This window comes from Micromonospora sp. NPDC048930 (assembly GCF_043197935.1).
In the GTDB taxonomy this organism is placed as follows: domain Bacteria; phylum Actinomycetota; class Actinomycetes; order Mycobacteriales; family Micromonosporaceae; genus Micromonospora.
Genome location: NZ_JBICUB010000001.1, coordinates 279349 through 388819, shown reverse-complemented (window position 1 = coordinate 388819; position 109471 = coordinate 279349). Strand labels below are relative to the sequence as shown.

Annotated in this window: 114 protein-coding genes and 1 pseudogene (2 of these 115 running past the window's edge); 70 read left to right on the top strand and 45 right to left on the bottom strand. The window is 74.4% G+C overall.

Annotation, left to right across the window (positions count from 1 at the left end):
• From ACGFI9_RS01965 to cobA, 10 genes and pseudogenes are all read left to right on the top strand, one after another.
• Window positions 1-376, top strand: partial view of a cobyrinate a,c-diamide synthase gene (locus ACGFI9_RS01965; protein WP_393173854.1) — the end only. Its footprint begins 980 nt before the window's first position; 376 of the gene's 1356 nt are visible here — the last part of the coding sequence; its start codon lies beyond the left edge, outside the window; it ends in the stop codon at window positions 374-376.
• Window positions 373-1116 carry a precorrin-2 C(20)-methyltransferase gene (cobI, locus tag ACGFI9_RS01960; protein WP_393173852.1) on the top strand — a complete coding sequence of 248 codons (744 nt, stop codon included), beginning with the start codon at window positions 373-375 and terminating at the stop codon, window positions 1114-1116. Before ACGFI9_RS01965 ends, cobI begins: the two co-directional genes overlap by 4 nt.
• Complete coding sequence (gene cobM / locus ACGFI9_RS01955) at window positions 1113-2015, top strand: precorrin-4 C(11)-methyltransferase (RefSeq protein WP_393173850.1); 903 nt, start codon at window positions 1113-1115, stop codon at window positions 2013-2015. The genes cobI and cobM overlap by 4 nt, the downstream gene beginning before the upstream one ends.
• The gene (locus tag ACGFI9_RS01950) at window positions 2012-3157 is read left to right on the top strand and encodes a cobalt-precorrin-5B (C(1))-methyltransferase (RefSeq protein WP_393173848.1); all 1146 of its coding nucleotides are present in this window, start codon (window positions 2012-2014) and stop codon (window positions 3155-3157) included. Before cobM ends, ACGFI9_RS01950 begins: the two co-directional genes overlap by 4 nt.
• 374 nt (window positions 3158-3531) lie before the next feature.
• Entirely contained in the window at window positions 3532-4800 is a 1269-nt protein-coding gene (gene cbiE, locus ACGFI9_RS01945; RefSeq protein ID WP_393173846.1) for a precorrin-6y C5,15-methyltransferase (decarboxylating) subunit CbiE, read from the top strand.
• The gene (gene cobJ / locus ACGFI9_RS01940; protein WP_393173844.1) at window positions 4797-6554 is read left to right on the top strand and encodes a precorrin-3B C(17)-methyltransferase; all 1758 of its coding nucleotides are present in this window, start codon (window positions 4797-4799) and stop codon (window positions 6552-6554) included. The genes cbiE and cobJ overlap by 4 nt, the downstream gene beginning before the upstream one ends.
• Window positions 6542-6715, top strand: a pseudogene (locus ACGFI9_RS01935) (4Fe-4S binding protein); the annotation flags it as partial. The gene cobJ and the pseudogene ACGFI9_RS01935, both read left to right, overlap by 13 nt.
• A gap of 26 nt (window positions 6716-6741) precedes the next feature.
• Window positions 6742-7818, top strand: a complete 1077-nt coding sequence (locus ACGFI9_RS01930) for a HoxN/HupN/NixA family nickel/cobalt transporter (protein ID WP_393173842.1) — start codon at window positions 6742-6744, stop codon at window positions 7816-7818.
• Window positions 7815-8408, top strand: a complete 594-nt coding sequence (locus tag ACGFI9_RS01925; protein ID WP_393175199.1) for a precorrin-8X methylmutase — start codon at window positions 7815-7817, stop codon at window positions 8406-8408. Before ACGFI9_RS01930 ends, ACGFI9_RS01925 begins: the two co-directional genes overlap by 4 nt.
• Window positions 8408-10075, top strand: a complete 1668-nt coding sequence (gene cobA, locus ACGFI9_RS01920) for a uroporphyrinogen-III C-methyltransferase (protein WP_393173840.1) — start codon at window positions 8408-8410, stop codon at window positions 10073-10075. Before ACGFI9_RS01925 ends, cobA begins: the two co-directional genes overlap by 1 nt.
• 66 nt (window positions 10076-10141) lie before the next feature.
• On the opposite strand, the gene ACGFI9_RS01915 is transcribed toward cobA, so the two are convergent.
• From ACGFI9_RS01915 to ACGFI9_RS01905, 3 genes are read right to left on the bottom strand one after another with little or no spacing between them, the layout of a single operon-like run.
• Window positions 10142-10567 (bottom strand): hypothetical protein, encoded by a 426-nt coding sequence (locus ACGFI9_RS01915; protein WP_393173838.1) that lies wholly within the window; start codon window positions 10565-10567, stop codon window positions 10142-10144.
• Entirely contained in the window at window positions 10560-11078 is a 519-nt protein-coding gene (locus ACGFI9_RS01910; protein ID WP_393173836.1) for a hypothetical protein, read from the bottom strand. The genes ACGFI9_RS01915 and ACGFI9_RS01910 overlap by 8 nt, the downstream gene beginning before the upstream one ends.
• Complete coding sequence (locus ACGFI9_RS01905; RefSeq protein WP_393173834.1) at window positions 11075-11782, bottom strand: hypothetical protein; 708 nt, start codon at window positions 11780-11782, stop codon at window positions 11075-11077. Before ACGFI9_RS01905 ends, ACGFI9_RS01910 begins: the two co-directional genes overlap by 4 nt.
• Window positions 11783-11972: 190 nt before the next feature.
• Here ACGFI9_RS01905 and ACGFI9_RS01900 point away from each other — a divergent pair, with 190 nt between their 5' ends.
• A complete protein-coding gene (locus ACGFI9_RS01900; protein WP_393173832.1) occupies window positions 11973-15062 on the top strand; it encodes a BTAD domain-containing putative transcriptional regulator in 3090 nt (1029 codons plus the stop codon).
• Here ACGFI9_RS01900 and crcB read toward each other — a convergent pair.
• Window positions 15052-15414 (bottom strand): fluoride efflux transporter CrcB, encoded by a 363-nt coding sequence (gene crcB / locus ACGFI9_RS01895; protein ID WP_393173830.1) that lies wholly within the window; start codon window positions 15412-15414, stop codon window positions 15052-15054. The two genes, ACGFI9_RS01900 and crcB, sit on opposite strands and share 11 nt — an antisense overlap.
• Complete coding sequence (locus tag ACGFI9_RS01890; RefSeq protein WP_393173828.1) at window positions 15411-15893, bottom strand: CrcB family protein; 483 nt, start codon at window positions 15891-15893, stop codon at window positions 15411-15413. The genes crcB and ACGFI9_RS01890 overlap by 4 nt, the downstream gene beginning before the upstream one ends.
• 282 nt (window positions 15894-16175) lie before the next feature.
• Between ACGFI9_RS01890 and ACGFI9_RS01885 the strand changes: the two genes are divergently transcribed.
• The 4 genes from ACGFI9_RS01885 (at window position 16176) to ACGFI9_RS01870 (ending at window position 19219) form a co-directional block, all read left to right on the top strand.
• Window positions 16176-16607 (top strand): DUF6766 family protein, encoded by a 432-nt coding sequence (locus tag ACGFI9_RS01885; RefSeq protein WP_393173826.1) that lies wholly within the window; start codon window positions 16176-16178, stop codon window positions 16605-16607.
• A gap of 149 nt (window positions 16608-16756) precedes the next feature.
• Window positions 16757-18064 carry a phenylacetate--CoA ligase PaaK gene (paaK, locus tag ACGFI9_RS01880; protein ID WP_393173824.1) on the top strand — a complete coding sequence of 436 codons (1308 nt, stop codon included), beginning with the start codon at window positions 16757-16759 and terminating at the stop codon, window positions 18062-18064.
• 37 nt (window positions 18065-18101) lie between these two features.
• Window positions 18102-18470, top strand: a complete 369-nt coding sequence (paaI, locus tag ACGFI9_RS01875) for a hydroxyphenylacetyl-CoA thioesterase PaaI (protein ID WP_393175197.1) — start codon at window positions 18102-18104, stop codon at window positions 18468-18470.
• A 182-nt stretch (window positions 18471-18652) separates the two neighbouring features.
• Entirely contained in the window at window positions 18653-19219 is a 567-nt protein-coding gene (locus ACGFI9_RS01870) for a dienelactone hydrolase family protein (RefSeq protein ID WP_393173822.1), read from the top strand.
• A 73-nt stretch (window positions 19220-19292) separates the two neighbouring features.
• Here ACGFI9_RS01870 and ACGFI9_RS01865 read toward each other — a convergent pair whose 3' ends face one another.
• Window positions 19293-21839 carry an AAA family ATPase gene (locus ACGFI9_RS01865; RefSeq protein ID WP_393173820.1) on the bottom strand — a complete coding sequence of 849 codons (2547 nt, stop codon included), beginning with the start codon at window positions 21837-21839 and terminating at the stop codon, window positions 19293-19295.
• 190 nt (window positions 21840-22029) lie between these two features.
• Between ACGFI9_RS01865 and ACGFI9_RS01860 the strand changes: the two genes are divergently transcribed.
• The 3 genes from ACGFI9_RS01860 (at window position 22030) to ACGFI9_RS01850 (ending at window position 26162) form a co-directional block, all read left to right on the top strand.
• Window positions 22030-24972, top strand: a complete 2943-nt coding sequence (locus ACGFI9_RS01860) for a helix-turn-helix transcriptional regulator (protein ID WP_393173818.1) — start codon at window positions 22030-22032, stop codon at window positions 24970-24972.
• A 113-nt stretch (window positions 24973-25085) separates the two neighbouring features.
• Window positions 25086-25856 carry a DUF5995 family protein gene (locus tag ACGFI9_RS01855; RefSeq protein ID WP_393173816.1) on the top strand — a complete coding sequence of 257 codons (771 nt, stop codon included), beginning with the start codon at window positions 25086-25088 and terminating at the stop codon, window positions 25854-25856.
• Window positions 25857-25940: 84 nt separating this feature from the next.
• Window positions 25941-26162: a hypothetical protein gene (locus tag ACGFI9_RS01850; protein ID WP_393173814.1), complete on the top strand. Its 222-nt coding sequence runs from the start codon at window positions 25941-25943 to the stop codon at window positions 26160-26162.
• A 4-nt stretch (window positions 26163-26166) separates the two neighbouring features.
• Here the strand turns inward: ACGFI9_RS01850 and ACGFI9_RS01845 are convergent, their stop codons facing one another.
• On the bottom strand, window positions 26167-26715 hold the full coding sequence (locus ACGFI9_RS01845; protein WP_393173812.1) for a CGNR zinc finger domain-containing protein: 549 nt from the start codon (window positions 26713-26715) through the stop codon (window positions 26167-26169).
• A gap of 123 nt (window positions 26716-26838) precedes the next feature.
• Between ACGFI9_RS01845 and ACGFI9_RS01840 the strand changes: the two genes are divergently transcribed.
• From ACGFI9_RS01840 to ACGFI9_RS01830, 3 genes are all read left to right on the top strand, one after another.
• Window positions 26839-27705 carry an alpha/beta hydrolase family protein gene (locus tag ACGFI9_RS01840; protein WP_393173810.1) on the top strand — a complete coding sequence of 289 codons (867 nt, stop codon included), beginning with the start codon at window positions 26839-26841 and terminating at the stop codon, window positions 27703-27705.
• A 121-nt stretch (window positions 27706-27826) separates the two neighbouring features.
• Complete coding sequence (locus tag ACGFI9_RS01835; protein WP_393173808.1) at window positions 27827-28246, top strand: hypothetical protein; 420 nt, start codon at window positions 27827-27829, stop codon at window positions 28244-28246.
• A gap of 98 nt (window positions 28247-28344) precedes the next feature.
• Window positions 28345-30447, top strand: coding sequence for an amino acid transporter (locus tag ACGFI9_RS01830; protein ID WP_393175195.1), 2103 nt, complete (start codon window positions 28345-28347; stop codon window positions 30445-30447).
• 27 nt (window positions 30448-30474) lie between these two features.
• Here the strand turns inward: ACGFI9_RS01830 and ACGFI9_RS01825 are convergent, their stop codons facing one another.
• The 6 genes from ACGFI9_RS01825 to ACGFI9_RS01800 form a co-directional block, all read right to left on the bottom strand.
• Window positions 30475-31434, bottom strand: coding sequence for a TIGR03557 family F420-dependent LLM class oxidoreductase (locus ACGFI9_RS01825; RefSeq protein WP_393173806.1), 960 nt, complete (start codon window positions 31432-31434; stop codon window positions 30475-30477).
• A gap of 183 nt (window positions 31435-31617) precedes the next feature.
• Window positions 31618-31824, bottom strand: a complete 207-nt coding sequence (locus ACGFI9_RS01820) for a hypothetical protein (protein ID WP_393173804.1) — start codon at window positions 31822-31824, stop codon at window positions 31618-31620.
• Between the two features lie 115 nt (window positions 31825-31939).
• Window positions 31940-33142, bottom strand: coding sequence for a low temperature requirement protein A (locus ACGFI9_RS01815; protein WP_393173802.1), 1203 nt, complete (start codon window positions 33140-33142; stop codon window positions 31940-31942).
• 202 nt (window positions 33143-33344) lie between these two features.
• Window positions 33345-34181, bottom strand: coding sequence for a helix-hairpin-helix domain-containing protein (locus tag ACGFI9_RS01810; protein WP_393173800.1), 837 nt, complete (start codon window positions 34179-34181; stop codon window positions 33345-33347).
• A gap of 237 nt (window positions 34182-34418) precedes the next feature.
• On the bottom strand, window positions 34419-34766 hold the full coding sequence (locus ACGFI9_RS01805; RefSeq protein ID WP_393173798.1) for a TcmI family type II polyketide cyclase: 348 nt from the start codon (window positions 34764-34766) through the stop codon (window positions 34419-34421).
• A gap of 151 nt (window positions 34767-34917) precedes the next feature.
• A complete protein-coding gene (locus tag ACGFI9_RS01800) occupies window positions 34918-35739 on the bottom strand; it encodes a BTAD domain-containing putative transcriptional regulator (protein WP_393173796.1) in 822 nt (273 codons plus the stop codon).
• A gap of 436 nt (window positions 35740-36175) precedes the next feature.
• Between ACGFI9_RS01800 and ACGFI9_RS01795 the strand changes: the two genes are divergently transcribed.
• The 9 genes from ACGFI9_RS01795 to ACGFI9_RS01755 all read left to right on the top strand — a co-directional run bounded on the left by ACGFI9_RS01795 (window position 36176) and on the right by ACGFI9_RS01755 (window position 45663).
• Complete coding sequence (locus ACGFI9_RS01795) at window positions 36176-36508, top strand: TcmI family type II polyketide cyclase (RefSeq protein WP_393173794.1); 333 nt, start codon at window positions 36176-36178, stop codon at window positions 36506-36508.
• On the top strand, window positions 36505-38208 hold the full coding sequence (locus ACGFI9_RS01790; RefSeq protein WP_393173792.1) for an acetyl-CoA carboxylase carboxyltransferase subunit alpha: 1704 nt from the start codon (window positions 36505-36507) through the stop codon (window positions 38206-38208). Before ACGFI9_RS01795 ends, ACGFI9_RS01790 begins: the two co-directional genes overlap by 4 nt.
• Window positions 38205-38675: an acetyl-CoA carboxylase biotin carboxyl carrier protein gene (gene accB / locus ACGFI9_RS01785; RefSeq protein WP_393173790.1), complete on the top strand. Its 471-nt coding sequence runs from the start codon at window positions 38205-38207 to the stop codon at window positions 38673-38675. The genes ACGFI9_RS01790 and accB overlap by 4 nt, the downstream gene beginning before the upstream one ends.
• Window positions 38675-40198 carry an acetyl/propionyl/methylcrotonyl-CoA carboxylase subunit alpha gene (locus tag ACGFI9_RS01780; RefSeq protein WP_393173788.1) on the top strand — a complete coding sequence of 508 codons (1524 nt, stop codon included), beginning with the start codon at window positions 38675-38677 and terminating at the stop codon, window positions 40196-40198. Before accB ends, ACGFI9_RS01780 begins: the two co-directional genes overlap by 1 nt.
• On the top strand, window positions 40195-40917 hold the full coding sequence (locus ACGFI9_RS01775; protein WP_393173786.1) for an SRPBCC family protein: 723 nt from the start codon (window positions 40195-40197) through the stop codon (window positions 40915-40917). The genes ACGFI9_RS01780 and ACGFI9_RS01775 overlap by 4 nt, the downstream gene beginning before the upstream one ends.
• Entirely contained in the window at window positions 40910-41317 is a 408-nt protein-coding gene (locus tag ACGFI9_RS01770; RefSeq protein ID WP_393173784.1) for a cupin domain-containing protein, read from the top strand. Before ACGFI9_RS01775 ends, ACGFI9_RS01770 begins: the two co-directional genes overlap by 8 nt.
• A complete protein-coding gene (locus tag ACGFI9_RS01765) occupies window positions 41314-42582 on the top strand; it encodes a beta-ketoacyl-[acyl-carrier-protein] synthase family protein (RefSeq protein ID WP_393173782.1) in 1269 nt (422 codons plus the stop codon). Before ACGFI9_RS01770 ends, ACGFI9_RS01765 begins: the two co-directional genes overlap by 4 nt.
• Before the next feature lie 142 nt (window positions 42583-42724).
• Window positions 42725-43978 carry a beta-ketoacyl synthase N-terminal-like domain-containing protein gene (locus tag ACGFI9_RS01760; RefSeq protein WP_393173780.1) on the top strand — a complete coding sequence of 418 codons (1254 nt, stop codon included), beginning with the start codon at window positions 42725-42727 and terminating at the stop codon, window positions 43976-43978.
• 302 nt (window positions 43979-44280) lie between these two features.
• Entirely contained in the window at window positions 44281-45663 is a 1383-nt protein-coding gene (locus tag ACGFI9_RS01755; RefSeq protein WP_393173778.1) for a class I adenylate-forming enzyme family protein, read from the top strand.
• 8 nt (window positions 45664-45671) lie between these two features.
• Here the strand turns inward: ACGFI9_RS01755 and ACGFI9_RS01750 are convergent, their stop codons facing one another.
• Window positions 45672-46280, bottom strand: a complete 609-nt coding sequence (locus tag ACGFI9_RS01750; protein ID WP_393173776.1) for a 4'-phosphopantetheinyl transferase family protein — start codon at window positions 46278-46280, stop codon at window positions 45672-45674.
• Between the two features lie 17 nt (window positions 46281-46297).
• Between ACGFI9_RS01750 and ACGFI9_RS01745 the strand changes: the two genes are divergently transcribed.
• The 12 genes from ACGFI9_RS01745 (at window position 46298) to ACGFI9_RS01690 (ending at window position 57675) form a co-directional block, all read left to right on the top strand.
• Window positions 46298-46561, top strand: a complete 264-nt coding sequence (locus ACGFI9_RS01745) for a phosphopantetheine-binding protein (protein WP_393173774.1) — start codon at window positions 46298-46300, stop codon at window positions 46559-46561.
• Entirely contained in the window at window positions 46561-46806 is a 246-nt protein-coding gene (locus ACGFI9_RS01740; RefSeq protein WP_393173772.1) for an acyl carrier protein, read from the top strand. The genes ACGFI9_RS01745 and ACGFI9_RS01740 overlap by 1 nt, the downstream gene beginning before the upstream one ends.
• The gene (locus ACGFI9_RS01735; protein WP_393173770.1) at window positions 46799-47941 is read left to right on the top strand and encodes a beta-ketoacyl-[acyl-carrier-protein] synthase family protein; all 1143 of its coding nucleotides are present in this window, start codon (window positions 46799-46801) and stop codon (window positions 47939-47941) included. The genes ACGFI9_RS01740 and ACGFI9_RS01735 overlap by 8 nt, the downstream gene beginning before the upstream one ends.
• A 65-nt stretch (window positions 47942-48006) precedes the next feature.
• Window positions 48007-48567, top strand: coding sequence for a beta-ketoacyl synthase chain length factor (locus tag ACGFI9_RS01730; protein ID WP_393173768.1), 561 nt, complete (start codon window positions 48007-48009; stop codon window positions 48565-48567).
• Complete coding sequence (locus ACGFI9_RS01725) at window positions 48564-50180, top strand: class I adenylate-forming enzyme family protein (protein ID WP_393173766.1); 1617 nt, start codon at window positions 48564-48566, stop codon at window positions 50178-50180. Before ACGFI9_RS01730 ends, ACGFI9_RS01725 begins: the two co-directional genes overlap by 4 nt.
• Window positions 50177-51490: a beta-ketoacyl-[acyl-carrier-protein] synthase family protein gene (locus ACGFI9_RS01720; RefSeq protein ID WP_393173764.1), complete on the top strand. Its 1314-nt coding sequence runs from the start codon at window positions 50177-50179 to the stop codon at window positions 51488-51490. Before ACGFI9_RS01725 ends, ACGFI9_RS01720 begins: the two co-directional genes overlap by 4 nt.
• 67 nt (window positions 51491-51557) lie before the next feature.
• The gene (gene hppD, locus ACGFI9_RS01715) at window positions 51558-52664 is read left to right on the top strand and encodes a 4-hydroxyphenylpyruvate dioxygenase (protein ID WP_393173762.1); all 1107 of its coding nucleotides are present in this window, start codon (window positions 51558-51560) and stop codon (window positions 52662-52664) included.
• Window positions 52661-53584: a phytanoyl-CoA dioxygenase family protein gene (locus ACGFI9_RS01710; protein ID WP_393173760.1), complete on the top strand. Its 924-nt coding sequence runs from the start codon at window positions 52661-52663 to the stop codon at window positions 53582-53584. The genes hppD and ACGFI9_RS01710 overlap by 4 nt, the downstream gene beginning before the upstream one ends.
• A 2-nt stretch (window positions 53585-53586) precedes the next feature.
• A complete protein-coding gene (locus ACGFI9_RS01705) occupies window positions 53587-54384 on the top strand; it encodes a DUF3050 domain-containing protein (RefSeq protein ID WP_393173758.1) in 798 nt (265 codons plus the stop codon).
• The gene (locus tag ACGFI9_RS01700) at window positions 54381-55352 is read left to right on the top strand and encodes a thiamine pyrophosphate-dependent dehydrogenase E1 component subunit alpha (protein ID WP_393173756.1); all 972 of its coding nucleotides are present in this window, start codon (window positions 54381-54383) and stop codon (window positions 55350-55352) included. Before ACGFI9_RS01705 ends, ACGFI9_RS01700 begins: the two co-directional genes overlap by 4 nt.
• Window positions 55352-56326: an alpha-ketoacid dehydrogenase subunit beta gene (locus tag ACGFI9_RS01695; protein WP_393173754.1), complete on the top strand. Its 975-nt coding sequence runs from the start codon at window positions 55352-55354 to the stop codon at window positions 56324-56326. The genes ACGFI9_RS01700 and ACGFI9_RS01695 overlap by 1 nt, the downstream gene beginning before the upstream one ends.
• Window positions 56323-57675 carry a hypothetical protein gene (locus tag ACGFI9_RS01690; protein WP_393173752.1) on the top strand — a complete coding sequence of 451 codons (1353 nt, stop codon included), beginning with the start codon at window positions 56323-56325 and terminating at the stop codon, window positions 57673-57675. The genes ACGFI9_RS01695 and ACGFI9_RS01690 overlap by 4 nt, the downstream gene beginning before the upstream one ends.
• Window positions 57676-57799: 124 nt before the next feature.
• Here the strand turns inward: ACGFI9_RS01690 and ACGFI9_RS01685 are convergent, their stop codons facing one another.
• Entirely contained in the window at window positions 57800-58048 is a 249-nt protein-coding gene (locus ACGFI9_RS01685) for a hypothetical protein (RefSeq protein WP_393173750.1), read from the bottom strand.
• Between the two features lie 179 nt (window positions 58049-58227).
• Between ACGFI9_RS01685 and ACGFI9_RS01680 the strand changes: the two genes are divergently transcribed.
• The gene (locus tag ACGFI9_RS01680) at window positions 58228-58863 is read left to right on the top strand and encodes a class I SAM-dependent methyltransferase (protein ID WP_393173748.1); all 636 of its coding nucleotides are present in this window, start codon (window positions 58228-58230) and stop codon (window positions 58861-58863) included.
• A 41-nt stretch (window positions 58864-58904) separates the two neighbouring features.
• Here ACGFI9_RS01680 and ACGFI9_RS01675 read toward each other — a convergent pair whose 3' ends face one another.
• The 6 genes from ACGFI9_RS01675 to ACGFI9_RS01650 all read right to left on the bottom strand — a co-directional run bounded on the left by ACGFI9_RS01675 (window position 58905) and on the right by ACGFI9_RS01650 (window position 64836).
• On the bottom strand, window positions 58905-59597 hold the full coding sequence (locus tag ACGFI9_RS01675) for an SGNH/GDSL hydrolase family protein (protein WP_393173746.1): 693 nt from the start codon (window positions 59595-59597) through the stop codon (window positions 58905-58907).
• Between the two features lie 189 nt (window positions 59598-59786).
• Window positions 59787-60455: a hypothetical protein gene (locus ACGFI9_RS01670; protein WP_393173744.1), complete on the bottom strand. Its 669-nt coding sequence runs from the start codon at window positions 60453-60455 to the stop codon at window positions 59787-59789.
• Window positions 60452-63124, bottom strand: coding sequence for an FtsK/SpoIIIE domain-containing protein (locus ACGFI9_RS01665; RefSeq protein ID WP_393173742.1), 2673 nt, complete (start codon window positions 63122-63124; stop codon window positions 60452-60454). Before ACGFI9_RS01665 ends, ACGFI9_RS01670 begins: the two co-directional genes overlap by 4 nt.
• On the bottom strand, window positions 63117-63998 hold the full coding sequence (locus tag ACGFI9_RS01660; RefSeq protein ID WP_393173740.1) for a hypothetical protein: 882 nt from the start codon (window positions 63996-63998) through the stop codon (window positions 63117-63119). The genes ACGFI9_RS01665 and ACGFI9_RS01660 overlap by 8 nt, the downstream gene beginning before the upstream one ends.
• Before the next feature lie 10 nt (window positions 63999-64008).
• Entirely contained in the window at window positions 64009-64269 is a 261-nt protein-coding gene (locus ACGFI9_RS01655; RefSeq protein WP_030504016.1) for a hypothetical protein, read from the bottom strand.
• A gap of 189 nt (window positions 64270-64458) precedes the next feature.
• Window positions 64459-64836 (bottom strand): hypothetical protein, encoded by a 378-nt coding sequence (locus tag ACGFI9_RS01650; RefSeq protein WP_393173738.1) that lies wholly within the window; start codon window positions 64834-64836, stop codon window positions 64459-64461.
• Window positions 64837-64949: 113 nt separating this feature from the next.
• Here ACGFI9_RS01650 and ACGFI9_RS01645 point away from each other — a divergent pair, with 113 nt between their 5' ends.
• The 3 genes from ACGFI9_RS01645 to ACGFI9_RS01635 are packed head-to-tail and all read left to right on the top strand — an operon-like array spanning window position 64950 to window position 68067.
• Complete coding sequence (locus ACGFI9_RS01645; protein WP_393173736.1) at window positions 64950-67502, top strand: ATP-dependent Clp protease ATP-binding subunit; 2553 nt, start codon at window positions 64950-64952, stop codon at window positions 67500-67502.
• 38 nt (window positions 67503-67540) lie between these two features.
• Window positions 67541-67714: a hypothetical protein gene (locus tag ACGFI9_RS01640; protein WP_393173734.1), complete on the top strand. Its 174-nt coding sequence runs from the start codon at window positions 67541-67543 to the stop codon at window positions 67712-67714.
• A complete protein-coding gene (locus ACGFI9_RS01635; RefSeq protein WP_393173732.1) occupies window positions 67714-68067 on the top strand; it encodes a DUF3140 domain-containing protein in 354 nt (117 codons plus the stop codon). The genes ACGFI9_RS01640 and ACGFI9_RS01635 overlap by 1 nt, the downstream gene beginning before the upstream one ends.
• Window positions 68068-68124: 57 nt before the next feature.
• Here the strand turns inward: ACGFI9_RS01635 and ACGFI9_RS01630 are convergent, their stop codons facing one another.
• The 3 genes from ACGFI9_RS01630 to ACGFI9_RS01620 all read right to left on the bottom strand — a co-directional run bounded on the left by ACGFI9_RS01630 (window position 68125) and on the right by ACGFI9_RS01620 (window position 70066).
• Window positions 68125-68361, bottom strand: a complete 237-nt coding sequence (locus ACGFI9_RS01630; RefSeq protein WP_393173730.1) for a hypothetical protein — start codon at window positions 68359-68361, stop codon at window positions 68125-68127.
• Window positions 68362-68380: 19 nt separating this feature from the next.
• The gene (locus ACGFI9_RS01625; RefSeq protein WP_393173728.1) at window positions 68381-69367 is read right to left on the bottom strand and encodes a LysR family transcriptional regulator; all 987 of its coding nucleotides are present in this window, start codon (window positions 69365-69367) and stop codon (window positions 68381-68383) included.
• Between the two features lie 81 nt (window positions 69368-69448).
• On the bottom strand, window positions 69449-70066 hold the full coding sequence (locus ACGFI9_RS01620) for a hemerythrin domain-containing protein (protein WP_393173726.1): 618 nt from the start codon (window positions 70064-70066) through the stop codon (window positions 69449-69451).
• Window positions 70067-70203: 137 nt separating this feature from the next.
• Between ACGFI9_RS01620 and ACGFI9_RS01615 the strand changes: the two genes are divergently transcribed.
• Entirely contained in the window at window positions 70204-71532 is a 1329-nt protein-coding gene (locus ACGFI9_RS01615) for a M20/M25/M40 family metallo-hydrolase (protein ID WP_393173724.1), read from the top strand.
• 60 nt (window positions 71533-71592) lie between these two features.
• The gene (locus tag ACGFI9_RS01610; protein ID WP_393173722.1) at window positions 71593-72246 is read left to right on the top strand and encodes a hypothetical protein; all 654 of its coding nucleotides are present in this window, start codon (window positions 71593-71595) and stop codon (window positions 72244-72246) included.
• Between the two features lie 136 nt (window positions 72247-72382).
• On the opposite strand, the gene ACGFI9_RS01605 is transcribed toward ACGFI9_RS01610, so the two are convergent.
• Window positions 72383-73033, bottom strand: a complete 651-nt coding sequence (locus tag ACGFI9_RS01605; protein ID WP_393173720.1) for a siderophore-interacting protein — start codon at window positions 73031-73033, stop codon at window positions 72383-72385.
• Window positions 73030-73782, bottom strand: coding sequence for an MBL fold metallo-hydrolase (locus tag ACGFI9_RS01600; RefSeq protein WP_393173718.1), 753 nt, complete (start codon window positions 73780-73782; stop codon window positions 73030-73032). The genes ACGFI9_RS01605 and ACGFI9_RS01600 overlap by 4 nt, the downstream gene beginning before the upstream one ends.
• Window positions 73783-73809: 27 nt before the next feature.
• Here ACGFI9_RS01600 and ACGFI9_RS01595 point away from each other — a divergent pair, with 27 nt between their 5' ends.
• A complete protein-coding gene (locus ACGFI9_RS01595) occupies window positions 73810-74208 on the top strand; it encodes a MerR family transcriptional regulator (protein WP_393173716.1) in 399 nt (132 codons plus the stop codon).
• A 56-nt stretch (window positions 74209-74264) separates the two neighbouring features.
• Here the strand turns inward: ACGFI9_RS01595 and ACGFI9_RS01590 are convergent, their stop codons facing one another.
• Both ACGFI9_RS01590 and ACGFI9_RS01585 read right to left on the bottom strand, forming a co-directional pair.
• A complete protein-coding gene (locus ACGFI9_RS01590) occupies window positions 74265-74456 on the bottom strand; it encodes a DUF5703 family protein (RefSeq protein ID WP_073838148.1) in 192 nt (63 codons plus the stop codon).
• An 81-nt stretch (window positions 74457-74537) separates the two neighbouring features.
• Window positions 74538-75509, bottom strand: coding sequence for an aldo/keto reductase (locus ACGFI9_RS01585; RefSeq protein WP_393173714.1), 972 nt, complete (start codon window positions 75507-75509; stop codon window positions 74538-74540).
• 167 nt (window positions 75510-75676) lie between these two features.
• Between ACGFI9_RS01585 and ACGFI9_RS01580 the strand changes: the two genes are divergently transcribed.
• The gene (locus tag ACGFI9_RS01580) at window positions 75677-76729 is read left to right on the top strand and encodes an LLM class F420-dependent oxidoreductase (protein WP_393173712.1); all 1053 of its coding nucleotides are present in this window, start codon (window positions 75677-75679) and stop codon (window positions 76727-76729) included.
• Window positions 76726-77562, top strand: a complete 837-nt coding sequence (locus tag ACGFI9_RS01575) for an undecaprenyl-diphosphate phosphatase (protein ID WP_393173710.1) — start codon at window positions 76726-76728, stop codon at window positions 77560-77562. The genes ACGFI9_RS01580 and ACGFI9_RS01575 overlap by 4 nt, the downstream gene beginning before the upstream one ends.
• A 77-nt stretch (window positions 77563-77639) precedes the next feature.
• On the opposite strand, the gene ACGFI9_RS01570 is transcribed toward ACGFI9_RS01575, so the two are convergent.
• Window positions 77640-78239, bottom strand: coding sequence for a hypothetical protein (locus ACGFI9_RS01570; RefSeq protein WP_393173708.1), 600 nt, complete (start codon window positions 78237-78239; stop codon window positions 77640-77642).
• Window positions 78240-79183: 944 nt separating this feature from the next.
• Here ACGFI9_RS01570 and ACGFI9_RS01565 point away from each other — a divergent pair.
• From ACGFI9_RS01565 to mshC, 4 genes are all read left to right on the top strand, one after another.
• Window positions 79184-79897, top strand: a complete 714-nt coding sequence (locus ACGFI9_RS01565; protein WP_393173706.1) for a histidine phosphatase family protein — start codon at window positions 79184-79186, stop codon at window positions 79895-79897.
• A gap of 111 nt (window positions 79898-80008) precedes the next feature.
• The gene (locus tag ACGFI9_RS01560) at window positions 80009-80587 is read left to right on the top strand and encodes a DUF3090 domain-containing protein (RefSeq protein WP_393173704.1); all 579 of its coding nucleotides are present in this window, start codon (window positions 80009-80011) and stop codon (window positions 80585-80587) included.
• Window positions 80584-81402: an SCO1664 family protein gene (locus ACGFI9_RS01555; protein ID WP_393173702.1), complete on the top strand. Its 819-nt coding sequence runs from the start codon at window positions 80584-80586 to the stop codon at window positions 81400-81402. Before ACGFI9_RS01560 ends, ACGFI9_RS01555 begins: the two co-directional genes overlap by 4 nt.
• Window positions 81403-81469: 67 nt before the next feature.
• Complete coding sequence (gene mshC / locus ACGFI9_RS01550; protein ID WP_393173700.1) at window positions 81470-82708, top strand: cysteine--1-D-myo-inosityl 2-amino-2-deoxy-alpha-D-glucopyranoside ligase; 1239 nt, start codon at window positions 81470-81472, stop codon at window positions 82706-82708.
• Between the two features lie 113 nt (window positions 82709-82821).
• On the opposite strand, the gene ACGFI9_RS01545 is transcribed toward mshC, so the two are convergent.
• Both ACGFI9_RS01545 and ACGFI9_RS01540 read right to left on the bottom strand, forming a co-directional pair.
• Window positions 82822-83613, bottom strand: coding sequence for a GntR family transcriptional regulator (locus ACGFI9_RS01545; protein ID WP_393173698.1), 792 nt, complete (start codon window positions 83611-83613; stop codon window positions 82822-82824).
• A 113-nt stretch (window positions 83614-83726) separates the two neighbouring features.
• Window positions 83727-84596 (bottom strand): PAC2 family protein, encoded by an 870-nt coding sequence (locus tag ACGFI9_RS01540; protein WP_393173696.1) that lies wholly within the window; start codon window positions 84594-84596, stop codon window positions 83727-83729.
• A gap of 369 nt (window positions 84597-84965) precedes the next feature.
• Between ACGFI9_RS01540 and metH the strand changes: the two genes are divergently transcribed.
• Complete coding sequence (metH, locus tag ACGFI9_RS01535) at window positions 84966-88481, top strand: methionine synthase (RefSeq protein ID WP_393173694.1); 3516 nt, start codon at window positions 84966-84968, stop codon at window positions 88479-88481.
• Window positions 88482-88524: 43 nt separating this feature from the next.
• On the opposite strand, the gene ACGFI9_RS01530 is transcribed toward metH, so the two are convergent.
• The gene (locus ACGFI9_RS01530) at window positions 88525-89586 is read right to left on the bottom strand and encodes a tyrosine-type recombinase/integrase (RefSeq protein WP_393173692.1); all 1062 of its coding nucleotides are present in this window, start codon (window positions 89584-89586) and stop codon (window positions 88525-88527) included.
• Between the two features lie 31 nt (window positions 89587-89617).
• Entirely contained in the window at window positions 89618-90043 is a 426-nt protein-coding gene (locus ACGFI9_RS01525; protein ID WP_393173690.1) for a helix-turn-helix domain-containing protein, read from the bottom strand.
• Between the two features lie 142 nt (window positions 90044-90185).
• Here ACGFI9_RS01525 and ACGFI9_RS01520 point away from each other — a divergent pair, with 142 nt between their 5' ends.
• The 9 genes from ACGFI9_RS01520 (at window position 90186) to ACGFI9_RS01480 (ending at window position 97050) form a co-directional block, all read left to right on the top strand.
• Complete coding sequence (locus tag ACGFI9_RS01520) at window positions 90186-90374, top strand: helix-turn-helix transcriptional regulator (protein ID WP_393173688.1); 189 nt, start codon at window positions 90186-90188, stop codon at window positions 90372-90374.
• Between the two features lie 11 nt (window positions 90375-90385).
• A complete protein-coding gene (locus ACGFI9_RS01515; RefSeq protein WP_393173686.1) occupies window positions 90386-90655 on the top strand; it encodes a hypothetical protein in 270 nt (89 codons plus the stop codon).
• Between the two features lie 113 nt (window positions 90656-90768).
• The gene (locus ACGFI9_RS01510) at window positions 90769-91884 is read left to right on the top strand and encodes an AAA family ATPase (protein WP_393173684.1); all 1116 of its coding nucleotides are present in this window, start codon (window positions 90769-90771) and stop codon (window positions 91882-91884) included.
• Complete coding sequence (locus ACGFI9_RS01505) at window positions 91881-92093, top strand: hypothetical protein (RefSeq protein ID WP_393173682.1); 213 nt, start codon at window positions 91881-91883, stop codon at window positions 92091-92093. The genes ACGFI9_RS01510 and ACGFI9_RS01505 overlap by 4 nt, the downstream gene beginning before the upstream one ends.
• 432 nt (window positions 92094-92525) lie before the next feature.
• On the top strand, window positions 92526-92759 hold the full coding sequence (locus ACGFI9_RS01500; RefSeq protein WP_393173680.1) for a hypothetical protein: 234 nt from the start codon (window positions 92526-92528) through the stop codon (window positions 92757-92759).
• On the top strand, window positions 92756-93037 hold the full coding sequence (locus ACGFI9_RS01495) for a hypothetical protein (RefSeq protein ID WP_393173678.1): 282 nt from the start codon (window positions 92756-92758) through the stop codon (window positions 93035-93037). Before ACGFI9_RS01500 ends, ACGFI9_RS01495 begins: the two co-directional genes overlap by 4 nt.
• Window positions 93038-93204: 167 nt before the next feature.
• Window positions 93205-94662, top strand: a complete 1458-nt coding sequence (locus ACGFI9_RS01490) for a phage major capsid protein (protein WP_393173676.1) — start codon at window positions 93205-93207, stop codon at window positions 94660-94662.
• 5 nt (window positions 94663-94667) lie between these two features.
• Window positions 94668-94856 (top strand): hypothetical protein, encoded by a 189-nt coding sequence (locus ACGFI9_RS01485; protein WP_393173674.1) that lies wholly within the window; start codon window positions 94668-94670, stop codon window positions 94854-94856.
• Between the two features lie 67 nt (window positions 94857-94923).
• Complete coding sequence (locus ACGFI9_RS01480; protein ID WP_393173672.1) at window positions 94924-97050, top strand: hypothetical protein; 2127 nt, start codon at window positions 94924-94926, stop codon at window positions 97048-97050.
• A 302-nt stretch (window positions 97051-97352) separates the two neighbouring features.
• On the opposite strand, the gene ACGFI9_RS01475 is transcribed toward ACGFI9_RS01480, so the two are convergent.
• The 4 genes from ACGFI9_RS01475 to ACGFI9_RS01460 form a co-directional block, all read right to left on the bottom strand.
• Window positions 97353-97664 (bottom strand): hypothetical protein, encoded by a 312-nt coding sequence (locus ACGFI9_RS01475; protein ID WP_393173670.1) that lies wholly within the window; start codon window positions 97662-97664, stop codon window positions 97353-97355.
• Complete coding sequence (locus tag ACGFI9_RS01470) at window positions 97661-97957, bottom strand: hypothetical protein (protein WP_393173668.1); 297 nt, start codon at window positions 97955-97957, stop codon at window positions 97661-97663. Before ACGFI9_RS01470 ends, ACGFI9_RS01475 begins: the two co-directional genes overlap by 4 nt.
• 78 nt (window positions 97958-98035) lie before the next feature.
• Complete coding sequence (locus ACGFI9_RS01465; RefSeq protein ID WP_393173666.1) at window positions 98036-98221, bottom strand: hypothetical protein; 186 nt, start codon at window positions 98219-98221, stop codon at window positions 98036-98038.
• A 176-nt stretch (window positions 98222-98397) separates the two neighbouring features.
• A complete protein-coding gene (locus tag ACGFI9_RS01460; RefSeq protein WP_393173664.1) occupies window positions 98398-98952 on the bottom strand; it encodes a hypothetical protein in 555 nt (184 codons plus the stop codon).
• A gap of 140 nt (window positions 98953-99092) precedes the next feature.
• On the opposite strand from ACGFI9_RS01460, the gene ACGFI9_RS01455 reads away from it, so the two are divergent.
• Window positions 99093-99803 (top strand): aspartate/glutamate racemase family protein, encoded by a 711-nt coding sequence (locus tag ACGFI9_RS01455; protein WP_393173662.1) that lies wholly within the window; start codon window positions 99093-99095, stop codon window positions 99801-99803.
• 27 nt (window positions 99804-99830) lie between these two features.
• Here the strand turns inward: ACGFI9_RS01455 and ACGFI9_RS01450 are convergent, their stop codons facing one another.
• Window positions 99831-100574, bottom strand: coding sequence for an SDR family NAD(P)-dependent oxidoreductase (locus ACGFI9_RS01450; RefSeq protein WP_393173660.1), 744 nt, complete (start codon window positions 100572-100574; stop codon window positions 99831-99833).
• Between the two features lie 108 nt (window positions 100575-100682).
• A complete protein-coding gene (locus ACGFI9_RS01445; protein WP_393173658.1) occupies window positions 100683-101342 on the bottom strand; it encodes an HNH endonuclease family protein in 660 nt (219 codons plus the stop codon).
• 233 nt (window positions 101343-101575) lie between these two features.
• Here ACGFI9_RS01445 and ACGFI9_RS01440 point away from each other — a divergent pair, with 233 nt between their 5' ends.
• Entirely contained in the window at window positions 101576-101755 is a 180-nt protein-coding gene (locus tag ACGFI9_RS01440; protein ID WP_393173656.1) for a hypothetical protein, read from the top strand.
• A 10-nt stretch (window positions 101756-101765) separates the two neighbouring features.
• On the opposite strand, the gene ACGFI9_RS01435 is transcribed toward ACGFI9_RS01440, so the two are convergent.
• Together ACGFI9_RS01435 and ACGFI9_RS01430 are read right to left on the bottom strand one after the other, a co-directional pair.
• Entirely contained in the window at window positions 101766-101978 is a 213-nt protein-coding gene (locus ACGFI9_RS01435; RefSeq protein ID WP_393173654.1) for a hypothetical protein, read from the bottom strand.
• 126 nt (window positions 101979-102104) lie between these two features.
• On the bottom strand, window positions 102105-102920 hold the full coding sequence (locus ACGFI9_RS01430) for a class I SAM-dependent methyltransferase (RefSeq protein WP_393173652.1): 816 nt from the start codon (window positions 102918-102920) through the stop codon (window positions 102105-102107).
• A gap of 50 nt (window positions 102921-102970) precedes the next feature.
• On the opposite strand from ACGFI9_RS01430, the gene ACGFI9_RS01425 reads away from it, so the two are divergent.
• The 3 genes from ACGFI9_RS01425 to ACGFI9_RS01415 all read left to right on the top strand — a co-directional run bounded on the left by ACGFI9_RS01425 (window position 102971) and on the right by ACGFI9_RS01415 (window position 104875).
• Window positions 102971-103183: a hypothetical protein gene (locus ACGFI9_RS01425; protein WP_393173650.1), complete on the top strand. Its 213-nt coding sequence runs from the start codon at window positions 102971-102973 to the stop codon at window positions 103181-103183.
• A gap of 184 nt (window positions 103184-103367) precedes the next feature.
• Window positions 103368-104114: a neutral zinc metallopeptidase gene (locus tag ACGFI9_RS01420; protein ID WP_393173648.1), complete on the top strand. Its 747-nt coding sequence runs from the start codon at window positions 103368-103370 to the stop codon at window positions 104112-104114.
• A 113-nt stretch (window positions 104115-104227) separates the two neighbouring features.
• Window positions 104228-104875: an HAD family hydrolase gene (locus tag ACGFI9_RS01415; RefSeq protein ID WP_393175193.1), complete on the top strand. Its 648-nt coding sequence runs from the start codon at window positions 104228-104230 to the stop codon at window positions 104873-104875.
• 57 nt (window positions 104876-104932) lie between these two features.
• Here ACGFI9_RS01415 and ACGFI9_RS01410 read toward each other — a convergent pair whose 3' ends face one another.
• From ACGFI9_RS01410 to ACGFI9_RS01395, 4 genes are all read right to left on the bottom strand, one after another.
• A complete protein-coding gene (locus tag ACGFI9_RS01410; RefSeq protein ID WP_393173646.1) occupies window positions 104933-107488 on the bottom strand; it encodes an ABC transporter permease in 2556 nt (851 codons plus the stop codon).
• Window positions 107488-108255: an ABC transporter ATP-binding protein gene (locus ACGFI9_RS01405; protein WP_393173644.1), complete on the bottom strand. Its 768-nt coding sequence runs from the start codon at window positions 108253-108255 to the stop codon at window positions 107488-107490. The genes ACGFI9_RS01410 and ACGFI9_RS01405 overlap by 1 nt, the downstream gene beginning before the upstream one ends.
• A gap of 272 nt (window positions 108256-108527) precedes the next feature.
• Complete coding sequence (locus ACGFI9_RS01400) at window positions 108528-109214, bottom strand: response regulator (RefSeq protein WP_393173642.1); 687 nt, start codon at window positions 109212-109214, stop codon at window positions 108528-108530.
• A gap of 20 nt (window positions 109215-109234) precedes the next feature.
• Window positions 109235-109471, bottom strand: the 3' end of a protein-coding gene (locus ACGFI9_RS01395; protein ID WP_393173640.1) for a sensor histidine kinase. 957 nt of this gene lie beyond the right edge of the window; 237 of the gene's 1194 nt are visible here — the last part of the coding sequence; its start codon lies beyond the right edge, outside the window; it ends in the stop codon at window positions 109235-109237.

Below are 109471 nucleotides of genomic sequence, written 5' to 3'. Positions count from 1 at the left end.
CGCCGAGCTGGCCGACTTCGACGGTCCGGTCGTCGCCGAGTGCGCCGGCCTGCTCTACCTCGGCCGCTCCCTCGACGGGGTGCCGATGTGCGGGCGGCTCGACCACACCGCCCGGATGACCGGCCGGCTCACGCTCGGCTACCGGGACGCGGTGGCCGCCGCCGACTCCCCGGTGCACCGTGCCGGCGACCCGGTACGCGGACACGAGTTCCACCGCACCGTCACCGACCCCGGGCACGGGGACCGGCCGGCGTGGCGCTGGGACGGCGCCGCCCACGGTTTCGTCGCCGGCCGGGTGCACGCCTCCTACCTGCACACTCACTGGGCCGGCCAGCCGGCGGCGGCCCGCCGGCTCGTCGAGGCGGCGAGCCGGTGAGCGCGACCCTGACCGGTGTGGGCGTCGGCCCCGGCGACCCGGAACTGCTGACGTTGAAGGCGGCACGACTGCTCGGCACGGCGGACGTCGTCTTCGTGCCGGTGCTGGACCGCCCGGACGGCGCGACCGGGCCGGGCCGGGCGGAGGCGACCGTACGCGGGCACGTGGCCCCGGACCGGCTGCGCCGGCTGCCGTTCGCCCTCGACGACCGGGGCGGGGTGACCGCCCGCCGGGAGGCGGCCTGGGACGCCGCCGCGGCGGCCGTGGTGGCCGCCTTCGACGGCGGGGCCCGGGCGGTCGCCTTCGCCACCATCGGCGACCCGAACGTCTACTCCACCTTCGGCTACCTGGCCCACGGGGTACGCGGGCGACGGCCGGACGTCGCGGTCCGCACCGTTCCCGGGATCACCGCCATGCAGGAGCTGGCCTCCCGGGCCGGCGTGCCGCTCTGCGAGGGCCGCGAGCCGCTGACCCTGCTGCCCGCCACCGCCGGTCTCGCGCCGGTCGCCGACGCGCTCGCCGGGGACGGGACCGTCGTGGTCTACAAGGGCTGGCGCCGCCATCCCGACCTGGTCCGCGAGCTGCGTCGGCAGGGCCGGCACGGCGACGCCCTGCTCGGCCGCGCCCTCGGCTTGCCGGACGAGTGGATCGGGCCGGTGGACGACCATGCCGACGACCTGCCGTACCTGTCGACGCTGCTGGTCCCGGCCCGCCGGGACCGCCGGGGAGGAAAGCTGTGACCGCCGCCGGAAAGGTGTGGTTCGTCGGGGCCGGTCCGGGCGCCGCCGACCTGCTCACCCTGCGCGCCGCCCGGGTGATCGCCGAGGCCGACGTGGTGATCTGGGCGGCCAGCCTGGTCCACGCCGACGTGCTCGCCCACGCCCGCGCCGATGCCGAGATCGTCGACTCCTCGCGACTGCCCGTCGAGGGGGTGCTGCCGCTCTACCAGCGGGCCGCCGCGCGGGGGCTGACCGTGGCCCGGATCCACTCCGGCGACCCGGCGCTCTGGGGCGCGGTGCAGGAGCAGCTCGACCTGTGCCGGGCGCTCGGCCTGGCCGTGGAGATCGTCCCCGGGGTTTCCTCGTTCACGGCCGTCGCCGCGCGCGTCGGGCGGGAGCTGACCATCCCCGAGGTGGCGCAGTCGGTGATCCTCACCCGCCTGGAGGGCGGGAAGACGCCGATGCCGCCGGGGGAGCGGGTCCGCGACTTCGCCCGGCACGGCACCACCATGGCGCTCTTCCTCTCCGCCGCCCGCTCCGGCCAGGCGCAGGCGGAGCTGCTGGCCGGCGGCTACCCGCCGGACACCCCGGTGGTGGTCGCGTACCAGGCGACCTGGCCGGACGAGCTGGTGGTCCGGTGCACCCTCGGCGAGCTGGCGGACACGGTCCGGGCGCACAAGCTCTGGAAGCAAACCCTGTTCCTGGTCGGGCCGGCGCTCGCCGCCACCGGCACCCGCTCGCACCTCTACCACCCCGGCCACTTCCACACCTACCGCCGGGCCGAGCCGGCCGCCCGCGCCGACCTGCGTCGCGCCCGCGCCGCCGCCGATCCGGCCGCCGGCCGTGCCCTCCCGCCCGCCGATTCCGCCGTCGATCCCGCCGTCGACCCGGCCGGCGGCCGCGCCGGGGACGGCCGATGACGTACGCCGAGCCGCCGCTGCGCGAGCCGGACCTGCCACGCACCGCGAAGGTCCGGCCGACCGCGCTGCGCACCGGCTGGACCACCGGCGCCTGCGCCACCGCGGCGGCCAAGGCGGCGGTGACCGCGCTGGTCACCGGGGTGCCGCAGCGGGAGGTGGAGATCGGGCTGCCGGCCGGCCGGCGGGTCACCTTCGCGGTGGCCCGGTGCGACCTGGAACCGGCCCGGCGGGCCGAGGCGGTGGTGGTGAAGGACGCCGGGGACGACCCGGACGTCACTCACGGCGCCGAACTGACCGCCACCGTCGACTGGCGCGACCAGCCCGGGCTGCGGCTGGACGGCGGGCCGGGCGTCGGCACGGTCACCAGGCCGGGGCTGGGCCTGCCGGTGGGCGGGCCGGCCATCAACGAGACCCCGCGCCGCATGATCGGCCAGGCCGTCGCCGAGGTGGTCGACCTGACCGAGGTCGGCGTCCGTGTGGTGATCAGCGTGCCGCGCGGCGAGATCATGGCCCGCAAGACCACCAACCGGCGGCTCGGCATCCTCGGCGGCATCTCCATCCTCGGCACCACCGGGATCGTCCGGCCCTTCTCCACCGCCTCCTGGCGAGCCAGCGTGGTGCAGGCGGTGCACGTGATGGCCGCCCAGGGGGAGCGGACCGTGGTGCTCTGCACCGGCGGGCGGACCGAGCGGGCCGCCCGCGCGCTCCGGCCCGACCTGCCCGAGGTGTGCTTCGTTGAGGTCGGCGACTTCACCGGGGCGGCCGTGACCGCCGCCGTCGGCGACGGGATGACCGGGGTGGTCTTCGTCGGCATGGCGGGCAAGCTCGCCAAGCTCGCCGCCGGCATCCTGATGACCCACTACACCCGGTCGAAGGTGGACCTGTCGCTGCTCGGTGCCGTCACCGCCGAGGCCGGTGGCGCCCCCGACCTGGTCGCGGCGGTCGCCGCCGGCAACACCGGGCGGCACGCGTACGAGCTGTGGGAGGCCGCCGGGCTGCTCGGGCCGGCCGGGGACGTGCTCTGCCGCCGGGTCCGCCAGGTGCTGCGCCGGTTCGCCGGCCACGCCGTCACGGTGGACGTGGCCATGGTGGACTTCGCCGGCTCCCGGGTCGTCGCCTCCTCGGGCCGGTGGGCCGCATGACACTCCCGCCGTTTGGTCCCGTCCGTCCCGGCCGTCCCGTGGCGCTCGGTCCCGCCGCTGATCGGCACACCACTTCTGGGCGATATGACGCTGAGACATATTTATGTCTGAGAGACATATCGCTCACCGGCGGTGTGGCGACCACGACGCGGGAGGATCGCGCCGCCGGCGAGGTGCCTACCACGGCGCGGGGGGATCGCTCTGCCGGCGACGTGTCGTCCGTCCGCAGCCGGCGGACGCCGAACTACCCGGGGATGCCGCCGGCCCGCTCGGTGGCGGGGAGGCCGGCGGGTCGGTCCGCCGACGACTCGCCGCGCACCCGAAAACGGGAGAGTCCGTACCCCGCGCAGCCGACAGGGGCCACGGACGCCACGGTGGAGGTGGCGGACGTCGCTCCGGCCGGCGCGACGTCGGTGCCATCCGCTGCGGTCCGGGTGACCGTAGGGGGGATGGACGCCGCCGGGCGGCCGGCCCATCCCGCGCTGGCCGAGGCCCTCGCCGGGGCGGGGCTGGTGGTGGGCGCGGCCCGGCACCTGGCCGCCGTGCCCGTGCCGGCCGGCTGTGCCACCGTCGTGCTCGGACCAGTCGCGCCCGCGCTCGACCGGCTCGCCGCCGCCGTCGCGGCCGGCGTCCCGGCCGTCGTGCTGGCCAGCGGCGACCCCGGGTTCTTCGGCATCGTCCGCCGGTTGCGGGCGGCCGGCCTGCCGGTCCGGGTGCTGCCCGCCGTCTCCAGCGTCGCCGCCGCCTTCGCCCGCGCCGGCCTGCCCTGGGAGGGGGCGGCCGTGGTCAGCGCGCACGGGCGGGACCTGCGGCCGGCGCTCAACGCCTGCCGGGCGTTGCCCGCCGTCGCGGTGCTCACCGCGCCCGGCGCCGGGGCGGCCGAACTCGGCGCCGGCCTGGTCGGCTGGTCCCGTCAGCTGGTCGTGGCCGAACACCTCGGCACCCCGGACGAGCGGGTCACCTGGACCACCCCGGGACAGGCCGCCGCGACGGCCTGGCCGGACCCGCACGTCGTGCTCAGCCTGGCCCCGGACACCGGGTGGGGGATACGTGCCGACAACCAGCCCGCCGCCGCGCCCGCCGCCGGCTGGGCCCTGCCCGAGTCCGCGTACGCCCACCGGGACTCGATGATCACGAAGGCGGAGGTGCGCGCCCTCGCGGTGGCCCGGCTGCGTCCCCGCCTCGGCCGGCTGATCTGGGACGTCGGCGCCGGCAGCGGCTCGGTCGGCGTCGAGTGTGCCCTGCTCGGCGCGGCGGTGATCGCCGTCGAGCGGGACCCGGACGCCCCGATCCGGGTCAACGCCGCCCGGCACGGGGTCGACGTCCGGGTGGTGACCGGCGTGGCCCCGGCCGCCCTCGCCGAGCTGCCCGAGCCGGACGCCGTCTTCGTCGGCGGGGGCGGCGTCGAGGTGCTGGCCGCCGTGGCGGACCGCCGCCCCGCCCGGGTGGTGGCCACCCTCGCCGCGCTCGACCGGGTCGCCCCGGCCGTCCACCTGCTGCGGGAGGCCGGGTACGCGGTCGAGGGCAGCCAGCTCGCCGCCGCCCGCCTCGCCGACCTGCCCGGCGGCTCCCTGCGGCTCGCCGCGACCAACCCGGTGGTGGTGCTCACCGGGGAACTGCCGTCCACCTGGGAGAAGCCATGACCACGATCGGGCTCGTCGCCGCCACCGCCGCCGGCCGGCGGCACGCCGGAACGCTCGCCGCCGCCTGGCCGTCCGCCCGGCTGGTCGAGGCGGAGACCGCCGCCGACGCGCTGCGCGCCGCCTGGACCGGGTGCGACGCGGTGGTGGCGTTCCTGGCCACCGGCGCGGTGGTCCGGATCCTCGCCCCGCTGCTCGGCGACAAGCGCACCGACCCGGCCGTGGTGGTGGTCGACGAGGCGGCCCGGCACGCCGTGGCCCTGCTCGGCGGGCACGCGGGCGGCGCGAACGCGCTCGCCGCCGACGTCGCCGCGCTGCTGGACGCCCGGCCGGTGGTGACCACCGCCACCGACGCGGTCGGGCTGCCCGGCCTGGACACCCTCGGCTGGCCGGTGGAGGGCGCGGTGCCCGCGGTGTCCCGGGCCATCCTCGACGGCGAGCCGGTCCTGCTGGTCGCCGACGCCACCTGGCCGTTGCCCGCCCTGCCGCCGAACGTCCACGTCCGGACCGCCCCGCCGCCCGCCGACGCCGGCCCGCCGGTGACGGACGGCCCGCCGGGCGCGGACGGCCCGGGCGCCCAGGCCGACGGCCCGGGCTGGCGGATCCTGGTCACCGACCGGGTCGTCCCGCTCGACGACCGGACCGTGGTGCTGCGGCCGCCGTCGCTGGTCGCCGGGATCGGCTCCAGCCGGGGCGTCCCCGCCGCCGAGGTGACCGGCCTGCTGCGCCGGGTGCTCGCCGACGCCGGCCTCAGCCCGGCCAGCCTGCGCTGCCTGGCCAGCGTGGACCTGAAGGCCGACGAGGCGGGCATCCGCGCCACCGCCGAGGCGTACCGCGTACCCCTGGAAACCTGGCCGGCGGCGGAGCTGGCGGCGGTCGACGTGCCGCACCCGAGCGAGGTGGTCCGCGCGGTGGTGGGCACGCCGAGCGTCGCGGAGGCCGCGGCGCTGCGCGGCGGCGGCGCCCTGCTGGTGCCGAAGACCGCCTCGGCGATGGCCACCGTCGCGGTGGCCCGGCACGCCCCGCGCGGCCGGCTCGCCCTGGTCGGGCTCGGCCCGGGCGCCGCCGACCTGCGCACCCCGCGCGCGGTGGCCGAGCTGCGCCGGGCCGCCGTGGTCGTCGGCCTCGACCAGTACGTCGACCAGGTCCGTGACCTGCTCCGCCCGGGCACCCGGGTGCTGGCCAGCGGTCTCGGCGCGGAGGAGGAACGGGCCCGGGCCGCCGTCGCCGAGGCCACCACCGGGCACGCCGTCGCCCTGGTCGGCTCCGGCGACGCCGGGGTGTACGCGATGGCCAGCCCCGCCCTGGAGGGCGCCGACGAGCGGATCGACGTGGTGGGGGTGCCCGGGGTGACCGCCGGCCTCGCCGCGTCCGCGCTGCTCGGCGCGCCGCTCGGGCACGACCACGTCTACCTGAGCCTGTCCGACCTGCACACCCCGTGGCCGGTGATCGAACGGCGGGTGGCCGCCGCGGCCGAGGCCGACTTCGTGGCGCTGCTCTACAACCCGCGCAGCCGGAGCCGGGACTGGCAGCTCGGCGCGGCGCTGCGGACGTTCGCCGCGCACCGGCCGGAGCACACCCCGGTCGGCGTGGTCCGCAACGCCAGCCGGACCGGGGAGCGGGTGCACCTGGCCACCCTGGCCACCCTCGACCCCGCGCTGGTCGACATGTACAGCGTGGTCGTCGTCGGCAGCTCGCAGACCCGGATCGTCGCCGGCCGGATGGTCACCCCCAGGGGCTACCGGTGGCGGGCGTGACCGCCGCACCGGTGGCCATCGGTCCCTGCCAGGGCTGCGGCGCCTGCCTGCTCACCTGCCCGACGCACGCCATCCGGCCCACTCCCGCCGGCCTGCGGGTCACCGACCGGTGCACCGGCTGCCTGGAGTGCCTGGAGATCTGCCCCGTGGACGCGATCCGCGTCGACCCCGAACCCCGAGGAGAGCGATGACCTCCATCCCGACCGCCGCCGCGCCGCCCACCGGCCGGTGGAGCCGCGCCGAGCGGGCCCGCCTCGGCGGCATCGTCTGCGCGGTCGCCGCGCTGCACGTCGCCGGCGTCAGCCTCTACCTGTACTGGAACCACCAGCCGGCGGCGGCCGGCGGGCTGGCCGGCGCCGGCACCCTCGCGTACGCGCTGGGGGTGCGGCACGCCTTCGACGCCGACCACATCGCCGCCATCGACGACACCACCCGGCTGATGCTGCTGCGCGGCCGGCGCCCGGTCGGCGTGGGCTTCTTCTTCGCCCTCGGGCACAGCGCCGTGGTGCTGCTGCTCGCCCTGGTCGTCGGGCTCGCCTCCACCCGGCTGAGCGACAGCGGGCTGGCCGGGTTCCGCGAGCTCGGCGCGACCGTGGCCGCGATCACCGCCAGCGGCTTCCTGCTCCTGGTGGCCGTGCTCAACGCGGCCGTGCTGGCCGGCCTGGCGCGGCTGTGGCGGCGGCTGCGGGCCGGCGACCTGGACGAGTCCGAACTGGACCTGCTGATGCTCAACCGGGGGCTGGTGAACCGGATCCTCGGCGCGCGGGCGCGTACCCTGGTCCGGTCCTCCTGGCACATGGCTCCGGTCGGGTTCCTGTTCGGGCTGGGCCTGGAGACGGCCAGCGAGGTGACCCTGCTGGCGCTGTCGGCCAGCACCGCCTCGGCCGGGAAGCTGCCGGTGCTGGCCCTGCTCACCCTGCCGCTGCTCTTCGCCGCCGGGATGTCCGCCCTGGACACCGCGGACAGCCTGTTGATGAGCCGTGCCTACTCGTGGGCGTACCGGCAGCCGGCCCGGCGGCTCTGGTACAACCTGGCCACCACCGGGATGACCGTGCTGGTCGGCGGCCTGGTCGCCAGCGTCTACCTGGCCGGGCTGCTCGCCGACCACCTCGGCGTCACCGCGCTGGCCGGGTACGCCGCCATCGCCGACCACTTCGAGCAGCTCGGCTACGCCGTGGTGGCGCTCTTCGCGCTCGCCTGGGGCGGTGCCGTCGTCCTCTGGCGGCTGCGCGGTCACGACCGCCGCTACGGCCAGGTGGGCTGATGCGGATCGTGCACCCGATCGAGGCGGAGTCGTACCGGATCCTGCGGGAGCGGGTGGACCTGTCCCACCTGCCGCCGCTGACCCGGGCGGTCACCGAGCGGGTGGTGCACGCCAGCGCCGACCTCGACTACGTCACCGACCTGGTCTGCGACGAGAACGGGCTCGCCGCCGGGCTGGCCGCCCTGCGCGCCGGGGCGCCGATCGTCACCGACGTGTGGATGGTCGCCGCCGGCATCACCCAGGGCGGCCGCCCGCTCGTCTGCCCGGTCGCCGAGCCGGCCGCCGCCGAGCTGGCCCGCGCCGCCGGCCTCACCCGCTCCGCGGCGGCGGTCCGGATCGCGTACGACCGGGTCGGCCCCGGCGCGGTCTGGGTGGTCGGCTGCGCCCCGACCGCGCTGGTCGAGCTGATCGACCTCGACGTCGCCCCGGCGCTGGTGGTGGGCCTGCCGGTGGGTTTCGTCGGCGCCGCCGAGGCCAAGGCGGCGCTGCGGGCCGCCGGCCTGCCCGCCGTGTCCAACGTGGGGGAGAAGGGCGGCTCGGCCGTCGCCGCCGCCGCGCTCAACGCCCTGCTCTACCTGGAGGAGAAGTGATGGACCGCCGCCCGCTGCTGATCGTCGGGCACGGCACCCGCAGCGCGACCGGGGTGGCCCAGTTCGCCGCGCTCGTCGCGCGGATCCGCCGCCGCGGCGTCGTCGACGACGCCGAGGGCGGCTTCATCGAGCTGTCCCGCCCACCGCTCACCGACGCGGTCGGCGCGCTGGTCGGGCGGGGCCACCGCCGGCTGGTCGCGCTGCCGCTGGTGCTCGCCGCCGCCGGGCACGGCAAGGGCGACATTCCCGCCGCCCTGGCCCGGGAGAAGCGGCGTCACCCCGGCCTGCGGTACGCGTACGGCCGGCCGCTCGGGCCGCACCCGCTGCTGCAGGAGGTGCTGGCGGAGCGGATCGACGCGGCGTTGGACGGCGCGGACCGGGCCGACACCTGGGTGGCCCTGATCGGGCGCGGCTCCTCCGACCCGGACGCCAACGCCGAGGTCACCAAGGTGGCCCGGCTGCTCTGGGAGGGGCGCGGCTACGCCGGCGTCGAACCGGGCTTCGTCTCCCTCGCCGAGCCGTCCGTGCCGGCGGTGCTGGAACGGCTGCGCCGGCTGGGCGCCCGGCGGATCGTGGTCGCCCCGTACTTCCTGTTCGCCGGGGTGCTGCCGGACCGGATCGGCGCGCAGGCCCGGGAGTTCGCGGCCGACCATCCCGGCCTGGACGTGCGGGTGGCCGACGTGATCGGCGACTGCGACGCGCTGGCCGACCTGGTGCTGGAACGGTACGCCGAGGCGCTGCGCGGGGACATCCGGATGAACTGCGACACCTGCGCGTACCGGGTGCCGCTGCCCGGATTCGTCGACAAGGTGGGCCGGCCGCAGACCCCGCACCATCACCCGGACGACCCGGCGGACGGGCCTGGCCACCACCACCATCACCCCGGGGACCACCACCACCAGCCGGCGCTGCGCCCCGGCCAGGTCGCCGTGGTGGGCGGCGGCCCCGGCCCGGACGACCTGATCACCGTGCGCGGCAAGGCGCTGCTCGACGCCGCGGACGTGGTGGTGGCCGACCGGCTCGCCCCGGCCGGGCTGCTGCGCGGGCTGCGTCCCGGCGTGCTGGTGGTCGACGCGGCGAAGGTGCCCCGGGGGCCGTCGATGGCGCAGGACGCCATCAACGACGCGCTGATCCGGCACGCCCGGGCCGGCAAGCGGGTGGTCCGGCTCAAGGGCGGCGACCCGTACGTCTTCGGGCGCGGCCACGAGGAGGTCCTCGCCTGCGCGGCGGCCGGGGTGGAGACCGTGCTGGTGCCGGGGGTGAGCAGCGCGGTCGCCGCGCCGGCCCTGGCCGGGGTGCCGGTGACCCACCGGGGCGTCGCCCACGACGTCACGGTGGTCTCCGGGCACCTGCCGCCCGGGCACCCGGATTCGCTGGTCGACTGGGCGGCGCTGGCCCGCGCCCGGGGCACGGTGGTGCTGCTGATGGCGGTGGAGACGATCGCGAAGATCGCGGCGGCGCTGGTCGAGCACGGCCGCGCCCCGGACACCCCGGTGCTGGTGGTGCGGGACGCCGGTCACCCCGACCAGCGGGCGTGGTCGTCCCGGCTGGACGAGGTGGGTGCGCTGGCCGCCCGGGAGGACGTCCGCCCGCCGGCGGTCTTCGTCGTGGGGCCGGTCGTCGGCCTGCGCGGCGCACCGGTGGGTCCGGCCGGCCCGGTTCCGTAGTCCGGGCCGGCCGCCCCCAGGGCGGGTGGGCGGCCGCACATCCGCCCGCCCGCCGTCGCCCGACCGTCAGGTGCGGACGTTGGGCAGGTTCACTCCGCAGGTGCGCTCGATGAATTCACCCGCCCGCTCTCCGCTCGCCCGCACCGCCTCGGGCGAGTCCTTTGTGGCCGCCGCCGTCCCGTGGGTGTGCGCGGCCGTGCCCGGCGGGTGCGCGTGCCCCTCGTCGTCGTCGGCCATCGAGCCGGCCAGCCGTTCCAGGTCCGGGACCAGGTCGTCCGGCGCCGAGCGGATCATGGCCTGGAGCGCCGCCACCCGCTCGTCGCCGGTCAACCGGGCCTGGTTGGTGAGCGTGAAGGTCTCCGCCTCCGCGCAGAACCGGTCCCGGCCCGACCAGTCCGACGGCAGGTCGGGCCGGGACAGCCACCAGCCGCCGAGGGCGACGGCGAGCAGCCCGGCGACGGCTCCGCCGACGAGCAGGCGACGGTCAGACATTGTCGTTGATCGCGTCGATGTCGTGGGTGTCGTAGTACAGCGGCCAGATGTCGTCGCGCATGCACGAGTTGTCGTTGCCGTCGGTGCTGTGGTAGCGGTGCTTCAGCGCTCCGGTGTGCCCGAACTCGTGGCAGCCGAGACTCCTCCAGTACGACACGCCGTAGCCGGTCATGGTCCGGGTGTTGAACTTGACGTCGAAGTGGTCGCACCGGCCGTTCCACCAGTTGGTGTCGGTGCAGGTCTCCTGCCCGTACCAGCTCGCGGTGTACGACTTGTCGTAGACGTGGATGTCCGAGCCGCCGACCGAGGTGGTGATGTCGGTGCGGTCGAGCTGCGCCCGGCCGTGCGCCACCGCCGCCTTGCCGTTGGTGGTCAGATAGTTCGACTCCACGTCCTGGCTGGTGTTGTCCGGCCGGTGGCCGGAGTTCCCGCCGTGGCTGGCCAGGGCCGGCGGCGCGAACGCCAGCACGACCGCCAGCGTGGTGCCCAGGATCGTCGCCGTACGCCTCATTCCCCACTCTCCTCGATCACCGGCTGGTTCGCCGTCGGGGCCGACGCGGTCAGCGTGCCGGCGGCCACCGCCGCGCTGGCGTCGGTGACCGTCTCGTAGAACAGGCCGGCCGTCATTCCGCTGATCGACGTGGCCAGCTCGTTCTCCGGGTTGCTCGGCTCCAGCACGCCGTTCGCCTCCAGTGCCCGGCCGTCGGAACTGGCCAGCAGGAAGGTGTGCGGGTCGCTGACGTCGAGGTCACGACGGAGGAAGAAGTAGCCGGCGTCGCCGACCTCGCTCCACGTCACGTTGTTGGAGATGTAGCCGCGCCCCTCCTCGTCCCAGCCCTCCTCCTCGAGGGTGACCGTCGGCGGGACCAGCATGTTCTTCGGGTTGTGCAGGACGTCCCACACCTCGATCGTCACGTTGCGCAGCCGGGTGTCCCCGCCGACCGCCGCCGGGTCCTCGTCGACGCTGGCGGTCCGGCCGGGCTCGACCGCGGTCACCGTGCCGTACACCACCAGGTGCGACGTCGCGGTCATCTGCGCGACGGTGTCGAAGTGGTAGACCTCCTTTCCGAAGGCCAGCGACTCCGGGCGCGCGTCGAGGCGTACGCCGGTGTCGGCGTGCCCGACGCTCACCGTCGCCACCAGCCCGGCGGCCACCAGCGCGGCCGCCGCGGCCAGGCCCCACCGACGTGGGCCGGGGCGGCTGAATCTGCTCACTCGTCGTTCCCCCAATCCGAGGTCACCGGACGCGGCCCGGCGGGCCGCCGCCGGTCCCGCCGGAGGGTCGGGGGGCGACCGCCCGGCGGGACGGCACGAGGATCCATTCCCGCCGATGCAGCTGGCTTGCAACCGGCTTGCAGTCGGTCCACAGCGGACCGGCATACTGCGGCACCGGGGAGGTACGTCGATGGAGTTCCGGGTCCTGGGCGCGGTGGAGGTGTGGTCCGCCGGCGCCCGCGTGGACGTCGGCGGGCGGCAACCCCGCCTGGTCCTCGCCGCGCTGTTGCTGGAGCCCGACCGGGTGGTGCCGGTGGACCGGCTGGTCGACCTGGTCTGGGGGCAGTCGCCGCCGCGCAGCGCCCGGGGCACCCTCCAGGCGCTGGTCTCCCGGCTGCGGGCCACCTTCCGCCGGCTCGACGCGCCGGTGGAGGTGGTGGGCCGGGGTGCCGGCTACCTCGTCCAGGTGGACCCGGACGCGGTGGACGCGCACCGGTTCACCGCGCTCACCGCCCGGGCCCGCGACGCCGACGACGAGGCCGCGGTCGACCTGCTGGACCGGGCGCTCGGGCTGTGGCGGGGGGAGCCGCTCGCCGACGTGGCCGACGAGGCCGTCCGCCACCGGCTCTGCGCCGGGCTGCACGAGGCCCGGTGGGTGGCGGTGGAGGACCGGGCGGAGGCGCTGCTGCGGCTGGGGCGCGCCCGGCAGTTGGTCGGCGAACTGACCGACCAGGTCGCCCGGCACCCGGGCCGGCAGCGGATGGCCGGGCAGCTGATGCTCGCCCTGCACCGGGAGGGCCGTACCGACCAGGCGCTGGCCACCTACCGGCGGGTCCGCGCCCAACTCGCCGACGAGCTGGGCCTCGACCCCGCGCCCGAGCTGCGCCGCCTGGAACAGCTCATCCTCCGGGCCGACCCGGCGCTGGACCCGCCCGACCGCACCGACCACCGGGGGCCGGTCCGTCCCGCCCAGCTGCCCCACGACGTACCTGGCTTCACCGGCCGCGCCGACGACCTGGCGCGACTGGACGCGACCCTGGACGAGCCGTCGGCGGGCATCCGGATCTGGGTGGTCAGCGGCACCGCCGGGGTGGGCAAGAGCGCGCTGGCGGTGCGCTGGGCGCACCGGGTCCGCGACGCCTTCCCCGACGGCCAGCTCTTCCTCGACCTGCGGGGCTTCGACGCGGAACGGGAGCCGGTCCCGCCGGCCGCCGCGCTCGCCCAGCTCCTCAACGGCCTCGGTGTCGACCCGCGGGCCGTGCCGGACGGGCTGGACGCCCGCGCGGCGATGTTCCGGTCCCGGCTCGCCGGGCGGGACGTGCTGCTGGTGCTGGACAACGCCCGCGACGCCGCCCAGGTGCTGCCGCTGATCCCGGCCGCGGGCACCGTGCTGGTCACCAGCCGGCACCGCCTCGGCGAACTGGTGGCCCGGGCCGGCGCCCGGCCGCTCCCGCTGGACGTGCTCACCCCGGACGACTCGGCCCGCCTGCTGGCCGCCCTGCTCGGCGACGGCACCGTCCGCGCCGAGGCGGCCGCGGCGGCCCGGCTGGCCCGGCTCTGCGGGCACCTCCCGCTGGCGTTGCGGATCGCCGCGGCCAACCTCCAGGCCGCAGGGGAGCCGGAGATCGCCGGGCTGGCCCGGGAGCTGGCCGAGGGCGACCCGCTGGCCGGGCTCACCGTCGACGGGGCCGAGGAGGGGGCGGTGACCAAGGCGTTCGCGTTGTCCTACCGGACGCTGTCGGCACAGCAGCAGCTGATGTTCCGCCGCCTCGGGCTGGTGCCCGGGTCGAGCTTCGCCGCCGGCGCGGCGGCGGCGCTCGCCGGGACCCCGCCGGCCACCGCCGAACGGCTGCTCCGCGCCCTCGCGGCGGCGCACCTGCTGGAACGGCATCCCGGCGGCCGGTACCGCTTCCACGACCTTTTGCGCCGGTACGCCCTGGACCGGGTCACCGGGGAGGAGGACGCCGCCGAGCGGGACCAGGCCCGGCGGCGGCTCCTCGACCACTGGCTGGCGACCGCGGACGCGGCCGGCCGCCGGCTCATCCCGCACTTCGCCCGGCTGCCCCGCCCCGTGCCGGCGGACCCGTTCGGCACCCCGGAGGCGGCACTGGCCTGGCTGGACGCCGAGTGGACCAACCTCACCGCGGCGGTGGAGCAGACTGCCCGGCACGGCCCCCGCCGGTACGCCTGGCAGCTCACCGACGCGCTGCGGGCGTACTTCCACCAGCGGGGGCGGCGCGCCGAGTGGCTGGCGGCGGCGAGCGTCGCGCTGGACGCCGCCCGGGCCGAGGACGACCGGCTGGCGCAGGTCGCCATGCACATGAGCATCGCCCTGGCGCACGTCACCAGTGGCCGGTACGAGGAGGCCCGCCGGCACCTGCGCGACGGGCTGCGCATCGACATCGGCGACGACTGGCCGGAGGGGCGGGCCGGGATGCTCAACAACCTCAGCGCGGTGCACCAGCGCCTCGGCGACCCGCAGGCGGCGATCGACTGCGCGGGCCGGTCGCTGACGCTCAACCGACAGCTCGGCATCGACGGCGGGGAGGCGATGTGCCTGGCCAACCTCGGCTTCGCGTACTGGCAGCTCGGTGCGCTGGCCGAGGCGGAGGAGCACTTCCGGGCGGCGCACGACCGGGGCGAGCGGGCCGGGGCGCGGTACAACGTGGCCGTCCTCCTGGTCGACCTGGCGAGCGTCCGCCGGGACCTCGGCGACCACTCCGCGGCCGAGGAGCTGTACGCGCGCGGCCTGGCCGCCAACCACGACCTCGGCTACCGGTACGGCGAGGCGACCGCCCTCGCCGGCCGGGCGGTGCTCTGGTGCGCGACCGGCCGCGCGGAACAGGCCCGGGCGGACGCCGAGCGGGCGGTGGCGCTCACCCGGGAGATCGGCGACACCGGCACCGAGGCGTGGGCCCGGTACGCGCTCGGCCGGGTGCTGCTGGCGCTGGGCCGACCGGCCGAGGCCGCGGCCGAGCACCGGCGGGCCCTGGAGCTGGCCCGGGAGACCCGGTTCTGCTGGTGCGAGGCGACCTCGCTGGCCGGCCTCGCCGCCGCCGAGCTGGCCGCCGGGGCGCCCGACGCCGCCCGGGAACACGGCCGGGCCGCGTCCGCGCTGGCGGTCCGGGCCGGCTACCGGCCGATCGAGCTGCGCGCCGCGCGGGTGCTCGCCCGGGTGGCCGAGGCGGCCGGCGACGCGGCGGAGGCGGCCCGGCTGGACGAGCGGGCCACCCTGCTGGCCAAGGAGACCGGGTACGCCGAGACGCCGGTCAGCCGGTGACCGCGCGCGCCAGCGCATACCCCAGGGTGGCCGCGCTCAGCCCGGCGGCCAGGCTGACCAGCACGTTCGCCAGGGCGTGCCGGTGGGCGCCCTCCCGGCTCAGCCGCAGCGTCTCGTAGCTGAGCGTGGACCAGGTGGTCAGCGCGCCGCAGAAGCCGGTGCCGACCAGCGCGGTCACCGCCGGGGAGGCGGGCACCGCGGCCACCGCGCCGAGCACCAGCGAGCCGACCACGTTGACGGTCAGCGTGCCCCACGGGAAGGGCGAGTCGTGCCGGGCCTGGACCGCCCGGTCGGTCAGGTAGCGCAAGGGAGCGCCGAGCGCCGCCCCGATCGCGATCAGCAGGACGGTCACCGGGCCTCCCCACCACGGGCCCGGGCCAGCAGCCGGCCGGCCACCGCGTCCCCGGTCCAGACCGCCAGCAGCGCCCCGAACAGGGTCGCCGCCAGGTAGGCCAGCGCCGTCCCGGGCGCCCCGGCGGCCACCGCCCGGTGCACGTCGACCGCGTACGTGGAGAAGGTGGTGAAGCCGCCCAGCACCCCGACGCCGAGGAAGGGCCGGACCAGCGGGCCGGCCGGGCGGGCGGTCAGCACCGCCATCAGCACGCCGATCAGCAGGCAGCCGGTGACGTTGACGCCGAAGGTGGCCCACGGGAAGCCGGTGGGCGGGTGCGGGAAGGCGGTCTGCGCGCCGGCCCGGGTCAGCGCGCCGAGCGCGCCCCCGGCGGCGATGGCGCCGAGCACCGCCGCCGGGTGCGCGGCCAGCTCGCCGCGGTCGGCGGGTACGTGCAGGTCGACGTCGGGGTCGACGCGGAACTCGTCGGGTCGGGTCAACGGTGCCTCCCCACCAGTCAGGGCCTCACTGGCAGGGACCGTTGGCGGTGTTCCGCGGTTCTCCCGGCGCGCCCGGGACGGCGGGCCCCACCGCCGGTCTGCGCCGAGGATAACCCGGGGCTGGACCCGCCGGTCCCGCCCGTCCCCGGCGCGGCGTGATCGGGACGGCCGCCCATCCCCGACCGGCCTGCGCTCATCGAGGCCCACCCGCCGCATCGGTTTCGATCTCCCGCCGCGGGGGCACATTCTCCGCCGTTCAGCTGTGCCGAGAGGGGGTTCGTGATGGCCGGAGGCAGCACCACGGCGGAGACACGTCCGACGGAGTCCCGGACCGACGGGGGCCGGCGTGCCGGGCGCCACGAGGGTCCACCGTTCCGCAAGCCGACGTGGCCGAAGGCGTACTCCTTCGCCCTGGTCACCGGGGCGCTCTTCGTCTTCTCCTGGCTGGGCCAGTTCTTCTTCCAGCTGACCGTGGAGAGCAACGAGGCCAGCCAGCACGGCCAGTCGTTCGCCTGGAGCGAGTTCCTGCCGCAGTTCCTCGCCAGCACCTTCGAGAACTGGCAGTCGGAGTTCCTCCAGCTGATCTGGCAGGCCGCCGGACTGGCCATCTTCTACTACTGGGGTTCCTCGCAGTCCCGCGAGTCGGACGACCGGATGGAGGCGAAGCTGGACGCCCTGCTCCGCGAGCGCGGCCTCGACCCGGACCAGCCGTGACGATCCGCTGACCCGGTGCCCGTCCGGGGCCGCCGGGCGGGCACCACCGGCACCCACCCCCTGACCTGGCAGGACGACCGGTACGGGCGTACGGTGTGCGGCATCGCCCGGCGCGACGCGGCGTCGGGACCGTCGCGCAGGAGGCAACCGTGCAGGACCGCACCCCTCGTCCCGAGGAGCTGGAACCCGTCGAACGGGTCGGCGTCGACGAGCTGCGGGCCCTGCAACTGGAGCGGATGCGCTGGTCGCTGCGGCACGCGTACGACAACGTGCCGCACTACCGCCGGGCGTTCGAGGCGGCCGGCGTGCACCCCGACGACCTGCGCGAGTTGTCCGACCTGTCCCGCTTCCCGTTCACCGGCAAGGCGGAGCTGCGGGAGAACTACCCGTTCGGCATGTTCGCGGTGCCCCGGGAGCGGATCGCCCGGCTGCACGCCTCGTCCGGCACCACCGGCCGGCCCACCGTGGTCGGCTACACCAGGGACGACCTGGCCACCTGGGCCCGGCTGATGGCCCGCTCGATCCGGGCCGCCGGCGGCCGTCCCGGCGACCGGGTGCACGTGGCGTACGGCTACGGGCTCTTCACCGGCGGCCTCGGCGCGCACTACGGCGCCGAGGAGCTGGGCTGCACCGTCATCCCGGTCTCCGGCGGGATGACCGAGCGGCAGGCCATGCTGATCCGCGACTTCGCGCCCGATGTCATCATGGTCACCCCCAGCTACATGCTGGCCATCGTCGACGAGCTGGAACGCCAGGGCATCGACCCGCGCTCCACCTCGCTCCAGGTGGGCATCTTCGGCGCCGAACCGTGGACCGAGGACATGCGCCGGGAGATGGAGCAGCGCCTCGACATGCACGCGGTGGACATCTACGGGCTGTCCGAGGTGATGGGGCCCGGGGTGGCGGTCGAGTGCGTGGAGACCAAGGACGGCCTGCACCTGTGGGAGGACCACTTCTACCCGGAGATCATCGACCCGGTGACCGGCGAGGTGCTGCCCGACGGCGAGCAGGGCGAGCTGGTGCTCACCTCGCTCACCAAGGAGGCGATGCCGGTGGTCCGCTACCGGACCCGGGACCTGACCCGGCTGCTGCCCGGCACCGCCCGGACGATGCGGCGGATCGAGAAGATCACCGGCCGGACCGACGACATGATGATCGTGCGCGGGGTGAACGTCTTCCCCACCCAGATCGAGGAGCTGATCCTGCGTACGCCGGCGCTGTCGCCGCACTTCCAGTGCGTGCTGGACCGGCAGGGCCGGATGGACACCCTCACCGTCAAGGTGGAGCGCCGGGTCGGCGTGGCCGAGGACGAGGCGCGGCGGGCCGGGACGGCCCTGGTGCAGCAGGTCAAGAACACCATCGGGGTGAGCGTGGCCGTGCAGGTCATCGAACCGGACGGGGTGGAGCGGTCGATGGGCAAGATGCGCCGAATCGTGGACCAGCGGCGGGAGCACTGACGTGGCCGACCACGACGGCCGCACCGCGGCCCACGACATGTTCGACGCCGACGTGGCCTCCAAGGGGCTCGGCATCGAGCTGGTCTCGGCCGGCGACGGCACGGCGGTGGCCCGGATGCGGGTCACCGCGGCCATGCTGAACGGCCACGCCATCGGGCACGGGGGATTCGTCTTCCTGCTCGCCGACACCGCCTTCGCGCTGGCCTGCAACAGCCACGGCCCGGCCACCGTCGCCGCCGGCGGCGAGATCAGCTTCCTCCGCCCGGTCCACGAGGGCGACCTGCTGGAGGCCCGCGCCACCGAGCGGGTCCGCCACGGCCGCAGCGGCATCTACGACGTCACGGTGTGGCGGGACGACGAGGTGGTGGCCGAGTTCCGGGGCCGCAGCCGCACCATCGCCCGGTAACCGACCGGCCGCCGAGCCCGGACCGGCGGGGCCCCACGGACCGCTGGCGGCCCCCGGGTGAGCCGGGAGGTCGCGGCGCCGCCGCCACCGGTGGAGCTGGTGGCCCGGCTGGAGTCGCTGCGCTGACCGGTGCCCGGTCGCGTCGTGCGGCTTCTGTCGGCGGCCTGGGGCACGATGGCCGGATGGCACACATCCTGCTGTTGCATTCGGTCTACGGGCTGCGGCCGGCCGTGCTGGCCGCCGCCGACCGGTTCCGCGCCGCCGGCCACCAGGTCACCACCCCCGACCTGTACGGGCTGCCCGCCGCCGACACCGTCGCGGACGGCTTCGCGCTGCTCGACAAGGTCGGCCGGGACGCGGTCCTGGAGCGGGCCCGCGCGGCGGCTGCGGCGCTGCCCGCCGAGGCGGTGCTGGCCGGCTTCTCGATGGGCGCCGGGGTGGCCGGGGCGCTGCTCGCCGAGCGCCCCGAGGCGGCGGCGCTGCTCCTGCTGCACGGCACCGGCGGTGCCCCCGAGTCGGTCCGCCCCGGGCTGCCGGTCCAACTGCACCTCGCCGATCCCGACGAGTACGAGCCGCAGGACGAGCTCGACGAGTGGCAGCGGGCGATGAGCGCGGCCGGCGCCGAGGTCTCGGTGCACCGCTACCCGGGCCCGGGGCACCTCTACACCGATCCGGACCTGCCCGACCACGACCCGCTGGCCGCCGCGCTGACCTGGGACCGGGCGCTGACCTTCCTCGCCGGTCGCTGACCGCCCAACGGGACCACCCGGGTCGACGCCGTGGCCGGAGTGGCCCCGTGCCCGCTCCGGCCACGGCGTCGGGTCAGGCGGCGGCGAGCGCCGGTCGTCCGGCCTCGCGCGCCCGGTCTAATCGCGACCCGGGGGCCGGCGCCACGGTCGAGGGGACCAGTGCCGGTCTCCGGATCCCGCGTGCCGGCCCGCCCACGGCCGGCGTGCCGGCGGCCCCGGGCGCGACGGCTGGCCCGGGCGGTGCCGCCAGGGTCCTGAGGTGGCGTACCGAGCCGGTCCCCCCGGGGCCGGCCGCCTGGGCTGCCCGGTCCGGCGCGGGTTGCCCCCGGTCCGGGTCGCGCACCGTCAGGTGGCGGCCGGAGCGGTCGACGCGGCCCGCCGGGTCCGCCCCGGCCGGGCGGCACCGCGACGGACGTCCCGGTGACCCGGCGGCCGACGCGGTCGGGTGCGCCGCACCATCGGCCGGGCGCGTGGTGTCGACCCCGCCCACCGGCCGCCCGGTGCGGCCGACGCCGGCCCGGTCCGCCGCGCCGAACCCGGCCGCCGGGCTCGCGGCCCCGGAGACGCCGGCCGGCTGCGCGGCTCCGGAAACTCGCGCCGGCCGCGCCGCCGCGGCGCCGCCGGCCGGCCGCACGATGCCGATCACGCCGCCCGGCTGCCCGGCGCGGCTGACGTCGGCCGCCGCGCCGATCCCGCCCGCTGGGCTCGTGGCCGCGGCGACACCCGCCGGTCGCACGATGCCGATCCCGCCGCCCGGCCGCGGGGCCGCGGCGGCGCCGGCCGGCGGCGCGATGCCGATTGCGCCGCCCGGGCGCGCGGGGTGGGACGCCCTGGCCGGGTGCGCGCCGGAGGTGCCGGCCGGGTGCGGGGCCGGGCAGGTGGGGGCGGGCCGCGTGCGGGCCCGGCGGGCGAACTCGGCCCGGAGCGTGCGGGGGAGCCGGTGCCGCGCCACCCGGGCCACGGTGGGCTCGGCGACGGCGTACCGGTCGCGGCCGGTCCGGCGCAGCACGCCGGCCTCGACCAGGTCCCGCAGCACCGGCTCGGCCCGGCCCACCGTCCAGTCCAGCAGCCGCTCCACCGTGCCGGAGTCGACGTCGGTCCCGCACGCCGCGCCCGCCATGAGCACGGCCCGCTGCGGTCCGTCCAGCCGGTCCAGCCGGGCGTCGACCATCCGGCGTACCGCCTCCGGGACCGGCCCGGCCGGCCCGGCGTCGGGGTCCAGCGCCCGCACGTACGCCTGCGCGACGGCCGGGTTGCCGCCGGCCAGGGGCAGCAGGTCGCGGGCCAGCGCGGCCGGTTGGCCGGCCCGGCCGAGCAGGTGCCGCAGCAGCCGACCGGTGTCCACCGTGCCCAGTGGGCCCAGCGGTACCCGGCGCCGCCGGCCGGCGGCCCCGGGCAGCAGGTCGGCCCAGCCCGGCCCGTGAGTGGCCACCACCGCGAGGGGCAGCGACCGCTCGGTCGCGGCGGCGAAGAGCCGGTGCAGGAACCGGTTCAGCGGCGGCGCGGCCCGGTCCAGGTCGTCCACGCCCACCACCAGTGGCCGGTGGGCCGCCAGGTCCAGCAGGACCTCCCGCCACACCTCGGCCCCCCGGGCCGCCGCCCCGGCGTCCTGCGGGGCCGCCAGGAAGTCGGCCAGGGCGTGTGCCGCGGCGGCCCGCCGGGCCGGCTCCAGCAGCGTGTCCAGCGCGGCGGCCAGCCGCCGGCGTACGGTCGGGGCGGGGTCGGCGTCGCGGGCCCCGGCGAACGCGCGGACCATGTCGGCCAGCGGCGCCAGCTCCCCCCGGGGGTACGGCGGGCAGTGCGCCACGCACCAGCGGACCGGCGCACCGTCCACCGTCGACACCGTGCGGGTCAGCTCGTGCAGCAGCCGGCTGCGCCCGCTGCCCGGCGGGCCGACCAGCGAGACCCAGCGGGGCCGGCGCTCCCGCACCGCGCGGGCGATCTCGTCACCGGCGGTGGCCAGCTCCCGCCGCCGGCCGACCAGCGGGCCCTGGTGGTGGCGGGCCGACCCGGCCCGACCCGGCCCGGTCACCCACCAGACGTCCAGCGGCCGCGCCTTGCCGGCCACCGACAGCGCCGCGAGGGGGCGCAGCTCGATCAGGCCGGCGACGGCCCGCCCGGTGGCCGCGCAGGCCACCACCCCGCCCGGCGGGGCGTACTGCTGCAACCGGGCCGCGGTGGTGATCACCGCGCCGCTGGCGGCGCCGTGCCCGCCGTCGTGGGTGGCGGCCAGATCCACCACGACCTCGCCGGTGGCCACCCCGACCCGGATCCGCAGCCGGGTCCCCGCCGGCGCCCGCCGGTCCAGCGCCTCCTGGATCTCCAGCCCGGCCCGCACCGCCCGGTACGCGTCGAAGCCGTCGGAGCCGTGCGCCCCGAACAGGGCCATCACCGCGTCGCCGATGTACTTCTCCACCACGCCGTTCCACCGGCGCAGCACCCCCGCCACGGTGCTGAAGTACCCGCGTTGCAGCGCCCGGACCTCCTCCGGGTCGAGCCGCTCGACCAGGCCGGTCGAGCCGACGATGTCGACGAACAGCACGCTGACCGTCCGTCTCTCCTCCGGTACCGGCCAGCGCGTGACGGCTTCCCGACTCCCCACGGTCGTGGTCACTGGCATCGCACCCACCCTTTCCCCCGGCCCGGTGCCTGACGACCTCTGGAGACTTGCACCACCGGTACGTCGGGGGATCGGTAGGACGACGTATGTCGACCACCCGCAACCTTTAGTCGCAATGTCGACGCGAGGAGTACCACTGCGGCACCCAGCCCGTAGAACGGTGCGGGAACGTGTGACTAGGCTGCGTGCCATGGCCAGCGATGTGGACACCGCACCGCTCGTCGGTCGTGCCGACACCCTGGCGGTGCTCCGGGCGGCGCTGCTCGACGACGTGGCCCCCGGGCACACCGCGGCGGTCTTCCTCACCGGCGAGAGCGGGGTGGGCAAGACCCGGCTGCTGGCCGAGGTCAGCGCGCGGTTGCGGGACGCGGGCGCGCTCGTGCTGACCGGTTCCTGCCTGGACATCGGCGACGCCTCCCCGCTGCACCCCGTACGGCAGGCGTTGCGTCGCTTCGACGCCGAGCGGACCGAGGCGCGTACTGCCTCCGCGGTCCGCGGCCTGCTCCAGGTGTTCCACGAGGAGACCCCGGGCCCGGACGGCGCTGGCGCCCTGCTGGAACGGGTCTTCCAGGGGCTGCACCTGGTCGCCGGTGGGCGCCCGCTGGTGCTCGTCCTGGACGACCTGCAGTGGGCCGACCGCAGCACCCGCCAGCTCCTGCTCTACCTGCTCGCCGGCCTCGGCGACCTGCAGCTGTCGGTGCTCGCCGCGGTCCGCGCCGAGTCGTTGCAGGGCGCCCACCCGCTGCGCCGGGTCCTCACCGAGCTGCGCCGGCTGCGGTCGGTCCGGGTGGTCGACCTGGCGCCGTTGGACCGTGCCGGCACCGACGAACTGGCCGCCGCGGTCGTCGGCGCCCCGCTGGCCCCCGAGGCCGCCGACCGGATGTGGCAGCGCAGCGGCGGCAACCCGTTCGTGGTCGAGGAGCTGGCCCGCGACCTGCGCGACGGCCGCGACGACCTCTCCGACACGCTGCGCGAGGTCTTCCTGTCCCGGGTCGACGCGCTGCCGCAGCACGCGCACGCGGTGGTGCACGCCATCGCCGCCGGCGTCGAACCGGTCGAACACTGGCTGCTGGCCCAGGTGGTGCGGCTGCCCGAGGAGGAGCTGATCGAGGCGGTGCGCGCGGCGGTGGCGCACCGGCTGCTGGTCGGCGCCGACGACGGCTACCGGCTGCGGCACCGCCTGGTGGCCGAGGTGCTGGCGCACGAGCTGCTGCCCGCCGAGCGCGCGGCGCTGCACCGGCGCTACGCCGAGGCGCTTACCTCGGCCACCGCCGAGCTGCACCAGGCCCGGCTGGCGCACCACTGGCGGCTGGCCGGCGAGCCGGGCCGGGCGTTGCCCGCCGCCATGGCCGCCGCCCGCGAGGCCGAGCGGCTGCACGGGTACGCGGAAGCGCACCGCCACTGGTCGGCGGCGTTGCAGCTGGCCGCCACCCCGGCCGCTGTCCCGCCGGACGCCGAACCGGCCCCGCCCGAGGTGGACCGGGTGGGGCTGCTGGAGCACGCGGCCGAGACGGCGCATCACAGCGGCGAGCACGTCCGGGCGCTGGACCTGCTGGAGGAGCTGGCCCGGGATCCGGCCGGCCCGCCGACCTGCGACCTGCACATCCGGCGGGCCCGCTACCTGGCCGCCGCCGGCCGGTCCGCGCCCGCCGAGGCGGAATACCGGCGGGCCCTGGGGTCCCCGGACTGCACGCCCCGGGAGCGGGCCACCGCCGCCGCCCGCCTGGCCGAGCTGCTGCTGCACCTCGGCCGCTACGCCGAGGCCGGTGACCAGGCCCGGGAGGCGCTCCAGCTCGCCGCCGAGGTGCCCGGCTCCACCTCGGAGGTGGTGCTGGCCAGCGCCGCGCTGGGCTACAGCGAGGCGTGGCTGGAGGACCCGGAGGCCGGGCTGGCGGTGATGCGGCAGGCCCTGGAGACCGCGGAACGCTCCGGCCGGCCGGAGGACGTGGCGTGCGCGTACCTGCACCTGGCGGAGCTGCTGACCGGGCCGCTGAACATCCTCGAGGAGGGGGTGGTGGTGGCCCGCCGGGGCGCCGAGCGGGTCGCCGAGCTGGGGCTGGGCCGCACCTGGGAGACGCGGCTGCTGGCCATCGCCACGAACGGGCTGTTCCGGGTGGGGCAGTGGGCCGAGGCGGAGAAGGTGGTCGCCGCCGCGCTGCGGCACCGCCCGTCGGGGGCCGACGCGGTGGAGCTGCTGCTCGCCCGCTGCCGGCTCTCCGTCGGGTACGGCGACGTCGAGGCCTCCGACCGGGACCTGGAGGCGGTGGCCACGATGCTGGCCGGCGGCGGCGCCCGGCACGTGCTGCCGATGCTCATCCTCCGCGCCGGCCTGGCCATGTGGCAGGGCCGGCACGACCTGGCCCGGCAGGCCGTCCAGCGTGGTCTCACCGAGAGCCGCTCCGACGACGTCATCGTGCTGGCCACCCTGGCCTGGCACGGGCTGCGCGCCGAGGCCGAGGCGCACGCCAGCCGGACGGTCGAGGTCGACCCGACGGCGGTGCGCCGGCTGCGCGAGGTGGTCGACCGGGTGACCCGCAAGAGCGAGAAGGCGGGCGCGCCGGTGCGGTACGTGGCGGACGGGTTCCTGGCGCTCTGCGCGGCGGAGCTGAGCCGGCTCGACGGCCGGGGCGACCCGGAGCTGTGGGCCCGCTCGGCGGCTGAGTGGGACCGCCGCAACCACCCCTACCCGGCGGCGTATTCCCGGCTGCGGCAGGCCGAGGCGCTGCTGGCGCGGCGCAGCCGGCCGGCGACCGCCGCGCGGCTGCTGCGGCAGGCGTACCAGATGGCGCAGGCGTTGGGTGCGCTGCCGTTGAGCTCGGAGATCCGCACCCTGGCGGGGCGGGCCCGGGTGACGCTGGAGGAGCGGCCGGCGGCCGAGACCCGCCCCGCGCCCCGGCAGCGGACGGCGGCGCCGGCCGCCGCACCGGCGGTCGACGAGCTGGCCGCGCTCACCGCCCGGGAACGCGAGGTGCTGGCCGCGGTCGCGGAGGGGCTGACCAACAAGGAGATCGGTCAGCGGCTGTTCATCAGCGAGCGGACCATCGGGGTGCACGTGTCGCACATCTTCGACAAGCTCCAGGTCCGCACCCGGGTCCAGGCCAGCGCGATCTTCCTGCGCAACCGGCCGGAATAGGCGTACCCGCGCGAATACGTCGTTCTACTGATCCGACCGGCGTACGTCGGCTGGAAGGCTGTCGGAGTTGCCGGTGCGCCGCTGGGGAGCGCACCGGGCACTGTGGAGGAGAGATGACCGAACCGGTCTGGGGTCCTGTGCACCAGGACATCGTCGGGTTGCTCGCCGACCACCCCGCCGACGTGCCGGCGGTCGTCGACCATCTCACCAAGCTGCAGGACCTGCTGGTCCGGCTGCCTCCGCTGGAGGAGAGCTGCCCGCTCGCCGACTTCAACAAGCTCTACCTGGTCATCACCAGCACCGTCCTGGACGGGCTGTACGACGACCGGTTCGTCGATCCGGTCTTCCTCGCCCGGCTGGACGTGGAGTTCGCCGCCCGGTACTTCGACGCGCTGCGCTTCTGGACGGAGTCCAGCCCGAACACCCCGAAGGCGTGGTCCTGCCTGTTCAAGCGGATGCGCGGTCCGGACGCCCGGCCGCTGCCGTCGGCCGCCGCCGGGGTGAACGCCCACATCAACTACGACCTGCCGTTCGCGCTGGTGACCACGCTGGAGAGCCTGGAGTCCGAGCCGGTCGACGGCACCGACCAGCACCGCGACTACCTGGAGATCAACAACATCTTCGCCGAGCGGATCCCCGAGCTGCGCCGGGGCTACCTGGACCACTGGCAGCTCATGATCGACATGGTCAACGGCGACATCGACGACTGGTACCAGGGCGAACTGGTGGAGTACACCCGGAACGTGGCCTGGCGCAACGCGCAGAAGATCTGGCGCTGCCGGCACGATCCGGAGGCCCGCGAGTGTGAGCGGACGCGGCTGGACGACAACGCCGCGCTGCTCGGCCGGCTGCTGCTCTCGCCGCTGGGGGCGTTCCTGCAGTAGCCGGGACGGGGGGTCCCCGCGTTCCCGCCAGGGGGGAGGAACGCGGGGACGCCGTCCCCGTCGCCCGGGTGCGAGGATGGGCCGGTGGAGCAGCCGCTGACCGGCAACGTGACCACCGGCGTCGTACGGGTCGGGGACACGCCGTCCGGCGGCCGGTCGGCCCGTGGACGGAGCCTGCTGCGCCGGGGCGCCCGGGACGGGGTGCAGCCCTGGGCGCGGATCCACGCCGAGGACGGGGCCTACTGGCAGGCCACCGCGGACCTGCTGGACGCGCACGTGGACCGCTGGACCGCCGCGTTGGTCTGACGCCTCAGCCGCGCCGGGACCGGCTCCGGTACGCCGCCGCCGCGGCCCGGTTGTTGCACAGCTCGCAGCAGTACCGCTGCCGGCCGGCCCGGGTCCGGTCCAGATAGGGCGCCCGGCACGGGTCGGCGGCACAGACCCCGAACCGGTCCGCCCCGCCGGTCGCGGCGGCCCGCGCGAGGGCCCCGGTGACCAGGGCGGCGAACGGCCCGACCGGGCCCGGGCGGGGGAGCGGGGTCAGGCGCAGCGTGCCGTCCGGGGCGGACTCCACCGCGGTGCCCGCGCTGACCTCCGCCAGCACCTCGTTGAGGGTGGCCACCCGGGCGGCCGGGTCGGGTGCGGCGAAGACCTGGTAGAGCCGCTCCCGCAGGTCCCGCAGCCGGGGCAGGTCCGACTCGCCGAGCGGGTCGGTGACCGCGGCGAGGCCCAGTTCCCGGCCGGCGGCGCGGAGCCGGGCGACGGAGAGCTGGTCGACCGGCTCCTGGAGCACCCAGTAGCTGTGCAGCAGCGTGACGGCCAGCCGCAGCGCGGGTTCCAGGGGTGGCACCGCGCTCATCCGCGTCCGTTCCGCCGTCCGGTTGCCGACACGTCCGTCGTACCTCCCGCCTTGACCGATCGCCGTCCGCCATCCTAGCGTCATCAGTTGTAAAACACGTTTAAAAACTTATGGAGGTGTGTGGTGCGACGTTTGTCCGTACTCGTGTCCACGGCCGTGCTGCTGGTCACCGGCGCGCTCGTCGCGGCCGGCGGCGCCCGGGCGGAGGTGCCCGACGGGGCCGCGCCCGCCATGGAGGGACACCGGGACGCCGTCCTGGTCCGGGACATCGAGATCCCGGTGCCCGGGCAGCCGGCCGTCCGGGCGTGGCTGGTCCGGCCGCAGCAGCCGGCCGGCGGGCTGGCCGGCGTGCTCGACCTGCACTGGTTCGAGCCGGGCCGGGCCAGCCAGGACCGCACCGAGTTCCTCGCCGAGGCGACCGCTCTGGCCGGGCGCGGGGTGGTCTCGGTGCTGCCCCAGCTCACCTTCCCGTGGGCGGGCGACCCGGTCGGCGACGTGCGGGACCGGGCGGCGGTGACCGGGCAGCTCGACGCGGTGCGGCAGGCGTACCGGCGGCTGCTCGCCGAGCCCGGCGTGGACCCGACCCGCACCGCCGTGGTCGGCCACGACTACGGCGCGATATACGCCGTGGACCTCGCCGCCGGGGAACCCGGGCTGCGCACCGCGGTGCTGCTGGCCCCGGACGCCACCTGGGCGAACTGGTTCGACCGGTACTGGCTCCAACTGCCGGCGGAGGAGCAGGCGGCGTACCGGGCGGTGTTCGCCGGGCTGGACCCGGTGGACCTGGTCGGGGCGCTCGGCGCCGGGGCGTACCTCCAGTTCGCCGGCGCGGACCGGTTCGTCGGCCCGGAGACCCGGGCCGCGTTCGCCGCCGCCGCGCCGCAGGCCCGGGTGTCGCTCTACCCGCACGAGGAGCACGACCTCGGCGCCGCCCAGGCCCGCGACGACCGGCTCGCCTGGCTGGCCGACCGCCTGGGCCTGCACGGATGACCGCAACCGCGGGGGACCGGCCGGCCCGGGGGGTGCCGGCCGGTCCCGGCGTGCGGGGCGGTGGCTGGGCCGGCCCGGGCTGACCGGGTGTCGGACGCCTCGCGCGGGGTACGTCGCCGCCATGGCGCACCCCGACCCCGCCCGACCCGACCCGGTCCGCCGCTTCGCGTTCCGGTTCGACCCGGCGTTCCGGCTGCCACTGGCCCTGCTCGGGGTACGCCCGGAGACCGCCCGGGTCGAGCTCGGTCCCGACGAGCTGATCGTCCGGTTCGGTCCCTGGCTGCTGCGCACCGCCCGCGGCAACGTCACCGGCGCGGAACTCGGCGGCCCGTACCGCTGGTGGCGGGCGATCGGCCCGCACCTGTCTCTCGCCGACGGCGGGGTGACCTTCGGCAGCAGCCTGGCCGCCGGGGTCTGTCTGCGGTTCGCCGCTCCGGTACCGGGCCTGATGCCCGGCCCCTGGCCCCGCCACCCCGGGGTCACGGTCACCGTCACCGACCCGGCAGCCCTGCGGGACGCGGTGCTCGCCTCACCCGGCTGAGTCGGCGGCGCGCCGGACGATCTTTTCGGCTTGTCGGGTTCCGCCAGGCACGGCCCGGGGTACCGCCTACGGTCGGTGCAGGGTGTGGAGGGGTGCTCATGGCGGACGGGCGGGACGGGGCGCAGCCCCGACGTGCGCGGGGGCGACGCCAGGCGCAGACCGCCGCGGCGTACCGGGCGCTGCGGGACGCGCGCGATCCGGAGCGCGGCGGCCGCGCCCGGCGGGGGCCGGACGTGGTCCCGGCGTGCGTGGACGCCCCGGTCCGCCCGCCCGAGCCGGCCAGCCGACTGGCCCGCTGGCTCTTCGAGCACCGGGTGCAGCCGGTCGGCCCGGAGACCCGCGAGCACCAGGCGGCGGCGCACCCCTGGTGGCAGGTGATGTGCCTGACCGGCGTCGACTACTTCTCGACCCTGTCCTACCTGCCCGGCATCGCCGCGGTGGCGGCCGGCGTGCTCTCCCCGCTCGCCACCCTGCTGATCGTGGCGCTGACCCTGCTCGGGATGCTGCCGATGTACCGGCGGGTGGCCCGGGAGAGCCCGCACGGCCAGGGCTCGGTGGCCATGCTGGAACGGCTGCTGCCGTTCTGGCGGGGCAAGATCTTCGTGCTGGTGCTGCTCGGCTTCGTGGCCACCTCCTGGATCATCACCATCACCCTGTCCGCCGCCGACGCCACGGTGCACCTGCTGGAGAACCCGGTCCTGCCCCGGTCCTTCCCGCACGGCGGCACCGCCGCGGTGCTGGTGACCGTGGTGCTGCTGCTGATCCTCGGCGGGGTCTTCCTGATGGGGTTCAGCGAGGCGGTCCAGGTCGCCATCCCACTGGTCGCGGTCTTTCTCGCGTTGAACGCGGTGATCGTGGTCGCCGGGTTGGTCGAGGTCCTCCAGGACCCGGCGGTGCTGAGCGGCTGGACCGCCCGCCTCACCGAGCTGGGCGGGGCCGGGGACGTCCTGCGGACCAGCGTGTTCGCCTTCCCGCTGCTGGTGCTCGGGCTGTCCGGGTTCGAGACCGGGGTGAGCATGATGCCGCTGGTCAAGGGGGACGGCCAGGACTCCGAGGCGCGGCTGCGGGTCCGGATCGGCAACACCCGCAAGCTGCTCACCACCGCCGCGCTGATCATGTCGGTCTACCTGATCACCACCACCTTCGTCACCACCGTGCTGATCCCGCCGCAGGAGTTCCGGCCCGGCGGCCCCGCCAACGGCCGGGCACTGGCGTTCCTCGCGCACGAGCACCTGGGCGAGGCGTTCGGCACGGTCTACGACATCAGCAGCGTCCTGATCCTCTGGTTCGCCGGGGCCTCCGCGATGGCCGGCCTGATCAACATCGTGCCCCGCTACCTGCCCACGTACGGGATGGCCCCGGAATGGGGGCGGGCGGTCCGCCCGGTGGTGCTGGTCTACACCGCCATCAGCATCGCCATCACGCTCGCCTTCCGGGCCGACGTCAACGCCCAGGCCGGGGCGTACGCCACCGGGATCCTGGCGATGATGGTCTCCGGGGCCATCGCGGTGACCATCTCGGCGTTCCGGGCGCGACACCGGCTCGCCGCGGCCGGCTTCGCGGCGCTCTCCGCGGTGCTGCTCTACGCGCTCACCGAGAACGTCATCGAGAAGCCCGACGGCATCGCCATCTCCGGCCTGTTCATCGCCGGCATCGTCGCCGTCTCGCTGATCTCCCGGGTGTCCCGGACCACCGAGCTGCGGGCCGAGCGGATCGAGTTCGACGAGGCGGCCCGGAGGTTCCTCGCCGACTCGATCGCCCACGACGGCCAGCTGCATCTGATCGCCAACAAGCGGCAGAGTGGCTCGGTCAAGGAGTACCGGCTCAAGGAGCGCGCGCAGCGCGGGATGAACCCGGTGCCCGGCGCCGCCGACATCCTCTTCCTGGAGATCGACATCTCCGACCCGTCGCAGTTCAGCGGGGTGCTGTGCGTGCACGGGGTGGAGGTCGGCGGGTACCGGATCCTGCGTGCCAGCAGCCCGGCCGCGCCGAACGCCATCGCCGCCGTCCTGCTGTCGCTGCGCGACGCCACCGGGGTCCGGCCGCACTGCCACTTCGAGTGGTCCGAGGGCAACCCGATCGCGCACCTGCTGCGCTACCTGATCCTCGGCCGGGGCGACACCCCGCCGGTGGTCCGGGAGATCCTCCGCAAGTCCGAGCCGGATCCCACCCGCCGCCCCGGCATCCACGTCGGTGGTTGAGCGCCGCCCGCCGGATCGGGCCGGGGCTCAGCCCAGCGCGCGCAGCCGGGAGTTCAGCTCGCCGGCGAAGAAGTCGAGGAAGCCGTCCGGGTCGGGTCCGGCGTTCTGCAGGACGATGTGGTCGTAGCCGGCCTCCACGTACGCCCGGGCCTTCGCCAGGTGCGTCTCCGGGTCCGGCCCGACGGAGAACTGCCGCCGGATGTGCTGGTCCTCCACCCAGCCGGTGGCCGCGTCGAAGTTGACCGGGTTGGGCAGCTCGCTCATCACCTTCCAGCCGGTGACCGCCCACCGGCTGGTCTCCTTCGCGGCCCGTACCGCCTGCTCCTCGTCCGGGGCCCAGGCGATGGGGACCTCCGCGTAGCGGGGGCCCTGGCCACCGGCCGCCCGGTAGTCGGTGACGATGGACGCCTTCGGCTCGGTGGCGAAGAGCCCGTCGCCCAGTTCGGCGGCCATCGCGGCGGACTCCGTACCGCTGGCCGCGACCGCGATCACCGGCAGGGTGTCCGGCAGGTCCCACACCCGGGCGTCCTCCAACTGGAGGTGCTTCCCTTCGTACGAGCGGTAGCCGCCCTGCCAGAGCAGCCGGATGATCTCCAGCGCCTCGCGCAGCCGTTCGTGCCGCCCGCGTACGCTCGGGAAGCCCTGCCCGACCACGTGCTCGTTGAGCCGCTCGCCGGCACCGACGCCGAGGGTGAACCGACCGTCGGAGATCAACGCCATGGTCGCCGCGGCCTGGGCGATGATCGCCGGGTGGTAGCGCACGGTGGGGCAGGTGACCCCGGTGGCCAGGCCGAGGGTGCTCGTCTTGGCGGCGATCGCGCCGAGGGCGCTCCAGGTGAAGCAGGAGTGCCCCTGCACGTCCAGCCACGGGTGGTAGTGGTCGCTCATCTCGACGAAGTCGAAGCCCGCCTGCTCGGCGCGGACCGCCTGCCGGATCAGCTCCTGCGGCCCGAACGCCTCCGAGGCGAGCTTGTAACCGATCTGCATGCCGGTCTCCCGTTCCCGCGGCGGCTGGACCGCTGCCCTTCCCGCCGGACCGGCCGGCAAACACCCGTCCGCTCCCGGAACGCAGCCTCCTAGGAAGCCTTACGGGGAGTGGCCGGCACCGCTGCGGACACGACGAGGCCCGCGCCGCGGGGGAGCGGGCGCGGGCCGGCGGGGCGGGGTGACCTACTTGGACGGCTCGGGGAGCGTGCAGTCCACCTTGGGGTTGGCGCCGATGTAGTTCAGCGGACCGGCCACGATGGTGACCAGGATGGTGCCCGCCTCGGCGCAGTTGGTGTCGTCGTTGTTGTAGTAGCCGCGCTGACCGGCGGCGATCGCGCCGATGATGAGCCAGATGACGACCAGGACGCCGAGTATCGAGGTGCCGCGCATGGGTTGCCTCCACGGGGTTGTGGTGGATGTCGAGGTGAAGGTCTTGTACCCAGAGCGGGGCGACGGCCAAACGGTGGGCGGCGTCGGCGCGACCGGTTCCGACCATCGCCGCGGCTCAGTGCGGTGGGACCGGTTCCTCCGGCGGCCGGCCCCGGCTGCGCAGGTGGTCGGCGACGGCCACCCCGACCAGCACCAGCATGGCGCCGAACGCGGCGAACAGCGGCGGGAGGAAGAGCACCGCCGGCGCGATGGTGAGCAGGGCCAGCAGCCCGCCGGGGCGGGAGAGCGACACGCGGCTGAACACCTCGTACTCGAAGGCACCGCGGCCGGCCAGGAACATCGCCGGCCCGCCGAGGATGACCGCCGCCCAGGCCGGCGGCGTATGCCCGGTCGGCTCGTGCAGCACCAGCTCGAAGCCGGCCGCCGAGGTCACCACCCCGGCCACCATCAGCAGATGCGTGTACGGCGCGGTCAGCAGGAACTTGCTCGGCTGCTTCGACCGGGAGATGGCCTGCGGCAGCAGCTCACCGGACTTGTGCACGTAGATCCGCCAGAGCAGCAGGGTGGTGACGAAGGCGATGGCGAACGCGGCCAGGTTCTCGGCCTCGGAGTGCCGGATGCTGAACATCATGCCGGTGACCAGGATGGCGTCGCCGAGGGCGATGATGAAGAACTGCTGGTAGCGCTCGGAGAGGTGCTCGGCGGTGACGTTCCGCCGGGAGTCGGGCACCACCCCCAGCCCCGGCACCGGGTACGCGAGCCGGAAGCCGAGGTAGTCGATGCCCAGGGCCAGCGCCCAGAGCAGGTCCCGGGCGTGCCGGTCCAGCACGCCCCCGATCAGCCAGGGAATCGCGGAGAGCGCGAACCAGAGGAAGATCCGGGCCGCCCGGCGCTGGGTCTGCCGGTCGTGACGGACCGTGGGCATGAGGAAGAGCCCGCGTCCGAGATGGATCGCCACGTACGTGCCGGCGAAGACCAACCCGCGGTCGCCGAAGGCCTCCGGGATGGCGGTGGTCATCAGCAGCGCGCCGAACATCACCGCCGCGATGAGCAGCTTGATCTCGGGGCGTTCCGGGTCGTACAGGTCGGTGACCAGGGTGGTGATGGCCCAGGTCCACCAGATGGCCATCAGCATCAGCAGGGACTGGACGGCCCTTTCCCAGGTGACCTCCTCGTACAGGCCGCGCGAGATGAGGGCCAGCGCGACCACGTACACCAGGTCGAAGAAGAGCTCCAGCAGGGTCACCCGGCGGGGTGACTCCGGGTCACGTACCGGAAGCCGCCGGTCGGCGGGCTGCTCCGGCGTGGCGAAGGGCACGAACTGCTCCTGCGGTGGCGGGATCGGCGCGGCGGGCCGTCCGGCCCTTCACCGACGGTAGCGACGGCCGCGCGCGCTCGTGTCTGCTTCAGCGCTTTCCGCCCGATCCACCAGCGGGTGGCGGCGGCCGGCCCGCGCCCGGTGGCGGGCACGCCGCCCCGGGCCGGTGGCGTGCCCGCCACCGGGCCCGGGGCGGGGGCGGTCAGGCGTCCTCGCCGGTCCCCGCCGGGAGCACCTGCTCGGCCTCGGCGCGGGCGCCCGCCAGCACCTTGGCCTGCTGCGACCAGGTCGCCAGGCTCGGCGTGGCGCGCAGCCCGGCGGCCTTGATGGTTTCCCGCAGCGCCGCCTCGTCCAGCTCGGCGAGCTGCTGGTAGGTGCGGATGCCGGCGCCCTGCAGGGCGGCGGCCATCTTCGGCCCGACGCCCTGGATCCGCCGGAAGTCGTCCGCCGCCTCCTCGCCGGTCACCGTCCCGTTGGGGACGGCGTCCTCCACCGCGGCGCGCGGCGCGGGGACGACCATCGGCGCGTCCGCCGTCACGGCCGGCTCGGCCTCGGCGGCCGGCTCGGCCTCGGCGGCCGGCTCGGCCTCGGCGGCCGGCTCGGCCTCGGCGGCCGGCACCGGCTCGGCGTCGTCGGCAACGGTCGCCGGCTCGGCGTCGTCGGCCGGCGTCACCTCGGTACCGGCCGGCTCGGCGACGGCCACCGGCTCCGCCTCGGCGGTCAGGGCCGGCTCGTCGGCGGTGGTGACCTCGGCGGATGCGGTGGTGTCGGCGTTCTCGGTGGACGGCAGGGTGGTGGCCTCGGCGGCCGGGGGAGCGTCCTGCTCGGCCGGGGCCGGCTCCTCGGTCACCGCGGCGGGCGCGGGAACCTCGTCCACGACGGCCACCGGCCGCTCCTGGTCGACGGTGGCGGGCTCACCCTCCACCGTGGGCGTCGCCGGCGCGGCGGCGGTCCGGCGACCGCTCACCACCCAGCCGACCACCAGTCCCACCGCCAGGGCCAGGATCACGACCAGCCATTGCCCGAAACTCGACGGCACGGCCAACCTCCTCGTGTGCGTATGTGTGTGCGTGACAGTCGCGAGAAAACTCGGGGCAGCTTCGCACACGCGCGCCGGCGACGACAGAGAGGTCGGCCGCTCCCGTCGCTGGTGGGACGGGGCGGTACCGGCCGGTGGTGGCGGGGTGACCCAGCGTGTGTCCCAGCCGGCCACAAGGGGGCGTCCCGGACCCTGGTGCCATGGGGGGTCCGGGACGCCGGTCTCGGTGCCGAGGGGTCAGCAGAGCCGGCCGGGCGCCGGCGCGCCGACGGCGTCCCAGCTGTAGAAACAGCCGGCCACGGCGTCCCGTGGGGAGCGCCAGGTCGGCAGGTACGGCGACGTGTGCGCGGAGAGCCGCTCGTTGACCAGCCGGTACAGCGGGTGCTCGCGCACCCCGGCCGCCGCGTCCGGATCGACGTCCGTGGTCTCCATCAGGTGTACGCACAGGTCGTGCAGGCAGTACAGGGACCGGTGCCGGACACCCGTCAGGCGGGGCAGCTCGGTCGCGTCGGATTCGGCGAAGATCTGTGCCACCCGTGCCTGCGCGCCTGGCACGATCCGGCTGACGACCAACAGTCGGCTCATCGGAACCCCTCTCGCCGGTGCTGCCCCCGCCGAGGAGTGGGGGGACGCGGTGTGTGCCACAGCGTGGCGGGCCGGCTGTCACCTCGCCGTCACCGCATGTCGCCAGGCGGTGACAGCGTCGGTGACGTCCCTTGTGGTCGGTCCGGCCGGCTCACCGTGGTCCGGGCGCGGTGGGCGCGCTCGGACCACGCTGCGGCGCCGTGGTGCCGGGCGGACCGCTGCGGTCGGTCCGGCGCGGTGGCGGCTCCCGCCGGGTGGCGTGCCGGATCGGGGCCAGCGTGTCGGCCAGCAGCGCGCACATCGCCGCGGAGGGTTCCAGCCGCAGCTCGCGCAGGAGCAGGTCCCGGTAGACGTAGAAGGCGTGCACCGCCTCGAACGCGTTCCCCTCGGCCAGGTGGATCCGGACCACCAGGCGGTGCGGGGTCTCCCGCAGCGGTTCGGCGGCCATCGCCTCCAGCGCGGCCTCGAGGGCCTCGCCGTGCCGGCCGGCGGCGAGGTGGTTGCCGGCGAGTTCCTCCAGCATGTGCAGGCGCAGCTGGCGCAGCCGTTCCCGCTCCAGCAGCACCCAGTCGTCGTACCAGCCGGGGAGCAGGTCGTGTCGGCCGGTGGTGGCGGCGCGGGGGACCTCGCCGTCCCGGACCCGTGCGGCGGCCTCGACCAGCTCGTCCACGTCGAGTTGGACGGTGTCGCCCAGCCGGACGGTGTCACCGTCGGTGAGCAGCGGGCAGCACGGGTCCTGGCGCAGCCGCCACAGGGCGGTCCGCAGCGACGACAGCGCCCGTTCCTCCGAGGTCTCCGGCCAGAGCAGGCCGGCCAGGTGACTGCGGGTGGCCGACGGTTGGAGCCCGATCAGGGCGATGACCCGCTGCAGCCCCCGGGGCACCACCACCGGGACGTCGTCGTGCAGCAGCCGGAAGCCGCCCAGCAGGTGCAGGGACACCCGTGGGGCGGACGGATCTTCGGCCGTCGGCATCCTCGATTGACCGGACACGGGCGCACCCCCTGTACCGGAACCCACGTCCCGACCGTCTCCTGATGCCCGGCTCGGCGGCCCGCGACCCCGGTGTCGGAGGGGCTGCACCTCGGCGGCGGACGCCGCTGTCGCCGGGCTGACAAGAATGGAGATTATCAACGATGGTTACGCTGGGTCAACGGGTGGTCATCAATGCGACCGTCTCTACTGGACCCATTCAAAACAGCGCTGAACTGCGAATAAGTGTCGCCATTCCGAATCAGGAAGACGATCTTCACATAGCTCACGCACAGTTTGCGTCAACGCAGCGTCACGACACTCCGATCAGGATGGCGGCCGGATGACGCCGCGTTGACGCCCTCGTCGGCACCGTGTCGGGAGTCGTCCGGCGGAGCGGTGGTGCCCGCCCCGGAACGCATCCCAGGGGAGGCTCTCCATGGACCGCTCGCTCATCGTCGCCAAGGTGCTGCCGACCGCCGAGGATCGGGTCGCCGAGATCTTCGCCGAGTCCGACGCGACCGACCTGCCCGGCCTGGTCGGCGTCCGGCACCGCTCGCTCTACCGGCTGCACGACCTGTACGTGCACCTGCTGGAGACGGAGCGGCCGACCGAGGGCGCGGTCGAGGACGCCCGGGGCCACCCCGAGTTCGTCCGGGTCAGCGAGCGGCTGCGGCCGTACATCTCGCCGTACCTGCCGACCTGGCGGTCTCCCCGCGACGCCATGGCGCACTGCTTCTACCGGTACGACGCCCCCGGACGGCGGCCGTGACCACGACCGCGCCGCGCAACGAACAGCTCTGGTCCCGCTGCGACGGCTGCGCCTCGCTGCTGTACCGCAAACGGCTGCGCCGCAACCTGGACGTCTGCCCCGAGTGCGGGTCACACGCCCGGCTCGACGCCCCCGACCGGGTGGCGCAACTGGCCGACCCGCAGTCCTTCACCCCGCTGCCCGACGCGGCGGCCCGGGTCGACCCGATCGGCTTCGTCGACGCCCTGCCGTACCCGCGCCGGCTCAGCGCGGCGCGCGCCGGCACCGGGCTGGACGAGGCGGTGCTCTGCGGCACCGCCCGGATCGGCGGGCACCCGGTGGCCCTCGCGGTGATGGACTTCCGCTTCCTCGGCGGCAGCCTCGGCTGCGCCGTCGGTGAGCTGATCACCCGGGCCGCCGAGCGGGCGCTCGCGGACGAGGTGCCGCTGGTCCTGGTGACCGCCTCCGGCGGCGCCCGGATGCAGGAGGGCGCGCTGTCGCTGATGCAGATGGCGACGGTCAGCCAGGCCATCGCCGGGCTGCGCGAGGCGGGCCTGCTCACCGTCAGCGTCATCACCGACCCGACGTATGGCGGGGTGGCGGCGTCCTTCGCCACCAACACCGACGTGGTGCTCGCCGAGAGCGGCGCCCGGATGGGCTTCGCCGGCCCTCGGGTGATCCGCCAGGTCACCGGCGCCACCCTGCCCGAGGGCTTCCAGACCGCCGAGTTCCTGCTCCGGCACGGGCAGGTCGACATGGTGGTGCCCCGGCAGGCGCTGCGCGGCCGGCTGACCGCCCTGCTCGCCGCGGCGCGCGCCGGCCGGGCCGGCCGTCGTCGGCCCGTACCCCGGCAGGAGCCGGCGCCGCGTCCCGCGCCCGCCGCCGCGCCCCCGGCGGCGGCCGGTCTGGAGCGCGACGCCTGGGAGACGGTGCGCACCGCGCGGCACCCCGGCCGGCCGACCACGCTGGACTACCTGGAGACCGCCTTCGACGGCTTCGTCGAACTGCACGGCGACCGGCTCGGGGCGGACTGCCCGGCGGTGGTCGGCGGCCTGGCCCGGCTCGACGGCCGGCCGGTGATGGTGATCGGCCACCAGAAGGGACACACCACCGCCGAGCTGGTCACCCGCAACTTCGGCATGGCCAGCCCGGCCGGGCACCGCAAGGCGTTGCGGCTGATGCGGCTGGCCGCCCGGCTCGGCCTGCCGGTGGTCACCCTGGTGGACACCCCCGGCGCCGACCCCGGGGTGGACGCCGAGCAGCAGGGGCAGGCGGCCGCCATCGCCGAGAACATCCTGGCGCTGAGCGTGCTGCCGACCCCGGTCGTCGCGGTGGTCACCGGGGAGGGCGGCAGCGGTGGGGCGCTGGCCCTGGCCGTCGCCGACCGGGTGCTGATGCTCGAGCACGCCGTCTACTCGGTGATCAGCCCGGAGGGCTGTGCCGCGATCCTCTGGCCGGACAGCTCCGCGGCCCCGCAGGCCGCCCGCGCGCTGCGGCTCACCGCCGCCGACCTGTGCCGGCTCGGAGTGGTCGACGAGGTGGTGCCCGAACCCGAGCCGGCCGCCCACGGCGACCCGGCGGGCGCCGCCGACCGGCTCGGCCGGGCGGTGGCGGCGAACCTCGCCGCGCTGCTCGACGTGCCGCCGGCCACCCTGGTCCGCCGCCGCCGGCAGCGGTTCCGCCGCTACGGCGCGGCCCGCTTCTCCGAGGTGGTCCGATGAGCGCGGCGCCGGGGCCCGAGGACGTGCTGGACGGGCTGCGCCGGCAGGCCCGCCGGCTCGTCGCCGAGCTGGCCGGCCCGGTCCGCCGGGTCCGGCTGCGTACCGGCGAGACGGTGCTGGAGGTCGAATGGCACGGCCCGGCGGCGCCGGCGCCGCGGACCGACCCGGAACCGGTCGCGGAGCCGGCGCTGGAGACCGCGCCGACGACCGACCGGCGGGCGGTGCGGGCGCCCGTGGTGGGCACCTTCTACCGGTCCCCGGAGCCGGGCGCGGCGCCCTTCGTCGCGGTCGGCGACGTGGTCCGACCCGGCCAGGTGGTCGGCATCGTGGAGGCGATGAAGCTGATGAACGAGGTCACCGCCGACCAGGCCGGGCGGGTGGTCGAGGTGCTGGTCGAGGACGGCAAGCCCGTCGAGTACGACCAACCGCTGATCGCCCTGGAACCGGTCACCGGGCGGGGCGAGTGATGTTCGAGAAGGTGCTGATCGCCAACCGGGGCGAGATCGCGCTGCGGGTCCTGCGGGCCTGCCGGGAACTGGGCGTGCGGACGGTGGTGGTGCACTCCAGCGCCGACACCGACTCGCTGCCGGTACGGCTGGCCGACGAGACCGTACGGATCGGACCGGCCGCCAGCCGGCAGAGCTACCTCAACGCCGCCGCGATCGTGGAGGCCGCCCGGCAGACCGGGGCCCAGGCTGTGCATCCCGGCTACGGCTTCCTCTCCGAGGACGCCGACTTCGCCGAGATCTGCGCGGAGAACGGGCTCACCTTCGTCGGCCCGCCGCCGGAGGTGATGTCCGCCCTCGGGGACAAGTCCACCGCCCGGGCGCTGATGAGCAAGGCCGGGCTGCCGCTGCCGCCGGGCAGCGTGCGGACCCAGCCGACGGTGGCCGACGCCCTGGAGGTGGCCGCCGAGGTCGGCTACCCGGTGATCATCAAGGCCGCCGCCGGCGGCGGTGGACGCGGGATGACCGTGGTCCGCTCCGCCACCGAGCTGCCCCGCGCGTACGCCCGCACGCGCACCGCCGCCCAGGTCGCCTTCGGCGACGACCGGGTGTACGTCGAGCGGTACCTCACCGACGCCCGGCACGTCGAGGTGCAGGTGCTCTGCGACGGCCACGGCAACGGCATCCACCTGGGCACTCGAGACTGCTCGGTGCAGCGCCGCCACCAGAAGCTGATCGAGGAGGCCCCGGCCCCGGCGCTGCGGCCGTCCACCCTGGACACCCTCGCCGAGATCGCGCTGCGCGGGGCCCTGTCGGTCGGCTTCACCGGCGCCGGAACGTTCGAGTTCCTCGTCGACGCGGCGGAGGAATGCCACTTCCTGGAGATCAACTGCCGGATCCAGGTCGAGCACCCGGTCACCGAGATGGTCACGGGCGTCGACCTGGTCCACGAGCAGCTGCACATCGCCGCGGGGACGCCGCTGCGCTGGCGGCAGGACCAGATCCGGTTGCGCGGGGTGGCGGTCGAGTGCCGGGTCAACGTGGAGGACCCGGACCGCGGCTTCGCCCCCGCGCCCGGCCGGCTCGACCGGTTCCGGCCGCCCGGCGGCCCGTTCACCCGGGTCGACACCCACGGCCACGCCGGCTACCTGGTCAGCCCGCACTACGACTCGCTGCTGGCCAAGGTGGCGGTCTGGGCGCCGGACCGGGCCGGCGCGCTGGACCGTCTGGACCGGGCCCTCGACGAGTTCGAGGTGGCCGGCCCCGGGGTTCGCACCACCATCCCGTTCGCCCGGCGGGTGCTGCGCGACCCGGCCTTCCGCGCCGGGCGGCACAGCACCGGGCTGGTCGACCGGCTGCTCACCCCCACCGACGGCGCCGGGCCGGCCGGCCGGAACGGGTCACCCGCGCCGGTACCCGGCGCCGCCCCCGCCGTGCCCGCCACCGATCCCGTACCCGTCGCCCGCGGCGAGGCCGACCCGGCCGGCCGTACGCCCGTCACGGCCGCGCCCGCCGCCGGCCCGACCGCTAGGAGGACCCGATGACCGTCGCTCCCGATCGCCAGCTCGCCGGCGAGATTACCGACATCCTGGTCACCCACTGTGGCCTGGACCCCGAGGCCGCCGCCCGTACCCCGGCCGCCAGCCTGGAGGAGCTCGGCATGGACTCGCTCGCCCTGCTGGAGCTGTCGGCGGTCGTCGCCGACCGGTGGCAGGTGAAGATCCCCGAGCAGGCCAACCAGCTCAGCATCGCCGGCGTCGCGGACCTGGTGGCCCGGAAGGTCGATCCGCCGGGGCACACCGAGAACGCCATCGACATCGCCGCGCCGTTGCCCCTGGTCTGGGACGTCACCAACGACGTCGCCAACTGGACGCAGCTGTTCACCGAGTACGCCGTCGTCGACATCCTGCACCGGGAGGGCGACACGGTGCGGTTCCGGCTCACCATGCACCCGGACGAGAACGGCGTGTCCTGGAGCTGGGTCAGCGAACGCACCGCCGACCGGGCCACCCGGCAGGTCCACGCCCACCGGGTGGAGACCGGCCCGTTCGAGTACATGCGCATCCACTGGCGCTACGACGAGATCCCCGGCGGCACCCGGATGACCTGGGTGCAGGACTTCGCCATGAAGCCGCAGGCGCCGGTCGACAACGCCGGCATGACCGAGCGGATCAACACCAACAGCAAGGTCCAGCTCGCCGTGATCAAGGAGCGGATCGAGCAGCGGGCCGCCGAGGCCGGCCAGGGAGGTCGCGATGCCTGACACCACCACCGCCCCCGTCTCCGTCCGGGACGTCCCCGCCGACCGGCGGCGCGGCGGCGAGCTGCGGGTGCTGCTCGGGCCGAAGACCGTCGGCAGCACCGCCGGGTTCATGGGCGTGGCCGCCCTCGCCCCCGGGGAACGGATCGCCGAGCACTACCACCCCTACAGCGAGGAGTTCCTCTACGTCGCCCGCGGCGCGATCACCGTCGACCTGGACGACCGCCCGGTGCCCCTCGCGGCCGGGGAGGCGCTCTTCGTCCCCAAGGACGTCCGGCACCGGCTGCGCAACACCGGCCACGAACCGGCCGAGGTCGTCTTCAGCCTCGGACCCCTCGCGCCCCGCCCCGAGCTCGGCCACGTCGACACCGAGGTCGCCCCGCCACCCCGGGAACCGTCGTGACCGGCCGGCGGACCGTGGTCACCGGCATCGGCGTCGTCGCCCCCGGCGGCGCCACCCGGGACCGGTTCTGGAAGACCATCACGGAGGGGCGCACCGCCACCCGGCGGATCAGCTTCTTCGACCCGTCGCCGTTCCGCTCGCAGATCGCCGCCGAGTGCGACTTCGACCCGGACGCCGCCGGGATCACCCTCGCCGAGCGGCAACGCGCCGACCGGTACGTGCAGTTCGCGCTGGCCTGCGCCACCGAGGCGCTCGCCGACAGCGGCCTCGCACTCACCGACGCCGAGCGGGAACGCGCCGGCGTGGTCCTCGGCACCGCGGTCGGCGGCACCATGGCCCTGGAGCAGCAGTACGTGCGGGTCAGCGACTCCGGCCGGCACTGGCTGGTCGACCACGCCCTCGGCGGGCCGTACCTCTACCAGGCGCTGGTCCCCAGCAGCCTGGCCGCCGACGTGGCCTGCCGGCACGGCCTGCACGGCCCGGCGCAGGTGGTCTCCACCGGCTGCACCTCCGGCATCGACGCCATCGGGTACGCCCACCAGCTCGTCGTCGACGGCGAGGCGGACATCGTGCTGGCCGGGGCCGCCGACTCGCCGATCTCCCCGGTCACCGTCGCCTCCTTCGACGCCATCCAGGCCACCAGCCCGGACAACGACGACCCGGAGCACGCCTCCCGGCCGTTCGACGCCGACCGGCACGGCTTCGTCCTCGCCGAGGGGGCCGCCGTGCTGGTGCTGGAGGAGGCGGAGCACGCCCGCCGCCGCGGCGCGCACGTCTACTGCGAGGTGGCCGGCTACGCCAGCCGCAGCAACGGCTTCCACATGACCGGGCTGCGCCCCGACGGGGTGGAGATGGCCGTCGCCATCACCGACGCGCTGCGCCAGGCCCGGCTCGCCCCGTCGGCCGTCTCGTACGTCAGCGCGCACGGCTCCGGCACCCGGCAGAACGACCGGCACGAGACCGCCGCCTTCAAGCGGGCGCTCGGCGCGACCGCGTACCGGGTGCCGATCAGCTCGATCAAGTCGATGGTCGGGCACTCGCTCGGCGCGATCGGCTCGATCGAGATGGCCGCCTGCGCCCTCGCCATCGAGTACGGCGTGGTGCCGCCCACCGCCAACTGGAGCACCCGGGACCCCGAGTGCGACCTGGACTACGTGCCCAACGAGGCCAGGGAGGTGCCGGTCGACGTGGCGCTCTCGGTGGGCAGCGGCTTCGGCGGCTTCCAGTCCGCGATGGTCTTCCGCCGCCTGGCGGTGACCCGATGAGCCCGACGTGGGCGGTGACGCCGGTGAGCGCGAGGAGTGAGCCGGTTGTGCGAGCCCCGCAGTCGCGAACGAAGGTGACGCCGGTGAGCGCGAGGAGTGAGCCGGTTGTGCGAGCCCCGCAGTCGCGAACGAAGGTGACGCCGTGACCGCCCGGGCGGTGGTGACCGGGATCGGGGTGGTGGCGCCCAGCGGCGTCGGCGCCGAGGCGCACTGGGCCACCGTGCTCGCCGGCGCCCGGCGCACCGGGCCGATCACCCTGTTCGACCCGGCCACCTACCCCACCCGGGTCGCCGGGGAGGTGCCCGACTTCGACCCGGCCGACTACGCCGACACCCGGCAGCGGGTGCAGACGGACCGCTGGACCCACCTGGGCTTCGCCGCCACCCGGCTGGCCCTGGCCGACGCCGGGCTGCCGGAGGTGTCGCCCGACCCGTACCGGTGGGCGGTCACCCTGGCCAGCTCCTCCGGCGGGAACCTGTTCGGCCAGCGGGAACTGCAACGGCTCTGGGGCGGCCCGACCCGGACCGTCGGGGCGTACCAGTCGATCGCCTGGTTCTACGCGGCCAGCGTCGGGCAGCTCTCCATCCGCCACCAGTTCAAGGGCCCGTCCGGGGTGACCGTCTCCGAGTCGGCCGGCGGGCTGGACAGCCTCGCCCACGCGGTGCGGACGGTGCGGCGGGGCACCCCGGTGGTGATCGCCGGGGCCACCGAGTGCCCGCTCAGCCCGTACGCGCTGGCCTGCCAGCTCCGCTCCGGCCTGCTCAGCGACGTCGCGGACCCGGAGCGGGCGTACCGGCCGTTCGACGCCGACGCCCACGGGTACGTGCCGGCCGAGGGCGGCGCGGTGTTCGTGGTGGAGGAGCTGGGCCACGCCCTGGCCCGGGGCGCCCGGATCTACGGCGAGATCACCGGCTGGGCGGCCACCCACGACGCCGCCCCCACCGACGTGGACGCCGGTCCCGACCCCATCCACTACGCCCGCGCGCTGCGGCTGGCCCTGGACCGGGCCGGCGTGCGCCCGCACGACGTGGACGTGGTCTGGCCGGACGCGCTGGGCGTGCCCGCGTACGACCGGGCCGAGGCGGACGCCCTGCGCGCGGTGTTCGGCGACCGCATGCCGCCGGTGACCACCCAGAAGTCACTGACCGGCCGGGCCCACCAGGGCGGGTCGGCGCTGGACGCGGCCACCGCGTTGCTCGCGTTCCAGCACGACCTGCTGCCCGCCTCGGCCGGACCCGACCGGCCGGCCGAGGGGTGCGAGCTGAACTTCCTGCGGCAGGCCCGCCGGCCACGCAGCCGGATCGCGCTGGTCGGGGCGCGCGGCTTCGACGGGTTCAACAGCGCGCTGGTGCTGCGCGGCGCCGCGCCGCCGCCGGCCGGGATGGACCACGCGTAGCGGCGACGGGTCGGGGAGCTGGCGGTGTCCGAAGAGTCTGGACACCGCCCTGTCGCCGTTCCGGCGCGCAGCACGCAGCGCCCGGCGGCCGACAGGTACCGAGCCGGCGTACGCGCCCGATACTGCCTGCCCGATCGATCCTGAGCAATCCACCCAGCCGCTTTTCTTGATCTAGCCATTTGCATGTAGCTATGCGGTGACGGACCGTCGTAGGGTTCCGACAGCACCCCGAAGAACGCACTGGTTGGGCGGATATCGCCCACTTTCATGCTGGGCGGTGGGCGGTCGTGACAGCACATCCTATGGCGGAAGATCCTGCGCCGGCAGCGGCGAGTTGGGTGGACGACATCCTGTTCACCGGCCGCCCCACCGACATTTGTCTGCGTCTTCCCGAACCGGTGGACAAGCGCGCTTTGCACCGCCTGGTCGAGGCGGCGCAGGCCCGGCTCGCCGCGGCCGGACTGCGTCCCGGCGGCGCCGCCGCGCTGCGCCTGCCGCCATCGCTGGCGTACGTGGTCAACCTCCTCGCCACCTGGCGCAGCGGCGCGCAGGCCATCCTGCTGGACCACCGGCTCACCGACCACGAGGTCGACCGTGCCCTGGCCCGGCTCAGCCCGCAGGTGGTGGTCGCGCCGGTGCGGACCGGCGGGGGAGCGTTGCGCGTCTTCGTCGACGTCACCGAGGGCATCACGTCCTGGTCGGACCGGCCGGCCGGCAGCCCGCACGCGGTCATCCAGCTCAGCTCCGGCTCCACCGGGCCGTCCAAGGTGATCGGCCGTACCGCCGAGGACCTGGTCGGCGAGGTGCACCGGTACACCCGGATCGACGGGGTGGCGCTGCCCGGCGAGCGGATCATCCTGCTGCCCTCCATGGTGCACGTGCTCGGCCTGGTCGGTGGCCTCCTCTACGGGATGCACGCCGGCGTCGAGCTGTGCCCGCCGGAACGGCTCAGTGGTGACGCGATCCTCGCCGCCGTCGCCGCCCAGGACACCCCGGCCACCGTCCTCGGCGTGCCCTTCCACATCGGACTGCTCGCCTCCACCCGGCCGTCCGGGCCGCTGCCGCAGCTCAAGCGGATGACCACCGGCGGCGAGCTGGTCCCGGCCGCGGTCGCCCGCGCCTTCACCGACCGCTTCGGCGTCCCGCTGGGCAACATGTACGGGATGACCGAGGTCGGCGTCATCGGCACCGACCTGTACGGGCGGAACCGTCCCGCCATCGCCCCCGCCCCCGGCATCCGGGTCCGGGAACAGGACGGCGAGCTCTGGGTGAGCTGCCCGGCGTCCCCGTACGTCGGGCTCGCCGACCCGACCCGCTGGGCCGACGGCTGGCTGCACACCCGCGACGCCGGCACCGTCGACCCGCGGACCGGACTGGTCACCGTCAAGGGCCGGCTCGACTCGCAGGTGTCCGTCGGCGGCATGAAGGTCGACCTGACCGAGGTGGAGTCCACCCTCGCCGAGCTGCCCGGGGTGGGCGCCGCGGTGGTGGTCTGGGACGACGGGATCACCGCCTACGTCCAGCCCGACGGGCCGCTGTCCGAGGAGACCCTGGACAAGCTGCTCGCCGAACGCCTCGCCGGCTACAAGCGGCCGCGTACCCTGCACCTGCTCGACCGGTTGCCGCGCACCACCACCGGCAAGCTGGTCCGCTCGGCGACCGTGTTGCGGGGCGCGGCGTCATGACCGGCCCGCTACGCGAGGAGCACCTCGACCTGCCCGGCCACGCCGGCGACGGCCACGGCGAGCACCAGGTCGCGCCCCGCCTCCGGGTGCCCCACCCGGACACCGGGCCGGTCGGGGAGCGGGCGCAGCAGCTCGCCCGGGCCGCCCGGCGGTGGCATCCGGCGGAGCAGCCCGCCGTCGCGCAGCCCGTCGCCGAGCGCCTTGCCGACCGCCTCCTTCGCGGTCCACAGGCGCAGGAAGTCCAGCTCCCGGCCGGCCCCGTCGCGGGCGCGCAGCCAAGCGGCCTCGGCCGGGTGGTACCAGCGCTCGGCCAGCGCCACGGCGGGCAGCGTCCGGCGGCGCTCGACGTCCACCCCGACCGGCCCGCCCGGCCGGGCGGCCACCACGACCAGCCCGTCGACGTGGCTGACGCTCACCGGCAGCGTCCGCCCGTCCGGGACGTACACCTCCGGGCGCCCGCCGGGCGTCCGTCGCACCCCGATCTCCGCCTCGGCACGGTCGAGCAACGCGCCACCCGCGCGTCGCAGCAGCCGCCGCGTCAGCTCCCGCTGGTCGCCGGCGGCCCGGCCGGTCCACACGTACACGGTGTCCCGACCGGGCACCGCTAGCTGGTTCACGGAAAGAGGTTAAGGCCATGCGAGACGAGGTCCGCACCTTCGTCGTCGAGCAGCTCGCCGACATGAACTACGACGTCGATGACCTCGACGACGACACCACCCTCGGCCCCTCCGGCGTCGACCTCGAGTCGCTGGCCCTGGCCGACCTCGCCGTCCGGGTGGAGGACCGGTACGGCCTGAAGTTCGCCGACGACGAGTCGGAGAAGTTGGCCCTGATGACGGTCGGCGAGTTCACCGCCATGGTCGCCGAGCGGGTGGCCGCGACGAGCGACAACTCCTGATGGCCGGTCAGCCCGACCTGGGGCGAGCTGACCTGGTGAGCATGCTCGCCGAACTGACCGCGAAACCCGTCGACCAGGTGCCCGACCGGATCGGCTCGATGGAGCTGGCCTGGCTGGTCCACCTCGTCGAGCAACGCTACGACCGCCGGCTGGACCTCTCCGACGACCAGCTCGCCGGCATCCGCACCGTCGACGACGCCCTGGCGGTGTTCCACACCTCGCTGACCGCCCCGGCCGATGGCTGAGCGGGAGCACCCGAGGATCACCGGCGTCCACGCGCTCAGCGCCCTCGGCAGGGGCGCCGACGCGCTGCTCGCCGGGGTGCTCGCCGGCACCCCGGCGTTCGCGCCGGTGCGCCGGTTCGACACCACCGGCCGCCGGGTCGCCGTGGCGGCCACCCTGCCGGAGGTCGGCACCCTCGCCGACGAACTGGCCGACGCGGTCGACGCCGCCTGCCGGGCGGCCGGGCTGGACCGGGCGGGGCGGGCGGAGTCCGCGCTGTTCCTGGCCACCCACGGCGGGCCGCGCTCGCTGCCCGCGCCAGGCGCGGCGTCCGAGTCCGACGGTGGGGCGGAGGTCCCGGCGCTGGCCGGTCACCTGGCCCGCCGGTGCGGTCTCGGCGGGCGGACCCGGGTCTACACCACCGCCTGCGTGTCGGCGAGCACCGCGGTCGCCGACGCGGCCACCCTGATCGGCCGGGGCGACCTGGACCGGGTGGTGGTCGCCGCCGGCTACCTGGTCGAGCCCGACCAGTACGCGCTCTTCGACGCCGGCCGGGCGTTCGCCGCCGACGGGGCGGTCCGCCCGTTCAGCGCCGGACGGCAGGGGCTGCTGCTCGGCGATGGGATCGCGGCCGTGGTGCTGGAATCCGCGGCGGCGGCCCGCCGCCGGGGCGCGTCGGCGGTGGCGACCGTGGCCGGCTGGGGGCGGGCCGGGGACGCGTACCACCCCTGCCAGCCCGACCCGCGGGGGCGCGGACTGGCCCGGGCGGTCGGGTCGGCGTTGCGCCGCGCCGGGCTGCCGGCCGGGGCGGTGGGCTACGTCAACGCCAACGCCACCGGCACCTCGTACAGCGACGCCTCCGAGGCGGCGGCGCTGCGGGTGGCGCTCGGCGACCTCGCCGGCCGGATCCCGGTCAGCTCCACCAAGTCGGTGCACGGGCACGCCTTGGAGGCGTCCGGACTGCTCGAACTGGTGGTCACCGTGCTCGCCCTGACCCACGGCAAGCTCCCGGTCAACGCCGGCTGGCTCGCCCCCGACGAGTCCTGCCCGCTCGACGTCATCACCCACGCCCCCCGCCCCGCCACGAGCCCGTATGCCCTCACCCTCAACGCCGCCTTCGGCGGCGCCAACACCGCCCTCCTGATAGGTGCCCCATGACCGCCGCCACCGACCCCACCCACCGATCTTGCGCTTGCGGTGCCGACGAACGGTGCGAAAGCCACATGTCCCCAACCACAACTGCAAGATCGCCGGAGCGGGGAGGGCGGGGGGCGCCGGAGGAGCGGGTGCGGGTGCTGGCGGAGGCGCGGTGGCCGGAGCCCGGGGACGGGGTGGCGCCGGGGGTGCCGGGGTTCGTGCACTCGGACTTCGCGCCGGTGGTGGTGGCGGTGGCGGAGCGGTGCCTGGGGCGGGCGCACGGTGCGCCGCCGTTGCCGGCGGGCAACCGGACGGCGGTGGTGCTGGTCAGCGCGAGCGGGGACCGGGCCAGCGCGGGACACGTCCGGGCCACGGTGGTCGCCGGGGGCCGGGTCGGGCCGCTGTTCTTCTTCCAGTCGGTGCCGAACAGCGTCGCCGGGCACGTCGCGGCGCGCTGGGGACTGGACGGACCGGTGGTCTGCCTGAGCCCGACCGGGGACCCGCGGGCCGAGGGCACCGCCGAGGCCGACCTGCTGCTGTACGACGGCGACGCCGACCAGGCGTTGCTGGTCCTGATCGAACAGGCACCCGACGGCACGCCGAGCGAGGCGGTCGCGGTGCTGCTGGGGGAGGGAACACGCCAATGAGGACGAAGGGACTACGCGGTGCGCTGGCCGCCGACCCGGAACTGGGCGCGGGCAACGTGCTGGCCCGGGTGCTGGCGCACGGCGCCGACCCGGACGGGCCGGGACTCACCTTCGACACGGCGGTCGACGGCCATCCGGCCGAGCACCCGCTGACCCTGGGCCAGCTCGACGCGCTGGTCGCCGCCCGGGCGGCCTGGCTGCACGAGCGCGGGGTACGCCGCCGCGACCCGGTCGCGGTCTGGGCCGGCACCGCCGCCGACATGATGCTGTCGTTCCTGGCGCTGACCCGGCTCGGCGCGATCCCGGCGCTGATGAACGGCAAGCTCCGCCCGGAGATCGCCGCCGAGTACATCCGCCGGCTGCGCGCCGCCGGGGTGCTCGCCGACGCCGAGCGCGCCGCGGCCCTCACCGGGCACGACCTCGGCGCCCCGCTGCTCGGCCAGCCCGTCGAGGCCGGTACGGGCAACCCGGCGGCCGCGCCCGCCCATTACCGGCACCACCCGGACGACCCGATCGTCATCACCCACACCTCCGGCACCACCGGCGTGCCGAAGGCGGTGCTGCACTCGCACGCCAGCCTCTTCGCCGCCACCCGGCACCTGCTCGCCATGCCGCAGGCGCAGGGCACCACCCGGATCCTCAACGCGCTGCCCGCCCCGCACACCGCGACGGTGCTCATGGTCAACCAGGCGCTGGGCAACCGGGCGGAGATGTTCCTCCTCTCCGAGCAGGGCGGCGAACGGGTGCTCGACGCGATCCAGCGGTGGCGGCCGGACGGCGTCTTCGGCTTCTCCGTCACCTGGGCGGAACTGGCCCGCTTCGACCTGTCCGCGTACGACCTGGACTCGGTGCGGCTGTGGTTCAACACCGGCGACTGCTCGCACGAGCCGCACGTACGCCGGCTCGTCGCGGTCGGGTCCCGGGACGTGATGACCCGCGCGGGGGTGAAGCGGGTGCCCGGCTCGGTCTTCATCGACGGGCTCGGTTCCAGCGAGATGGGGCACTCGATGTTCCACATCACCCACACCACCGACACCGGCCGGTACGGCCGCTGTATCGGCCGCCCGTACCGGTTCACCAAGGTCGCCGTCCTCGACGAGCAGGGCGACGAGCTGCCGCCCGGCCAGGTCGGCTGGCTGGGCATCGACTCGCCGTCGCTGTTCCGCGGCTACTGGAACGACTCGGTGACGACCTACCGGTCCCGGCTGCGCGGCTGGTACCTCACCGGTGACCTGGTCTACGCCGACGAGGAGGGCCGCTACCACCACCTGGACCGGGCCGTCGACTCGGTCGAGGTCGGCGACGGGAAGCGGTTCTTCACCGCGCTGTCCGAGGAGCGCATCCTGGCCGCCTGCCCCGACGTCACCGACTGCACGGTGGTCATCGTCAAGGAGGCCGAGAGCATCGTCACCGACGTGCTGCTCGAACTGGCCGCCGGCGCGGACCCGGAGGAGGACCGCACCGAGCGGATCCGGGCCGCCCTCGGGGCCGACGTCGGGGCCACCCTGCGCCGGGTGGTGCCGGTGCACGCCGACGACATCCCGGTCACCGTGACCGGCAAGGTCCGCAAGGTGGCGCTGCGCGAGCGCTACCTCACCGAGGCGCCGTCGTGACCGCCGTCATCACCGGCATGGGGCTGTTCACCCCGGCCGGGCGGGGCGTCGAGGAGACCTTCGCGGCGCTGACCAGCGGCCGGTCCGGGCTGCGCCGCCCACCCGAGGGGCACCCCGCCCGGGACAGCCTGGAGGTCGCCGGGGTGCTGCCGGACATCGACCCGCGCAGCGTCGCCTCCGGGCCGGAGACCCGGGTGCTCGACCGGATCGTGCTGCTCGCCCTGCTCACCGCCGCCGAGGCGCTCGCCGACGCCGGCATCGAGGTGGGGCGGGACGTGGACCCGGCCCGGATCGGGGTGATCGTCGGCGGGGTCGGCGGGATGGCCACCCTGGAGAACCAGGTGCTCGCCCGGGCCGCCCGGGGCCGGGCGGCGGTCAGCCCGTACCTGCTCACCGGGATCCTGCCGAACATGCCGTCGGCCCGGATCGCCATCACCCACGGCATCCGGGGCTACAGCTCCTCGGTCGGCACGGCCTGCGCCTCCGGCGCCCAGGCGGTCGCCGACGCGGTCCGCCTCATCCGGGCCGGCGAGGCCGACGTGGTGCTCTGCGGGGCGAGCGAGGCGCCGCTCTTCCCGACCTTCGCCGACACCTTCGGCAACGCGCGGGCCCTCGCCCGGGGCTGGGACGACCCGGCCGAGGCCAGCCGCCCGTTCGACAAGCGGCGCAACGGTTTCGTGCTCGCCGAGGGGGCGGCGCTGCTGGTGCTGGAACGCGCCGAGCACGCCGCCGCCCGGGGCGTCACCGGCTACGCCGAGGTCGCCGGGTACGGGGTGAACACCGACGCGTACCACCCGACGGCGCCGCGACCGGACGGCGCCGGGGCGGCCGAGTGCATGCGCCGCGCGCTGGCCAGCGGGGGCGTGGAGCCGGCGCAGGTCGGCTACGTCAACGCGCACGGCACCGGCACCAAGCTCGGCGACATCGCCGAGACCACCGCGCTGGCGGCGGTCTTCGGCGTCGGCGCGGTGCCGGTCAGCTCCACCAAGGGACTCACCGGGCATCTGCTCGGCGCCTCCGGGGTGCTGGAGGCCGCGGCCACCGCGCTGGCGCTCGGCCGGGGGCTGCTGCCGCCCACGTACCACCTGGACGACCCGGACCCGGAGTGCGAGGCGGACCACGTCCGCGCCGCGCCCCGGACCACCCGGGCCGAGCACGCGCTGAGCAACTCGTTCGGGTTCGGCGGCCAGAACGTCAGCCTGCTGCTGCGGCGGGTCGCCGCCGACAGTTCCGGGTCGCGGCGCGGCGACAGCCGCGCCGAGCCGGAGTGGTCGTCAACGGGGGCGCCGGACGGCGGATCGGGGAGGTGATCCGACGGTCCATCCCGGGCGCGGTGCGCCCGAACGCCAGGCACGGGGGGAAATGGGGAAGGGACAGATGCGAATCAATGGCATAGATCATGTCGAACTGTACGTGGGGGATGCCCGCCAGGCCGCCTTCTACTTCGGTACCGCCGTCGGGTTCCGGCTGCGCGGCCAGGGCGGGCCGGAGACCGGGCTGGCCGACCAGCGCTCGCTGCTGCTGGCCCAGGCCGACATCCGGATGCTGCTCACCTCCGGGCTGACCGCCGAGCACCCGGCGTCGGCGTACGTGCAACGGCACGGCGACGGCATCGCGGTGGTCGCCCTCGAGGTCGACGACGCCGCCGGGGCGTACGCGGAGCTGGTGGGCCGGGGTGCGACCGGCGTGACCCCGCCGCGGACCTTCACCGGCGCGGACGCCGAGGTGGTGGTCGCCGAGGTCGGCGGCTTCGGCGACGTGCTGCACCGCCTCGTCGAGCGGCGCGGCGACCGGGCCGAGTTCCTGCCCGGGGCGATCGAGTCGCTGCCCGGGGCGGGCGACGGCACGCTGCTCGCCGAGATCGACCACCTGGCGGTCTGCGTGCCGCCGGGCCAGCTCGACGACACGGTGAAGCACTACGCGGAGGTGTTCGGCTTCGCGGAGATCTTCGAGGAGCACATCGAGGTCGCCGGGCAGGCGATGAACTCCAAGGTGGTGCAGAGCCCGTCCGAGCGGGTCACCCTGGTGCTGCTGGAGCCGGACACCAGCGCCCGGCCCGGGCAGATCGAGGACTTCCTGCGCTGGCACGCCGGCGCCGGGGTGCAGCACCTCGGGCTGCGTACCGACGACATCGTCACCGCCGTCGCCACGCTCGCCGACCGGGGGGTCCGGTTCGCCGGCACCCCGGCCGCCTACTACGACGACCTGGAGGCCCGGGTCGGCAAGGTCGACGCGCCCCTGGACCGGCTGCGCGACCTGAGCATCCTGGTCGACTCCGACCACGGCGGCCAGCTGCTGCAGATCTTCACCGAGTCGATGCACGTGCGCCGCACCCTCTTCCTCGAACTCATCGAGCGGCGCGGGGCGCGCACCTTCGGCAGCGGCAACATCAGGGCGCTCTACGAGGCCAAGGAACGGGAGCTGGCCGCGGCGGGGGCGACCACCGCCGTCGCGGCCGGGACGGCAGGAGGGGTGGGGGCATGACCACGACACATCCGACACTGACCGCCGAGGAGGAGGCGCTGCTCCCCTCCGACGAGGACGTCCGCCACTACGCCGAGCACGGCTGGTACCTGTCGAAGAAGCTGCTCACTGACGACGAGGTGGACGAGCTCGTCGCGGCGACCGACCGCTACTACGCCGGGGAACGCGACCGTCGCCTGCCGGTCCGGCCCCCGCGACTGGCCTACTGGGACCCGTCCAAGGGCGACGTGCAGCGGCACAACGACTACGTGCACTACGAGCACGACGTGATCGGCCGGATCCTGCGCAAGCCGCTGATCGGGGCGGTCGCGGCGCGGCTCGCCGAGGCCGACGAGATCCGGGTCTTCCAGTCCACCCTGATCTGGAAGCCGCCCATCTCCGGGGAGCCGTCGAACATCGTGCCCTGGCACTTCGACAAGCACTACTGGGCGTCGTCGGCCTCGGAGAACATGCTCACCGCGTTCATCCCCTTCCACGACTGCGGGGAGGAGATGGGCACCATCACCATGGTCGACGGGTCGCACCGCTGGCAGGAGATCGGCGCCGACGACACCGTGGTCCGGCACTTCGCCGACCGGGACCGCGACCAGCTCGACGTCATGCTCGCCGAGAACGCCGCGCACAACGGCGCGGAGATCCGCAAGATCCCCATGGTGATCCCCAAGGGACACATGAGCTTCCACCACTGCCGCATCTACCACGGCAGCGGCGCGAACGTCAGCGACCGCCCCCGCCGGGCGATCTCGCTGCACCTGCAGGACGGCGCCAACGCCTGGCGGGAGTACCCGCTCTCCGACGGCACGCTCGCCGCGTACAACCACGACGTGCTGGTCCGCCGCACCCCGGAGGGCCGGCCGGACTACGCCGACCCCGAATTCTGCCCGGCCATCTGGCGCGACCGCGCCCAGCAGGGAGGCTGACCATGTCACGGTACGACTGGGGTAGGACGCACCCGGGGATCGAGCGGCTGGAGCAGGCGGTCACCGAGCGCCGCGACGTGGTCGTCAAGCACCCCCTCTACGCCAACCTGGACACCCACGACGCGTTGGTCACCTTCATGGAGCACCACGTCTTCGCGGTCTGGGACTTCATGTCGCTGCTCAAGTCGCTGCAGCGCCAGCTCACCTGCGTCACCGTGCCGTGGATCCCGACCGGCCCCACCGGCAGCCGCCGCCTGATCAACGACATCGTGATGGTGGAGGAGAGCGACGAGCTGGGCGAAGGCTTCATCAGCCACTTCGAGCTGTACGTGCGGGGCATGACCGAGGCCGGCGCGGACACCGGCGCGGTGGACCGCCTGGTCGACCTGCTGCGCGCCGGCCGGCCGGTGACCGAGGCACTGGCCGAGGCCGGGGTGCCCGCCCCGTCCGCCGCGTTCGCCGGCACCACCTGGCGGATCATCGACACCACCCCGGTGCACTGCCAGGCGGCGGCCTTCGCGTTCGGCCGGGAGGACCTGATCCCGGAGATGTTCACCCAGGTCGTCGCCGTCAACGAGCGCAGCAACCGGCTGAACACCTTCGTCGACTATCTGGAGCGGCACATCGAGGTCGACGGGGAGCAGCACACCCCGATGGCCATGCAGATGCTCGCCGACCTCTGCGGCGACGACGACACCAAGTGGCGGGAGTGCGCGGACACTGTCAACGACGCGCTCGCCGCCCGGGCCAGGCTCTGGGACGGCATCCTGGCCGCCATCAAGGAGGGCCGCCCGGCGTGACGGACTCCGACCCGGTCCGGCTCTACCGCACGGTACGGCTGATCCGCCGCTTCGAGGAGCGGGCCATCGACCTGGTCCGCGCCGGGGAGATCGTCGGCGGCATCCACCCGTACCTCGGGCAGGAGGGGATTGCCGCCGGGGTCTGCGCCGCGCTGCGCGGCGACGACCTGGTGACCGGCACCCACCGCGGGCACGGCCACGTGCTCGCCAAGGGCGCCGACCCGGCCCGGATGCTCGCCGAGCTCTGCGGCCGGGTCACCGGGCTCAACCGGGGCCGGGGCGGGTCGATGCACGCCGCCGACTTCGGCGTCGGGGTGCTCGGCGCCAACGCCATCGTCGGGGCCGCCGGCGCGATCCTCACCGGAGCGGTGTGGGCGCGTCGGCGGCGCGGCGACGACGTGGTCGGGGCGACCTTCTTCGGCGACGGCGCGGTCAACGAGGGCATGCTCCTCGAAGCGTTCAACCTGGCCGCGCTCTGGCGGGTGCCGGTGCTGTTCGTCTGCGAGAACAACGGCTACGCCACCACCATGCCCGTCGCGGGCGCGGTCGCCGGCACCATCGCCGGCCGCGCCGCCGCCTTCGGCATGCCGGCCACCGCCGTCGACGGCCAGGACCCCGAGGAGGTACGCGACGCCACCGCGGCCGCCGTCGGCCGGATGCGCGCCGGCGGCGGCCCCGAGCTCCTCGAGGCCCGCACCTACCGCTTCGACGCCCACCACACCTTCGAGCACCAGGTACGCCTCGACTACCGCCCGCCCGAGGAGGTGGCCGCCGGCCGCTCCCGCGACCCGGTCGACATCCAGGGCGCCCGGCTGCCCTCCCCGGTCCGGGCCGAGGTCGACGCCGCGGTCGAGGCGGTCCTCGACGCCGCCGTCGACTACGCCCTGGCCAGCCCCGCCCCGGACCCGGCCACCGCCCTCGACCACCTGTACGCCAGCGGGCTCACCGCCCGGACCGGAGGTGGCTGATGCCCCGGCTCTCCTACCGCAGGGCGCTCACCCGGGCGCTCGCCGACGAGATGGCCCGCGACGAGTCGGTGTTCCTGCTCGGCGAGGACATCCGGGTGGCCGCCGCGAACGTCACCTCCGGCCTGCTGAAGAAGTTCGGATCGAAGCGGGTGCTCGACACCCCGCTGTCGGAACAGGCGTTCACCAGCTTCGCCACCGGCGCCGCCCTGGCCGGGGCGCGCCCGGTGATCGAGTTCCAGATCCCGTCGCTGCTCTTCCTGGTCTTCGAGCAGATCGTCAACCACGCCCACAAGTTCCCGCTGATGACCGGCGGCCAGTGCGCCGTCCCGGTCACCTACCTGGTGCCCGGCTCCGGCTCCCGGACCGGCTGGGCCGGGCAGCATTCCGACCACCCGTACAGCCTCTTCACCCACGTCGGGGTGACCACCGTGGTGCCGGCCACCCCGGCCGACGCGTACGGGCTGCTGGTGTCGGCGATCCGCTGCGACGACCCGGTGGTGGTCTTCGCCCCCGCAGGGGCCATGGAGCTGCGGGCCGACGTCGCTCTCTCGGATCTCGAGCCGGTCCCGATCGGGCGGGGATGCGTCCGTCGACCCGGGACGGACGTCACCGTGGTGGCCGTCGGACACCTGGTGCACGACGCCCTGGCGGTTGCCGACGAACTGGCCGACCAGCTGTCGGTGGAGGTCTTCGACCCCCGCACCCTGTACCCGTTCGACTGGGACGGCCTGCTCGGGTCGGTGGCCCGCACCGGGCGTCTCGTGGTGGTGGACGACTCCAACCGGTCCTGCGGCATCGCCGGGGAGATCATCGCCACGGTCGTCGAGCGGGTCCGGCTGGCCGCGCCGCCCCGTCGGGTCACCCGCCCCGACGGCGCCGTGCTGCCCTTCGCGCCCGCGCTGGACCGGGCCGTGCAACCCGGCCGGGAGCAGCTCACCGCCACCATCCAACTCTGCCTGAAGGACGCATCATGATCGACCCCGCATACCCGTGGCCGCCGCTCGGCCAGGCGTGGACCGACCTTCCCGAGTCGACCCGTACCGGGATGGTGGCCGCCGGCGCCGCCGCCTGGGAGAAGATCTTTCACGGCCGGGCCACCTACAACAAGCAGTGGCGGCTGGCCCGGCCGCCGGTGCTGACCGCCGACGCGTTCCGCGAGCTGAACGAGGTCTGCGACCGGATCGCCCAGCTCATCCTGGAGGCCTGCCAGCGCCGCGCCCGGACCGCGGGGGAGCTGCGCCGGCTGCTCGACGTGCCGGAGGGGGAGACCAGGCTCCTCGACGAGGACGAGGTGCTGCACGACGGGCTGCTCGCCGCGTACCGGCCGGACGTGCTCTACTCCGGCGGGGTGCCGTGCATCGTCGAGTACAACATCGACAGCAGCCTCGGCGGCGGCTTCGACGCCGACACGGTGATCTACCGGTACGCCGACCTCTACCGTTCGCACGGGCTGCTCGACGGGCTGCGGCCCGCACCGTCCCTGCTGGACCAGCGGTTCGTCGCCATCCGGGAGACCCTCGGGCTGGCCGACGGCGCCCGAGTGGCGCTGCTGATGGACTTCGACGCCGAGTACCCGGGACTGGACGACCCGGAGACCTTCGTCAAGATCCTCTCGCCGCTCGCCGACCAGGCCCGGCGCTTCGGCATCGACCTGGTCATCGGGCCGGTCTCCGGCGCCACCCTCGACGACCAGCGGCGACTCGTGGTGGACGGCGCCCCGGTCGACGCCCTGTTCCGGCTCTTCGTGCCCAACCGGGTCACCCCGAGCGCCGGCCTGGACGCGGTCGCCGGGGCCCTGGCCGCCGACACCCTGCCGATGTTCGTCAGCACCGCCGCCTGGCTGCTCAGCAACAAGATGAACTTCGCCTGGCTCTGGGCCGACCTGGACCTGCTCTCCGACACCGACCGGGCGCTGGTCCGCCGGTACGTGCCGCACACGGTCGCGCTCACCGCCGACCAGCTCGACCGGGCCCTCGCGGAGCAGGCCGACCTGGTGGCCAAGCCGGCCGGCGGCTCCGCCGGGCACGGGGTGCTCATCGGCCGGGAGATGAGCCCGGTGGCCTGGGAGGACGGCGTACGCGCCGCGATCGACGCGGGCGGCAACATCCTCCAGCGCTACCACGAGGCGGACCGGGTCACGATGGACTTCGTGCAGATCGAGACGGGGGAGACGGTCAGCGCCGAGGTCCCGTACAGCCTCGCCCCGTACCTGTTCGGCAGAACGGGTTCCGGCGCCCTGGCCCGAGTCGGCTACCCCGGCTGCGAAGGCGTCCTCAACCTGGCCCGCGGCGTCCTCATGACCGGCATCCTCCTCACCAACTGACCGGCCCCCGGTCGCGCCCCTGTCACGGTGATCAAGGAGTTTGCGTCAGAATCGGGCCCCCCGGGCGACGCGAACTCCTTGATCGACACGGCTCGGCGAAGGCCGACGCGATCGGGGGCGGCGCCTACGGTCGGCCGCGGAGCACCTGGTAGAAGGTCTCGGAGGTGAAGCGCGGGTGGGGCTGGTCGTGCCAGCCGATCTCCTCCGCGCGCCGCCGGATCGCGGCCCCGGCCGCCTGGGCGGCCTCCTCGTCATCGAAGATGGCAATGGACAGGCCGTTGCCGGTCTCGGGGTCGACCAGGTGGTACGCGGCCCGTAACCCCGGCACGGCCGCGGAGGCTTCGATCACCCAGTCCCGGTCATCGGTCGGCATCGGTTCCCACACTGCGACCCTGGCGATCACGACATTCCCCGATCTGTTGATCCGGTGCCCGAGGGCGGGGGTCGATGTCAGTATGGGCCACGCCTGCCTCACGACCGGCGTGTCGCCGAGCGGTGAACCCTGCGCCGGGGCGTCGCGGCGGGACACGTGACCGCGCCCTCGCGTTGATAATGATCGACGTGACCGTGCGATACGACGAGGTGCTCGGCCCGCTGCGTGAGGCGTACGACGCGCGGGCGGCCGAGCGGGACGGGCTCATCAAGGAGCCGTGGAAACTGGTGGAACGGCAGGCGTTCCGTGACCGGCTGGCGCCGGGCGCGCGCCTGCTGGAGATCGGCGCCGGCACCGGGCAGGACAGCGCCTACTTCCAGCAGGAAGGCTTCGCCGTCGTCGCGGCCGACCTGTCGCCGGTGATGGTCGAGCACTGCCGGGCCAAGGGCATCGAGGCCCACGTCATGGATTTTCTGCAACTGAGCTTCGCGGCCGGCTCGTTCGACGCGGTGTTCGCGATGAACTGCCTGCTGCACGTGCCCAACCACGACCTGCCCGCGGTCCTGGCGGCGATCCGCGGGGTCCTGCGCCCCGGCGGACTCTTCTTCCTCGGCGTGTACGGCGGTGACGAGAGCGCCGAAGGTCCAATCGACGGCGACGAACACGTGCCGCCACGCTTCTTCTCCTGGCGCACCGACGAGCAGTTGCTCGGCTTCACCACCGCATGGTTCGACGTCGTGGACTTCCACCCCGTCGACGCCGGCCACGGCCACCGGTTCCAGTCGCTGACGCTGCGCCGTCAGGAGGTCGAGTAGCGGCTTGTCGTACCGGGTGACCACGGCGCGGCCGCGATCCGTCAGCAGTCCGCCCGGCGCGGCGCCAGGTGGGCACCCAGCACCCGGAGGGTCTCCGCGGCGGCGATGGCGTCGCTGCGCGCGCTGCCGTGCCGACCGTCGCTGCTGTACAGGGACGGGTCGGCGACCGCCGGGTGGTCGGTGAGGTGCACGTGCAGGGTGCCGAGGCGCTCCGCCAGCCGGCCGGTGTGCGCCGACAGGCGGCGCATGCGTTCCCCCAGGCCGGCCTGGAGCGGCGCCGGCACGGCCGGGCTGTGCGACACGTCGAACATGCCCACCGTGATGACGTCCGCCCCGACGTCGGTGAGGGCGGCGACCATCGCGGCGAGCTCGGCGTCCACCGCATCCGGGTCGTAGCCGGGTCGGAACGCGTCGTTGCCGCCGCAGACCACCAGCGCCAGGTCGGGCGCGAAGTCCAGCGCCGGGGCGAGCTGCGTCGCCCGCACCTCGTGCGCCCGCAGCCCCCGCCGCCCCAGGTTCAGGTACGCCAGTCCCGGCTGGACGGCCCGCAGTTCGGCGGCGATCCGGTCCGCCCACTGCAGGTCCGGGTACCCCTCGACCGGCTCGCACATCCCCTCGGCCACGCTGTCGCCCAGCACCACGAACCGCCGCCACGGGTGGCCGCGCAACAGCTCCCGGCTCTCGCCCTCGCGCAGACACCACGGATCCGTCGCTTCGGTCAACGTCGATCCCACGCCCGCACGCTAACCGATCCGCACCGCCCCGTCGATCACGCGATCCGCCCCTCTCCTCGTCGCAGACTCCAGGTCGGTCGACGAGATCTTGGACAGTTGCCGCTCGCAGCGAACGTCAACTGTCCACGATCGGCGGCAGAGTGGTCGCGGACGGGGGGCGACGGCAGCGAGCGTGGCGGAGTGGTGCCGTCAGCGCGCGGCGAGGGCGAGCAGGAGGAGCGTCGTCACCAGGCCCGCGCCGGCCACCAAGAGCATCGGTCGGGGGGTCAGCACGGCGTGCCGGCGGTCGGCGATCAGCCGGGCCGGCGCCAGCCCGACCAGCGGCCCGAGCAGCGTGATGACCAGCGCCAGCACCGGCATGCCGACCGCCAGGTCGCCGCCGGAGCCGTGGCCCAGCGCCCGCGCCGCCAACCCCAGGGCGTACGCGACGACCGCGCCGCCGACCCCGCAGGCCACCAGCAGCGGGTTCGCCGAGCCGGGCAGCTCGCCCGGTTGGCGGGTACGGTCCAGCAGCTCGCGTACCCCGTGCAGCAGCGGGACGGGGTCGCCGGTGGCGTCTCGGGCCGGGCCGGGCGGGTCGCCCAGCCGCCGCCCGCCCGCGCCGACCCGGGACCGTAGCTGCCCCCACAGGTGGGTGGCCTCGGCGTCGACCCGCTCCACGAGGTCCCGCGCCTCGGCCGCCGCCGCCTCGGCCCGCCGGACCTGCTCGGTGGCCTCGGCGACGGCCCGGTCGGCGGCGGCGCACTGCTGGGCGTACCAGGTGTGCGCCTCGGCGCGTTGGGCGGCCACCCGGGCGGTCAGCTCGGCGAGCCGACGGATCTGGGCGGCGTACGTCTCACTGGCGACCGGTGCGTTCATCGGGATGGACCATAGGGGATGATCACCTGGCCGGTGCGGTGCACCGCCCGGTCGAAGTAGAGTCCGCGCCACGGCCGGGGGTACCAGTCCGGGCCACCGGTGCCGGGATAGAGAGCGCCGCTCAGCTCGGCGCCCTGCACGTCCAACGCCACCCATGCCCCGACCTGGTCCAGGCGGGCCCCCGCACCGCCCAGGTCGGCGCGCATCCGGGCCACCCCGCGCCACCACGCCAGGACATGGGTACGCCGTTCCGGCCCATCGTGCAGGATCCGGCGCAGCTGCTCCAGCCCGGTACGCCCGCCGGCCTTGCCGGCGAGCTGCCCGGCGGCCGCGTCGACCGCGTACAGCAGCAGGTAGTGCGGGCTGTTCCGGGTGCCCGGGGCGCCCAACGTATCGCCCACCTCGGCCATCAGCTCCGGCACGGTCTCCTCGTCGTACCAGGCGGCGTCGCCGGCCAGGTCCTCGTAGAGGGCGCGGGCGGCCGGGTCGGCGTCCGGGTCGAGGCAGGCGATGGAGAACCGGGCGGTGCCGGGCCGGTGCTGGCGCGCGAGGGAGCGGGCCACCGCGTCGAGCACCGCGCACGCCTCGTCGACCCGGGTGCCCAGCACGGCCAGGTTCCGCCCGGGGGCGCGAGGCAGCCGCAGCGCCGCCGAGCGGGCCTGTACGTCGATGATCTCCCCGAGCAGCGCCACCGGGTTGCGCGGCACGCCCTGCTCGGGGGCGGCCAGGGCGCGGAAGTCCGGTGCGTCGGCCAGCCGGGGGATCGCGTCGCCGTCGAAGAGCCGGGCCGGGGCGGCGTCCTGCGGGCGCATCCGCCACAGCCGATGCTGCAGTTCGCTCCAGGTCTCCCAGTCGCTGGCCGACGGGATGCGGGCCACCTCGTTCCCCTCGACCAGGCCGGACTCGGCATTGACCACGGCGTGGTGCCGGGGCAGTGACTGCGCCGCGTCGTTGCGTTCGGCCAGGATCCGCAGCGCCTTGGGCAGCGCGATCCGCAGGGTGAACTGGGCGACCAGCGCGGGGCGCCCCCAGAGCGCCTCGATGCCCCGTACGTCCTGCGAGGCGAGCACCAGGTGGATGCCCTGCGACCGGCCTCGCCGGGCCAGGTCCTCCAGCAGGTCGGCGGCCTCCCTGGCGACCACGTCCCGGCCGGCGAGCAGCGCCTGGAACTCGTCGACCACCGCGACGATGCGGGGCCAGTGCCCGGTCGGGTCCACCGCGCGCAGCTCGGCCAGCTTGGTGACCTCGTGCTTCTTCGCGGCGTCCGCCCGCCGGCGCAGCTCCTCGGCGAGGAAGCGCAGCAGCGCCAGCCCGAACTCGCGGTCGGTGTTGACGTTGATGCCGACCAGTCGCATGTGCGGCAGCCAGCTCGGGTCCCGCCGGCCCTGCGCGAACCGGGCGAAGGACACCCCCTCCTTGAAGTCCAGCAGGTAGAACTCCAGCTCGGCGGGGGAGTAGCGGGAGGCGAGCGCGCCGATCCAGGCGAAGATCAGGTTGGTCTTGCCGGTCCCGGACGGGCCGCCGATCAGCGCGTGCGGCGGGTAGTCGCCGAGGGTGAGCAGCACCGGCCGCCCGTGCGGGCCCTCGCCGATCGGCGCGGTCAACCCGTGCGCCGAGTCCTCCCGCCAGTACTCCTCGACCGGGGGGAGCAGGTCGGTGAAGGGCGCCGGCGGCGGGCCGGCGTTGACCCGGGAGGCCACCTCCCGGCAGGTCTCGGTGACCAGGGTGGCCGGCGGCGGCTCGTCGAGCACCACCGGCAGCCCGGCGATCCGGGCGTCGTCCGGCTCCACCACCACCCGGGTGACCGTCGGGTCGTCCGGCAGGTCGATGCCGCGGACCACCAGGTGCACCCCGCAGGCCGCCCCGGTGCGGACCACCCGGTCCAGTTGGCCGCGCTCGTGCCGGGACAGCTCGTCCCCGCCGAGCAGCACCGCCACCCGCCACGGCTCGGGCCGGCGGCCGGTCGCCGCGGCGAGGGCGCGCAGCGAGGCGTACTCGCCGGCGAGCACGGTCTCGTTGATCCGGCGGATCTGCTCCACCAGGTCGTCCAGCAGCTTGCCCAGCCCGCCGGGGCCGACGAAGGTGAGCAGCCCGGCGGTGCCGAGCGGGGCGAACCCGGCCAGCCCGCCGCCGAGGTGCTCGGGGTCGTACCCGAAGAGCCGCACGCCGCCCGGGTCGGCCCGGCCCACCGAGCGCAGCAGCAGCGCGGGCACCAGGGCGGCGATGCCCTCCCGGTCGCTGCCGGCCAGGTGCACGTGGCCGGCGTCGAGCAGCGGCACCAGCGCCGGCACCGGCTCGCCGCCGGGGATGCGTACCGCGCCGACCCGGACCGCGCCGGGGGTCTCGGCCCGGCCGGCCGGGGTGGGGCGCCAGTGGTCCCAGCGCGCGGACGCCGCGCCCGGCGCCTCCCGCTCGGCCGCCGCGGCGGCCCGCCGGGTCAGCTCCGCGATCCGCCGGGCGTGCCGGGCGTCGATCTCGGCCAGCCGGCGGTCGCGGGCGGCGCCCACCCGCTCCGGTACGGCCGCGGCGGCCCGCCGCACCCGGGCGAGCCGGTCCCGGCCGGCGGCCAGCTCCGCGTCGGCGGCGGCCAGCCGGTTGCGGGTTGCGCCGAGGGCCTCGGAGAGCATCCCCCGGACCCGCGACACCAGTTGGGCGCGGACGTCAGCCACGGGTCGGCTCCCGCTCGTCGGCGCCCGTGGGCAGGTCCCGCCCGAGCCGGTCCAGCAGCACGCCGGTGACCACTCCGGCGGTCACCGCCGGGTCCGCCGCGTGCGGCTGCTCCTCGTCGCCGGAGCGGCGCGGCGGGGGCATCCGGCAGACCCGGGTCAGCAGGGTGTCCAGCACCGGCGGCGGCAGCCCGGGCAGCAGGTCCCGCACCCGCCCGTCCAGTTCCCGGCGCAGCCGGCCCAGGTCGTCGGCGCGCGGCGGGTGCCCGAGCAGCTCACCGGCCAGGTCGCGCAGCATCGGCGGGGCGATCGCGGCCAGCCCCAGCCCGACGTCGGCGTGCGCGGCGCGCAGCTCGCGGTGCAACCGGTCCCGGTCGCCGGAGCGGACCCCGGTGACCACCCGCCGCAGCAGCTCGCGGGAGTCGCCGACCCGCTCGTCCGGCTCGTCCGGCGCCCCCTCCCGGCCGCCGGTCAGCTCCGCCACCCGCACCGCCCACCAGCGCCGCACCGTCGGTTGCTCGCCCGGCTCCGGTGCGCCGCCGGGGGCGGGCGGGGACGTCTCGCCCCGGGGCGCGTCGTGCTTCGGCCGGCGCCGTTCGCCGGTCGGGGCCGGCGCGCCGTCGGCGGCCAGCCCGATCGCCGCCAGGTACGCCGAGAGCTGCTCCTGGGCCACCCGCAGCGCGTACCCGGCGGTCTCGGCGTGCTCGGTCGCGGCCGACAGCTCCGGCACCCCCATCGGGTTGGCCGACTCCTGGCGTACCCAGCGCAGCCGCTCGGTGGCCTGGCCGAACTTCTCCAGGGCCAGGGCGAGCGGGGCGAGCGGCAGCTCCTCTGCGGCGGCGCGGACCTGCGCGCCGATGTCCTCGACGATGGACACGGCCCGGCCCTCAGAGGGTGGCGACGTAGAGCTGCGCCTGCTCGACCGCGACCAGGGTGGCGGCGAGGCACTCCTCCAGCTCCTGGCTGGCCTGGGTCAGCGACGCCTGGGCCGCCTCCACGGTCTCGTGCCCGCTGCCCTCCAGCGCGCCGGCCAGCGTCTGCTGCGCCTCGGCCAGCTTCTCGCCGGCCGCCTGCACGGCTGTCTGCCCGTCACCTATCTGTTGGAGGGCGACATCGATGGCTGCCTTCAGCTCGGCGACGCTCGCCACGGGGGACCTCCTGGGGGCAAGGGAGATCTCCATTACAACCCATCCCCACGGGTGGGCGAACATCCGCCCTCGCGGTGTTCCTGCCCCGTTGTCCGATTGTGCCGCTGACGTGCGCGAAGAGCCGCGACCGGCAGCCGCCCGGTCCCGCCGGTGAGACAACCGGTCCCGTCCACGGCCGGGCCGGGACGGTCAGCCGAGCAACCAGCGCGGCCCGTACACCTCGGCGCCCAGCGCTCCCACCCGGGACCGCAGCTCCCGGTCGGCGGTGACCACCACCCGGCGGCGGCGCGGCGCCGCCGCGACCAGGTCGACCATCGTGTCGTCGCCGGAGCCCGGCGCGGCCACCACGGCGACCCCGGGCACCGCCGGCACGCCCCGCGCCGCGCCCTCCAGCACCAGCACCACCTCCACCGGCGGCGGCAGCTCCGGGGGTACGCCCGTCTCGGCCAGCGGCACCAGCGCGTCGCGCAGCCGGGCGGCCGCCCCGGCCCGGTCCCGCCACCAGCCGTCCGGCCGCGAGCCGACCACGTTCGCGCCGTCGACGATCAGCAGCGGCCTGGTCTCCATGCCCCCAGCGTGCCACCCGGCCGCGTTTGTCGCGCCGAGCGCCGGGTAGCCACCGCCGACCGTGCCGCGCCATGCCGCGCCCCGGCCGTGCCGACCGACTGCGGAGGACAGAGATGATGGGACCCGGTGACTTCGGCAACGACCCGTGGGACGAGTTCCTGGCCCGCTACTTCGGCCGGGGCGAGGGGGGACGCCGGCCGGCGCACCGGGTCGACATCACCCGCCTGATGACCGCGGACGCGCGGGAGATGCTCGCCGACGCGGCCCGCCGGGCCGCCCAGAAGCACAGCAACGACCTGGACACCGACCATCTGCTCTGGGCGGCGTTGCAGCGCGAGCCGCTGCGCGACCTGGTACGCCGCGCCGGCGCCGACCCGGAGACCCTGCTCAACGCCCTCGGCGGGCGCGGTGACGGGGCGCCGCGCGGCGAGGTGCCGCCGAACCTGTCGCTCACCCCGGCGGCCAAGCGGGCGCTGCTCGACGCGCACCAGCTCTCCCGGGCGATGGGGGCGAACTACATCGGTCCCGAGCACATCCTGATGGCCCTGCCGCTCAACCCGGAGTCGCCGGCTGGCCGGATGCTCGCCGCCGGCCGGATCCAGCCCGAGTCGTTGCAGGCGGCCAGCGCCGAACGCGGCCCGATGGCCGGCCCGAAGCCCGACCGCGGCACCCCCACCCTCGACCAGTACGGCCAGGACCTCACCGACCTGGCCCGGATGGACCAGATCGACCCGGTGATCGGCCGGGCCGACGAGATCGAGCAGGCGGTGGAGATCCTGTCCCGGCGGACCAAGAACAACCCGGTGCTGATCGGCGAGGCGGGCGTCGGCAAGACCGCCATCGTGGAGGGACTCGCCGAGCGGATCTGCGACGGGGACGTGCCGCAGACCCTGATCGGCAAGCGGGTCATCCAGCTCGACCTGGCCGGCCTGGTCGCCGGCACCCGCTACCGGGGCGACTTCGAGGAACGCCTGAAGAAGGTGATCGACGAGATCCGCGCCCACCGGGACGAGCTGATCATCTTCCTGGACGAGATCCACACCCTGGTCGGCGCGGGCGGCGCCGGCAGCGAGGGCGGCATGGACGCGTCCAACATGCTCAAGCCGGCCCTCGCCCGCGGCGAGCTGCGGGTGATCGGCGCGACCACGCTGGACGAGTACCGGCGCAGCATCGAGAAGGACGCCGCCCTCGCCCGCCGGTTCCAGCCGGTGCTGGTCCCCGAGCCCAGCGTCGAGGACACCGTCGCCATCCTGCGTGGCCTGCGCGACCGCTACGAGGCGCACCACCAGGTCCGGTTCACCGACGAGGCCCTGGTGGCCGCCGCCGAGCTCTCCGACCGCTACATCACCGACCGGTACCTGCCGGACAAGGCGATCGACCTGATCGACCAGGCCGGCGCCCGGGTGCGGTTGCGCACCCGTACCCCCGCCGAGGACGTGCGCGACCTGGAGCGGCAGCTCGACGAGGTACGCCGGGACAAGGACCAGGCGGTCGCCGACGAGCAGTACGAGCGGGCCTCCTCCCTGCGCGACCGGGTGTCCGAACTGGAGGGCCAGATTCGGCGGGCCCGGGGCGACGGCGAGAACCCCGAGGTGCCCACGGTGGGGCCGACGGAGATCGCCGAGGTGGTCTCCCGGTCCACCGGCATCCCGATCAACCAGCTCACCGAGGAGGAACGCGACCGGCTGCTGCGCCTGGAGGGGTACCTGCACGAGAAGGTGGTCGGGCAGGACGAGGCGGTCAGCGCGGTCGCCGAGGCGGTGCGCCGCTCGCGGACCGGGTTGGCCGACCCGAACCGGCCGATGGGCAGCTTCCTGTTCCTCGGTCCGACCGGCGTCGGCAAGACCGAGCTGGCCCGGGCGCTGGCCGAGGCGCTGTTCGGCGAGGCGGACCGGATGGTCCGGGTGGACATGAGCGAGTTCCAGGAGCGGCACACGGTCAGCCGGCTGGTCGGCGCCCCGCCCGGGTACGTCGGCTACGAGGAGGCCGGCCAGCTCACCGAGGCGGTCCGCCGCCGCCCGTACGCGGTGGTGCTGCTCGACGAGATCGAGAAGGCCCACCCGGACGTGTTCAACATCCTGCTCCAGGTGCTCGACGACGGCCGGCTCACCGACAGCCAGGGCCGGACGGTGAACTTCAAGAACACCGTACTGATCATGACGAGCAACCTGGGCTCGGAACTGATCACCGGCACCCGACGCACGGTCGGCTTCGCCGCCGCCGGCGAGCCCGGCGAGCAGGAGTCCAACGAGCTGCGGGAGCGGCTGATGCGCCGGCTCCAGGAGAACTTCCGGCCGGAGTTCATCAACCGGATCGACGAGGTGATCATCTTCCAGCGGCTGGAGGCCGAGCAGCTGCGGCAGATCACCGAGCTGCTGCTGGAGGAGACCCGCCGCCGGCTGCACGCCCAGGACATCCAGGTCGACTTCACCACCGCCGGCATCGACTGGCTCGCCGAGCACGGCTACCAGCCCGAGTTCGGCGCCCGGCCGCTGCGCCGGGTCATCCAGCGGGAGGTGGACAACCGGCTCTCGCGGATGCTGCTGGAGGACCAGATCTCCCCGGGGCAGAAGGTCGTCGTGGACGCCCGGGACGGGCAGCTCGCCGTCGACGTGGCCGCCGGAGACCGTGACTACACCGCCGCGACGACGTCCCACCCCCGATGAGCCAGGAGGGCCCATCCACGAGGGAGCGGAGGGCGGACATGACCGAACCGGAGGAGACCCGGGAGGACACCGAACGCAGCGAACCCATCGTCGCGCCCCCGACGGCGAACCCGTCCCGGGTCAAGGTGCCGCCGGAGGGTTTGAAGCAGCAGACCGATGAGGGCGAGGGCGACCGGACACCGTCCGGGCCGCCGCCGGGAGAGGAGGCGTGATGGTACGCGGAGGGCGCGTGGATCCGGACGTCGACGCGATCTGGGACGACTTCCACGCCCTGGTGAACGTCCCCTCCGAGCAGCTGCGCCAGTGGCTGCTGACCCGCGGCTCGGGGGAGGGCGGCGTGTTCGGCCCGGACCCGGACATGAGTCTGCCCGAGCCGGGCCGGCACATCCTGCGGGTCCTGACCAAACGGAAGGTGGACCTGACCGGTGAGGACATCCAGGTGATGCGGGAGGCGATCGACCGCATCGAGTCCCTCATCGACGAGCGGCCGAGCCAGGGCAACACCGACAACGAGTGGCGGCACTCCCTGCTCGACCTGGGCCACGACGTGCTCGTCGAACGCTGACCCGGCCAGCCCGACGCCGTGCCCCTCGCGGGGGGCACGGCGTCGGCGCGCGGCGGCCTACTCCGATTCCATGCTGGGCAGTTGCAGGCCGGCGGCGTCAGCCGCCGCCTGCCGGTCCGCGCGGGCGCGTTCCTCCCGGCTGAGCAGGTTGGCGTACTCGGTGATGTCCGCCGGTTCCGGCACCTCCGGCAGCCGGCGCAGGAAGGTCTCGACGTCGGCGGAGGCGGCGGTGTGCGCGGCGGCCGCCTGCCGCAGCAGCTCCCGTTGGTCGGCGGCGGGGTACAGATCAGTCATGTCGCCGTGATACCCGCGTTCAGGCCGTTCGCACCCCGCCGGCGGTCACCGGCTGCGCGCCGAAGTCGGGGTGGCGCAGCAGCCAGGCCAGGTAGTCCGGGTGGTTCGCCAGCGCGTCGGTGTACGCGGCCACGGCCGTCTCCAGCACCGTCTCGGCGACCCGGGCGGCCGGCGCGTCCGGGTGCCAGCCGAGCACCAGCCGCCAGCGCAGCGGCGCACCGGCCAGCCGGCGGGTCACCAGCCCGGCCACCGGGCGGAAGGTGGCCTGGCACAGCGCCACCGCCTCGCCGGCGTCGACCAGGTCCAGGCAGGCGCGCACGTCCGCCTCGTACATCTTGCGGGGGGTGAAGCCGGCGCGGGCGCAGGCGGCGGCGAAGCAGTCGCCGAAGCAGCCGTCGCCGGGCGCCGCCACCCACTGCTCGCGTCGCAGGTCGGTCAGGCGGACCTCGGCGCGGCCGGCCATCGGATGGGTCTGCGGCAGCAGTACGAAGACCGGGTCGACGGCGACCTCCCGCCAGCTCAGCCCGAACTCCGCCGGCGGGCTGGCGTCCCCGCACACCCCGGTGAGCGCGAAGTCGAGCCGCCCGCCGGCAACCAGTTGGGCCAGCTCGTCCCCGGACCAGGAGGCGTACGTGGTGATCTGCACCTCGGGCTGCTCGGCGGCCAGCCGGTGCACCAGCCGACCGAGGATCGGGCTGTTCACCCCGCCGAACCGGTAGCGCCGCACCGGGTCCGCCGCCCCGGCGAGCCGGGCCGCCTCGTCCTGCAGGCCCTTCATCGCCGGCAGCAGTACCCGCGCCCGGTCCAACACCAGCTCGCCCAGCGGGGTGGGTCGCGCGCCCCGCCGGTCCCGTTCGAAGAGGGGGCCGCCGAGGGCCCGTTCGATGCGCTGGAGCTGGGCGGTGAGCGCCGGCTGCGCCAGGCCGAGGGTGGAGGCGGCCTTGGTGACGCTTCCCGTCTCCGCGATCGCGCACACCACCCGCAGGTGTCGCAGCTCCAGATCCATAGGGTGACGGTAGGACCACGAACCGGCGTGCGGAAGGGTTGTTCCGCCATCGGCGTATGCCGATCGGTCGATCCACTGGGCTCAGTGGCGGCGCGGCTGCTCCAGGTCCGACACGTGGGTACGCCGGCCGGTCACCGCGTCCCGGACCTTGTCCAGCACGCCCACGGCCGGCTCGACGATCTTGTTCCACGGCGGGGTGGCCGGCGTGCCCGGATGCGGCCGGGTGGGCGCCGCCTCCTCGGCGATCTCCCACCGGTTGCCCAACCGGATCAGCTCGGCGTCGGTGGCCACCTCCCGCAGCGGTACGACCAGCGCGGCGACCCGGCTGACGTGCCGGCGTACCCGGTCGGCCACGTCGGCGAGCGCCGCGTCCCCGGGCCCGGACAGTCCCTTCAGGGCGGTCAGCAACGCGGCGTCCGCCTCGATCTCCCGGTCCACCAGCGCGGCGCTCTCCGGCACGGCGGCCCGGGCGGCCGGGAAGAGGTACTGCTCCTCGGCCGAGAGGTGCCGGGACACCGCGGCGGTGAGCACGTCGAGCACCTCCCGCCGCCGCTCGGGCGTCGACTGCGGGTCGGTGACCTGCTCGGCCAGGCCGAGCAGGGCGCGGTGCTCCCGGTCCACGATGTCGACCAGGCTCCGCCCGCCCGGCCGGTACGCGTCGTCGGCGGCGGGCGGCAGCGGGGGCAGGGGAACGGTCATGGCGCCCTCCTCGACTACGGCGATCGACGGGTGTGGTGGTCCGGGGACGGGTGCGGCGGTACCCGCCCGCGCGATCCGCGAAACCGCCCCCGGGCGGGGGTGGGCCGGGCCTCCGGGCCGGCTGGTATGAAGAAGCGATGACGAGCGACGCCGCCTCCGCCCGACCGGACCCCACCGACGAGGTCGTGGACCTCTGCCGCGACCTGCTGCGCATCGACACCACCAACACCGGGGACAACGACACCAGCGTCGGGGAACGCCGCGCGGCCGAGTACGTCGCGGAGAAGCTCGCCGAGGTCGGCGTCGACGCCGAGCTCCACGAGTCCGCGCCCGGCCGGGCCAACCTGGTCGCCCGGATCCCGGGCACCGACCCCGGGCGGGACGCCCTGCTGGTGCACGGCCACCTCGACGTGGTCCCCGCCGACCCCGACGAGTGGTCGGTGCACCCGTTCTCCGGCGAGATCCGCGACGGCTACCTCTGGGGTCGCGGCGCCATCGACATGAAGGACTTCGACGCGATGGTGCTCGCCGTGGTCCGCGGCTGGCAGCGCGGCGGGGTGCGCCCGTCGCGGGACATCGTGCTGGCGTTCACCGCCGACGAGGAGGCCGGCAGCGACTACGGGGCGCACTTCCTCGCCCAGCGGCACCGGCACCTCTTCGACGGCTGCACCGAGGCGATCGGCGAGGTCGGCGGCTTCTCCTACTCCGTCGACGAGCAGCGCCGCCTCTACCTCATCGAGACCGCCGAGAAGGGCATCGACTGGCTGCGCCTGCACGCCAAGGGCCGCCCCGGCCACGGCTCGATGGTGCACGACGACAACGCGGTCACCGCGCTGGCCGAGGCGGTCGCCCGGATCGGCGGGCACCGCTTCCCGGTGGTGATGACCGACACCGTACGGGCGTTCCTGGCGGAGGTCTCCGACGTCCTCGGCATCGAGATCGACCCGGACGACCCGGAGACCGCGATCGCCAAGCTGGGCCCGATCGCCAACATCATCGGCGCGACCATCCGCAACACGGCCAACCCGACCCGGCTCAACGCCGGCTACAAGGACAACGTCATCCCGGGCCGGGCCACCGCCACCATCGACTGCCGCAGCCTGCCCGGGCAGTCCGAGGTGCTGGAACGGCAGCTGCGCGAGCTGGTCGGGCCGGACATCGCCATCGAGTACATCCAGCGCCAGCCGGCCCTGGAGACGACCTTCGACGGCGACCTGGTCGCCGCGATGTCCGCCGCGCTGCGCGCCGAGGACCCGGGCGCCCGCCCGGTGCCGTACATGCTCTCCGGTGGCACCGACGCCAAGGCGTTCTCGCAGCTCGGCATCCGCTGCTTCGGCTTCGCGCCGCTGCGGCTGCCCGCCGACCTCAATTTCTCCGGCCTGTTCCATGGCATCGACGAGCGGGTCCCGGTGGACGGACTACAGTTCGGCGTGCGGGTTCTCGACCGGTTTCTCCGCAACTGCTAACCGTGTCCGTCGCGTCACCCGTCGGCGCGGAATCTCCCCCATCGGAAGGGACTGCCTCACATGACCGACCAGCACGGTGAGCTGGACGCCGCCCTCGAGCGGGTGATCGACGCGGCCCGCGCCCACCTGGCCGCCGTCCGCGCCGCCCAGGGCCGGATCGACGACGACGCCGTCTGGCAGGCGTACGTCGCGTTGAACAACGCCTCCTTCGCGTACGACGAGCAACTGCTCGACGCCTTCGGCGAGGTGACGCCCTGGGACGTCGAGTCGATCGACCCGGACGAGGCGGACGAGCGCTTCGGCGCCATCGAGGGCGTCGAGGCCACCGACCCGCACCCGCGGGTCATCTCGGTGCGGCAGCGCCGCGACTACCGGGTGCCGAGCGTCTCCGCGCTGATCCGGGCGGCCGAGGCGGCCCGCCGTGAGGGCACCCCGGAGGAGGACGAGCCGGCCCCGGTCGAGGGGGTCGGCGAGGCGGTGCTGGAGCTGCTGCAGAGCGGCGACGGCTCGCTCAGCGCGCTGGACGTGCCCGAGCTGGAGCCGCTCGACGGCGTGGTCATGGTCAGCGAGGTCGGCACCCCGGTCGACCTGGAGTCGTTCGACGACGACGACCCGGTGGGCCCGTTCCAGCCGGCCGCCGACGACCGCCTGGTCGGCCGGCTCGACGAGCACCCGTTCCTGGAGCTCGACGAGGAGCACGACCACGCCCACTAGGCCCTGGGCCGTGACGCCCCCGGGACGCGACCCGCTCCGGTCCGCGTCCCGGGGACCAGCGCCACGGGCGGCCCAGCTCCCGGCTGCTCGCCGACGACGGTCCGCCGGCTCAGTCCAGACCGCGCCGGCCCGGTGTTCAGAACGGCTTGACGACCACCGCGTCGGCCGGCCAGCCGCGCTCCGCCCGGAGGTGTCGGCGGGCAGCCTGACACGCACGTGCCTCGCCCGCGACGTACGCGACGCCGGGTGCGGCGGGCAGGTCGAGTGCGCGCAGGGCCTGGATGATCCCGTCGGGCCTGTCCCGGTGGATCCAGGTGAGCTCGCCGGCCCGGTGCAGGGGCACGCGGTCGTCCGGCCCCCGGACCTCGATCACGCCGTGCACCCTGGCATCGGCGGACAGGGCACGCAGCATCGCCGCGAACGCCACGGACGCCGTCTCGTCCCCGACGAACAGGTGGTACGGCACCCCGGGGCGGGGCACCAGCCGTCCCTGCGGTCGGGTGAGCGCCACCGGCTGGCCGACCCGGACCCGGCGGGCCCAGCGTGTACCCGGGCCGGCCGACGGATGGTCCAGCACGCACAGGTCCAGGTGCTCGCCGTCGACGTGATCGAAGACCGAGTAGCTGCGCAGGCGGGTGGCGTCCACCCGGACCCGGACGTGCTGTCCGGGGAGCCACGCGAGGCCGCGCAGCGACGGGCCGGTGAGCCGGATCCGGCGCATCCGCGGGGTGACGGGCTCGATCTGCCCCACCGTCGCGGCCAGCAGGAAGCGGTCGAGGAGGTTCACCGGCACAGCTCCCAGCGCTGTCCTGGACGGAGGCGCACGACGTCGAGGCCGGCCGGGGCCATCGCCTCGGCGTCGGCCGCCGAGCCGTGGCGCCGGAAGAGCAGCGACAGCAGATCGGCGGCGTGCGCGTCGTGGACTGGCACGAGCACCCGGGCGCCCAGCGCCTCCGCCCCGGCGACGGCCTCCCGGGGGCCCATGACCAGGGGCGGGCCGACCAGCGGCCGTAACCCGTTGGTGGGCAGCAGGGCCACCGCCACGGACCCGTGCCGGGCCCGGTACTCCGTCAGGTGTGCCACGTCCCGGATCTCACCCCCGAAGTAGACCCGGGTCTGTCGCCCGCTGAGCACGTACGCGTTGTTGCGCCACCGCAGCGTCCGTCCGGCGGGCGCCGCCGTCAGCGAGACGGTCGGGGTCAGTTCGCGGGTGTCGTGCCAGCGCAGCACCTCCACCCGGCGGTAGCCCAGCGCCCGGGCCTGTCGGGCCATCCGCCTGGTGCTGACGTACACCGGGGTGGTGGCCTTGCCGGAGTACTCCGCCAGCGCCCTTAGGTCCCAGTGGTTGGCGGCGAAGCTGCTGGCGACGATGGCGGTCAGCGGCGGCAGGTCGGTGATCGGCAGGCCGAGGGGTTCTCCGCGACGCAGGTACCAGCGCTCGGTGAACCACGGGTCGGTGAGCACCGCATGACCGTCCAGTTCGACCAGGACGCAGGCGTTGGCGACCCGGGTGAGGGCCAGGTTCGATTTGGTCATGCGGGCACGGTGCGGCTTAATGTGCACATGAAGTCAAGCCGCACGTTGACCATCGGCGAGTTGGCCGACCGGTTCGGGCTGGCCACCCATGTCCTGCGTCACTGGGAGGGTATGGGCCTGCTCGCGCCGGAGCGCGACGGCGGCGGCCAGCGTCGCTACGGCGAGACCGACCTGGTACGGGTGGCGTTGATCCTGATGGGCAAGGAGGCTGGTTTCGGGCTGCGCGAGCTACGGACGCTGCTCGGCACGGACAACCCGATGGACCACCCGGAGCTGCTGCGGCGGCACGTGACCGTGCTGGAGGACCGCATCGCCCGGGCGGCGGCCGCGAAGGAACTCATCGAGCACGCCCTGGCGTGCCCGCTGCCCTTCGACGAGTGCCCGCACGCGCGGGAGCGGATCCTGGCCCGCATCCCGGCCCGGTGATCCGTCGGCCGGGCCGGGTCGGGCGCCGACGGGCCCGGCCCGGCCAGGACGCCGTACTAGTACGAGAGGCCCGGCTGCGGCTGGTTCACCCGGCGGCGGCGCAGCATCACCTGCCGCGTCCCGTCCCGGTAGAGCCGCACCCGGGCCAACTCCCATCCGGAGAACTCCGCCTGAATCGCCAGCTGCGCCGCGGCGGTCAACCGATCGACATTCGCGGGCAACCGCAGCGGCGCGTATTCGTAGTCCATGCCCCCTATGCTGCCCAGCCCTCTGCCCCGCCGCCACCCCCTGTGGGTGACCTGAATCGCCCGTCGGGCGGCGGCCCCGGCTCAGCCGTCCCGTTCCGGGTAGCCGACCGGCACCGCCGAGACGTCGTCCAGGGCGGTGACGATCTCCTCCGGCAGCGTCATCCGCTCCACCTGGAGCGCGCCGAGCAGCTGCCCCACGGTACGGGCGCCGAGGATCGGCGCGGTCACTCCGGGCCGGTCCCGGATCCACGCCAGCGCCACCTCCAGGGGTGACACCCCCAGCCCGCCGGCCGCGGTGGCGACCGCCTCCACGATGCTGGAGCAGCGCGGCTCCAGGTACGGGGTGACGAAGCGCTCGAAGTGCGGGGAGGCGGCCCGGGAGTCGGCCGGGCGGCCATTGCGGTACTTGCCGGTGAGCACTCCGCGGCCCAGCGGCGACCAGGGCAGCACGCCCAACCCCATCGCCGCGCAGGCGGGCAGCACCTCCCGCTCCACGCCCCGTTCCAGCAGCGAGTACTCCACCTGGGCGGCGACCACCGGGGCCCGCCCCGGCCAGGCGGCCTGCCAGGCCGCGGCGCGGGCGGTCTGCCAGCCGGAGAAGTTCGACACCCCCACGTACCGGGCCTTCCCGCTGGACACCGCGTGGTCCAGGGCGGCGAGGGTCTCCTCCAGCGGGGTGTCCGGGTCGTACCCGTGCACCTGCCAGAGGTCGACGTGGTCGGTGCCGAGCCGGCGCAGCGACGCCTCCAGGGTGCGCAACAGGTGACCCCGGGAGTTGTCCCGGCGGCGACCGCTGCCCGGCCGCAGCCCCGCCTTGGTGGCGATGAGCAGCTCGTCGCGGGGGACCAGGCTGCCCAGCAGCGAACCGATCACCGACTCGGCGTCGCCGTCGGCGTACACGTCGGCGGTGTCCACCAGGTTGCCGCCGGCGTCGAGGTAGCTCTTCAGCTGGGCGGCCGCGTCGTCGGCATCGGTGTCCCGTCCCCAGGTCATGGTGCCGAGCGCGAGCCGCGAAACCGCCAGCCCGCTTCGGCCGAGCGGTCGCTGTTGCATGGGTGAACCTTATTTCGAACCTGCCGTCACGGACATCCTCGCCCGGAGTCAACTTCCTGCTCCACCGTCCGGCCGGGTGTGACGTGTTCGGGGTGAGCCGGTGATCGGCGCCGCCACCCGCATTGCGTAACCTGATGCGACCTGTGGTGCGGATGGTGGGAGGACCAGTGCGACTCGGGCTCAGCCTCGGATACCAGACGGCGTGGAGCACACCCGCCGACCACCTGGCTCTGGCCCAGGAGGCGGACCGGCTCGGCTACTCGGTGGTGTGGGCCGCGGAGGCCTACGGCTCCGACTCGCCGAGCATGCTGGCCTGGATGGCCGGCCAGACCGAGCGGATCGACGTGGGTGCCGCGGTGATGCAGATCCCCGCCCGTACCCCGGCGATGACCGCGATGACGGCGGCGACCATCGACGCCCTGTCCGGCGGCCGGTTCCGGCTCGGCCTCGGGGTCTCCGGCCCCCAGGTCTCCGAGGGCTGGCACGGCGTCCGGTTCGCCAAGCCCCTCGCGCGGACCCGGGAGTACGTCGACATCGTGAAGCTCGCGATCGCCCGCAAGGAGGTCGCGTACGACGGCGAGCACTACACGCTGCCGCTGCCGGACGGGCCGGGCAAGGCGCTGCGGCTGGGCTTCCACCCGCCCCGCGAGCACATCCCGATCTACCTCGCGGCGGTCGGCCCGAAGAACCTGGAGCTGGCCGGCGAGATCGCCGACGGCTGGCTGGCCGTCTTCTACGCCCCGGAGTTCGCCGAGGAGCAGCTCGCCTCGGTGCGGGCCGGGCGGGCCAAGGTGGGCAAGGAGCTGGCCGGCTTCGACGTGGTCCCGTCGGTGCCGGTGGTGGTCGGCGACGACATCGCCGGCTGCGCCGAGCTGGTCCGCTGGTACGCCGCCCTGTACGTCGGCGGCATGGGCAGCCGGCAGCAGAACTTCTACAACCAGCTCGCCACCCGGATGGGCTACGGCGACGCCGCCCGCGAGGTGCAGGACCTGTACCTGGCCAAGCGGCAGCGCGACGCCGCCGCCGCGGTGCCCATGGAGTTCATCGACCGCACCTCGCTGCTCGGCCCGAAGGAGCGCATCGCCGAGCGGATGCGGGACTACGCGGCGGCGGGCGTGACCACCCTGTCGGTGACCCTGTTCGTCGCCGACCGGGAGAGCGGTGTGCAGACCCTGCGTACCGTCGCCGAGGCCCTCGACCTGGCCGGGGTCGGCGAGTGACCTGGGTCGAGGCCATCGTCCTGGGCATCGTCCAGGGGCTCACGGAATTCCTGCCCGTCTCCTCCTCCGGCCACCTGCGGATCACGTCGGCGATCTTCTTCGGCCGGGACGCGGGCGCGTCGTTCACGGCGGTGACCCAGCTGGGCACCGAGGCGGCCGTGCTCATCTACTTCTTCAAGGACATCTGGCGGATCGTCCGGACCTGGTTCCTGGGGCTGGTGGACCGCTCGGTCCGGTCCAGCCTCGACTACCGGATGGGCTGGTACGTCATCATCGGCACCATCCCGATCGGGCTCTTCGGGCTGGTGTTCAAGGACCAGATCCGCACCGCCGGCCGGAACCTGTACCTGATCTCCTTCACGTTGATCTTCTTTGCGCTGGTGCTGGCCTTCGCCGAGTACTGGGGGCGGCAGACCCGCACGCTGGAGAACTTCCGGATGCGCGACGGTGTGGTCATGGGCTTCGCCCAGGCGATGGCGCTGATCCCCGGGGTGTCCCGCTCCGGCGGCACGCTCACCTTCGGCTTGCTGCTGAACCTGACCCGGGAGACTGCGGCCCGGTACTCGTTCCTGCTGGCCATCCCGGCCGTGGTGCTGTCGGGCGTGTTCAGCATCCCGGACGTCTTCGAGCCCTCCGCGCCCGGCACCGCCGCGCCGAGCGGCGCGCAGATGATCGTCGCCACGGTGATCGCCTTCGCCATCGGCTACGCGGCCATCGCCTGGCTGCTGCGCTACGTCGCCCACCACACCCTGTACCTGTTCGTGCTGTACCGGGTGGCGCTCGGCACCCTGGTGCTCTGCCTGCTGCTCACCGGGACGATCAGCGCCACCTGAGCCCCGGACCCAGAGACGCCGCTGGCCGGCACCCCTGTCTCGGGGTGCCGGCCAGCGGCTTTCGTGTGCTGTGTGGGTCAGCTGTTCCAGTGCTGGGCGACGATGTCGGCGGCCTGCTGCTCCCACTGGGCGTAGGCGTCCGGGTACGCGGAGACCTGCACGGTCTGGGCGGCCTCGGTCAGCGGCATGTCCTGCCACCCGTCGACCTGCTTCAGACCCTTCTCGAACGCCAGGGTCGAGTACTCGGGGTTGGTGATCTGCTCCGGAGTGCCCCAACCGCTGGAGGGGCGCTGCTGGAACAGGCCCAGCGAGTCGTGGTCGTTCTTGTCGCCGAGGTGGCCGAGGTTCTCCAGCTTCGACTCCTGCAGGCTGGTGGCGATCGAGATCACCGCGGCCCGCTCCGGCAGACCCGCCTTCTTGGTGGCGGCGATGATCGCCTTCGCGTTGGCGGTCTGCTCGTCGTTCAGGTCGATGCGCGACTGCGCGCCCTGCACACCATGCGGGATCAGCTTCGCCTGGTCGACGCCGGGCTTGTCGGCCTGCACGGCCACCGCGGTGACCGGCTTGCCCTCGACGGGGCGGGCGTCGGCGTGCGCGGCGATCGGACCGGCGAACACACCACCGGCGAAGGCCAGACCAGCAACACTCAGCATGCTCTTACGAATGATCGTGTTCATGAGACAAGCTCCATTCGGGGGTTGGCGTCCGCGCCGAGGGGGGTCAGCAACAGACGCAAGCACCGTCAGGCGCTCAAAAGAGGGGGAAAGTCTTGGGGGGTCATCCGGCTCGCGGGGCGTGGCCTCTTCGCGGCGCCGGGACCATGTGTAACGACCGGCGACCCAGCATCATTCCGGGTCCGTCACCCCGCCGTGCGGGGCGGTCTTCCTCGGCCGTTCACCGGTGTTCAACGACCCCGGCCCGCCCACCATTCCGGCCCCGGGATGCCGCCCGTCACTCGCAAACCAGACACACCGCTCACCCGCGACCAGGCCACCCAGCGGCCGGCACGCTCAGCCCAGCACCCGGCACGATGAGCCCAGCACCCCGCACGGTCAGCCCAGCCAGCGCCCGGCACCGGCCAGCCCAGCGCCCGGCCACGGTCTGCCCGCCGCCCCCCGGAGTCAGTGGAACGACATGGACGTCACCGGCCCCGGGAGACACCCATGGCGTTCCACCCATCGAGGCAGCGTGATCCGAGAACCGGACAACGGGTGCATACCCCCTGACGCTTCGACCCGGCCCCAGCTTGATCGAAGACGGGCGTAAAGCGGTGCCTATCTGACAGCACGGACACCGACGACATGCCGCAACCCGAGCCGTCTCGCGGGCGAGCGGAGCCGCCCGGCCCGACGTACCCCAGACCCGGACCACGCAGGCGGCACGCCCGGACGGCGCCGGACCACGACGCGGGTGTGGCCCGCCGTGACCGGCGCAGGGATCAAGCCTGACCGCCCGGAGCCGGGCACGGCGGGCCACACCCGAAACCGCAAGCACGACGAACCGTGACCCGGCAGGCAAGGAGCGGCCACACCCGAAACCAGCAACCACGACGAACCGAGACCCACCGGACGCGGCGCGGCCGGAAACAGTGACCAGCGACAACCGCGGGCAAAGCCCTAGGGTGGTCACCGTGGCGACCCTTCTGCTTCTGCGACACGGCCGGACCACCGCGAACGCCGACGGCGGCCTCGCCGGCCGGCAACCGGTCGAGCTGGACGAGACGGGTCGGGCCCAGGCCACCGCGGTCGGGGAGCGGCTGAAGGGGCTGCCGCTCGCGGCGGTGGTGACCAGCCCGCTGATCCGCTGCCGGCAGACCCTCGAGCTGGCCCTGCCCGAGGCCGAGCCGGTGGTCGAGGAGGGGCTGATCGAGTGCGGGTACGGCAGCTGGGAGGGGCAGCCGCTGAAGAAGCTGGCGAAGGAGCCGCTCTGGCCGGTGGTCCAGCAGCACCCGAGCGCCGCGGTGTTTCCCGACGGGGAGTCGATGGCGGCGATGTCGGCGCGGGCGGTCGCGGCGGTGCGCGCCTGGGACGCCCGGATCACTGCCGAGCACGGGCCGGAGGCGGTGTGGCTGGCGTGCAGCCACGGCGATGTGATCAAGGCCATCGTGGCGGACGCGCTCGGCGTACACCTGGATCTGTTCCAGCGGATCGTCGCGGACCCGGCGTCGGTCACGGCGATCCGCTACACGTCGCTGCGGCCGTTCCTGGTCCGGCTCAACGACACCGGCGGTGACCTGGCCGGCCTGGTGCCGCCACCGGCCAAGCGGCGCCGGCGGGCGGCGCGGAAGGCGGACTCGGACGCCGCCGTGGGGGGCGGCGCGGGGGCGGCCCGGTGAGTCGGCCCGCCACGCCCGGGACTCCTGCGCCCGGCTTCCGGCGTTCGCCCTGGGCGGATTCGACCTCGGTGGGCTGCGCGACGCTCCCACCCTCCGGATAGGGTCGTGGGTATGACCCACCAGGTGCACGCCTTCGAGCCGCCGGAGCGGTTCGTCGCCGGAACCGTCGGACCGCCGGGGGAGCGTACGTTCTTCCTGCAGGCGCGCGGTGGTGGCCGGCTGGTCAGCGTCGCGCTGGAGAAGGTCCAGGTCTCGCTGCTCGCCGAGAAACTGGAGGAGCTGCTCACCGAGGCGCAGCGCCGGTTCGGCGTCGAGCTGCCGGAGGCGGCGGCCGCGGTCGGCGACAACGATCCGCTGGACACGCCGGTCGACGAGGAGTTCCGGGTCGGCACGCTGGGCCTGGCCTTCGACGTGGACACCGCCACCGTGGTGATCGAGGCGATCGCCGTCGGCGAGGCGGAGGCCGAGGTCGAGCTGGGCGACGCCGACGACGACGAGGACGAGGATCCGGACGAGCCGGACGACGACCTCGACCGGCTCCGGGTCCGGCTGACCCCCGAGGCGACCCGCGCCTTCATCGAGCGGGCCCGCCGGGTGGTCAACGCCGGGCGTCCGCCCTGCCCGCTCTGCGGTCAGCCGTTGGACCCGGCGGGCCACCTCTGCCCCCGGCACAACGGTTACCACCGGTGACCTCGTCGGAACTCCAGCCCCGACAGGACGGCACCGCCGCGTTGCGACTGCTCAGCGACGGCGAACTGGCCCTGGAGGGGCGGCTGGTCGACGCCTCCAACACCACCCTGCGCGGCATCCTCGCCCTGGACGGGGTGACGGCCCGCTGCGTCTACAAGCCGGTACGCGGCGAGCGGCCGCTCTGGGACTTCCCGGACGGCACACTCGCCGGCCGGGAGGTGTCCGCGTACCTGGTCTCCCGGGCCTCCGGCTGGGACCTGGTGCCGCCGACGGTGCTGCGGGACGGCCCGTTCGGGCCCGGCTCCTGCCAGCTCTGGATCGACGAGCCGGACGACGCCGAGCCGCTGGTCGGGTTCGTGCCGGCCGAGGCGGTGCCGCCGCGCTGGTTCCCGGTCGCCGCGGCACGGGACGACGACGGGGCCGCGTACGCCCTGGCGCACGCCGACGACCCACGCCTGGCCCGGCTCGCCGTCCTCGACGCGGTGCTCAACAACGCGGACCGCAAGGGCGGCCACGTCATCGTGGGCCCGGACGACCGGATCTACGGGGTCGACCACGGCGTCTGCTTCCACGTCGAGGAGAAGCTGCGGACGGTCCTGTGGGGCTGGGCCGGCCGGGAGCTGCCCCCGGACGCGGTGGAGATGCTCGACGGGCTGGCCGGCCGGCTCACCGGCGACCTCGGTGACGAGCTCGCCGAGCACCTGACCATCAGCGAGGTCGCCGAGCTGGCGGCCCGGGTGGACCGGCTGCGCGAGACCGGCCGATTCCCGCTGCCCCCGGAGGACTGGCCGGCGATGCCCTGGCCGCCCATGTGAGCCGTTGTCGCGTTGATCACCAAGGGGATCGCAGCCGAGCGACTGACAGATCGTTAGGCTGGCGGTCATGGAGTCTTGGGCGGGACACGAGGTGCCACGGCTGCCGGGTGAGGGCGAGCCACTGAGGTTGTACGACTCGGCGCGGCAGGGTCTCCAGCCGAGCCGGCCGGACGGCGTCGCCGCGATGTACGTCTGCGGCATCACCCCGTACGACGCCACCCACCTCGGTCACGCCGCCACCATGATCACCTTCGACCTGGTGCAGCGGATGTGGCGGGACGCCGGCCTGACCGTGCGGTACGTGCAGAACGTCACCGACATCGACGACCCGCTGCTGGAGCGGGCCGAGCGCGACGGCGAGGACTGGAAGGTCCTGGCGATGCGGGAGACCGCCCTGTTCCGGGAGGACATGGAGGCGCTGCGGATCATTCCGCCGGAGCACTACGTCGGCGCGGTGGAGTCGATCCCGGACATCGCCGAGAAGGTCCTCGTCCTGCTCAAGGACGGCGCCGCGTACCGGCTCGACGACGGCACCGGCGACGTCTACTTCGACATCAGCGCCGCCCCCGAGTTCGGCTACGAGTCCAACCTGTCCCGGGCGGAGATGCTGGAGATCTTCCCGGAGCGCGGCGGGGACCCGGACCGGGCCGGCAAGCGTGACCCGCTCGACCCGCTGCTCTGGCGGGGCGCCCGGGAGGGCGAGCCGTCCTGGCCGGGCGGCGACCTGGGCCCGGGCCGGCCCGGCTGGCACATCGAGTGCGCGGTGATCGCGCTGAACCTGCTCGGCGACCGGATTTCCGTCCAGGGCGGCGGCAACGACCTGCTCTTCCCGCACCACGAGTGCTCGGCGGCGCACGCCGAGCGGCTCACCGGCCAGGCCCCGTTCGCCGACCACTACGTGCACGCCGGCATGATCGGCCTGGACGGCGAGAAGATGTCGAAGTCCCGGGGCAACCTGGTCTTCGTCTCCCGGCTGCGGGCCGACCGGGTGGACCCGATGGCGGTCCGGCTGGCCCTGATGAGCGGGCACTACCGCACCGACCGCTCGTGGACCCAGGAGCTGCTCACCGTCGCCGAGGAGCGGCTGGCCCGCTGGCGCCGGGCCGCCGCCGCGCCGGCCGGCCCCGCCGGGGACGAGCTGCTGGCCGGGGTACGCGCCCGGCTCGCCGACGACCTCGACACCGCCGGTGCCCTGGCGGTGGCCGACGCCTGGGCCGAGCAGGCCCTCGCCGGGGTCGCCGACGACGCCGGCGCCCCGAAGCTCTTCGCCGACACCGTCGACGCCCTCCTCGGCATCCGCCTCTGAGTCCCCGCTCCCGCCTTGATGGGCCCTCGTTCACGGAACGAGTGGTTATTCCGCCCCCGGTAGCCACTCTTTCCGTGAATCTGCGCGCAAGGCTCGGGCCGGCGGTGGGGCGGTCAGCCGAGGACGAGGCCCGGGTCGGGGTCGGGGTCCGCGGTCGGGGCGGGGACCTGGTACTCCTCGGTGAGGGTGGTCATCGGGCCGGGCCAGGTGGCCTGGGCGACCTCGATCGGCTTGCGCCGCTCGTCGTACGCGACGTGCAGCAGGTGCAGCACCGGGGTGTCGGGGCGGATCTGCAGCGTCTCCGCCTCCTCGCGGCTGGGCTGGCGGGCGCTGATGGTGTCGGTCGCGGTGACGTAGCGCCGCCCGGTGGCCTCCTCGGCCTCCTGGTAGAGCGGCCGCCCGAACGCCTCGGCCCGTTCCAGGGAGGTGCCGGCGGTGTCGGCCGGCAGGAACCACGAGGCCCCGACCTCGACCGGTGACTCGTCGGTGCGGACCAGGTGCCGCCGGCAGAGCAGCTCGGTGCCGTCGGGCACCCCGAACGCGTCGGCCACCTCGGGTGGGGCGGGGGAGCGGCCGACCGAGACGAGCTGCTGCCGGTACCGGGCGGCGAGGTCCGTGTGGTAACCGCGGAAGCCGCCGTAGCGGCCCCGGGAGAGCCGGTTCAGCCGCCGCCGGGTGCCCCGGACGTACGTACCGGAGCCGGGCTTGGTGATCAGGATGCCCTCGACCCGCAGCTGGTCGACGGCGCGCTGCACGGTCTGCTTCGCCACGCCGAACATCTCGGCGATGGCCGGGATCGACGGCAGCCGTTCGCCGGGCGCCCAGTCGCCCCGGCGGACCTGGGCCTTGAGCTGCGCGGCGATCTGCCGGTGCGGGAACTCCGCCGCACCCGGGTTGATCTGCATGCCCCGCCTCCTCATGGACAGCTAGGTTCCTAGGATGCCGTAGAGGGAGTGAGCGCGCCACCCCGGACACGAAGAAACCGGGCCCCGACACGGAGCCCGGTTTCCCCGGTGGTTCACCAGGAGCCGGCGGTGGGGCCGGCGGAGCCACCCCGGCGGCGCAGGTACTTCTCGAACTCCTGGGCGATCTCGTCCCCGGTCAGCGGGGTGATGCCGGCGTCGCCGACCCGCTCCTCCAGCTCGCGGACGTACTCGCCCAGCTCGGCGTCCTGCTCGGCGGCGTTACGCACCCGCTGCTCCCACTCGGCGGCCTCCTCGGCGAGGTCGGCCATCGGCACCGGCAGGTCGAGCACCTCCTCGACCCGGTGCAGCAGCGCCAGGGTCGCCTTGGGGCAGGGCGGGTTGTTCGCGTAGTGCGGCACGTGCACCCAGAACGACACCGCGTCGACCTCGGCCCGCGTGCAGGCGTCGTGCAGCACGCCGACGATGCCGGTCGGGCCGTCGTAGCGGGTGGGAGTGAGCTGGTAGCGCTTGGCCGCGTCGGCGTCCGACGCGCTGCCGCTGATCGGCAGCGGCCGGGTGTACGGCACGTCGGCCAGCAGTGCGCCCAGCAGCACCACCCGCTCGACCTCCAGGCTGTGGCAGATCTCCAGCACCTGCTCGCAGAAGGTCCGCCAGCGCATGCTCGGCTCGATGCCGCGGATCAGCACCACGTCCCGGTCGGTGCCCTCGGGGCTGGCCACCATGAAGCGCGTGGTCGGCCACTCCACCCGGCGGGTCTCCCCGTCGGCCATGGTGATGGTCGGGCGGCTCACCTGGAAGTCGTAGAAGTCCTCCGGGTCCAGCTCGGTCACCTGCCGGGCCTGCCAGACCTGCTCCAGGTGCTCCACCGCCGCGGTCGAGGCGTCCGCGGCGTCGTTCCATCCCTCGAAGGCCGCGATGGCGACCGGGGACCGCAGCACCGGCAGTCCGTCGAACTCGGTCACGCCGTCACCTCACCCTGCTGGCCGGCAGCGGCGCCGGGTCGCTGCCCGAACGTCCGCCCGCCTGCGACACCTCCAGCTCGGCCGGCGGCCATCATTCGGCCTCCGCGCCGTTGGGCGGCGCTCCGGACCGAATGACGGCCGGTCGAACGCCGCGCCGCGACCTGGAGCCGTCGCACGGTCGCGTCCCTGATGTCCTTCACGTCCGCCAGCCTACGTGCCGGTGTGGGATGCGGCCCGCCGGCCGCGCCGGTCGGCGAGCCCGACCACACGGACGAAACGGATGAAGCGTGCACGGTGATCCGGCTGACAGTATGTGGGAACCCGTGCGTGCCACGACCCGGTGCCGAACTGCCGCACTAACCTGGCCCTGTGCGGACTTCGTTGCTCGACGTGCTGGCCGACCGGATCCTCATCGCCGACGGGGCGATGGGGACGATGCTCCAGGCGGCCGACCTGACCCTGGACGACTTCGACGGCCTCGAGGGCTGCAACGAGATCCTCAACGTCACCCGACCCGACGTGGTGCGGGGTGTGCACGAGGCGTACCTGGCCGCCGGGGCGGACTGCGTCGAGACCAACACCTTCGGCGCCAACCTGCCCAACCTCGCCGAGTACGGCATCGCCGAGCGCATCCGGGAACTCTCCGCGGCCGGGGCGCGGCTGGCCCGCGAGGCGGCCGACGCGTACGCCACCCCGGAGCAGCCCCGCTTCGTGCTCGGCTCGATGGGGCCGGGCACCAAGCTGCCCACCCTGGGCCACGCCAGCTACGCGTCGCTGCGGGACGCGTACCAGGAGAACGCCGCCGGCCTGATCGCCGGCGGGGCGGACGCGCTGATCATCGAGACCTGCCAGGACCTGCTCCAGGTCAAGGCCGCGGTGGTCGGGTCGAAGCGGGCGCGGGCCGAGCTGGGCCGGGACGTCCCGATCATCTGCCAGGTCGCCGTGGAGACCACCGGCACCATGCTGCTGGGCAGCGAGATCGGCGCCGCGCTCACCGCCATCGAGCCGCTCGGCGTCGACCTGATCGGGCTCAACTGCTCGACCGGCCCGGCCGAGATGGGCGAGCACCTGCGCTACCTGTCCCGGCAGTCGCGGATCCCGATCTCGGTGATGCCCAACGCCGGCCTGCCCGTGCTGACCGCCGACGGGGCCTACTTCCCGCTGACCCCGGTCGAGCTGGCCGACGCGCTGGAGCGGTTCATCACCGACTACGGCGTCGCCCTGGTCGGCGGCTGTTGCGGCACCACCCCCGAGCACATCCGGGTGCTGGTGGAGCGGCTGCGCGGCACCCGGCCGGTGGCCCGGGAGCCGAAGCCGGAGGCGGGTGTCTCCTCGATCTACCACCACGTGCCGTTCGCCCAGGACTCCAGCGTGCTGATGGTGGGGGAGCGGACCAACGCCAACGGCTCCAAGGCGTTCCGCGAGGCCATGCTCGCCGCCGACTGGCAGGCCTGCGTGGAGATCGCCCGGGGCCAGGCCCGGGACGGCTCGCACCTGCTCGACCTCTGCGTCGACTACGTCGGCCGGGACGGCACCACGGACATGCGCGAGCTGGCCGGCCGGTTCGCCACCGCCTCCACCCTGCCGATCATGCTCGACTCCACCGAGCCCGCGGTGATCGAGGCCGGGCTGGAGATGCTCGGCGGGCGCTGCGTGGTCAACTCGGTCAACTTCGAGGACGGCGACGGCCCCGACTCCCGCTACGCGCGGGTCATGCCGGTGGTCAAGGAGCACGGCGCCGCGGTGGTCGCGCTGCTCATCGACGAGGAGGGCCAGGCCCGCACCAGGGACTGGAAGGTACGCGTCGCGGCGCGGCTGATCGAGGACCTGACCAGCCGGTGGGGGATGCGCCAGGAGGACATCCTCATCGACGCGCTGACCTTCCCGATCGCCACCGGCCAGGAGGAGACCCGCCGCGACGGCGTGGAGACCATCGAGGCGATCCGCGAGATCGCTTCCCGCTACCCGGGGGTCAACTTCACCCTCGGCGTCTCCAACGTCTCCTTCGGACTGAACCCGGCCGCCCGGCAGGTGCTCAACTCGGTCTTCCTGCACGAGTGCGCGCAGGCCGGCCTCACCTCGGCGATCGTGCACGCCAGCAAGATCCTGCCGATGTCGAAGATCCCCGACGAGCAGCGCGAGGTCGCCCTCGACCTGGTCTACGACCGCCGCCGCGAGGGGTACGACCCGGTGCAGCGGTTCATCGAGATCTTCGAGGGCGTCGACGCCGCCTCCGCCCGGGCCACCCGGGCCGAGGAACTGGCCGCGCTGCCGCTGGACGAGCGGCTCAAGCGGCGGATCATCGACGGTGAGCGCAACGGCCTGGAGGCCGACCTGGACACCGCGATGGCCGAGGGGCGCAGCGCGCTGTCGATCATCAACGAGCTGCTGCTGGACGGCATGAAGGTGGTCGGTGAGCTGTTCGGCTCCGGGCAGATGCAGCTGCCGTTCGTGCTGCAGTCCGCCGAGGTGATGAAGACCGCGGTGGCCTACCTGGAGCCGCACATGGAGAAGACCGACGACGGCGGCAAGGGGCGGATCGTGCTCGCCACCGTCAAGGGCGACGTGCACGACATCGGCAAGAACCTGGTCGACATCATCCTGTCCAACAACGGCTACGAGGTCGTCAACATCGGCATCAAGCAGCCGATCAACGCGATCCTCGACGCCGCCGACCAGCACCGGGCCGACGCGATCGGCATGTCCGGGCTGCTGGTCAAGAGCACGGTCATCATGAAGGAGAACCTGGCCGAGATGGCCGCGCGCGGGGTCGCCGAGCGCTGGCCGGTGCTGCTCGGCGGGGCGGCGCTCACCCGGGCGTACGTCGAGGACGACCTGCGGTCGACGTTCCCCGGCCAGGTGCACTACGCCCGCGACGCGTTCGAGGGGCTGTCCCTGATGGACCGGGTGATGGCCGCCAAGCGCGGCGGCGCCCCGGTGGTCGACGCGGAGCGGGAGGCCGCCCTGGCGGCCCGCCGGGAACGCCGGGAGCGGCAGCGGACCCTGGTCCGCGAGGCGCTGCCCGAGCTGGACGACGCCTCGGTGCGCTCCGATGTGGCCGTCGACGTGGCGGTGCCGAAGCCGCCGTTCTTCGGCACCCGGGTGGTCAAGGGGGTGCCGCTGGCCGACTACGCGGCGCTGCTCGACGAGCGGGCCACCTTCCTGGGCCAGTGGGGGCTGCGTGGGGCCCGCGGCGGCCAGGGCCCGTCGTACGAGGAACTGGTGGAGACCGAGGGTCGGCCGCGGCTGCGCTACTGGCTGGACCGGCTCACCGCCGACCAGGTCCTCGAGGCGGCCGTGGTGTACGGCTACTTCCCGGCGTACTCCGAGGGCAACGACCTGGTGGTCCTGGACGAGCAGGGGCAGCGCGAGCGGGCCCGGTTCTCCTTCCCCCGCCAGCGCCAGGAGCGGCGGCTCTGCCTGGCCGACTTCTTCCGCCCGAAGGGCGAGGAGCTGGACGTGGTGGCGTTGCAGCTGGTCACCGTCGGCCAGCCGATCAGCGAGTACACGGCCAAGATGTTCGCCGGCAACGAGTACCGCGACTACCTGGAGGTGCACGGCCTGTCGGTGCAGCTCACCGAGGCCCTGGCCGAGTACTGGCACCGGCGGATCCGGTCCGAGCTGATCCTGCCGGGCGGGCGCAGCGTCGCCGACGACGACCCGGCGGACCTGGCCGGCCTGCTGCGCACCGACTACCGGGGCTGCCGGTACGCGTTCGGCTACCCGGCCTGCCCCGACCTGGAGGACCGGGCGAAGATCGTGGAGCTGCTGGGCGCGGAGCGGATCGGGGTGCAGCTGTCCGAGGAGTTCCAGCTGGTGCCGGAGCAGGCGACCGACGCGATCGTGGTGCACCACCCGGAGGCGAACTACTTCAACGCCAAATAGCGTACGACGGCGGCGCACGTGCGCTGACCTGCTCGAACATGTGTCACGCCTCCTTGCTTGGGCGCATGGTGGGCACATCGCGCCGGAACACGTCGTCGATCGCCTGGCGCGTCCGGTCGTCGTCGTCCGGCCAGAGGTGCGCGTACACCCGCAGCGTCATGGCCGGGTCGGCGTGGCCCAGCCGCTCGGCGACCGCCTTCGGGTTGTGGCCGGCACCGATCAGCACCGACGCGAAGAAGTGCCTCAGGTCGTGGCACGTCACCTCGGGTAGCCCGGCCGCGGTCCGGGCCGGCGCCCACACGTCCCGGTTGAATCGGTTGCGGTGCAGCGGCTGCCCGTCGTCGTCCCGGAACACGTACGCCTCCCGGCTCCGGGAACCGTGGGCCTCGAGGTGCGCCGCCAGGGCGTCGACCACGACCCGACCGACCGGCAGCGTCCGGTAGCTGTGCCGGTTCTTCAGCGGACCCGGAACCACGGTTCCGCTCGGACCTGGCTGGACCTGCCGGTCGACGGTCAGCGTGCGGCGGAGAAAGTCGACGTCGGCGACCTGCAAGCCGAACAGCTCACCCTGCCGCAGGCCGGTGCCCGCGCCGACCACGACCAGCGCCCGGTACCTCGGAAGAATTCTTCCGGCCAGTCGCTCGACCTGCTCGACGGTCAGCGGCGTGATCTGCTGGCGGGGCAGTTCGGGCAGCTTGACCCGGTCCGCCGGGTCGTACGGGATCGCCCGGTCCCGCACAGCCGCCGACAGGATCGCCCGCACCGTGGCCCAGATCGGCCGGACCGACGACGGCGCGACCGGCAGGCCGGTCACGAACGCCTGTAGCTCGCTGGCCACGATCTGCGCGAGCGGCCGGGGGCCGAGCACCGGGTAGACGTGCTTCGTGAGCTGCGACCGGGTGCGGGCGGCGGTGTTCGGCCGGTGCGGCTGCATCGCCCGCCACCGCTCGGCGTACGCCTCGAACGTCACCCGCCCGGCGGCCGGGTCGACGTAGGTGCCGCTGTTCAGCTTGTGCTCGACCTCGGCGCGGAACCTGTCAGCGTCGAGCTTCCGGGCAAACCCGCGCTTGCGCTGCTTGCCGGCCTGGTCGCGCCACCGAACCACGTACGGAGTCTTCCGCCGTGTCGGATCGCGCTCAACTGTCGCCATCGCCGACCGCCCGGCTCTGCCGATCGATGGTCTCCGGCGTCCAGGTGCCAGCCGGCGGAGACCACTCCGCCTCCGGCACCTCCGAGAAGTACCGCCGCGCGTCAACCCGGGCGATCGGCGTCTGCCCACGGATCCACGCCCGCACGAAGCTCGGCACGCTAGTCGGCCCCTCCGGCGTGATCGGGTACGGAGCCCGGTCCGACTCGGCCGCATCCAAGGGCGGCACGAGCAGGTGCACCGGGGCGACGCTCAGCACGTACGCCAACGCCAGCAGCTCCTGCACCGTGACGAACCGCCGGCGGCCGGTCTCGAGGTTCGCCACCACCGTCTTGTCGAACGGCACGCCGACCGCGCGCATCCGCTCCGCCAACTGCTCTGCCGTCAGCCCGTACCTAGTACGTAGCTCTCGCACGCGTTGGGCGACTACGGCTGTCGGGTGATCCTGCCTGCTTGCCACACGAGCAAGATAGCGCGTCTGCTTGACAAGCGCCAGAACCTATTGCGAGGCTTTCCAAAGTTGCTCGACAAGCATTGCGACTTGCTCAGGAGGCAAGATGGCCGACAGGCGGCCCCTCGCGACCTCGGCGGAGGTTGCGGAATTCCTCGGCGTCCCGGTGGCCACCCTCGATCAGTGGTCGTACCGAGGAACCGGCCCGCGGTTCTCGAAGGTGGGCCGGCACCGGCGCTACCGGTGGTCCGACGTGGAGAAGTGGCTCGACCAGCAGGCGAAGGCGGCGGCCTGACGATGGCCCAGATGACGAACGCCCGCCCCGGGGCTGGTTCCGGGACGGGCGCCACGACGGCCGGCGAGCACGTCCCCGACAGCGTAACCGACCTGACCGACAAGCCGCAGCGCGCCGTGCCGGGCTGGCTCTGGCGCCGCGGCGGCGACCCGGTCAACGCCCGGCGGCGGATCGCTGCCCAGCTCGACGACCTGCTCGGCGTCGATCGGCGCCGCGAGCCCGTGCCGTACGCCGCCGGCGGCATGACGCTGGACCTGGCCGCCCGGGAGGCCGCCGCGTGAGCGACGTCCAGTTCTGCCCGGTGTGCCAGGAGTTGCTGCCGGACTACTGCCGATGCCCACCGACTGCGTCATCTGACGCACCTGCGGAGAATTCCGCACCTGCTCGCCGCCTAGTGCTGACTCCGGCGTCGGCCATCGAGCCGGAGCCGGTGGTGTGGGCGTGGGAGGACAACGGCGAGGGCCGCATCCCGTCCGGGTCGCTGTCCGTCGCCGCCGGCCGCGAGGGCACCGGCAAGTCGTCCTTCGGGATCTGGCTCGCCGCGCAGATCACCCGCGGCACCCTGCCCGGGCAACTCCACGGCCAGCCCCGGCCCGTGATCTACGCGGCGGTAGAGGACTCGTGGAAGCACACGCTCGTGCCGCGGCTGATGGCGGCCGGCGCGGACCTGTCGATCGTGTTCCGGTGCGAGGTCTACCAGGACGACGCGCTCGACACGACGCTGTCCCTGCCGCTAGACAACGTCCGGCTGGAGGCAGAGCTCCGCCGGCTGCACGCTGGGCTGCTGGTGCTCGACCCGCTCATGTCGACGATCGGCGCGAAGATCGACACCCACCGGGAGCGGGACGTACGGACCGCCCTCGACCCGCTCGCCCGCCTCGCCGACCGCGCCCGCTGCGTCGTGCTCGGCATCGCCCACTTCAACAAGGGCAGCGGCAACGACCCGTCCTCACTCATCACCGGCTCGGGCGCCTTCAAGAACGTGCCCCGCTCGGTGTTCGGCTTCGCCGTCGACCGGGAGGACGGCGGCCGGGTGATGACGCAGACGAAGAACAGCCTCGGGAAGCTCGACCTCCCGTCGCTCCAGTACGCCATCGAGGACACCACCGTGCCGACCCGGCTCGGCCCGGCGCACGTCGGCCGGCTGGTGTGGCTGGGGGAGTCCGACCGCACCGTGTCGGACATCCTCAACGACTCCGCCAGCGATGACCGCGACGAACGCAACGACTGCGCCGCGTGGCTGCGGTCGTACCTCGCCGACAACGGCGGCGAAGCGGAAGCGGTCGACGTGTTCAAGGCCGGCGACAAGAACGGGTTCAGCCGCGACGCACTCAAGCGGGCCAAGAAGCGGGCAGGCGTGACCAGCCGCAAGGGTGCCTTCGACGCCGGATGGATGTGGGTTCTCGACCTCCAAGGGAGCGCGAACAGCGCGAAGGGTGCGGACTCCGTGTCCCCGCTCTCTTCGCTCCCTTCGCCGCACCCTTCGACCAACCAGGGAGACGCAGCATGACCGCCATCACCAGCACGGGATACCTGATCGAACTCGACGAACTCCGGGCAGCCCTCGCCGACGTCGAGCCCTGCCCCGACTGCGCCGGAGGACTCGGGATCCACGTCGAACCCGGGGGAGAGTGGAACCCGGTGGCCGTCCACAACGTGCCCTGCCCCCGCACCCCCGGCCGGCCCCGCCTCACCGCAGTCCCGAACGTGACGCCGTGACAACCCAGCAGCACAGCGAGCAGGCCACCGCCGAGCAGGTACGCGCCATGGCCGAACTCCTACGCGCAACAGCCGCCCTGGTCAGGGAGAGCACCCGACTGCTGCGCCAAGCCACACGCACCACACATCACGACCAGCAGCCAACAGGCCGGCGTGATGGGCAGGGCATGGGGGGAGGGGGGCAGTCGTGATCAGCCTTCCCCGCGACCCATCGCCTTCCATGGCGCGTTTCTGTGTGCGGAAGATCGTGACGGGGTGCCGTTACGCCCGGCGTCACGGCGTCGCGGGGGGATATCCGCCTGACGGAAGGCTGAGGGTCATCGACCTGCGGTTTTGCGTCGTACCGCCACCCCCCGGGTGGCCGGGCATCCGTCACGTGACCGTGACGCGCGTGACGTGTCACGGGCGTCACGGCAGAGGAAGGAGCGAACCATGATCTACGTGTCGTGGACTGATCCGGAGTCGGGTCGTCGGGAGCGGCGCACCTTCGCCACGGCGGACGGCACGGGGAAGCTGCACCGGTGGCTGAAGCGGGAGGGGATCCCGTTCCAGTCGGGTTGGGTGGTGGACGCCCAGGCGGTGGCGACGGCCCGGGAGGGTGCCCCGTGGCGGCCGGATCCCCGGGTGTGGGCCAGCTTCCGCCGCCCGGAGGGTGATGCCGCATGAACGTGCTGATGGCTGCCCGGCTGCGGTACATCCTCGCGGAGTCGATGGCCAGCCTGCCGGCAGAGGACCGGGACCAGCGGATCGCGTACATCCGGGAGACCGGCGAGCACGGCATCCGGGTCCGCGAGGAAGACGGGTTGCTGCGGTTCACCTGGGCCGGCCGGCCCCTGGCGGTGGTCGACCCGGCGGTGTTCGCCGAGGACGCCTACATGCTGCCGCTGGAGCGCGACATGGCGCGGCAGGTGCCCGACGACCCGGGCGAATTGACAGACCAGTGATCTACGATGGATTCAGCCACCGGGCCGCGCCCGGGGTCGGTCCCGCGGGCCGCGCAAGCCTCCCGCCTGGCCGCCACATACCGGCGCGAGCATCCGACCAGGGCCGCCTACGGGCCTCCCAGGAGCAAGGCAGATCCATTGACCGTGCCTTCCTGAGGAGTAGACCTATGGCACGCCCCATCAACGTCATCCGCGCCGAGCTGGACGCCGCGCGGGACAAGTTCAAGCGGCTCAAGAGCGAGGCCGACGAGCTGCTGCGCTCTGCCGGCGACGAGCCGACGGATGGCCAGCTGACGCGCGTCGAGCGGCTGATGGCCGGCGCCAGCAACGCCGACGAAGAGATCAGCCGGCTCAGCGACGAGTGGCGCGACGCCATCGAGGAGGGCATGGGCTCCGGTGCCCTCGGCGCGGAGGCGGGCACGCCGTTCGAGCGGGGGAAGCGGGTGCAGGTGATGACCCGGGCGAACCCGTGGGCGCCCGGCCAGGACGACCAGAACGCCGGTGTGATGCGCTCCCGCGCGGTGACCGCGATCGAGCGGTGCGAGCGGCTGCCCGACACCGCCCGCGAGATGGCGACCCGGGCGATCGAGGCCGACAAGGACCCGGCCGCCGCCCTGGCCCGGTACACCGTCACGGCCTCGGACCCGGACTACTTCCGGGCGTTCGCCGCGGTGTTCCGCGACCCCACCTCCGGCCATTACGAGTGGGACGACGCGCAGCGGTCCGCGTACCGGCGCGTCACCGAGCTCACCCGCGCGATGAACCTGGGCACCGGCTCGGCCGGCGGGTTCCTCGCCCCGTACGAGCTGGACCCGAACATCATCATCAGCTCGGCGGGCAGCGTCGACCCGATGCGCCGGGTGGCCCGGGTCGTGCAGACCGCCTACAACGAGAAGCGGTTCGTGACCTCCGCCGGTGTCACGGCGTCGTGGGACGCTGAGGCGGCGGAAGTCTCCGACGACTCGCCGACCCTCGCGCAGCCGCCGGTAACCGCGTTCAAGGGTGCCGCCTACGTCCAGGCGTCGTACGAGCTGGACGAGGACACCAACATCGCCCGCGAGGTCGGCATGCTGTTCGCCGACGCGAAGGCGCAGCTCGAGGCGAACGCGTTCACGGTCGGCACCGGCTCCGGCCAGCCGAAGGGCATCATCACCGCCGTGTCGGCGGTGGGTGGCAGCGTCATCGCCACCGCCACGAACGTGCTGGCGCAGGCGGACCTGTACAACAACCAGGCCGCCCTGCCGGCCCGCTGGCGGCCCCGCGCCCGGTTCATGATGAACCTGTCGATCATCAACGGGTACCGGCAGCTTCCGCAGGCGTCCGGCCTGAACTACTCGATCATCAACGACTCGACGAACCCGCCGACCGCGCTGGGCTGGCAGGTGATCGAGAACAGTTCGATGGACGGCACCCTCGGCGCCGCCGCCAACGACTACACGGTCCTGTCGGGTGACTTCCAGCAGTACGCGATCGTGGACCGGGTCGGCACCATCCTCGTCCCGATCCAGGCTGTGATCGGCGCGAACCGGCGCCCCACGGGCGAGCGGGGTTGGTACTTCCACTTCCGGACCGGTGGTGACGTGCTGGTCGCCGACGCGTTCCGGCTCACCAACCACTCGAGCTGACCGCCATGGCAGCCAAGCAGGCACAGCCGTACGAGGTGCTGGTGGAGGCGGCGAACGGGCATCGCACCGTTCACCGCGTCCAGGCCGCCGACAAGGCGGCGGCCGAGCGTGCCGTCACGGTCGACGACGGCGACAAGGTCCTGGACGCGGCGCCGGCGGGTTCCGGCGTCGGATCCGGCGACCGGCAGATGTAGCGGACGTGCGGCAGGTGTCTCGGAGTGAGACACCTGCCGCACCCGCCCGGCGAGCAGAAGAGGCAACATGACTTTCCCCGTAGGCCCGCGCAGGGTCGTCCAGGGGTCACCGGCACGATCACCGCTGCGTCGCAGCCTGGCCGCCGCCGCCATCGCCTACTGGCCCATGGAGGATGGCGACAGCGCCACGGTTGCTGCGAGCGCCTTTGCCGGCCACTCCCCGATGTCCGTTGCCGGCACGGTGTCCTTCGGCGCGATTCCCGTTCTGGTGCCCGGTGGCGACGGCGTGCTGGGTGGCAACGACGGCACGCGGGGCAGCGGGCCGGTTGCCGACCTGGCCGGCGGCGGCAGCCTAGCCGCGTCGGTTCCCGGATCCGTCACGGCGGCGACGGTGTCGGGCTGGTCGGTCGCCGCGATGTCGATCTACGACCGGGCCACGATCACAGGTTCCTTCGTGATCTTCGAGGTGGACACGCCGGGCGGCACCTACGTCCGCTGGCGGGTGATCTTCGACCCGGTTGGCCTCACCGTCTCGGTCGTGGCGTACAACACGGCCGGGGCGTCGACAACGATCCTGCCGCCGTTCGTCCCTGGCATCGGATTCGTGACCTTTTCCGTGTGGCAGTCGGCGCCCGGCACCATCTCGGTCGGCTGGCGGTACATCATCGATTACGGCTACGAGCAGTTCACCACCGTGTCGGGCACCCTCGCCGGCATCGCCCGGGTCGGGGTCAACACCACCAGGGCAACGTCAACGCAGCCGATGCTGTGCGGGCACCTGAGCGTCTTCACGGAGTATCCGCCGCCACCCGAGCTGTATTGGAACACCGCGGCCAGCCACGCCGCGATCGATGGATGGTTCGGCGAGGCAGCCACCGCACGCCTGGCCCGGCTGTGCGCGGAGGACGGCGTCGCGTTGAACATCCCGGCCGTCGACCCAGCCGACGAGGTGATGATGGGTGTGCAGCCGGTCGGCACACCGCTGGACCTGTACCGGCAGTGCGAAGAGGCCGACCTCGGCGTACTGCACGAGCTCGGGTTCGGGCTCGGCTACCTGCCCCGCGCCCGCCGATACAACCAACCCACCACCCTGACCCTGGACATGAACGCAGGGCAGGTGGCGCCGCCGCTGGAGCCGACCGACGACGACTTTCTCCTCCGCAACCGGGTCACCGTACGCAGGATCGACGGGTCCGAGGCCACCGCCGAGGACGCAACGTCGATCGCCGCGAACGGCCGCTACGAGCAGGCCGTGGACGTCAACCTGGCCGACGACACGCAGTTGGGCGACCATGCGGCGTGGCGGGTGCACCTGGCCGCGGTGAACCAGTGGACGCCCGACGAACTGCGCTGGCTGGCCCACCACGAGGCGTGTCACGCTGTCGTCGCGTTGGCCCTCGGCTGCACCGTCGACTGGGCCGATTTGGACGCCGGGCCGGGCTACGGCGGCACGCAGTTCGCCTCTGGTGACCCCCACACGGACGCGGTGGTTTCCCTGGCCGGCTGGATGGGATCCGGTGGCCACCTCAGGCCGCAGGAGTCCACCCACGACACCCAGCAGGCGTACGAGCTGGTGGGCATCGCCGGTTTCCCCGCCGCCATGCGGGACGCCGCGGCGATCCTGGCCAGCCGGCGCAGTGACATCGCCGCTGTGGCCGCCGCCCTGCTCGAACACGAAGTGCTCACCGGCGACAAGATCGCCGCCATCATGGGCAGCGCCCCGGCCGCGTGTCGCGTCCACCCGGCCGTCGCCGTCGGGCTCACTCCCGACCTGCGGCGCCGGATCGCCCACCACGAGGCCAGCCATGCCGTTACCGCGGTAACGCTCGGCGCTGAGGTCGCCTGGGTGGCCGTCACCATGCGGCCGGATGAAGTCGCCCGGGCTGGCCTGCCGGCACTGCCGGCAGGCCACCAGTACGGCTGCACGATGGTCCGCTGTGTGGACCCCCACACGGACGCGGTGGTTTCCCTGGCCGGCTGGGTGGCCGATCTCGGACACATCTTCGGGCCGCGGCACACCCACGACACCCAGCAGGCGTACGAGCTGGTGGGCATCGCCGGTTTCCCCGCCGCTCTACGCGATGCCCAAAAGATCCTCGCCGACCGCCGCGCCGACGTGCAGGCCGTGCGGGAGGAGCTGATCCGGTACGACCGGATCACGGGCGACCAGCTCGCCGCCCTGGTCCGCCGGTGAGCCCCGGCCAGCCCCGCCCGGGTGGTCCACCGGGGCCGACCGGTCCCGCCGGACCCGGACCGAAGCGAGAGGGGTGCGCTTCCCGGCTCTGGGAAGCGCACCCGTCTGTCACTCGTCGGTTGAGTTGTCGGGGCGGCAGCGACTCGGCAGCGGAAGTGCCGTGCGCCGCGACCACTGCGACGTCAACATGCGCACGTCGATGTCGCACCAGGTGCCGTCACGGGCCACCCGCACCACTGTGATGTGGAGCGGGACCGGCCAGTCGGGGTGCTCCCAGACCAGCCGATCCCCGCGGCGGACCGTCACCCGTCGCCCTGCCCGCGCAGCCACCGCTCCAGCTCGTCGACGAGCTGATCGGCGGCGTCGGCCGGCATCACACCGACCTCCTGCGCCAGCGCCGTCACCGCGTCCGGGCCCGCGTCGTACGCATCGAGGACTCGGCGCAGCCACTCGTCCTGCTGATCGTGCCGCTTCCGCTCGTCGCCCTGCCCGCACTCGTAGCCGGTGTCAAACGTGGCGGTCATCTCCTGCTCGGTGTACATCCGGCGCTGCCGTGCCCGCAGCGGTGGCCGGCGCTGGGTGGTCGGCCGCCACCAGCGGTCCGGCCGGCTCACCGCTGGCCGTCCTTCGAGAGGTCGAGCAGCCGGCCGAGCTGGTGCCGCAGCACCCGGCCCTGCGCGAGCGGCATGTAGGTGTAGCTGACCTCCCCGTCGACGGTGCTCTCCAGCACGAGCGACGGGTCGGTGAGGCTCCACGCCCGCTCCAGCCAGAGCCGGATGGAGTCGTGGGCGTCGCCGGAGTTGGCGGTGAGCGGGCGGGAGTGGTGGATCCCGTCCTGGGTGCAGAGGGTGCCCTTGATGCACCACACCGGGTGCTGGACCTGGGCAGGGTCGGTAGTCTTCTCCATTGGGTCGCCTCCACGGGGCGATCAAGGGCCCGGGCAACAGGTGTTCCAGCACCTGCCGGGCCCGCCTTGGGTTTTGGGTCAGCGCCGCCGCTGTCGGGCGGCGGGAATGAGATGCAGCGGGATCCAAACGGCGGCGGTCACGAGGACGGTCACGGCCGCCAGGTTGTCCCGGGCGAGCACGGCGGACGCGTTGAGGACCCCCATGATCCCGACTACCAACGCGAAGGCCAGAGCCGCATACAACCGGGCGAGCACTTTCCGCATGGCGTCCCCTCGTGGGCACATCTTGGGCACATGCCACCGTGAGGTGATGCGAGTCAGTGAGAGCCACTAAGGGCTGCTTTCCCTGCTCACAGGCCAGATTTGGCCATCACCGCAGGTGGCGAGCCTGCCCAGATCTCTTCAACGCCAAGTGACGCCGCCGCCGTCCAGGCCAGGGATCACTCGCGGGTGAGTCCCGGCGGGAGCGAGTCCTGGTCGGGTTCGACCCGGCGGGCGTTCGCCAGCGGGTTGCGCAACAGGGCGTCGATCAGCGGTTCCGGGCCGCCGACGCAGGTCCAGGTGTCGTCCCAGAGCGCGGAGACCAGCCACGACCGGTCGGCCGGGAAGAACAGGTCGGGCAGCGGTCCGGGGCCGCGCATGTGGCCGGTCCGCCAGCCGAGGGCCTGCGCGGGCCCGGCCTCGACGAGGACGTACGGCCAGTCCCAGTAGAGCGACACCCTGGGGGCGTGCGGAAAGACGACGTCGTGGGCGCCGGTGTCGAGGTACGCCAGCCACCAGGGCTGTTCGGGGGTGTGTGTGACCAGGTCGTGCACCAGGGCAGCCTCGTGGGCGGCGGCGTCGACGTCGTCAGCCGGGTACGTGGTGGCGTAGGCGTCGAAGACCGGTGGGATGGCGGTGGTGATCGACAGACCGCTCGTGGTGTGGCCGGCGATCCAGTCCACGTCGGCGGCGGTGCCGATCCGCCAGCTCCGCCCGTCCTTGCTGACCTGCATGTTGCTATTCAAGCCGCTGCGGCGGCGGTCGGGTCGGCTGTGTCGCGCTTCCGGTAGGGTTTGGCCCCTCGACCGCTGCCGACGAGGCCGTGCTGCAGCGGCCGGGCAGGTGGCATCACACGCACGGCTGGCGGAAAGACATGCTGACCATCGGAATGCTCGGCGGGATGAGCTGGGAGTCCAGCGCGCACTACTACCGGCTGGCCAACGAGTTGGTGCGCGAGCGCCTGGGCGGCCTGCACTCGGCCCGGTGTGTGCTCTACTCGGTCGACTTCGCCGAGGTCGAGCAGTTGCAGACCACGGGGCAGTGGGAGGAGGCCGGCCGCCTGCTCGGACAGGCGGCCGTGGCCGTGCAGGCCGCGGGCGCCGACCTTCTGCTCCTCTGCACGAACACCATGCACAAGGTCGCCGACCAGGTCCAGGCCGCCGTCGACATCCCGCTGCTGCACCTGGCTGACGCCACCGCCGCCGCGGTCGGCGCGGCCGGGCTCGACAGCGTGGGCCTGCTCGGTACCGCCTTCACCATGGAACAGGACTTCTACCGGGATCGGCTGACCCGGCACGGCCTGCGGGTGATCGTGCCCGACGCCGAGGACCGCGCCGACGTCCACCGCATCATCTACCAGGAGCTGTGCCTCGGCGAGGTCCGCGACTCCTCGCGGCAGACCTATCGGGACGTCATCGACCGGCTCGTCGCGTCCGGCGCCCAGGGCGTCATCCTCGGCTGCACCGAGATCGAACTGCTGATCTCGCCGGCGGACAGCCCGGTCCCGGTGTTCCCCACCTCCCGCCTCCACGTCGAGGCCGCCGTCGACCTCGCGCTGGGGAAACTGGTCGAAACCACAGCATGAGCCGGGCCCGGCCGGCCGGCGCCCGGGTCACCCGCTGCCCGTACGGTCGCGCAGCCAGCGCTCGAAGTCGGCGGCGACGATGCGCTCGTCGTGGACGCCGGCCGCCTCGTCGGACGCCAGCCACACGATCGGCGGGCCCATCACAGCGGGCTCCAGGAACCGCTGCCCCTCGGGCACGGAGTCGAGGGGCAGCATTCCCGTGACCGTCGCGCCGCCGGGCAGCAGCAGGTTGACGGTGACGCCGGTGTCCCGCAGGTCGGCGGCCATGATCCGGGACAGCGACTCGCTGCCGGCGCGCGACGGCCCGTACGGGACGAACCCGGCGCGGCGCATGGTCGAATCGCTCACCGAGATGTTGATGATGCGGCCCCCGCCGGCGGCCAGCATCCGCGGCGTGACCTCCCGCGCCACCAGGAAGTAGCCGGTCAGGTTGGTGTCGATCACCGCGCGGAAGCCCTCGACCGGCACGTCCCAGAAGCCCTGCGGCTCGGTCATGAAGCGCGGGTTGACCGTACGCATGCCGATGCCGGCGTTGTTCACCAGCATGTCGATGCCGCCGAGCCGCGACCACGCCTGGTCGACCGCCCGGGCCACGGACGCCTCGTCCCGTACGTCCAGCTCGACGCCGACCGCCCCGGGCAGCGCGGCGGCGACCGCGCTCGCCCGCGCGCCGGATCGGCCGGTCAGCGCGACCGTCGCCCCCGCGTTCGCCAGGGCGGATGCCATGGCCAGGCCCAGCCCGCTCGTCCCGCCGGTCACCAGCACCCTCATCGGGGCAGCCTCCACGCACTCATGGCCAGGACGCTAGGAGGCGGAGCGTTCTCGAAGTCAAGCCGCCGGAGCCGGCCCGTACGGTGGCGGGCCGGCTCGGCGGGGCGATCAGTACGCGTAGGTGACGGAGATGGTGACGTTGGGGCAGTTGTTCGCCCAGCTGGTCAGCGCGCTCTTCTCCGCGCTGTCGACGGTGAGCCGCCAGCGGATCTTCACCGCGACCCACTCGTTGAGGTAGCGGCAGCGCGCGGAGGCGTACGGGGGCATCCAGGTGGCCGGGTCCTGGTCACCCTTGGCCTGGTTGACGTTGTCGGTGACCGCGGCGAGGGCTCGGCCGTCGCCGAGGTCGTTGGCGTACGCCTGGCGGCGGCTGGTGGTCCAGTTGCGGGCGCCGGAGTCCCAGGCCTCGGCCAGCGGGACCATGTGGTCGATGTCGAGGTCGCTGGTCAGCGTCCAGTAGGCGTTGTCGTAGTAGGAGTACCAGCGGCCACCGGAGAGGGTGCAGGTGCCGCTGACGGTGGGCGCGGAGACGGCCTCGGCGAGGAGGACCTCGTTGCGGGTGTTGCAGCCGTCGCCGTCGGCGTCGATCCAGTGGGGGAACAGGTCGCGGCTGTAGCCGGTGCGGACCTCGGTGGCGACGGGCAGGCCGGCGACGGCGGTGGTGAGGGAGGCGGAGTAGCTGGCGGCCCAGGCGGGCTGGGTGAGGCCGAGGGTGGCGGCCAGGATCGCGGCAAGGCTGATGGCCGTGGCGGGCAGGGTGCGGGTCATGGTGCTCCGTCCGAACGGGGGATAGTGGCACCTATATAGACCAGCATGGAAGTAACGGTCTAGATCAATTTCCGTGAACGCCGCGTGAGCCGCTGGCGTACGCTGGCCCTTGTCCGACCGCGAGCCCCGGGTCGACCACGACTCCAACCCCTCTCCGCTGCGCCGACGCAGTCCGGGAGATGCCGTATCGCGGCATCGGGGTGAGCATGAGGGTACGAGGAAAGGGGGCGGAGATGACCGACGACACGGCATCGCAGGTTCCGCCGGACCCGACCATGGCCGTACGCGCGCCGGCCGGTGCGCGTTCGGCCGAGCCGCCGAGCAGCCTGGAACTGTGGGCCCGAGCGCTGGTGATGCACCGCTGCTTCGGCGAGGACGACGTGGAGCCGAACATCCTTCGCGGCCTCGACTGAGGTCAGGGGGTCAGTCGCCGTCCCAGTCCGTCTCGGCGGTGAGCCGCCAGGGGACGGTGTCGGCGAGTTCCCGAGGCCCCTCGATCAGCCAGGTCCGTACGCAGCAGCCACAGCCCGCCTCGGTGACCGAGGCCAGCTCGTTCCGGTGCCGGTCGATCCAGGCCGCCGCGTCGGCGACCTCCTGCGCGTCGTCGACGCGCGCCATCATGCTGAACCGGGCCACCCGGGCACCCTACGGCTACGGCGACGTCCGGATACCCCAGGTGTCCCCGCGGCTGGCGCCCGATGGCGCCGTTGACCCGGGACGTCGGAGCCGATCAGCCGCCCCGGACACCAGCCTCCGGCCGGCTCAACCGACCCGGCCGGAGGCCAGCAGCGCGGCGGTCGGCAGCCGGAGGGTCCCGTCCGCGTCCCGGTAGGGGGTGCTGACCCGGTCGTACGCCCGCCGGATCCGCTCCCGCACCACGGCGGGCTGCCGCTGCACCACCAGGCCGACGCTGCCGATGCCGGCCGCCGGCCCGGCCCACCAGTCGACCGGGTCGGCCCGGTGCAGCCAGGTCAGGGTCGCGCACCGTACGTCGACCAGCCCGGCGGCCGTGAGCAGCCCGGACAGGCCGGCCTCGGTGCGCGGGAAGTCCCGCTCGGGCGCCAGCCGGGGCAGGCCGGCCGGCGTCGGCACGCCGGCGGCGGCGATGGCCTCGCCCCAGAGCCGCTGCAGCGGCGGGTGCGGGCTGGGCCAGACGGTGACCGCCACCCATCCGCCGGGACGGACCACCCGGCGCAGCTCGGCCACCCCGGCCGCCGGGTCGCCCACGTGGTTGAGCACGAAGTTGGCCACCGCCGCGTCGGCACCGCCGGTCCGCACCGGCAGCCGCGGCAGGACCGCCCGCGCGAGCCCCACGCCCGGCGCGGTCCGCCGGGCGGCGTCGAGCATGCTCGGCTCGGCGTCGACCGCCACCACCTCGGCGCCGCGCGCCAACGCCGCAGCCGCGACCGTGCCCGGCCCGGTGCCGACGTCGATCACCCGCTGCCCGGCCCGCACCGCCGCCGCGTCCAGCAGCGCCCCCGCCGGGTACGCGCAGAGCCGGCCGAAGCTCCGCTCGTACGCCTCGGCCCGCCCCGCCCACCGGGACCGCTCGTGCGCGTCGAAGTCCGTGTCGATCATGGCGGGCAGCGTAGCCCCTGACCTGGCGCGCCCGCCCTACCGTGGCCGGTATGACAACGCTGCTGGTGATCCTGGCCGTGGTGGCCCTGCCCGTGGCGGCAGTCGTCGGGTACGTCTCGTGGCGGGACCGGCGACGCACCGCCACCGACGAGGAGCCGGCCGCCACGCGCGCGGCCCGGGTGGAACGGCACCGGCGGGCGGCCGAGCGCGCGCACGCGCAGAGCGACGGCTGGAACCGGGGCGGTCACGGCTACACCGGGTGAGCTGGTGGGCCCGACCCTCGGGTCGGCGGAGGTCGCCCGGTCGCCGGCCACGGCGTCCGTCGGGTGTCCACCGCCGTCGAGCCGCTGAACTGTCGCCGCCGGTCGCGCGTGCTGACCGGTGGGCATCATCCGCGCGCGGTCGGGGTACTGCGCACGGCACAGTGACTGGACCCGGGAGGCAACCGTGGGGGAGCAGGCGGGACGTCGGCGGCCGGGGCCGCTCGCCGGGCTGCTGGTGGCCGTGGTCGTGGCCGCCGGGTGCATGGGTGGCGGGCTCGACCCGGGCGATCCGCAGGGCGAGCCGCGGCAGCCCCGGCAGCCGGCCTCCCCGGGCGCGCCGACCACCCGGGCGGACGGGACCACCAGCGTCGCCGAGTTCAAGCAGGACTTCAACGACGCCGTCGGCATCGCCGAGCAGTACTGGACCGAGCAGTTCCGGGCCTCCGGCGAGCGGTTCCAGCCGATCCGGCGGGTCGTGCCGTACACCCGGTCGGGCGAGGTGTCCTGCGGCGGGCAGGGGCTGCCCCGCAACAACGCGGTCTACTGCTCGGCCGGGGACTTCATCGCCTACGACGTGAACTGGTCGGTGTCGGCGTTCCGGCAGATCGGCGACGCGTTCCTGTTCTACCTGCTCGGCCACGAGTACGCCCACGGCGTGCAGGTCCGCCTCGGTATCCGCTACAACTTCACGATCCAGCAGGAACTGCAGGCCGACTGCATGGCCGGGGCGTACATCGGCGACAACGTGCGCGCCAAGGTGCTCACCCTCGACAAGGGCGACCTCGACGAGTTCCGGGACGGGCTGCTCGCGGTCGGCGACGACCCGAACCAGCCGTGGTTCGCCGAGGGCTCGCACGGTACGGCCGAACAGCGCAGCGACTCGTTCTTCCGGGGCTACGAGAACTCGCTGGACGCCTGCGGCCTCGGTTGATGCCGCACGTCACCCTCGGCCGGGACGGCCGACCCGCCCGGCGCGGCGGCTGAGAGGATCGGCGGGTGCACCCACCCGAGGAGGCCCCGCTGAGCAGCAAGCATCCCGCCGCCGTGCTCTTCGACATGGACGGCACGCTGGTCGACAGCGAGAAGCTGTGGGACGTGGCGTTGCAGGAGCTGGCCGCCGTGTACGGCGGCACCCTGTCCGACACCGCCCGCAAGGCGATGATCGGCACCAGCATGGCCGCGTCCATGCGGCTCCTGCACGACGACCTCGGCCAGCCGGAGCGGGACCCGCAGGCCAGCGCCGACTGGATCAACGCGCGGATCCTGGAGCTGTTCCGCACCGGGCTGCGCTGGCGGCCGGGCGCGTTGGCGCTGCTGCGCGCGGTCCGGGCGGCGGGCATCCCCACCGCGCTGGTCACCTCCAGCGGCCGTCCGCTGGTCGAGGTCGCCCTCGACACCCTCGGCCGGGACAGTTTCGACGCGGTGGTCTGCGGCGACGAGGTGGACGCCGCCAAGCCGCACCCCGAGCCGTACCTGACCGCCGCCCGGCTGCTGGGCGTGCCGATCGACCGGTGCGTGGCGATCGAGGACTCGCCGACCGGGGTGGCCAGCGCGCTGGCTGCCGGGGCCGCGGTGCTGGCCGTGCCGGCCGAGGTGCCGCTGCCGCCGACGGACGGCGTACACCAGCTGGAGAGCCTGACCGGCGCGGACCTGGAGCTGCTCGCGGCGCTGCTCGGCGAACCGCCGGCCTGACCGCAGACGCGCAGGGGCCCCGCCGACCGGCGGGGCCCCTGCGGCGTGCCCGTGGGCTCACTCGTGGGCGATGGCGCCCAGCACGTTGATCCGGGCGGCGCGGATCGCCGGCAGGACCGCGGCGACCACCCCGACGATCGCCGCCAGCACCAGGAAGGTCCCCATCTGGCGCCAGGGCAGGATCAGGTCGGTGATGCCCTCGTCCTTGAGCGCCCGCACCACGGCGGCGCCCAGCCCGGTGCCGACGGCGACGCCGAGCAGCGCGCCGAAGACCGAGATCACCACCGCCTCCACCGTGATCATGCGCATGGTCTGCCCCCGGCGCAGCCCGATCGCCCGCAGCAGGCCCAGCTCCCGGGTGCGTTCCAGCACCGACAGCGCCAACGTGTTGACGATGCCGAGCACCGCGATCACGATGGCCAGCGCCAGCAGGATCTGGATCATCGTGAGCAGCCCGTCGAGCTGGCCGGCCTGCTGCTTGATGAAGGCGTCCCGGTCGGCCACCGACACCTCGGGGGAGTCCGCGAGCAGCCGCTCGACCTGCGGCTGGACGTCGGCGACCCGGGCGCCCGGCGCCAGCTGCACGAAGCCCTGGATCGGCTGCGGGATGGCGAAGTCGCGCGTCGCCTGCGGCGGCAGCGTCACCGGGTTGGTCAACTGCGAGCTCTCGTAGATGCCGCTGACCGTGTAGCTGCGGGCCTCGCCGCGGGACAGCTGCACGGCCACCGTCGAGCCGACCGAGAGGCCCCGGGCCTTCGCGGTGTCCGAGCTGACCAGCATCTGGTCCGGGCCGAGCCGGCTGATGTCCCCGGCGGTGGCCTTCGCCCCGAAGATCTGCTGCAACGCGGCCACGTTGCTGGACGCGGCCACCCAGGTCCGCTTGCCGCCCACCACGGCCATGTCGCCGTACTCGCCGTCCACCAGCCGTACGCCGGGGAGCGCGGCGGCCTGGTCCAGCACCGCCGGGTCGAAGCTCGGCGGCCGGGGGCCGCTCTGGGCCCCGGAGATCACCAGTTCGGCCTTGATGGTGTCCGCCGCCAGGGCGCTGATGCTGCCCTTGGCGGAGTCGAGGATCACCGTCACGCCGGTGACCAGGGCGATGCCGACCATCAGCGCGGCGGCCGTGATCGCCGTACGCCGGGGATTGCGGCCGGAGTTGAGCCGGCCCAGCTTGCCCGGCACCGACCAGGCGAAGATGGAGCCGAGCAGGGCCACCACCGGGCGGCTGAGCAGCGGGGTCAGCAGCGCCACGCCGATGAAGGCGAAGAGCACGCCGCCGAGGATGGTGGCCAGCGTCTGGTCACCGGCGTGACCGCCGAGCCCGAGGAAGAGCAGCGTCGCGCCGATCGCGGTGACCACGGCGCCACCGATGGTCACCCGGGTCAGCGGCCGGTCCGGCGTGGCCACGTCCTGCATCGCCGCGATCGGCGGGATCCGCGACGCCCGCAGGGCCGGCAGCAGCGCCGCCACCACGGTGATCACCAGGCCCACCCCGAACGCGCCGATCACCGCCGCCGGCGGCACGCCGAGCTCGGCCAGGGCCAGCCCGCCGGCCAGCTTGCCGAACAGGTACGCCAGCAGCGCGCCCACGCCGATGCCCGCGGCGAGTCCCAGCGCCGAGGCGACCAGGCCCACCGCGACGGCCTCCAGGACCACCGAGCCGATGATCTGCCGGCGGCCGGCGCCGATGGCCCGCATCAGGGCCAGCTCCCGGGTCCGCTGGGCCACGATGATCGAGAAGGTGTTCAGGATCAGGAAGGTGCCGACCAGGAGCGCCACCGCGGCGAAGCCGAGCAGGATCTTGTTGAAGAAGGACAGGCCCTCCTTCAGGCCGGCCGCCGCGTCCGCGGCCAACTGCTCGCCGGTCTTGACCTCGTACCCGCCGCCGACCGCGGCGGCCACCGCGTCGCGCAGTGCCTCCGGCGTGGTGCCGTCGGCGGCCCGGACGGCGACGCTGGTGAAGACGTCCGGCTCGCCGAGGATCTGCCGCTGGGCGACCGGGGTGGTGAAGGCGACCTCGTTGACGCCGCCGAGCGAGTCCCGGTCGCCGCTGTAGCCGAAGATGCCGACCAGGGTGAAGTCCTGCCGCTTCGACGACATCGGGGTGAGCACGCCCACCCGGTCACCGACCTTGACCTTCGCCGCCTCGGCGAGGGCGGCGTTCACCACGATCTCGGTGTCGGCCTGCGGCGCGCGGCCCTCGCGCAGCCGCACCAGGTCGCTCTCGCCGAGCCAGTTCTCGCCCAACTGCGGCGGGCCGAAGGAGGTCACCGCCTTGCCGTTGCTGCCGATCAGGCGGGTGCCGTCGGCGTTGACCACGCCCTTGACCTCCGCCGCGCCGGCGACCGTCCGTACCCGGTCCAGGACCGAGGCGGGCACCGGGGCGGCGACCTGCTCGCCCTCGGCCTCGCTGAGGGCGACCTTCGGCTTTCCGGCGACGTTGACGTCGATGTCGGAGAACCCGTCGGCGAAGACCGCGTCGAAGGACCGGCCGAGGGTGTCGGTGAGCACGAACGCGCCGGAGACGAACATGACGCCCAGCACCACGGCCAGGCCGGACAGCACCAGGCGCAGCTTGCGCGCCAGCAGGCTCTTGAGGGTGGCGCGGAACATCAGTTCGCCACCTCGGCCGGGGTGTCCAGCTTCTTCATGGTGTCCAGCACCGTGTCGGCGGTCGGCTCGATCAGCTCCGAGACGATCTGCCCGTCGGCGAGGAAGACCACCCGGTCGGCGTACGCGGCGGCGGTCGGGTCGTGGGTGACCATCACGATGGTCTGGCCGTGCTCGCGTACCGAGTTGCGCAGGAAGTTGAGCACCTCGGCGCCGGCCCGGGAGTCGAGGTTGCCGGTCGGCTCGTCCGCGAAGATCACCTCGGGGCGGGCGACCAGCGCCCGCGCGCAGGCGACGCGCTGCTGCTGGCCGCCGGAGAGCTGCGCCGGCCGGTGTCCCAGCCGGTCCCGCAGGCCCACCGTGTCGATCACCGTGTCGTACCAGGCCGGGTCCGGCTTGCGGCCGGCGATCGACAGCGGCAGCAGGATGTTTTCCCGGGCGGTGAGCGTGGGCAGCAGGTTGAACTGCTGGAAGATGAAGCCCACCTTGTCCCGGCGCAGCCTGGTCAGGCCGGCGTCACCCAGCCCGGTCACCGTGGTGTCGCCGATCATCACGGTGCCCCGGGTGACCGAGTCCAGGCCGGCCAGGCAGTGCATCAGCGTCGACTTGCCCGACCCGGACGGGCCCATGATGGCGGTGAACCGGCCCCGCTCGAACTCGCAGGTCACCCCCCGCAGGGCGCTGACCTGTGCCTCGCCGCTGCCGTACACCTTCCACACGTCGCTCGCCCGGGCCGCGGCCTGCGCCTGCCGCCCCACCGTCGCGGTCACGTCATACACCTCTTCCGTCTGACTGCCGATACCCGCACCGCCCCCGCTGACCGGTGCGGTCGTACTCATCCTCACTGCCGCGCAGCGGGAAACCGTCCGTCCCCGGGCGGAGCCGTCGCCGGAAATCCCGTTGAGGGTCGCCCCCGAGATCGACTCAGGGTCACCCCTGACCCGGCGGCGCGGTCGACGCTAAAACCTCACGTCACGTGATGGTCAACCCCGCCGGCCGCCCGGTGGTCACGGTAGGTGACGGCTGCCACCCTCCCGGGCGGTCACGCCCCGGGGCGGACCAGGCCGGTCTCGTACGCCAGCACCACGGCCTGCACCCGGTCCCGCAGCCCCAGCTTGGTCAGCACGTGCCCGACGTGGGTCTTGATGGTGGTCTCGCTGACCGACAGCGCCCGGGCGATCTCGGCGTTGGACAGCCCCCGCGCCACCTGCACCAGCACCTCGCGCTCCCGGTCGGTCAGCGCGTTCAGCGCCTTCGGCGGGGTGGCCGCCGGGTCGGGCAGCACGTCGGCGAACCGGTCCAGCAGCCGGCGCAGGATCCGCGGCGCGACCACCGCCTCCCCGGCGGCCACCGTCCGGATCGCGGTGACCAGGTCCTCGGCCGGCACGTCCTTGGCCAGGAACCCGCTCGCCCCGGCCCGCAGCGCGCCGACGACGTACTCGTCGAGGTCGAAGGTGGTGAGGATGAGCACCCGGACCGGCAGCCGGGCGTCCACGATCGCCCGGGTCGCCGCCACCCCGTCCATCCGGGGCATGCGGATGTCCATCAGCACCACGTCCGGCAGCAGCCGGCGGGACAGCTCCACCGCCTCCAGGCCGTCCCCGGCCTCGGCCACGATGTCCAGGTCCTCCTCGGTGCCGAGCACCATCCGGAAGCCGGTACGCAGCAGCGGCTGGTCGTCGGCGAGCAGGACCCGGACCGGCCGTGCCCCCGGCGTGCTGTCGGTCATCCGTCTGCCCCCGTCGGCGCTCATGCCGGGACCGCCCCGGCCGACTCGAGCGGGATCCGCGCGTACACCCGGAAGCCGCCCCCGGCCCGCGGACCCGTCCGCAGCACCCCACCGTAGAGGGCGACCCGCTCCCGCATCCCGACCAGGCCGTGCCCGATCCGGTCGGCGGCCGGGGTCGGGCCGCGCCCGGTGTCGGTCACCTCCACGGCCAGGAAGCCGTCGGTCCAGGTGAGCCGGACCAGCGCGGTGGCCCGGCC

What these genes read in the sequence shown, in the direction of transcription:
- ACGFI9_RS01950 (WP_393173848.1), top strand. Translation starts at nt 2,012, where the DNA reads ATGACGTACGCCGAGCCGCCGCTGCGCGAGCCGGACCTGCCACGCACC.
- cobJ (WP_393173844.1), top strand. Translation starts at nt 4,797, where the DNA reads ATGACCACGATCGGGCTCGTCGCCGCCACCGCCGCCGGCCGGCGGCAC.
- ACGFI9_RS01930 (WP_393173842.1), top strand. Translation starts at nt 6,742, where the DNA reads ATGACCTCCATCCCGACCGCCGCCGCGCCGCCCACCGGCCGGTGGAGC.
- cobA (WP_393173840.1), top strand. Translation starts at nt 8,408, where the DNA reads ATGGACCGCCGCCCGCTGCTGATCGTCGGGCACGGCACCCGCAGCGCG.
- ACGFI9_RS01915 (WP_393173838.1), bottom strand. Translation starts at nt 10,567, where the DNA reads ATGTCTGACCGTCGCCTGCTCGTCGGCGGAGCCGTCGCCGGGCTGCTC.
- ACGFI9_RS01910 (WP_393173836.1), bottom strand. Translation starts at nt 11,078, where the DNA reads ATGAGGCGTACGGCGACGATCCTGGGCACCACGCTGGCGGTCGTGCTG.
- ACGFI9_RS01900 (WP_393173832.1), top strand. Translation starts at nt 11,973, where the DNA reads ATGGAGTTCCGGGTCCTGGGCGCGGTGGAGGTGTGGTCCGCCGGCGCC.
- ACGFI9_RS01885 (WP_393173826.1), top strand. Translation starts at nt 16,176, where the DNA reads ATGGCCGGAGGCAGCACCACGGCGGAGACACGTCCGACGGAGTCCCGG.
- paaI (WP_393175197.1), top strand. Translation starts at nt 18,102, where the DNA reads ATGTTCGACGCCGACGTGGCCTCCAAGGGGCTCGGCATCGAGCTGGTC.
- ACGFI9_RS01870 (WP_393173822.1), top strand. Translation starts at nt 18,653, where the DNA reads ATGGCACACATCCTGCTGTTGCATTCGGTCTACGGGCTGCGGCCGGCC.
- ACGFI9_RS01865 (WP_393173820.1), bottom strand. Translation starts at nt 21,839, where the DNA reads ATGCCAGTGACCACGACCGTGGGGAGTCGGGAAGCCGTCACGCGCTGG.
- ACGFI9_RS01860 (WP_393173818.1), top strand. Translation starts at nt 22,030, where the DNA reads ATGGCCAGCGATGTGGACACCGCACCGCTCGTCGGTCGTGCCGACACC.
- ACGFI9_RS01855 (WP_393173816.1), top strand. Translation starts at nt 25,086, where the DNA reads ATGACCGAACCGGTCTGGGGTCCTGTGCACCAGGACATCGTCGGGTTG.
- ACGFI9_RS01845 (WP_393173812.1), bottom strand. Translation starts at nt 26,715, where the DNA reads ATGAGCGCGGTGCCACCCCTGGAACCCGCGCTGCGGCTGGCCGTCACG.
- ACGFI9_RS01835 (WP_393173808.1), top strand. Translation starts at nt 27,827, where the DNA reads ATGGCGCACCCCGACCCCGCCCGACCCGACCCGGTCCGCCGCTTCGCG.
- ACGFI9_RS01830 (WP_393175195.1), top strand. Translation starts at nt 28,345, where the DNA reads ATGGCGGACGGGCGGGACGGGGCGCAGCCCCGACGTGCGCGGGGGCGA.
- ACGFI9_RS01825 (WP_393173806.1), bottom strand. Translation starts at nt 31,434, where the DNA reads ATGCAGATCGGTTACAAGCTCGCCTCGGAGGCGTTCGGGCCGCAGGAG.
- ACGFI9_RS01820 (WP_393173804.1), bottom strand. Translation starts at nt 31,824, where the DNA reads ATGCGCGGCACCTCGATACTCGGCGTCCTGGTCGTCATCTGGCTCATC.
- ACGFI9_RS01805 (WP_393173798.1), bottom strand. Translation starts at nt 34,766, where the DNA reads ATGAGCCGACTGTTGGTCGTCAGCCGGATCGTGCCAGGCGCGCAGGCA.
- ACGFI9_RS01800 (WP_393173796.1), bottom strand. Translation starts at nt 35,739, where the DNA reads ATGCCGACGGCCGAAGATCCGTCCGCCCCACGGGTGTCCCTGCACCTG.
- ACGFI9_RS01795 (WP_393173794.1), top strand. Translation starts at nt 36,176, where the DNA reads ATGGACCGCTCGCTCATCGTCGCCAAGGTGCTGCCGACCGCCGAGGAT.
- accB (WP_393173790.1), top strand. Translation starts at nt 38,205, where the DNA reads ATGAGCGCGGCGCCGGGGCCCGAGGACGTGCTGGACGGGCTGCGCCGG.
- ACGFI9_RS01780 (WP_393173788.1), top strand. Translation starts at nt 38,675, where the DNA reads ATGTTCGAGAAGGTGCTGATCGCCAACCGGGGCGAGATCGCGCTGCGG.
- ACGFI9_RS01775 (WP_393173786.1), top strand. Translation starts at nt 40,195, where the DNA reads ATGACCGTCGCTCCCGATCGCCAGCTCGCCGGCGAGATTACCGACATC.
- ACGFI9_RS01770 (WP_393173784.1), top strand. Translation starts at nt 40,910, where the DNA reads ATGCCTGACACCACCACCGCCCCCGTCTCCGTCCGGGACGTCCCCGCC.
- ACGFI9_RS01755 (WP_393173778.1), top strand. Translation starts at nt 44,281, where the DNA reads ATGGCGGAAGATCCTGCGCCGGCAGCGGCGAGTTGGGTGGACGACATC.
- ACGFI9_RS01745 (WP_393173774.1), top strand. Translation starts at nt 46,298, where the DNA reads ATGCGAGACGAGGTCCGCACCTTCGTCGTCGAGCAGCTCGCCGACATG.
- ACGFI9_RS01740 (WP_393173772.1), top strand. Translation starts at nt 46,561, where the DNA reads ATGGCCGGTCAGCCCGACCTGGGGCGAGCTGACCTGGTGAGCATGCTC.
- ACGFI9_RS01735 (WP_393173770.1), top strand. Translation starts at nt 46,799, where the DNA reads ATGGCTGAGCGGGAGCACCCGAGGATCACCGGCGTCCACGCGCTCAGC.
- ACGFI9_RS01730 (WP_393173768.1), top strand. Translation starts at nt 48,007, where the DNA reads ATGTCCCCAACCACAACTGCAAGATCGCCGGAGCGGGGAGGGCGGGGG.
- ACGFI9_RS01725 (WP_393173766.1), top strand. Translation starts at nt 48,564, where the DNA reads ATGAGGACGAAGGGACTACGCGGTGCGCTGGCCGCCGACCCGGAACTG.
- hppD (WP_393173762.1), top strand. Translation starts at nt 51,558, where the DNA reads ATGCGAATCAATGGCATAGATCATGTCGAACTGTACGTGGGGGATGCC.
- ACGFI9_RS01710 (WP_393173760.1), top strand. Translation starts at nt 52,661, where the DNA reads ATGACCACGACACATCCGACACTGACCGCCGAGGAGGAGGCGCTGCTC.
- ACGFI9_RS01705 (WP_393173758.1), top strand. Translation starts at nt 53,587, where the DNA reads ATGTCACGGTACGACTGGGGTAGGACGCACCCGGGGATCGAGCGGCTG.
- ACGFI9_RS01695 (WP_393173754.1), top strand. Translation starts at nt 55,352, where the DNA reads ATGCCCCGGCTCTCCTACCGCAGGGCGCTCACCCGGGCGCTCGCCGAC.
- ACGFI9_RS01690 (WP_393173752.1), top strand. Translation starts at nt 56,323, where the DNA reads ATGATCGACCCCGCATACCCGTGGCCGCCGCTCGGCCAGGCGTGGACC.
- ACGFI9_RS01685 (WP_393173750.1), bottom strand. Translation starts at nt 58,048, where the DNA reads ATGCCGACCGATGACCGGGACTGGGTGATCGAAGCCTCCGCGGCCGTG.
- ACGFI9_RS01680 (WP_393173748.1), top strand. Translation starts at nt 58,228, where the DNA reads ATGATCGACGTGACCGTGCGATACGACGAGGTGCTCGGCCCGCTGCGT.
- ACGFI9_RS01670 (WP_393173744.1), bottom strand. Translation starts at nt 60,455, where the DNA reads ATGAACGCACCGGTCGCCAGTGAGACGTACGCCGCCCAGATCCGTCGG.
- ACGFI9_RS01650 (WP_393173738.1), bottom strand. Translation starts at nt 64,836, where the DNA reads ATGGAGACCAGGCCGCTGCTGATCGTCGACGGCGCGAACGTGGTCGGC.
- ACGFI9_RS01645 (WP_393173736.1), top strand. Translation starts at nt 64,950, where the DNA reads ATGATGGGACCCGGTGACTTCGGCAACGACCCGTGGGACGAGTTCCTG.
- ACGFI9_RS01640 (WP_393173734.1), top strand. Translation starts at nt 67,541, where the DNA reads ATGACCGAACCGGAGGAGACCCGGGAGGACACCGAACGCAGCGAACCC.
- ACGFI9_RS01635 (WP_393173732.1), top strand. Translation starts at nt 67,714, where the DNA reads ATGGTACGCGGAGGGCGCGTGGATCCGGACGTCGACGCGATCTGGGAC.
- ACGFI9_RS01630 (WP_393173730.1), bottom strand. Translation starts at nt 68,361, where the DNA reads ATGACTGATCTGTACCCCGCCGCCGACCAACGGGAGCTGCTGCGGCAG.
- ACGFI9_RS01625 (WP_393173728.1), bottom strand. Translation starts at nt 69,367, where the DNA reads ATGGATCTGGAGCTGCGACACCTGCGGGTGGTGTGCGCGATCGCGGAG.
- ACGFI9_RS01620 (WP_393173726.1), bottom strand. Translation starts at nt 70,066, where the DNA reads ATGACCGTTCCCCTGCCCCCGCTGCCGCCCGCCGCCGACGACGCGTAC.
- ACGFI9_RS01615 (WP_393173724.1), top strand. Translation starts at nt 70,204, where the DNA reads ATGACGAGCGACGCCGCCTCCGCCCGACCGGACCCCACCGACGAGGTC.
- ACGFI9_RS01610 (WP_393173722.1), top strand. Translation starts at nt 71,593, where the DNA reads ATGACCGACCAGCACGGTGAGCTGGACGCCGCCCTCGAGCGGGTGATC.
- ACGFI9_RS01600 (WP_393173718.1), bottom strand. Translation starts at nt 73,782, where the DNA reads ATGACCAAATCGAACCTGGCCCTCACCCGGGTCGCCAACGCCTGCGTC.
- ACGFI9_RS01595 (WP_393173716.1), top strand. Translation starts at nt 73,810, where the DNA reads ATGAAGTCAAGCCGCACGTTGACCATCGGCGAGTTGGCCGACCGGTTC.
- ACGFI9_RS01590 (WP_073838148.1), bottom strand. Translation starts at nt 74,456, where the DNA reads ATGGACTACGAATACGCGCCGCTGCGGTTGCCCGCGAATGTCGATCGG.
- ACGFI9_RS01585 (WP_393173714.1), bottom strand. Translation starts at nt 75,509, where the DNA reads ATGCAACAGCGACCGCTCGGCCGAAGCGGGCTGGCGGTTTCGCGGCTC.
- ACGFI9_RS01570 (WP_393173708.1), bottom strand. Translation starts at nt 78,239, where the DNA reads ATGAACACGATCATTCGTAAGAGCATGCTGAGTGTTGCTGGTCTGGCC.
- ACGFI9_RS01560 (WP_393173704.1), top strand. Translation starts at nt 80,009, where the DNA reads ATGACCCACCAGGTGCACGCCTTCGAGCCGCCGGAGCGGTTCGTCGCC.
- mshC (WP_393173700.1), top strand. Translation starts at nt 81,470, where the DNA reads ATGGAGTCTTGGGCGGGACACGAGGTGCCACGGCTGCCGGGTGAGGGC.
- ACGFI9_RS01545 (WP_393173698.1), bottom strand. Translation starts at nt 83,613, where the DNA reads ATGCAGATCAACCCGGGTGCGGCGGAGTTCCCGCACCGGCAGATCGCC.
- ACGFI9_RS01520 (WP_393173688.1), top strand. Translation starts at nt 90,186, where the DNA reads ATGGCCGACAGGCGGCCCCTCGCGACCTCGGCGGAGGTTGCGGAATTC.
- ACGFI9_RS01515 (WP_393173686.1), top strand. Translation starts at nt 90,386, where the DNA reads ATGACGAACGCCCGCCCCGGGGCTGGTTCCGGGACGGGCGCCACGACG.
- ACGFI9_RS01505 (WP_393173682.1), top strand. Translation starts at nt 91,881, where the DNA reads ATGACCGCCATCACCAGCACGGGATACCTGATCGAACTCGACGAACTC.
- ACGFI9_RS01500 (WP_393173680.1), top strand. Translation starts at nt 92,526, where the DNA reads ATGATCTACGTGTCGTGGACTGATCCGGAGTCGGGTCGTCGGGAGCGG.
- ACGFI9_RS01495 (WP_393173678.1), top strand. Translation starts at nt 92,756, where the DNA reads ATGAACGTGCTGATGGCTGCCCGGCTGCGGTACATCCTCGCGGAGTCG.
- ACGFI9_RS01490 (WP_393173676.1), top strand. Translation starts at nt 93,205, where the DNA reads ATGGCACGCCCCATCAACGTCATCCGCGCCGAGCTGGACGCCGCGCGG.
- ACGFI9_RS01485 (WP_393173674.1), top strand. Translation starts at nt 94,668, where the DNA reads ATGGCAGCCAAGCAGGCACAGCCGTACGAGGTGCTGGTGGAGGCGGCG.
- ACGFI9_RS01480 (WP_393173672.1), top strand. Translation starts at nt 94,924, where the DNA reads ATGACTTTCCCCGTAGGCCCGCGCAGGGTCGTCCAGGGGTCACCGGCA.
- ACGFI9_RS01470 (WP_393173668.1), bottom strand. Translation starts at nt 97,957, where the DNA reads ATGGAGAAGACTACCGACCCTGCCCAGGTCCAGCACCCGGTGTGGTGC.
- ACGFI9_RS01465 (WP_393173666.1), bottom strand. Translation starts at nt 98,221, where the DNA reads ATGCGGAAAGTGCTCGCCCGGTTGTATGCGGCTCTGGCCTTCGCGTTG.
- ACGFI9_RS01460 (WP_393173664.1), bottom strand. Translation starts at nt 98,952, where the DNA reads ATGCAGGTCAGCAAGGACGGGCGGAGCTGGCGGATCGGCACCGCCGCC.
- ACGFI9_RS01455 (WP_393173662.1), top strand. Translation starts at nt 99,093, where the DNA reads ATGCTGACCATCGGAATGCTCGGCGGGATGAGCTGGGAGTCCAGCGCG.
- ACGFI9_RS01450 (WP_393173660.1), bottom strand. Translation starts at nt 100,574, where the DNA reads ATGAGGGTGCTGGTGACCGGCGGGACGAGCGGGCTGGGCCTGGCCATG.
- ACGFI9_RS01445 (WP_393173658.1), bottom strand. Translation starts at nt 101,342, where the DNA reads ATGACCCGCACCCTGCCCGCCACGGCCATCAGCCTTGCCGCGATCCTG.
- ACGFI9_RS01440 (WP_393173656.1), top strand. Translation starts at nt 101,576, where the DNA reads ATGACCGACGACACGGCATCGCAGGTTCCGCCGGACCCGACCATGGCC.
- ACGFI9_RS01430 (WP_393173652.1), bottom strand. Translation starts at nt 102,920, where the DNA reads ATGATCGACACGGACTTCGACGCGCACGAGCGGTCCCGGTGGGCGGGG.
- ACGFI9_RS01425 (WP_393173650.1), top strand. Translation starts at nt 102,971, where the DNA reads ATGACAACGCTGCTGGTGATCCTGGCCGTGGTGGCCCTGCCCGTGGCG.
- ACGFI9_RS01410 (WP_393173646.1), bottom strand. Translation starts at nt 107,488, where the DNA reads ATGTTCCGCGCCACCCTCAAGAGCCTGCTGGCGCGCAAGCTGCGCCTG.
- ACGFI9_RS01400 (WP_393173642.1), bottom strand. Translation starts at nt 109,214, where the DNA reads ATGACCGACAGCACGCCGGGGGCACGGCCGGTCCGGGTCCTGCTCGCC.